This window comes from Shewanella sp. MBTL60-007, from assembly GCF_019654915.1.
Taxonomy (GTDB): domain Bacteria; phylum Pseudomonadota; class Gammaproteobacteria; order Enterobacterales; family Shewanellaceae; genus Shewanella.
Window position 1 is genome coordinate 1 of the sequence record NZ_BPET01000012.1, and the last position, 99,889, is coordinate 99,889.

Here is a 99,889-nt window from a genome sequence, read left to right on the forward strand (position 1 = left end):
TTATATACAATGAGCTGAGGCCGCACTTAAGCTTGGGTATGAAAACACCTAATCAAGTGCATAAAAAAGACCAGCAGCAGAAGCTACTGGTCTAGTAAAAACCGTCAACCTATTTCAGGACGGGACATTCTTTTGGTGGGGAGTACTCATACGACTATGTCGACTTCTTGGCGGCCTCTAAGGCTCTGCGTTTATCTCTCGCCATAGGCGTTATATCTGCTAAGAGTTTCTTTTCCATACCTAACATAAAATACACTTCTGCCATCAGGAAAAACGGGCCAATCAACAGCTGGTTTAAATCATCAATAAAGGCAGGTTTGGCTTTTTCATAGTGATGACCAATAAACTGGATCACCCAGCCGACAAAAAATACCGCTAGCGCTATCCACAATGCATTCGATGTTTGCGCCACTAAACTTGAAGTATAAAGCACAGGAATAATAAACAATGCTAAACCTACCGCTAACCTAGCGTGTAAAAACACATAGTAAATAAGCACCCCAACAGTAAAGATTGTGGCAACGTTAAAGGTAATAACCGGATCATCTGATATGGCAAAATTAACAGGGATTAAGTTCAGCAATAAAAAAAGCGACCAGATAATCAGCGGGATCCCAACAAAATGGGTCTTAATATTTTTGGGGTTTAAATGCACACTCTTGTAGGTAGATAGTTGTTCTTCGGCGGATTTCATCTGCTCTTCTCCATTATAAGCGCCCTCTATAAGCACTTTTTCAAGTCACTTTGTTAAACGTTAGTCCATGATTTGACGAGCTCCCAGCCTTAACCAACAACTAAAAGTGCGCTAGTCAGTTTAAAAAGCCCATCTTATTTAACCAAATATTAACCTAATAGATCTTGTCACATTTTAATAGAGTAAAAGTTAAAATAGCCTTTTAAGCTGCATTATTCTGCTATAAAGCAGCTTATGCTATATCTCTGCCCTCTTCGCAAAGGGATTGTCCGCTTGTGACTAGTCTGCTGTTGAATAAGTGACCCATTTAGATAAGTCGTCATCAAAGTAGCTTTCTTGGATGATGTTACCTTTACCATCAAGCTTTTTTATCACCACAGCCAGGCCATTCTCATCATAGATTTTAATCTGTTTATCGGTCACCACGCCGTTGACATAGGTACGCTTGGATATTAACTGGCCATTACAGTGATATTTAGCAAACTCGCCATCTTCTACGCCCATATTGTAATGTTCGCGAGAATCAACTCGACCATTTTCAGCACAAAAGGTTAACTGCACCCCATGGAGGGTATTGAGTGGATTATAGCCATAATGTTGCTCTGAGCGCCGTTTGCCATCAGAGCCGTAGGTTTCTAACACACCGGTTTTGCTTACTCTATCGTAGTTAAATTTGCTTCTTAAGCGGCCATTACGATAGTAAGTTTTCTCATTGAGCTTTTTATAATCGGCATAAATGAATTCACTCTCGCTCTCAAGCTGACCATCTGCATAATAGCCTTTGTGACGTTGGCGCTTTTCGCCATCCACAAAATAGTAAAGACGCCATTCTCGGCCTTTTTCATAACTAATGCTCTCGATTTCTTTGTCGCCTTCAAATCGCTTATAGCTGAGGATTACGCCCTGCTCATCATAAAGCCAATGCTCCGTTTTTACGCCTGCTTGGTAAAGCCTCACCCATTGCGGCTTTCCAGTGGTCGAAAAGTGATAACTAATCTGCTTACCATCTAACTTACCCGCCTTATACCAAGCAGTTTCATTGAGTTGATTGTTTAGCGTCGAGAAGCTATAGCCGTGCTCGAGCCCATCTTGATACTGAGTCGCTCTATAAAACGCCTTGCCATAAGCATAACTGGTCGCAATGCCAGTAAATAACTCACCTCGATAAGTCTCGGGGCAATCACTTTGATATTGCGCGTCACAGGTAGTTTGCTCTAAGTCGTCCTCACTAATAGGAAGCTGTATATCACCGCTGCACGCCGATAGTAAACCAACACTGATCATCAGCCCCATAAGATAGGTATTACACTTTGTTTTAGTGATAAACGGCATCTGACTTACTCTTGTAATTAAATTTAAATAGACAACAATCTAGGTTTATTAGCATCTTATAAAACATAAGCTTAGATAAAACTGCTGCAGGATACACAGAGGGAGAGCCGTTCACAAACAACATACACTGAAGTCTTGGTTTTATCGGCAGATTCATAACCAGCATCACTAAAATCCAGATTAACTAGAGTTCATTTCACATTACTAACCAAAGGCGTATAGTTTTTTTAAGCTCGATGAATTCCACTACACTTTGTAAAGCAATCATCACTCCTAATTTGATCCTATGGAGACACAGTTAATGACACAGCTATATTCACTTGCCCAACCCGGCGTTCTGTCCAACCCTAGCTCACATGTAGAATACCTCACCTTTTCACTGCTCCCCCAAGTAGAGTGTGCCGATGCTATCGGCGACTGCATTGCCAGTCTTTCTGGCATAGAAAAATCAATCAACCAAAAAGATCTCACTGCGGGGCTGAATATTTCCATCGGTTTTTCAGCGAATGGCTGGCCGAAGCTGTTCCCAAATCTGCCAATACCAAGCGAGCTGCATGCCTTCCCTGAGATGAGTAATGGCGAACGCCACTTCCCTTCGACACCTGGCGATATCTTCGTCATGATAAAGTCCGAGCGTATCGACCTTAATTTTCAGGCAGCTAAATATATTCGCAATAGCTTTAACGATATTGCTAACTTAATTGAAGATATCCAAGGTTATAAATACCTAGATAATCGCGACATGATTGATTTTGTCGATGGCACGGAAAACCCAGTCGGCAAGGAACGCACCGAGGCCGTATTAGTTACTGACGATGTGCCACTGCATCAAGGTGGTAGCTACCTACATGTTCAGCGCTATGTCGACCGTCAGGGTCAATGGGATAAACAAAGCACTGAATATCAGGAGCAAGTGGTTGGCCGCACCAAGATGGATAACGTAGAGCTAAGTGATGACGTTAAACCCGCTTGGGCTCACAACGCGAAAAGCAAAGTGGAGATCGATGGTGAAGAAGTTAAAATGCTCAGACAAAATCGCCCCTACGGTAACGCCATGGAACATGGCACCATGTTTGTTGGTTTCGCCGCCACGCCATCGATCATTGAAACCTCACTAAGCCAGATGATCAATGCGGATGAACAGGGTCACTACGACCGTCTACTCGACTTTGTAGAGGCTAAGACTGGCTGCCTGTTCTTTATGCCATCTAAAGCCTTTCTAGAGCAATTCGGCGATTAGTCATACATTAGCTTTCTAAGATCACCGTAGCCATTGCATAGTGCTTCTCATCTGCGATGGAAAGGTGTGCCCGGCTTCCACCAAGCTGAGCTAAGCGCTGAGCGGCGCCGTCACTAAAGGTCACTAATGGGGCACCATTGGCATTATTGCTGATCTCTATATGTTGAAATGACACGCCGCGGCCTATGCCTGTACCTAATGCTTTGGCTGCAGCCTCTTTAGCCGCAAAGCGCTTAGCAAGATATCGCCCAGGTTGGCTCGATGCCATAAAGAGAGCAAACTCGGCTTTGGTTAACACTCGCTTTGCTAAACGACAGCTTAATAGCGCATCATCGCCTGCATTGGGAATACGCTCCTCAATTCGCGCGATTTCAACAATGTCAGTGCCTAAACCAACAATCATAATGCTTCCCTATTTAACCCTAAACTAACTCAGGCTAGCTAACTGGCCTAAGCAACATTACCCACTATTTCTAATACCTAATTTATAGGCATAAATAAAAGCCGAGAACTCATGCCTCGGCTTATCGGTAATGATGACCTAAAAACTTATTCGCCTCTACGACCTTCTAACATCAACTGTTTCATATCACGTACGGCAGTGGCTAAACCATCGATAGCGGCACGAGCAATAATCGCATGACCGATATTAAGCTCATACAGCTCCGGGATAGCCGCAATCGCTTTTACATTATGATAATGCAGGCCATGACCAGCATTAACCACCAAGCCTTTACCATGGGCGTAAGTTGCCATCTCGGTAATACGTTGTAGTTCAGCAGCTTGTTCGCTATCAGTTTCGGCATCGGCGTAACAGCCTGTATGAATTTCAATGACTGGTGCGCCAACGGCAACAGCAGCATCGATCTGAGTCTTGTCGGCATCAATAAACAAAGAGACCTTAATACCAAGCTTAGTCAGACGCTCAACCGCTGCAGCAATCTTATCTTGCTGACCCGCAACGTCTAGACCACCTTCGGTCGTCAGTTCTTCACGTTTTTCAGGTACTAAACACACATAAGCAGGCTTAATATCGCAGGCAATATCCAGCATCTCCTCAGTGACTGCCATTTCGAAGTTCATTCGAGTCTTTAGCGTCTTAGCTAAAATATATACGTCTCTATCTGTAATATGGCGACGGTCTTCACGCAGATGAATCGTAATGCCTTCAGCACCTGCGTGCTCGGCGACCGCTGCTGCTTGAACTGGATCTGGATAATTGGTCCCGCGTGCCTGTCGTAGAGTCGCAATATGATCGATGTTAACGCCCAATAAGATCCGGCTCATGATTATTCCTTAAAAATTCAACACAGATAAAAAAAACCTATTGTACTGGTAGCTATAGCGTTTATCCAGCGAGTCAAATTAAAATCATTTAGCGCTTTTAAAGAGGGTTGGCTACACCTTGGGTCGCTTGACGAACAAGCTTCTTGAATGAAGTGGTTTATCCCCAAGTACCGGTGCTAACAGCAGTCGCATCAACTTCTTAGCCTCAAGAAAGTGCTCAACGCTAAGGGCTCGTTGATTTAACGCCACCAACATCTCTCCAGTGAAGAACTTATGTCGATTAAACTCGGTTGTGATCACAGGGGTAAAGCCATGGTCTTGATCTAAACGATAGAAACCATTAGATGTTATCGGCGCATCACTGGGGTCAAAATCCAGAGATGGCATGGTGCCTAACTCTTTTAACAGCGCATGCTCAAAGTATCTAAGCTGGCTTTGCTCAAATTCAGTCGCCATAGCGATGAGCGTACGATGATACTCATAAAAGAGGCTCTCCGCGCTGTGTTGCACCGTTAAGCTGCGGATCAATAACTCATTGAGATAAAGTCCGGAGTATAGACAATCGCCACTAAGTGGCACAGCTGGACTGGCCGCTTCAACTTGCTTTAGGTTTTTTAGATCGGTTTTGCCGTGCAACTGAAAAATCAGTGGCTGGAACGGCTGTAAGATACTGCGTATTGAGTTTTTAGCGCTACCTAAACGCGCCACAGCATCGACTCGCCCCACACCATCAACGAGTAGGTTAACGATGACACTCGAGTCGCGAAAGTGCCTGCTGTGAAGAACGTATCCACGCTCCATGATTATCTTATTCCGTTTGCAAAATAGAGTTAATGCCAATCAGTATCATAAAACCAACAAGCCGTTTGTAAACTTAAAAGCGGAGAACTCGTTAATATACTGGTTATAAAAATGCCTCTTCTTATCACTAAAAAGAGGCACTATTTTCGATAGAGCTTAGAACTTAAGGCTTAGTGTTATTCGTCACCGTAGCCAAGGCTGCGTAGTGCACGCTCATCATCGGCCCAGCCAGACTTAACCTTGACCCACATCTCTAGGAACACCTTATTATCGAACAAGACTTCCATATCGACACGAGCTGCCGAGCTAATCTTCTTAATGCGTTCGCCTTTATTACCGATCACCATACGCTTTTGCGTTTCGCGCTCTACTAATACTAACGCATTGATCTGATAAACACCGTTTTCCATCATCTTAAACTGTTCGATCTCTACCGTACAATCATAGGGCAGTTCATCACCCAAGAAACGCATTAGCTTTTCACGAACGATCTCTGACGCCATAAACTTCTGCGAACGGTCTGTCACATAATCTTCTGGGAAGTAATGTGGCGACTCTGGCACCGAGTCGACAGCCATATCTAAGATACGTTGTACGTTGGTACCTTGAGTTGCAGAAATCGGCAAAATTTCATCGAAAGGAAACTTCTTCGATAACTCTTCAAGGTGTGGGAAGAGTGCTTCTTTATCTTTAATATTATCAACTTTGTTGATAGCAAGAATCGTCTTACGGCCATCATCACGACTCTGCAGTTTACGCAGAACCATCTCATCGTCAGGTGTCCAGTTCATACCATCGACGACAAATACCACTAAGCTGACTTCCGCTAACGAACTCGCTGCGGCTCTGTTCATCAAGCGGTTAATCGCGCGCTTCTCTTCAATATGAAGACCTGGCGTATCAATAAATACCACCTGGCGCGGACCATCGGTGTGAATACCCATGATACGGTGACGCGTTGTTTGCGGCTTCTTAGAGGTAATACTGATCTTCTGACCAAGTAGCTTATTCAGCAGCGTTGACTTACCCACATTTGGACGACCAACGATCGCAACCATGCCACAATAGGTCACTGCGTACTTAACCGCAGACGACGGATTGTTCATATTCGCCAGTAGTTCATCTAAACTTGGCTCGTGGCTTTCAGGTAAATCTTTGTTGTCACTCATTTCTTAATTAACTCCAACACTTGAGCAGCAGCACTCTGTTCCGCTTTTCTGCGTGAACTCGCTACTCCGATAACGGCTTTGCTCAAGTCTTCAACAATACATTCAACGGTGAAAGTTTGCTCGTGAGCATCACCTTCAGTATGGACCACTCTGTAAATTGGCAGTGGCTTTCTATACTTCTGCAAGTACTCCTGCAGCAGTGTTTTTGGATCTTTTTGGTTTACAGGCTCAATTACCTTTAGACGCGACTCATACCAATTAAGCACTAGCTTACGGCAGTTCTCGATATCAGAATCGAGATAGATCGCACCGATAATCGCCTCTACTGCATCGGCAAGAATCGACTCACGTCTAAATCCGCCGCTCTTTAATTCACCAGGACCAAGCTTTAAGTAATCGCCGAGTTTAAATTCGATAGCAATTTCAGCCAGCATCTTACCGCAAACAAGTGTTGCCCGCATACGGCTCAAGTCACCTTCAGTTGCCGCTGGAAACTGGTGGTATAACGCATCGGAAATCACTATCGATAAGATTGAATCTCCTAAGAACTCCAGTCTCTCATTGTGCTTGTTAGATGCGCTGCGGTGAGTTAGTGCTTGATCTAAAAATGATTTTTCACTGAACTCATACCCTAGTGTACGGCACAAACGTGGAATATTTTTAATCGGTTCCATATTACTTAATTCCGCCTACACGGTTAAAGCGAACCCCAGTTGGGATCCAAGTCGGTAAAAAGTCTGCAGGCGTTCTGTCAAATTCGAAGCTAATCCAAATTGCCACAGCCTTACCCACTAGGTCTTCTTCAGGTACAAAGCCCCAGTAGCGGCTATCTTGACTGTTATCACGATTATCGCCCATAGCGAAATACTGTCCTTCAGGAACAATGAACTCAGTAAGCGGTACATTATCCTGACGGAAATAGTGACTAATCATATCTGGACGTGTCGGATTGATTAAGATGTCGTGACTCACATCGCCTAGTTGCTCTTTGTAACGGATCAAGGCAGTACCGTTTTGCGAGAATTCACCACGGTTAACTAGGGCTCTATCTACCATCTTCAGTTCTGGACAGGGGCTTTGACCCTCTTTACAGGCTGGTTGGATATAAAGCTCTTTATTACGATAAATTATTCGGTCGCCAGGTAAGCCAACAATGCGTTTAATGTAATCAATCTGCGGATTCACCGGATATTTAAATACTGCCACATCGCCACGTTCAGGCTTGCCAGTTTCTTTAAGTGTAGTGCGCCAAACAGGATCTTTAATGCCGTAGCTAAACTTCTCTACAAGGATAAAGTCTCCCACAAGCAATGTAGGCATCATAGAGCCTGATGGGATCTGAAACGGTTCGTAAATAAAAGAACGCAGGATCAACACAAAAGCGATAACAGGGAAGATTGATTTGGATGTCTCGACAATTGCCGATTCACGCATGATCTTATCAACGTTTTCTTCACTTAAATCTGCTTGTGCTGCTTGAGCCATTGCCAACTTTTCACGGCGCTTAGGTGCGAAAAACACAGCATCGGCCATCCAGATTAGGCCACTGCCTAAGGTAACCAACACCAAAATTAAAGAAAAATAGGCTGCCATTATAAAATTAACTCCTGCCAAACATGATCGGTTTATGGCGATAGCGCCAAGGTCAGTAATGGTTATACGCCAGTAATGAAAGCGCCGCAAATTGCGGCGCACAGTCTAGCGATATATTAACAAATCTTAACGATCTAGCTTAATCATTAAGCTTAAGTACCGCTAAGAATGCCTCTTGTGGCACCTCAACGTTACCCACTTGCTTCATGCGCTTCTTACCTTCTTTTTGCTTCTGTAGCAGCTTCTTCTTACGAGAAACGTCGCCACCGTAACACTTAGCAGTTACGTCTTTACGCATCGCTTTAATCGATGAACGAGCAATAATCTGGCTACCAACAGCAGCTTGAACAGCAATATCGAACATCTGTCTTGGAATAAGCTCTTTCATCTTATTCACAAGCGCTAGGCCCTTAGTGCGGATCAAGCCTTTATGAATAATCATTGCTAACGCATCGACTCTGTCGCCGTTAATCAAGATATCTAAACGCACCATATCCGCTGGTTCGAAGCGAACAAAGTTATACTCAAGAGACGCATAACCACGACTGGTTGACTTCAAACGGTCAAAGAAGTCCATTACCACTTCGGCCATTGGTAACTCGTAGGTCAGCGCCACTTGGTTTCCGTGGTAAACCAAGTTGGTCTGCACGCCACGCTTTTCAACACATAGTGTAATAACGTTACCCAAATACTCTTTTGGTACCAGGATATTGGTCTCAACTATCGGCTCACGCATCTCAGCAATATTGTTAACCGCAGGCAGATCTGACGGGTTATCTACGTAGATAGTTTCGCCATTTGTCTTAACGATTTCATACACTACTGTCGGAGCTGTAGTAATAAGCTCTAGGTTATATTCACGCTCTAAACGCTCTTGAATAATCTCCATGTGGAGCAGACCCAAGAAACCAATACGGAAACCAAAGCCCAATGCCGATGATGTTTCTGGTTCGAAAAATAGTGATGCATCGTTCAAGCTAAGCTTGTTCAGTGCGTCACGGAAGTTTTCGTAATCATCTGTAGAGATTGGGAATACACCCGCATAAACCTGCGGCTTAACGCGCTTAAAACCTGGCAATGGCGCTTCAGCACCATGCTTAGCATGAGTCAAGGTATCACCGACTGGTGCGCCATGGATCTCTTTAATACCCGCGATAACAAAGCCTACTTCACCGGTTTTCAGCTCCGCAGTATCAGTCTGCTTAGGAGTAAAGATACCTACACGGTCTGCGTTATGAGTCTGGCCAGTCGACATCACCTTAAACTTGTCGCCTTTCTTCAGTACGCCATTTTTAATACGCACTAAAGACACAACGCCTAAGTAGCTATCGAACCAAGAGTCGATAATTAGCGCCTGAAGCGGCGCCTCTGGATCACCTTCTGGAGGCGGAATTTGGTCTACAATAACTTCCAGTACGTCTCTAATACCAATACCGGTTTTAGCAGAACAACGAACCGCATCAGTCGCTTCGATACCCACGATATCTTCAATTTCTTCGGCTACGCGATCTGGATCTGCCTGTGGTAGATCGATTTTGTTCAAGACAGGAACAACGTCCATATCCATCTCTAGCGCCGTGTAACAGTTAGCTAAGGTTTGTGCTTCAACACCTTGACCAGCATCAACCACCAACAATGCCCCTTCACATGCCGCTAGTGAACGCGATACTTCATAGGAGAAGTCAACGTGACCAGGAGTATCAATGAAGTTTAGCTGGTAAGTTTCACCATCGCTCGCTAAATAGTCCAAGGTTACGCTTTGCGCTTTAATGGTAATACCACGCTCACGCTCAATATCCATTGAGTCGAGAACTTGCGCAGCCATTTCACGATCGGTTAAGCCACCGCATTCTTGAATAAGGCGATCTGATAGTGTTGATTTGCCGTGGTCAATATGGGCAATAATCGAAAAGTTTCTAATATGCTTCATTATGCTGGGATGACTTAACTCGAAGTTGATAAAAATTTTAAAGTGCAGAATTGTACCCGATTGCAGCTTTAATACCAATTTTTATAGTGCGATTAGGGTGGAAAATTAACAGTTGGACTCTAGATATCGCTAATTAACTATCTCTATCGGCTTGCCAAGAGACTTGATTATGACGGGTTGTGCCTGTTCTTCTAATCTCTTTGCTGCTCGCTTACCTATAGCCCAAAAGGCTAGGGCCCCAGATAACGCACCAAGAATCGATAGTAGATCTGAGTGGGTATCGGCTAAGCCAGCAACTTGATTACCGCTAAAGGCGCCGATAAATAAACCGATAAGCGGCAAAATATAGACTAAAGCAGCCGCTTTAAGAATCACGCTCTCAGGCAAACCTAGCTTTAGTCGCTCGCCTTTAACAAACTGACGCTCACTCTGAATAGAGAAACGCTGAACCTTAGATGAGAAAGCTTTAGAAACGGCCGATGTGCCACACGTATCACCGCTTTCGCAATGATTACAGGCACTCTTCATTTCGACCTCTACCACGACCCAACCAGAGTTGCTATTGGCAACAACTCTGGCGACCTCTTCCATCATGACAAAACCTTCATTACTGTAACATGATACTCTTGGCTATACGGCTCAAGGTCTCAGCAGGAACCTTACCCACAGCAACAACTTCAGCATTGCCAACTCGCTCTGTCGCAAGTGATAAGCCGTTACGAGTGACTAACTCTTCTGGGAGAGGAGCTTCACCCGCTTTAGCAACGTAAACCGAAATATTGGCTAAACCATCGCTTATGGCAATGTATTCTACCGCTTCTTTGCTGCCAATCAGCCTGTGTTGATCTTTAATCAATACCTTGAAGCCCGCAGGTAACCAGCTAAACTGCCAATCTTCACCACCCTCTCTATCAGACTGAGACAATACCGGCGGCCACTCCTGTTTATAGGCTTCTTTAAGAATTGCAGGAACATCATCAAGCACCAACAATTCAACCACTAGAAGTTGCTCTAATAGCTGTTTGTCACCACTTATCATGTCAAAACGCAGTGGCAGATAGGTGTCCATGTCCAGCCACACCTGATATCCATAACGGTTATCATCGGTTGGAATGATACGCACAAGTTGACCTGGGCGACCTGCAATTCGGCTGCGACCTCCCAGTACAAACTGATAGCCCGCTTCTAACTTAGAGATGTCATCGGCAAAGGCACCGGGAATAACCCCCTGGATACGATTAGAATGCACGCTATAAGCAGGTTGATCATGCTCAATAAAAGTAACGGTATTCCCCACACGCACAGCGTTTTTTGGCGGTCCATTTAGATGCTCTAAAAAGGCCACTTCTTCGTCATTAACTTTACCGTGTATATAAACCAGAGGCCGGATATGATCTGCCTGAAGTTGGATAAGAGATATTTTAAATTCTTGTTCTCGCAGGGCTTGGCTCATATTTTCTAGCCAAGCTTTGGCGGGCATGTCTTCCCGCGCCATCGCGGGAAAACTCATGGCTATAATAGCCAATAGGATTAGACGCAAGCTAACTCCTCATTATTGAGCAACAGGTGTAGTATCGACCTCACTATTGTCGTCGATATTCACTCCATTATTCAATCTTTGTTGCAACATATGATCTTGAATATAGGCATTGATACGGCGACGCTGGTCAGCCATCTGATCATTGGTATAACTTTGATTCTGTTGTACCGCCCCCGTTTGCAAGCTCACAGGTGAAGCGCTACCAACTAATGGACGCGTATTGAGTACTGGCAGTGGAGAATTGTCCACTAAGCTATCTTGGTTATAGTTCTGTACACCTACGACAGCAACCATAGCGACAGTCGCAGCAATCGCATATTGGCCAAATTGCTTGAACAGTGGAATAACTTTACCTGCTGCAGCACTATTTGACTCCTTAGCCACAGTGCTAGGCTTAGGCGCCACAATCGCAGGTTCTTCGTCAATGGCCGCCATAATGCTTCCGCTAAGATCCAAAGACATTGTCTTTGGTAACTCACCACGCATCGCATCACCAATCATATGATAATCACGCCACTGTTCATGTGAATCTGCGTCAGCGACTAACTCAGCTAACGTGTGCTCGTCAATCTCACCATCGACAGCAGCAGATACCCATTCCTGACCTAACTTATCCATTATTCACCTATCTTTATCTAAGATGCTAACGTTCTAGCAACGGCTTAAGCTTTTTATCGATTGCCTCTCGAGCTCTGAAGATCCGCGATCTTACAGTACCCACAGGGCAATCCATGACATTGGCAATCTCTTCATAGCTCATACCATCGAGCTCTCGTAAAGAAATAGCCATCTTTAACTCTTCTGGCAACGTGTCTAAGGTATCAAAAACTACCTTTTGAATTTCATCTGACAAAACCAGACGCTCCGGGGAGGCAAACTCCTTTAGTGCATCACTGCCATCATAATATTCAGCTTCTTCAGCATCGACATCATTCGCTGGGGCGCGACGCCCCTGAGCGACCAGATGATTCTTCGCAGTATTCACTGCAATGCGGTACAACCAAGTATAAAACGCACTTTCACCACGAAAGTTTGGTAATGCGCGGTAAGCTTTAATAAAAGCTTCCTGCGAAACATCAGCAACATCGGCCTGATTTCGTACGTAACGAGATACCAGATTCGCGACCTTGTTTTGATATTTCTGTACCAAAAGGTTAAAAGCGTTTTTGTCTCCACGCTGTACGCGCTCAACTAATTGTTGATCACTTATTTGTCCACTCATCCGAGCCGACTACTCCTAAATCTAATACTGATTTCTCAGCCGCTCGAATCATATTCACTTATGTAGACTAGCGCGTTTCAAAAAAGTTCTAAAAAAATTTGCAAAGATGTGATTTTCTTTTACGGAAGCTTTGATTTTTTATATGCGACCGATGAAAGTATCCATATTCGACGCCATGGTTTAACATAGTCGGACTCCCAGATAACTCTATGATACCTGATGAAACAAGTAGTTGAACACCAATCTGACGTTTTGGTTATCGGTAGTGGTGCTGCCGGTCTCACTTTAGCTTTGCATCTTGCTGAAAAATCAAAAGTTATTTTGCTATCCAAAGGGCCACTCAGCGAAGGCTCAACCTATTATGCCCAGGGCGGTATCGCCTCAGTCTTCGATGAAGAGGACACGATCGAGTCCCATGTTGCCGACACATTAGTTGCCGGAGCTGGGCTTTGTGACGAACCCGTGGTCAAATTTACTGCCGAAAATGCCAAAGCAGCTATGCAATGGTTAATTAATTGTGGGGTGGCCTTCGATAAAGAAGAAGTTCCCGCTGGCAGTAAAAAGGAAGCGCCTTATCACTTAACTCGTGAAGGCGGCCATAGTCACAGACGCATTCTACATGCCGCAGATGCAACAGGCAAAGAGGTGCAAGTCACCCTGCAGGATCAGGCTCGCAATCACCCCAATATTCTAGTCTTAGAGCGCTACAACGCTATCGACCTTATTACGACTCGTAAATTGAGTCGTCCGGGAAACCGTGTTCAGGGAGCCTATGTTTGGAACAGAGACGAAGAGCAAGTTGAAACGGTTAAGGCGCGTTTCGTCGCGCTAGCAACTGGCGGCAGCTCTAAGGTTTATCAATATACCTCTAATCCTGATATCGCATCTGGTGACGGCATTGCTATGGCGTGGCGCTCCGGATGCCGTGTCGCCAATATGGAATTTAATCAGTTTCATCCAACTTGCTTGTATCATGTCGATGCCAGAAATTTCCTTCTGACCGAAGCGCTTCGTGGTGAAGGGGCTTATCTACGTCGCCCCGATGGCTCACGCTTTATGCCAGATTTTGACGAGCGTGCCGAACTTGCACCACGCGATATCGTTGCTCGCGCCATTGACTATGAGATGAAGCGCTTAGGCTCTGACTGTGTGTACTTGGATATCACCCATAAGCCAGCAGACTTTATCATCAAACATTTTCCGACTATCTATAAGCGCTGCCTAGAGCTTGGTATCGATATCACCAAGGAACCGATCCCAGTGGTACCTGCGGCGCATTATACCTGCGGTGGTGTTATGACGGATCTGCATGGCCAAACTGATCTCAACGGCTTATACGCCATTGGCGAAGTGGCTTATACAGGCCTGCACGGAGCCAATCGATTAGCCAGTAACTCACTGCTTGAATGCCTAGTATTTGCTCGTGCGGCGGCGGAAGACATTGAGAGCCAACTGGGCAAAATCCCTATGCCAAGCTCACTACCCGCTTGGGACGAGAGCCAAGTGTCTAACTCTGACGAAGAGGTTGTCATCGCCCATAACTGGCATGAACTTCGTCTCTTCATGTGGGATTACGTAGGCATAGTGCGTTCGGATAAACGCCTTGAACGTGCACTGCGTCGCTGCGTAATGTTGCAGCAGGAAATTCAAGAGTATTACAGTAACTTTAAGGTGAGTAATAACCTGCTAGAACTGCGCAATTTAGTGCAAGTTGCCGAGCTGATTATTCGCTGTGCCATGGAGCGCAAGGAGAGTCGAGGCCTACACTATAATATCGATCACCCCAATAAGGATGAATCACCAAAACCAACTATTTTGCAGCCCGACTAGATATGCAGCTAGCGTAGATAAGCTAACTGAAGTAGACGACACAAATGCCGGTAATTTGTGTCGTCTAACATATCCGCCCACAGGACCAGACGCTTTTTCTTCCCCATCACGGCGATATCAAACATCACCGCAAAAGGTGTAATAACTGGCTTTCCGCTTATCACAAAATCCATACAGTGGTCGAGCTTACCCCCGCCGTCAGCTTTAAGCACAAATTGGCAACGCCAATACCTTAAGCGATAGAACTGCCAGATAAAAAAGCCACAGCAAGCCGTAAAAACGAGGAACTTGATCCAGATATAAAAAGTATTTTCGGCGTAGGGCCAAATAAGAAAGGAACTTAAGCAAGTAACAGCAATAACGGCCAGAGAGAGTCGCTGACCGTTTGAAGAGCGAACATCAAAACTATGCTGCTGGACGTCCACGAACCTTAATAATCATTTCAGCAAAAGCTGGGTTTGGACAGACTTCATGTCCCATAAACCAAGCAAATAGTTCAGGGTCTTCACACTCGAGAAGCTTAACAAATACGCTCTTATCTTCTACCGACATCGCCTCATAATGCGCTTCAACAAAAGGTTGAAATAACACATCAAGCTCAAGCATGCCTCTACGACAAGCCCATTTAACTCTCGATATTTTCATCGGTTCTTGGGTTGATTCAGACAAGGTACAAACTCCAAACTGTTATCATTATATTGCGGCTAAGTGTACCAGCTGCCAAGCCTTAGTGTCGATAATTGCTACACGCTATTATCGATACCAAACTCGAGTAGGCTGCAACGATTGTGTCATCAAGAAGGTGTTACAACTGCTGCACTTTTAAGTCGTTGCCTGCAAACAACTCGGTAAAATCAGTTTCTAATAGGCTCTTAACCGCTGGGTGTTGGATCATTCGCTCGGCAAACATCACATGATATACCTCTTTAATTTCTGAGGTTTCACCCAGTAAGGTCATGCCATGGGCTAAAATATCTTGCTTGTAAATCGAAGGAGCAACAAAAATCCCCTGCTTGAAAAAACCAAAAGACTTCATCATCGCTGCATCGTCAAACTCTCCCAAAATGCTCACATTCAGAGCTTTTTCATCGAACCAGCGCACTAATTGCTGGCCCAGTGAGGTTCGTCTTCCAGGAATAAGTAGCTTGCCCTGCTCTAAACATTGTGGAAAAGGCTTGGAGTAAGTCTCGGCAGAGAAAAAAGCCACACCAGACTCACCGAGTTGCTTAGAAAGAATTTCAGGGTATTTAAGACTCTCACCGGCACAATCTGAGAGAATCATATCCAGTTTATGCTCACGTAGTCGCGCCATTAACTCTTCATGTGTCGCTTCATAGCAGGCTAAATGCATCGAGCCATCGCTTGGAAGTACAGAAAGCAACACTCTGCTGCTCAGCGCCTTAGATAACGCAGCGGCAATCCCCACTTCAAACAAGATATTTTCATCTTTTTGATAGTTGAGTAAGTCGAGCATTTCATAGCTAAGGCTGAACATCTTGTCAGCATAGCGAAAAACTAACTCTCCAAGTTCGGTAGGCTCTAGCGAGCGCCCCACTCGTTTAAAAAGGCTGCCCTTAAGACTGGCTTCGAGCACACGAATCTGACCGGTGACAGTTTGCGGAGTCAAGCATAACGCCTCGGCGGCTTTTGCTACGCTGCCCTTCTTCTGGATCATCCAAAAATAGTAAAGATGGTTATAGTTTAGATTTGCCATAGGTGGATCACCGTTATAGTAAATAAAAACGAGGCAACTTATTCAGTTGCCTCGTTAGCTTTTTAAGTTTACTTAAGACGCTGACAGTCCATTAAATCAAACATTACTGCTGTTAAATCATCAGTAGTTTTAATCTCTCCGGCTGAGAACGACTCTGCTAATCCAGAAACGAGCGAATCGCGATCTGGGATTCGATCCTGACAAAATGCACGGTTAGCTTCTTGAAAACGTTTACCACCACGGTATTTAAGTGCTCGAGACTCATAACCATCCGTCTCTAATCGTTGACCTACTGCAGCTCCTTTGTACATTAAGGCTCCGTCAACAACACCTTCTAGATAATTTTGGCACACGACACTATTGATATCTTGATTACAAACTTCAATCTGCTTGGCTGATGCCACTGCACTAAAGCCCAGACCAATAACTAATGCAAACAATCCTAATCTCATGCTTTCTCTCCTTTCTCAGGTAACACCTTCGACAACCAGAAGTAACCTATAGTTGCTGATGCTATTGACCCCAACAAAATCCCTAATCTTGCATAATCACCGTAGATCTGTCCCTCACCTATAAAAGCAAGCGAAGAGATAAACATAGACATAGTGAAGCCGATACCACACATCACGGCAACAGGTGTAATGTGCCTCCACCCCATACCTTCAGGTAAAACGGCGAGCTTAAGCTTCACGGCAACAAAACTGAACAACATGATACCAAGCGGCTTACCCACTAATAGGCCCAGTGCAATACCTAGTGGTACTGGCGATAGCAGTGAACTCAAGCTCATGCCACTCAAATCAACGCCGGCATTAGCGAAAGCGAAGATTGGCAAAATAATGAAAGTACTCCATGGGTGTAGACTATGCTCTAGGCTCTCAGATGGAGATGAGCCATCCTTTGCTCTAAGCGGAATACAGAATGCGATAATAACGCCAGCTAATGTCGCATGCACACCAGATTTAAGCACAGCTATCCAGAGGATAAGGCCTATAACACCATAGGGACCAAGCGCTGTTACACCTTTACGATTCAGGCCTACTAATCCCAAAATAGCAACCGCAGCTACGACTAAACTAACCGTCGATAGATCGCTACTGTAAAACAGTGCAATGATAACAACTACCCCAAGGTCATCGATAATAGCTAGTGCTAACAAGAACACTTTTAACGCGACCGGCACACGGCTTCCTAGTAACGCCATAATACCTAAAGCGAACGCGATATCCGTCGCAGCAGGAATGGCCCAGCCCACCTGAGTAATTGGATCTGAATAGTTAAAAATCAGGTATACCGCGGCAGGAAAAACCATACCACCGATAGCCGCAAATGTAGGTAAAGATGCCTGAGCACGGCTAGATAGTGCACCTTCGAGCAACTCTCTTTTTACTTCCAAACCGATAAGCATGAAGAAGATTGCCATCAAGCCATCGTTGATCCAGTGAATAAGTGTCTTATCGATATCTAGGCTACCAACACGCACTTGCATTTCTGTTTCTAGAAAGCCTTGGTACATACCCGATAACGGTGAGTTTGCTAATAACATTGCAAGCACGACGGAAATCATCAATAAGATGCCGCCTGCCGATTCCTGGCTTAGAAAATTCCTAATTGCCCGTTCCATTTTTTACGCTCCATAAAATCTCAATACCGCGAGTGTAGCCGAATACGATAAACCTGAATAATCGTTTGCATCAGCCATAAACATCGGGATATCCGAAGTATTAAGTCTAGTCATAAGGAAAGTAAATATCAAACATGAGAAGAATAATCACGTTTTATAAGGTAGTAATAACAATAAAGCGCTATAGATCACACTTTTTAAGTTACCAAAACAAGATATCTATATTAGATAACAACTCAGCACAAGCATTTAACCATCAAAAATTAATAATTTACCCGACTCGAAAATAACGAGCAATTGTTCGTTTTGTAACCGAGCGAGAGTTCAATTAGAAGAGAAGAGCAAAGCTTGTAAATAGGTGATACAAACAGGAAAGCTGCTAAAACACGCCTAAAAGGCGAGTCTTAGCATTAAAGGTTTATTTTATATGATGAAGGGTTATTACACGGAAAATGGATAACTGATGGCATCGTGATACTCATAACCAATCACTTCAAAATCTTCCATTGTCACCCAGGTCTCAAGATCTTCTAATGACTTGATATCAGGGTTAATCACTAACTTTGGCGAAGTAAAAGGCTCACGCTTGAGCTGCACATCTCTCATCAACTCCAATTGATCTTCATAGATATGGGCGTTAACAATTTTATGGAATGCAGTTCCCGCTTTGTGCCCTGTAATTTGTGCCATTAAAGCCAAAAGCGTAAATACCTGAACCTGATTGAAATTCAGCCCTAGTGGAACATCACACGAGCGCTGGAAGCTGGTTAGATGCAAGGTATCACCCACTAAAGAGAAATTATGGGTATGCATACACGGCCTTAAACAACCCATATGAAACTCACCAGGATTATAGAAGCTCAAGATCTCGCCTCTATCGTCAACCCCTTTAGATAAATCATCTACAATTTTACGCAACTGATCGATGCTACCACCATCCGGCTTACTCCAGCCACGGCCCTGAACACCGTATACACGGCCCATATCATCAACACCTTTACGGTGAGGATTGTTTAACCAGGCTTGGTTATCATTAGCGTTGGCATTCCATGTATTGCAGCCGATCTTTCTAAAATCGGCAGCGTTATCATAACCTCGAATATAACCTAATAATTCAGCGATAGCCGCTTTGTAAAAGCTCTTACGAGTGGTGATTAGGGGAAACTCATTTTTATCAACATGATAGACTAGATCAGCATTAATCACGGTAAGACAACGTTTACCGGTGCGGCTATTCTCAACCCATGTTCCTTCATCAATAATGCGCTGACAAAGATCTAAATACTGTTTCATGATTATCTACCTTTAAAAAAGAGTTGCTGAGATTACTCTCAGCGCTAAACGCGGAAATACTACCAATAATTGCTCTGTAGAACATTATGCTAAAACAAGTTTCAAACCGACAAGGGCAAGAAATACAGCAAATAGCTTCTTTAACTTTGCTGTGGGCAATGTTGTAGCCGCCCTTGCGCCCAAAGGTGCCATCAACATCGATGTCGACACGATGCCAATAAGTGCTGGCAGATAAATGTAGCCTAGAGTCCAATCGGGTAAGCTTGGCGCGTTCCAGCCAGCCAAGGTGTAACCAATACTACCAAACAGAGCGATGAGTAACCCTGTGGCAGCAGAAAAACCCACCGCAAAGCGCATCTGTAGGCCGTACCAAGTTAAAAATGGAACCAAGAGCACTCCACCACCTATTCCCATCAACGCCGCGATAACCGCAATGCATGTTGCGGCAAAAAATAAGCTCATTGGCCCTGGCATAGCTCTATTTGATTCGGCTTTAAATGGAAAAGCCATTTGCGCTGCCATCAAGATGACAAATAGCGCAAAAATCTGCTGCAGTGATTTGGCGGCTATCAACTCTGATATAAACCCGGAACAAAGTGCACCTAACACAAAACCGGGCAACATAGGCTTAAATAACGGCCAAGGAATATTCTGTCGCTTATGGTGAGCACGAGCAGATGAAAGAGAGGTAAGGATGATGGCAGCTAAAGAGGTTGCAATCGCCACATGAGGTAAACTATCTGACGCAATACCGGCTTGGGGAAGAATATGCAGCAACGCAGGAACCGCTATCAGGCCACCGCCAATCCCCAACAGCCCAGCCATAAAACCGATCCCCGCACCTAGAATAAGACAGATGCACAATATATATAGCCAGCTTTCCACAAACACTACCTTTAGTTGTTATTATTTATCAAGCTTAAAGCAATCAACATGGAGTTCATAGAGCATATGCTCTTTTAACCTAATACTGGCGCGAGTCCCTTTTGCTCACAGTATTGGCCCACGAGCAACCTCACCTCTTCGCCACTATTGAGCTTTAACGCCTGCGCCAGTAACAGGTTCAGCTCTGATTGGGAAACACGCCGTAAGAGGTAATTGATCCGAGCCAAGTTCGCTTGGTTCATACTTAGCTGATCGTAACCCATAGCAATGAGCAGAATCGCACCGATAGGTTCCCCCGCGAGCTCGCCGCAGACGCTAATCGGTAATTGATATTCGTTACAACGCTCTACTGCAAACTTAAGCGCCCTAAGCACTCCAGGATGATAACTATCAAATAAGGGACTCACACTCGGGTTGTTACGATCGACAGCTAACAGGTATTGCGTTAAATCGTTGGAGCCAACTGAGACAAAATCCACTCGTTTCGCAACTTCATCGAGCTGATACAGAAGTACAGGAACTTCAAGCATGATGCCCACTTTAGGCATAGTAATTGTTTTGCCAAGTTCTGCGGTTAACTCCTGACAAGCTTGCTCCAAATAGATAAGCGCTAAATCAACCTCTTCGAGATTACTGACCATAGGAAGAAGTATATGTAACTGCTCCGAGCCTATCGCCGCTTGCAGCATCGCTCTCAACTGGATCAAAAACAATTCAGGATGATCCAGTGATAAACGAATACCACGCCATCCTAAGAAGGGGTTATCTTCTATGATAGGAAAGTAGTCGAGTGGCTTATCGCCGCCAACATCTAGGGTTCGCATCACGACAGGCTTATTGCCAGCCGCCTTTAAAACCTTGCGATAAATTTCAAGTTGCTCGATCTCACCGGGAAAACACTGTTTAATCATAAAAAGGATCTCTGTGCGATAAAGCCCGATGCCGTCTGAATCTGTGCCGGTCTCAGAATCTACGCTAGAAAGCAAACCGCTGTTTATGTAGAGGTAAATACGCTTACCATCTTGAGTAACCGTTTTAAATGATAACTCTTGAGCATACTGCCTTTGCTGCTCTTCCTGTGCAGCAATTAAGCTTTGGTATTCAGACAGCACAAGGGCGGACGGCTCAATAATTACTTGGCCACGATTGGCATTAATGATAAGCAGAGACTGCTCGATATTGGCACTCAAGATCCCATCAACGCCAATTATCGCCGGCACCCCCATGGCACGAGCAAGAATAGACGCATGAGAGTTAGCACCACCAAACTCTGTTACTATGCCTGCAAGCTTCTGTCTAGGAAACTCTGCCAGCAATGTCGTACTTGCCTCTCGAACAATCAGGATCACTGGCGTTTCGGGTTCTAAATAGATTTTGTTTGGCTCAATTAACTGCCTCAGTACCCTTTGCCCCAAATCTCTTATATCACCAGCTCGCTCTTTAAGGTAAAGATCGCTCATCGCCTCAAAATGTTCGATATAACGTTTTGATACGCGGCAAACTGCCGTTTCAGCGCACCAACCAGCTCTAACTTCTTTTATGTATTCGCCGCCTAAGCTTTCTTTTTCAAGCAGTAGCAACAAGGCATTAAAAATAGATGCAGCTTCTTCATCTTTCTCTCTGTCGAAACGCTGTGATAACCCAACAAGCAGATCTTTACATCGACTCATAGCTACCTGAAGGCGCAATTCTTCATCCGATGTCGATTGAGCTTGCTGCTCGACTAAATCAAATGAAATCTGCCCACCCAGCACTAACGCCTTTGCTATCGCAATCCCTTTTGATGCTTGGGTGCCGGTATAATAACGCTGCTGTAAGCTATCCCCACTCTTAACCTTATGGGTGAGTCCCTTAATCGCTACGGCGAGCTGCGCTGCAAGTGTCATTAAAAAAGCTTCTTCGCCTTCACTAAACTGCCGAGCTTGAACCTGCTGCACCACGATCACGCCAATCACAGACTTTTGGTAGACGATGGGCACAGCAAGAAAAGCGCTGTAGGCTTCTTCTGCGACTTCGGGGAGTAATTTAAATCTAGGGTGTGACGCCGCATCGGCTAAGTTAATAGCCTCTTCTCTTTGGGCTACCAGCCCAACAAGGCCTTGGGTGACAGGGAGTTTGACACGATTAACCGCTGAAGGATCTAAGCCATCTGTCGCAGATAGAATAAGCTGTTGCTCCTCTATAATATAGATAGAGCAACACTCAGTCATCATGGCTTGTTTGGTTTGCTTAACCAGCAACTCCAACGCGTATTGAAGGTCGCGTGCTGAAGCAACTGCTTGTGTGATATCTCTAAGTGTTTTGAGCACTAACGCAAACCTCCCTATTTAGCCTCTACGCATACCTCGTCTTCTGTTATTCGACTCTTTTACCTGTAAAGGCAGCGTAGTCGAAGCGAACTCTTTCATGACTTTTCGGTAAACATCTCTTTTAAAAGAAACGACTTGTCTTACTGGATACCAATAACTCACCCAACGCCAATCATCAAACTCTGGATGACCACTTGCGTTGAGATCTATGGCATTTTCGGCACTTTTCAATTGTAGCAAAAACCATTTCTGCTTTTGCCCTATACACACGGGTTTACTATCTTGTCTGATTAACCGCTTAGGTAGCCTATAGCGTAACCATGATCGCGTCGATGTTAGAATTTGCACATGTTCTGGCTTTAATCCTACTTCTTCATATAACTCACGATACATGGCTTCTTCTGCTGACTCTCCGTCGTCAACGCCACCCTGAGGAAATTGCCAGGAATGTTGGCCAAATCGTCTTGCCCACATAACCTGCCCAAAGCGATTACAGATAATGATGCCCACATTCGCGCGAAAGCCGTCACTATCAATCACATGGACTCCGAACTATTAACTATTAATCTTTTGATTGTTTCACAAAGCGTGTCCGGCGGCAAATATCTGTTACGTACAATTCTTTGGATAAATTACCATTAACAACAACCTTATCAACAGAACAACTGGTAAGTAAGACATGATATCCACAGAAACTGTGGATATCTCTGTTGGAAACTCGGTTAAAGTCTAATAACTTGTCGCTTTAAGCTAAATTACCCAATTTAGAACCTATTATAAAAAAGCAATTAAACACATTAAAAACAGCAATTTAAATCTAACCACCAAAATATACCAACAGAACAATGACGGTGATGCTCACTATTTGAACAGCAAAATTAAAACCATAAAAAGGATAAATGAACGAAGGGTGTTATTCACAAGTGCAATAGTTTGTCGTTAGAAAAAAGCCAAAAACCGCTAAAAAATTGCGTTGACAGATCACATTTATTGCAGTAGTCCAAGAACAAGTTGGAGTTATCCAATAAATCTGTGGATAACTATGTTGGAAAAAGAGGGAAAGAACTGGTGTAACTGTATAGTGAATCGATAATAGTTAGCACGTCACTAAAAGATCATCCTTAAATTCATTAACTTAGATAGCATTATTAAAGTTATCCTCAACAAAATGAATCGGTGTTCATTTTTTGTACCAGTTTGATAAAAGCCCTTAATTAGGTAGAATTGCTCTATGAAGAAATCACTCCACTCTCCAAATAGCATCGAAGAGTTGATGCTACGTGCTGAATCTATGGCGGGTTTGACCTTAGGACAGCTCGCGAATTACCATGAAATCCAAATCCCTAACGATCTAAAACGACATAAAGGTTGGGTCGGGCAGCTGATTGAACTCGAACTCGGTGCATTGGCGGGCTCAAAACCTGAGCAAGATTTTGCTCACCTTGGCATAGAGCTTAAAACCATACCGGTAAGTGGTTTCGGCAAGGTATTAGAAACTACCTACGTCACTGTGGCTCCGCTAACGAATATTCAAGGACTAACTTGGGAAGAGAGTGTCGTTTGCCATAAACTTCAACAAGTCCTGTGGATCCCTGTGCAAGGCGACAGAAATATACCATTAGCCCAACGCCAAATAGGTTCGCCCATCTTATGGCGACCATCACCAGAAGAGAGTGCGTTACTTAAACAAGACTGGGAAGAGATTATGGAGTTTATCTCTATGGGACAGGTCGATAAAGTAACCGCTCGTCACGGTGAAGTGTTGCAACTTCGCCCCAAAGCGGCAAATAGTCAAGTGCTCACCGATAGCATAGGTCGAGACGGTGAACTCACTCAGACCAATCCCAGAGGCTTCTATTTGAAGACGCAATTTACCCAAAAAATACTTTCACAGTTACTTTAAGTCGTTTTTTGGCCAAAACTCACACTCATTTGACTTAGATCACAAATACTGCTGGTAAAAGTAGGGGTTTATTCTATAAACTAGCGCCTCCTAAATTTATGTAGCATTTGGATCCCCTTAAATAGTGAAAGCACGTATACAAGCGAAGAAATTAACCTTTGCTATATTCGCATGGACTGCAGCCATGGCGGCTTTCGTATTTTTTAGATACGCACAAACGCCTGAATTGCCACAGTGGGCCATTGGTTCCGCTGATTTAGCCACGCTTTCTATTTATATGGGTCTTATTTTCGGCAGCCTACATTGGATGTCGAATCTGATTGCAGATTTTAGTGCAATTAACCGCTTACCTTATGTTTTTTCAGTGATATTCAAAGGGCTATTTTTATTGCTCGGTGCCACAACTCTGGCTTATATCACCCAATACCTCAACATGTGGGCAATTGAAAACCACATGACAACCCTGCGCCAAATGCTAACTGCGCACATTCTCTATAGTCCATCATTCCAAGCTTTGATTGTCTATTTGGTTGTGGTCCGTGTAGGCCTTGCTTTTATAGAGCAGATGGCGCTACTCGTAGGTCCAAGAGTGCTATTTAATATCGGATTAGGTAAGTACCATAAACCAAGGTATGAGCAACGCTTATTCCTCTACCTCGATATGGTAGCGTCTACTACGCATGCTGAATCTCTTGGTGATTATCGTTTTAGTCGTCTTATTCAAGACAGCTTTAGCCTACTCGCCGATACCGTTACCAATAATGAAGCAGAAATTTATCGTTATATGGGCGATGCGGTGTTGATCTATTGGCCGCTGAAGGATGGTATTAAAGAAGATCGCTGCTTCAACATCTATCATGAGTTTAGCCAACAGCTTAGCTGGCAGAGGCAGTACTTCGAGGAACAATATGGCTTTGTCCCTAAATTCAAAGCCGCTGCACACTGTGGACAGGTTGTAGCTGCAGTCGTTGGAGTACAGAAGCAAGAGATCAGTTTCTTCAGCGACGTATTGAATACGCTAGCGAGATTACAAGATCAGTGTAATCCACTTGGTCAACGAATGCTGATCTCTGGCTCTTTACATTCAAGGCTCGACTACAGTGACTCCCAGTATAACCTGAATAGCTTAGGTCCTATTAAGCTTAAGGGGAAACAGCACTCTATCGAAGTTTTCGGTGTTACCCCAAAAAATAGTTAATGGTTAAAAACCAAATACAGATAAAAAAAGCCGATAATCATATCGGCTTTTTTTATCTTGAAACGCTAAATATCGTCGGCTTGATCTAATAAGGTTTGGATCTCTAATCCCAGCGTCCTAAAGGTGAGAATTCTACTGGATGTTTGACGCCAGACTAAGCCTATATCACGATAAGGGCTTTCTCCCGGCGGCTCCATAGTGGTTAGCTCTGTATTATTCAAAATACCTGCATCAATTGCCATCTGTGGCAAGAAAGTGGTACCAAGCTTACAGTTCACCATCTGTACTAAGGTATGTAAGCTAGTTGCAGCAAACGGATTAATCTTAACGCTTTCGCCTAACTGACATGCCGTAATCGCATGACCGGTAATACAGTGTTCGGCTTGTAATAGGAAAATACTTTCATCAGGCAGATCTTGATAGTCGATCGGCTCATGGATCTCATCGGTCAAGTCTTTATGCACCACCATTTTAAATGGGTCGATACCCACCTTCATACTGTGGAAGCCACTGGTATCCACTGGCAGTGCGAGTAATAGTAGATCAAGCTCACCTTTACCCAGTGCATCGATCAACCTATCAGTAGTATCTTCCTTTAAAAATAGCGTCAGTTCTGGATAAACCTGCTTACAGTGCTGAACGACATTACTCAGTAGGAATGGCGCTATCGTTGGAATACAACCTAAACGGATCTCCCCGGTCATCGGCTCTCCCTGATGCTTTACCAGCTCAACAAGATCATCGACATCGGTCAATAACTTGCGTGAACGCATTACCACCTCCTCACCTATGGCAGTGAAGATAAATGATTTGTGATCACGTTCAATTAACTGATGCCCCAACTGCTCTTCAAGATTTTGAATACCGCTAGACAAGGTCGACTGACTAACATGGCAGATTTTGGCGGCTCTATTAAAGTTCTGCTCTTGGTGCAAGTTCACTAAATAGAACAGATTCTTTAAACTGGGGAGATGTTTCATAAAATAGATTACCAGTGACATTATTTATCTAATAGCTCAATCTAACTCTACCATAAATAACTGGGTGAGCCTTGAAGTAACTTGGTTAGTTTGTGAACTGAATCAAAAATGTACAAGATAATCTGCTACCAAAGCGCCATTCAGGATAAAAAAATAGCGCAGTGGGAGATCCAAGCTGCGCTATTAAATACTGGAGTCGGATTAATTAAACCTTAGACTCCAAATATTCTTTTAATTGCTGCAGATCTTTCGATGCATATTCAACAATCTCATTTAGCCATGTTTGATGCTCTTGCTCCCAGCTCGCTTCTTCGCCATGCTGCAATAACTGAGCAAACTGTTGAATACGTTTAAGGCCCACAGACCCCGCTGCCCCCTTAAATTTATGCGCTTCACTGCAAAGTGTATCTTTATCATTCGCTTGCTGCGCACTGACTAAATTGCCTACGTATTCAGGCATAAGTTGTTCAAACAAAACGACGCTTTTAAGTAGCGTACCTGCACCAATTGCACTGCAATATTGCTCCAGTGTATTAAGATCTAGGATTGAATCTAGCTCAGCTGCTGCCATTTAGGCACCTCTCAAAATATTGTCGTTTATACAAAAAATCAATTTTACCACATAATACCCGCTATAATCACGGGCGCAATAGCTAGTAACAGATGAAAGTAAAATTACCGCTAATTTAACTTTTTAATAACAGTAAGTTACACAAACTCACTATAAGCCTCACGATTCACTAGCTAGTCGTGAATGTTTTTTACTCAACTATTGGGTCCACTGCTGCATTTTACGCTTAAAGGTAAGCTCCCTGTCCGCCTTTCGCTTTAAGATCGTCAACAATCGCGACTAATCCATTCCAGCGATATGCGCACCAATCAGGCGCTAACAACATAGGTTTTTTCGCGTAAGCCGTCACTCGGTGGAATATCACCTCTTTAGGCGTACGGCGGATCAACTCCCCGACGCTATAGGCATAAGTTTCAAGCTCAAGTAGACTCATCTTATTATTGCGCCATGCTTTGGCCATGGTGCTTCCTTCAACGATATGTAGCGGATGCAGCTTCAAGCCATCAACGCCGACGCTCAATACCTTATCGAGCGTTTGCAGGTAATCCTCATGGGATTCACCTGGTAGCCCCAAGATTAAGTGAGTACAGACTTTTATGCCTAACTTGCGGGCACGGATAACCGTATCTTCATAAGCTGCAAAGTCATGACCGCGATTGATCTTCTTTAGCGTTGCATCATTTGCCGACTGCAAACCTAATTCCAACCAGACATCTACCCCGTCATTTTGATAACCCACTAATAGCTCGAGAACCTCATTGGGAACACAATCAGGCCGAGTACCTACACATAGGCCAACGATATCGCTATCTTGGATCGCTTCATCATATTTTTGCTTTAGGACCAAGTACTCATCATAAGTACTGGTATAAGCCTGAAAATAAGCAATGTACTTCGAAGACTTTGATGACAGGCGCTCTCTGCCTTGAGCTAGCTGCTCTTGGATAGACAACTCGGTCTTATGCTCATGGCTAAATGATGCCACGTTACAATAGGTACACCCTCCCTTGCCTAGCGTGCCATCACGATTCGGACAGGTAAACTTTGCATCAATTGTCAGCTTACGGATCCGCTCGCCATATTTTTGTTTGCACACACCACCAAAGGTATTAACGTAACTATCCAGTCCCAACTGCACTATCATCCAAGCCAAAAAATTTGCGCTATTTTAACCAGTTCTAAAAAACATTAATTAGCGCTAGCTCAAATAACCGTAATACCGCACAGATAGATAACTCGAGATTAAGCAGCCACCCCTTACGGTTACTAGTGCATAAATACCCACAAGCAAAAGTGATTATCATTTCACTGTATCTGCAATAAAAATCACTTTACTGAAAACAGTTATAATCCACCAACTTGTTACAACAAAGTAAACAAACAAAGAGGTGCAATTTAAAATTCTTTTTATTCATAAGGTTATACAAGCTATTTTACAGTTTACGTTAAGGTAAAGCTGTTGGTGCATGCGTATAAAACAACACAAATCAGTTACTTTTTATGCAATAATTTGGTTTGACCTTTAATACTCTTGGGGTTAATTTGATTGATTCGGGTGCATATCTATTGATTTTTTGCTTTATTTCCCGAGTAGTATCAGTCGAGGTTAGGGAGAGTAGTAATGAGCTTATATCATCCAAGTTTTGAGCGGGACAATTGTGGGTTTGGATTAATCGCCCAGATGGACGGTGAACCGAGTCACCGAATTGTACGTACCGCGATCCACGGCCTAGACCGAATGAAGCATCGTGGTGGTATTGCAGCCGATGGCCGAACTGGTGATGGCTGTGGTCTATTAATGCAATTACCAATAAACTTCTTTAAAGCGATTGCCGAAGAAAATGCCTGGCACCTTAGCCGCCGTTTTGCTGTGGGTATGCTGTTCCTCAGTCAGGATGCCATTTTAGCGTCGCAAGCCATGAAGCTAATTGAACAAGAACTGCAAAAAGAGACCTTAAGTGTTGCGGGCTGGCGAGATGTGCCGGTAAACGCAGATGTACTCGGACCTATAGGTAAGGCCAGCCAACCACAGATAGTACAAGTATTGATTAATGCACCTATCGGCTGGCGAGAAAAAGACTTAGAGCGCCGCCTATATATGGCAAGACGACGGGTCGAACAGCAACTCACCCACGATAAAGACTTCTACGTTGCCAGTCTTTCTGGGCAAGTCATCGTTTATAAAGGGCTGATGATGCCTGCGGATCTCCCCGCTTTCTATAGCGATTTAGCAGACATCCGCATGCAGAGTTCAATCTGCTTATTCCATCAGCGCTTCTCAACCAATACATCACCCAAGTGGCCACTAGCCCAGCCATTTAGATACCTGGCCCATAATGGTGAGATCAACACCATCACCTGTAACCGTCAGTGGGCAAGAGCCCGTGCCTATAAGTTTACAGCGCCATTATTAGCAGACTTACAGCAAGCCGCTCCTTTTGTAAATGAGACGGGATCAGACTCTTCATCCCTCGATAATATGCTGGATATGTTACTCGCTGGCGGAATGGATCTTTACCGAGCCATGCGTCTACTTATTCCACCAGCATGGCAGAGTAATCCAGAGATGGATGAAGAGTTAAAAGCTTTCTATGACTTTAACTCCATGCACATGGAGCCCTGGGATGGCCCGGCAGGTATCGTGATGACCAATGGTCGCCATGCCGCCTGCGCCGTTGACCGTAATGGTCTACGTCCTTCACGCTATGTGATCACCAAAGACCGGATTTTAACCTTAGGTTCAGAGGTGGGTATTTGGGACTATGGGCCAGACGAAGTCATTGAAAAAGGCCGCGTAGGCCCTGGTGAGTTATTGGTTCTAGACACCTTAAATGGGCAACTTTACTCCTCGTTTGAAATTGATAATGACCTTAAACGTCGTCACCCATACAAGGAGTGGATGGCTAAAAACAGTAAGGTACTTAAGCCTGCTGAAGAGTTTGGTCCAAATGAACAAGGCAAACGCGAATTTGATGAAGCACAGCTACTGCAATACCAAAAGCATTTTGGCTACTCACGAGAAGAGCTTGAGCAGGTTATCTGGGTTCTAGCTCAAAAGGGTGAAGAGGCCACTGGATCCATGGGTGATGACACACCTATGGCTGTATTGTCGAAAAAGTCTCGCACCATCTATGACTACTTCCGTCAAAAGTTTGCTCAGGTCACCAATCCACCTATCGATCCCCTCCGTGAAAAACACGTGATGTCACTAACAACCTGTGCGGGCCGCGAGCAGAATCTATTTAACGAAACCACGGGTCATGCTTATCGAGTAATGTTTAACTCGCCTGTGTTGCTATATAGTGATTTCAATCAGCTGATGGCTCTCGATAGCACCTACTATCGCGCCAACACGGTGGATTTGAATTATGATCTCAGTGAAGGCTTAGAAGCCGCCATAAAACGTATTTGCGATGAAGCAGAGCGTTTGGCTCGCTCTGGTACTACACTGTTAGTACTATCAGATCGCGCAACAGCAAAGTCAAAGCAAGTGATCCCTGCCGCAATGGCCGTGGGTGCCGTGCAGCAGGTATTAGTTGATAACAGCCTGCGCTGTGATACCAACATCATAGTAGAAACCGCATCGGCAAGAGACCCCCATCATTTCGCCGTGCTGCTCGGGTTTGGCGCCACCGCAATCTACCCATACCTTGTCTATGAGTGCATCTCAGATCTCGCTCAGCGAAATGGTGTCGAAAATACCCGCGATTTAATGCTGAACTTCCGCTACGGTATCGACAAGGGCTTACGTAAGATCATGTCTAAGATGGGCATTAGTACTGTCGCATCTTATCGCTGTAGCCAGCAGTTTGAAGTCGTAGGCCTTGCAGATGAAGTGGTTAAGCTTTGCTTTAACGGCGTGATTAGCCGTATTCAAGGTGCGAGCTTTGAACTGATAGAAAAAGACCAGCAGCTTTTACACAAGAGTGCCTTTAGGGCTCATCAGCAACTTCCCCAAGGCGGGCTACTCAAATACGTAGAGGGCGGTGAATATCACTGCTTTAACCCTGATGTGGTCAACACCTTACAATCAAGCCTAAAGGAGCAAAACTACGAGACATACAAGCGTTTCGCCGAGCTTGTAGATGAGCGCCCGATTGCCACTTTACGTGACTTAATCCAAGTCAAAGGCAAGCTAGCCCCAGTTGAACTCGAACAGGTCGAGGCGGCTAACACTCTCTACCCTCGTTTCGATAGTGCGGCAATGAGTATCGGCGCCCTTAGCCCCGAGGCTCACGAAGCCTTAGCGGTCGCCATGAACCGCCTTGGCGGCCGGTCAAACTCAGGTGAAGGTGGTGAAGATCCGCGCCGTTTTGGTACCGAAGGTAACTCAGCCATCAAGCAGATCGCATCGGGGCGTTTCGGCGTCACCGCCCATTATCTAGTTAACGCTGAAGTACTACAGATTAAGGTCGCTCAAGGCGCAAAACCAGGTGAAGGCGGTCAGCTTCCCGGCGATAAGGTCAGTGTAGAAATTGCCGCGCTGCGTAATGCAAGGCCGGGGGTTACTCTAATTTCACCACCGCCCCATCATGATATCTATTCCATCGAAGATTTAGCTCAGCTAATTTTTGACTTAAAGCAGATCAATCCCAAAGCACTTGTGTCTGTGAAACTGGTTTCAGAACCTGGTGTTGGCACCATTGCAACGGGCGTAGCTAAAGCTTATGCCGATATGATCACCGTATCGGGTTACGATGGTGGCACGGGTGCGAGCCCTATCACCTCAGTAAAATATGCTGGTAGTCCATGGGAGCTTGGACTTGCCGAAGTCCACCAAGCACTGGTTGCAAACGGCCTGCGTCATAAGATCAGGTTACAAGTCGATGGCGGCCTAAAAACTGGTAAAGACGTTATCAAAGCGGCGCTACTGGGCGCCGAGAGCTTTGGTTTCGGAACCGTGCCTATGATTGCACTCGGCTGTAAATACCTGCGGATCTGTCACTTAAATAACTGTGCCACTGGGGTCGCCACCCAAAATCAAACCCTACGTAATGAACATTATCACGGTCTACCAGAGCGGGTGATGACCTACTTTGAGTTTGTCGCTCGAGAGATCCGAGAGCAAATGGCAGCCCTTGGTGTCACGGAGTTTGAACAGTTGATAGGTCGTAGCGACTGGTTAACAAGCATTGAAGGTGAAACGGCTAAGCAGCAAAGTCTTGACTTAGCACCAATCCTATATCGCCCAGAAGTACCAGAAAGCTCTGCAATCACTTGGCGTGAAATTAACCAGCCATCAGATAAAGGTCTGTTAAACCAGCGTCTCGTTGAGGACTGCAAAGAAGCAATTAAAGCGGGTGAGTCAATTTGCGAGATGTTTAATATCAACAATACCGACCGCTCTGTAGGTGCTAGCCTTTCCGGCTATATTGCCACCCACGTCGGCCGTGATGGTGCCAAGGCGCCTATCACCTTGAAGTTTAACGGTAGTGCAGGCCAAAGCTTTGGTGTATGGAATGCTCCTGGTCTCGAGCTGATGCTCTGCGGTGATGCCAATGACTATGTGGGTAAAGGTATGTCTGGCGGTAAGATCTGTGTCTATCCACCGCTTGGAAGCCCCTTTAGGAGTGAACGCTCGTCTATTTTAGGTAACACCTGTTTATACGGTGCATCCGGCGGCAAGCTATTCGCATCGGGGAAAGCCGGTGAGCGCTTCGCCGTCCGTAACTCAGGTGCCATCGCCGTAGTTGAGGGCTTAGGTGATAACGGCTGTGAATATATGACAGGCGGTATCGTTGTAGTACTAGGTAAGACAGGGGTTAACTTCGGTGCAGGTATGACTGGCGGCTTCGCCTATGTATTTGACCAATTTGGCCGCTTCAATCGCCGTGTGAATACTGAGATGGTCGACACCCATAAAGTCCAATCGCCTATCCAGCAACGACATCTTCGCGATTTGATTGAACAACATGTCAAAGAGACTAACAGTGAGCATGCCAAGATGATCTTAAGCGATTTCGAGAACTGGCTAGATTGCTTCATCTTAGTCAAACCTAAAAATGTTGAGCTAAGCGATCTGTTGAAGTTAGAGCAATCAGAACCTGCAATAGCAGTTAAAGCGGGGTAACACAAAATGAGCAATGATTTTCAGTTTCTTGAAGTTGGCCGTAAAGACCCGACTAAACACGCCGCCAAGCAACGTGCGACACAATTTATTGAGATCTATCAGCCTTTTGCACAGCCTCAGGTGAATGATCAGGCCGATCGCTGTTTGGACTGCGGTAACCCCTATTGTGAATGGAAATGTCCACTGCATAACTACATCCCTAATTGGCTTAAACTCGCCAAACAGGGCCGTATAATGGAGGCGGCAGATTTGGTGCATGAAACCAATACCCTGCCAGAGATCTGTGGTCGCGTTTGCCCACAGGACCGCCTGTGTGAAGGAGCCTGTACTCTTAACGATGAGTTTGGTGCGGTAACCATAGGTAACGTTGAAAAGTACATTACCGATACCGCCATCTCACAGGGCTGGCGTCCAGATATGTCTAAAGTGACTCCCCGTAAAGAGCGCGTCGCCATTGTTGGCGCAGGGCCTGCAGGTCTTGGCTGCGCCGATATCTTAGCCCGCAACGGCGTCAAAGCGGTAGTCTATGATAAGAACCCACAGATAGGTGGCCTGCTCACCTACGGTATTCCCTCATTTAAACTTGATAAAGAGGTGATGCAAGTTCGCCGCACCGTGCTAGAAGGCATGGGGATCGAGTTTAAGCTTGGGGTTACCGTTGGCAAGGATATCGATTTTAAAGCGTTAATCGAGCAGTATGATGCTGTATTCCTCGGCATGGGTACCTATACCGCGATGAAGGCTAATCTTCCCGGCGAAGATGCACAAGGAGTTCATCAGGCACTGCCTTACCTTATAGGTAACACCCATAACGTGATGGGCACCGAGTGCCTAGATAACCCTTACCTCAGCCTTAAAGGAAAGCGTGTTGTGGTCCTCGGCGGGGGGGATACCGCCATGGACTGCGTGCGTACCGCGGTGCGTCAAGGCGCGACTCAAGTGACCTGTGCCTATCGCCGCGATGAGGAGAATATGCCGGGCTCACGCCGAGAGGTGCAAAATGCCCGTGAAGAGGGAGTCGAATTTCTGTTTAACCGCCAACCAGCGGCGATCAAAACTATCGATGGTAAGGTAGTGGGTATCGAGTGTATCGAGACTAAATTAGGTGAAGCAGACGAAAGTGGTCGCCGCCGCCCTGAGCCGATAGCGGGCAGCGAGCAAATACTTGATACGGATGCGCTTATTATCGCCTTTGGTTTCCAGCCCAGCCCAGCAAATTGGTTAGCGGATCACAATATTGAGCTCAATGAATGGGGCTTAGTGAAAGCGCCAAAGTTATCCGACAATCCCTTTCAAACCAGTAACCCTAAGGTGTTTGCTGGCGGCGATATGGTGCGTGGTTCAGACCTTGTGGTTACCGCCATTGCCGAAGGCCGTGATGCGGCCATGGGCATTTTAAATTACTTCGAAGACTAATATTTTAAGCTAGCTTAATCAGCTGTTTTTAAAAACGTTTTCAAGAAAGACTTATAGAAAGTTGCTTGTGATTGTGCGCTCCCAATGGAGCGCCTTTTTTTGGCAGTGATATTGTCGCTTCTTCTATCACTCTGTTTTCCCTATTCCACTCTCCCTACCACCGACTCCCCGTCACAGCAAAAGCTTAATATCTGACCTTTAAAAGGCGAATAGCAGCTAATATCGATAACCGCTGTCCTGCACTTCCAGAAACTCAAACTAAGTCATTTTGATAAAGATTACAGTTAAAACTAATTTTCATCCCAAATTTTTTTACGGTTCACTTAACCGGCCTGAACAAAATTAAAGCAGCGCTTTTACCTTTAGATAAACAATAACTTGCAACAAACTCGCGCCTGCCACAATTTGCCAAAACCGTTCCGCGACGTATGTCACACTGTTCGATAAAGGTTGATCGTTACAACTCTAACCATTAGAGTTGTTATTAATTGAACGCTCAATTAACAATAAATAAAACAAAACGACAATAAAAATAACACCAAAAATAACATTCAACCTCTGTACTCAGGAATTTGCTCTTTATGCCGCGCCCGCCAATGAAAACCGTTCGACAACAACAGCTCATCGACGCCACTCTTGTCTCTGTTGAACGTCACGGCTTACACAACACCACCATCAACACCATTAGCGGTTTAGCAGGCTTGTCATCCGGACTCATTAGCCATTACTTCGGCGGCAAACAGGGCCTTATTGAGGCCACACAGAAATACCTGCTGGATCAACTTAAACAGGCGCTGTTGAGCCGCACCAAAGGAAGAAGCATGCTGCCACTCGAGCGATTACATGCCATTGTGGAAGCCAACTTTACCGAGCTACAACGCTCAAGGCCTGCCACCAAAACTTGGTTATGTTTCTGGTCACAAGCCATGCATGAGCAAGGCCTTTCCAGACTACAACACATCAATAGCCAGCGCTTATATAGCAACCTGCTGTTCTCTTTTAAAAAGCTTCTCCCTAAAGCCCAAGCCATTGCCGCAGCCAAACAAACCGCAGCGATGATCGATGGATTCTGGCTGCGCAGTGCCTTAAGCCCAACACCAGAGAAAGAGTTCGAGCAGGCCCAAATTCTATCTAAAGCCTTTATCGAGGCAGTGATCATGCAGTACGGAGAAAACCGATGTCACTAGTCGTTTACCCCAATTATATCCACGGCAAAGCCCTCAGAAATACCACTGGAGAAACCTTCGAAGTTATCAATCCAGCCAATGGAGAGGTGAGCTATTTAGTCGAAGTTGCCGATGAAAGAATTCAACAGGCCGCCATCGAGAGTGCTAAAGCCGGTTTTGCAATTTGGTCGAAGATGACCGCAATGGAGCGAAGCCGCATTCTACTTAAAGCTGTTGCCCTTCTGCGGGAGCGCAACGATGAGCTGGCAGCCATCGAAGTACAAGACACGGGTAAGCCTTGGCAGGAGGCCTCAGTGGTCGATATTGTCACAGGCGCAGACTCAATCGAGTTTTTCGCAGGCCTTGCGCCAAGTATCGAAGGCAACCAACAAACCGTGGGTGATGACTTTTATTACACCCGCCGTGAACCCTTGGGGATCTGCGCTGGCATTGGTGCCTGGAACTATCCGTTACAGATAGCTTGCTGGAAATCCGCTCCGGCTCTGGCTTGCGGTAATGTAATGATCTTCAAGCCATCGGAAGAGACCCCCTTAGGCGCATTAAAGCTGGCTGAGATCTTTACCGAAGCGGGTCTGCCAGACGGTGTGTTTAACGTCGTTCAAGGAGATGGTCAAGTCGGCGCATGGCTAACCAATAATGATGAGATTGCTAAAGTTTCGTTCACCGGCGAAGTCGGTACAGGCAAGAAAGTGATGGCCGCGGCGGCAAGCTCACTCAAAGAAGTCACCATGGAGCTAGGAGGTAAATCTCCGTTAATCATCTTCGATGACGCCGATATAGATAACGCAGTCTCGGCGGCTATGTTGGGTAACTTTTACACTCAAGGCGAGATCTGCACTAACGGTACTCGGGTATTTGTGCAGCAAGCTATCTATCCCCAATTTATCGAAAAACTAGTGAGTCGCACTCAAAACAATATCGTATGCGGCGACCCTATGGATCCTGAAACCAATTTTGGCGCGTTGATCTCTAAGGCACACCAAGACAAGGTTCTGAGCTATATAGAGATAGGTAAGAAAGAAGGCGCCGAGCTACTCATTGGTGGCCATGCCCTAAAGCCTGAAAATAGCCCAAATGGTTACTTCGTGGCGCCGACTATCTTTGGTAACTGCCTTGACGAGATGACACTGAGCAAAGAGGAGATCTTTGGTCCAGTGATGTCGGTATTACCCTTTAGTGATGAAGAGGAAGTCATACGCCGCGCCAACGATACCCGCTTAGGCTTAGCCGCAGGCGTATTTACCCAAGACATCAGCCGCGCTCATCGAGTTATTCATCAGATGCAGGCAGGTATTTGCTGGATCAACGCCTATGGTGCCTCACCTGCAGAAATGCCAGTTGGTGGCTATAAAATGTCTGGGATTGGCCGAGAAAACGGCTCTGAGACGCTAAAGGCTTATACTCAAATCAAAGCCGTATACGTAGGTATGCAGCCGCTTGAAAGTCCATTTTAAGGAGCTGACATGACCACAACTCATCCTCAATACGATTATATTATCGTTGGTGCTGGTAGCGCAGGCTGCGTGCTAGCTAATCGCTTATCAGCCGACTCAAATAACCGCGTACTATTACTTGAAACTGGCGGCAGCGACAGGAGCATTTTTATTCAGATGCCCACTGCACTCTCGATCCCCATGAACACTAAGAAATACGCTTGGCAGTTTGAAACCGAAGCCGAGCCTTTTCTGGATAACCGCCGCATGCATTGCCCAAGGGGCAAGGTGTTAGGGGGATCATCATCGATTAACGGCATGGTGTATGTACGTGGCCATGCTCGCGATTTCGATGAGTGGCAGCAACACGGAGCGAAAAACTGGGATTACGCCCACTGCTTGCCCTACTTCAAGAAAGCCGAAGACTGGGCGTTTGGTGAAGATGATTATCGCTCAGTTGACGGTCCTCTTGGTGTCAACAACGGCAACCAGATGAAAAACCCACTGTATAAGGCGTTTGTTGCCGCTGGCATCGATGCTGGCTACTTAGCCACTGACGACTATAACGGCGCCCAGCAAGAGGGCTTTGGCCCGATGCACATGACAGTTAAAAATGGCGTGCGTTGGTCAACGGCTAACGCCTACCTAAGGCCTGCCATGAAGCGTGAAAACTTAACCGTTATCACCCATGCTCAAGTGCACAAGGTACTGTTTTCAACCAAGCAAGGTGAAGCTAACAAAGCCGTAGGTGTGCGCTTTGAGCGTAAAGGTAAAATTTTGGAGGTTAATGCCGCCAAAGAGGTGGTGTTATCGGCAGGATCAATTGGCTCACCACATATCTTGCAACTCTCAGGAATAGGCGCAGCAGATACCTTAGCCAAGGCTGGTATTGAGCAAATACATGAGCTACCTGGTGTGGGAGAGAACCTGCAAGATCACCTGGAATTTTACTTCCAGTTTAAGTGTCTCAAGCCTATTTCCCTTAACGGCAAATTAGACCCACTGAATAAACTGTTCATCGGTACTCGCTGGATCTTAAACAAATCAGGCCTAGGCGCGACCAATCACTTCGAGTCTTGCGGCTTTATTCGCTCAAAGGCTGGGCTGGAGTGGCCAGATCTGCAATACCACTTCTTACCTGCGGCAATGCGATATGACGGCAAAGAGGCCTTTGCTGGTCATGGCTTCCAAGTGCATATCGGTCATAACAAGCCTAAGAGTCGCGGCAGTGTCAAAGTGGTCTCAGATAATCCTAAACAGGCACCCAGCATTCTATTTAACTACCTGTCTCATCAAGACGATATCGAAGGTTTCCGCGCCTGTGTTCGCTTAACACGAGAGATCATCAATCAGCCAGCGCTAGATGAATTCCGCGGCGAAGAGATTCAGCCCGGCATAGCAGTACAGACCGATGAGCAGATTGATAGTTTCGTAAGAAGCGCGGTTGAGAGTGCTTACCACCCCTCTTGCACCTGCAAGATGGGTGAAGATCCGATGGCCGTGGTGGACTCAGAAACGCGAGTACATGGGATACAGGGACTTAGGGTGGTCGATTCCTCTATTTTCCCGACCATTCCAAACGGTAACCTCAACTCGCCGACCATCATGCTCGCCGAGCGTGCTGCCGACTTGATCTTAGGCAATACGCCACTCGCGCCAAGTGCTGCCGAAGTGGTTGTTAGTCAGGATTGGCAACAGCAACAAAGGCAACGACCACCAGCAAGATAATCGCTTCGGCTTAGCTAAAGCACGCGTCAATGACACTGACGAGTGCTGGCGCTAAGCCTAGCCCACCACAAACGAAATGAAGATGATCGGCAATCCTTCTGCCGCCTCTTCAAACTGTTTACGTATAGGCCCTGCCAGCCTAGGCCATTGCGGCTAAATGGCATTAATCGCCACGTTTAATTTATCAAACCTTAGCTGATGTGAAAACGGCAATTAAGGCTTGAGGGATTTTTGCGGCCAAAATTTGGCTGAAAGCGGGCATAACGATAATAAAAACAAGGACTAAACCATGTTTAATAAAGAAAAGTCAGGAGTTCTATAATGACTACTTGGCTAACTATAGGGATATTATTTACTTTCGCCGCCATTGCCTTCGTGATTTATCGCTGGGGTAACGTCAAGTGTATCGGTGTCACGCCGGTACGCACCTTTACCTTTATCGCCATCCTGTTTACCTCAGGTCTGGATGTAGGTTTAATCATGTTCCCGCTAACGGAGTTCGCTGGCTATGCAGATTTAAGTGCCAGCCCGGAATATGGCTTTACCAATCCATTAGCAATTGAGTTTGGCTTCTGGGCATTTTTAATCTGGGCATTTTACTTCTTAACTTGCTTCTATTTTTGTGTGATTGAGCCAAGAGTGAAGTTCTTCGAAATCCCAGTGATCAAGTTTATTAATAACTTAGTGATCATCGGCACCTGTGCCTTTACCGCTTACCTGCTATTGACCAACTTACCTTGGTATCTGCCAGAGATGGGTGATGGCGAGTCTGTAGTAAGCAGCTTCTATCTGATGGTATTCGTGATTATCGCGGCCGCAGTCTACTCCAGTACTAGCATACGTTATGTACGTATTCTTAGCTTAGCCAGCACTTGGTTATTCTTAGGTCTTATCGTGTTGATGTGGGCCGGTGCATTTATGTCAAAAGAATCGGCTATGGGCGAGTTTGTTAACACCTTCGCCTTGATTGGCGACTACTTTGGCAATATTCACCACTTCGTCCTACCGATGAACGATTACCACGAATTCTACCTCTTCTGGTGGTTTGCTTGGAGCATCATGATTGGTCAGTTCACCTCACGCTTTGTGGGGGGCTTGAAAACCTATCAAGTACTGATTGCCATGATGGTATTCCCATCACTGCCAATTGCCGTCTGGTTCACCGTGCTTTACTACTACAGCGCCAATGAGATCGCCACGACTGGCTTCTACAATCTTGCCATGGTATTTGTGGGGATCACCTTCGTAGTCAACTCCCTCGACTCGTTAATTCGCCTGTACACCGACAACCTCAACCTGACTGTTGAGCGCTTCGGTAAGACTAAATACATCATAGGCAATCTCGCCTTGATGAGCGGCCTCACCCTACTGTTTCAACTTAACTTCCTGGAGATCCAGTGGGTTGGCGCACTGGCTATTGGCCTCATCTTAGCCTGCTTTGGCTACATTTTAGCGACGAAATACAAGAAGGTGGCGGCTATTGAGCGCTCACCAACTGAAAACAAAATCGACTTTAGCAAAATTGAATTAGCTAACTAAAAAGAAAAAGGGAAATGATGAAAACAACAATTAAAAAGCTTGCGCTACTGGGTCTAATCGCATTACCAACAACGGCAATGGCTAACCTGAGCTCAACTGTGACTGCAACCTCTGATTACACTTTTAACGGTGTGAGCCAAACAGATAATGGCCCTGCACTACAGGCAAGCCTTGATTACGCCGCCGATGCCGGTTGGTATGTAGGTACTTGGGCATCAAACGTAGATTACGGCTCAGGTGATGACACTTGGCTAGAGTTGGATTTTTACGGCGGGATCTTCTATCAGCTAAGCGAAAGCGTGTCACTGGATGCGGGTATTGCTTACTACACTTATCATGGTGATTCGTTCTCTGATGAATATCAGTATCCAGAGATCTACACGAAATTTGGTTATGGTTCATCTGTTGGCCAAACAGAGCTCAACTTCTGGTATACATGGGATTACTTCGGCGTAGACGCGGGTCACTACATCATGATGGCAGCGCACACATTTACCATTGCCGAAGGTCATGACATTCGCATCAGCTTTGACCGTTCTACTTCTACCGATGAAAACAAATGGTCTTGGGATGGCGACAAAGCCTATAACCATTATCGCGCAGAGTACATGACAAGCTGGAAAGGCTTTGACTTTAACCTAGCCGTTGAAGATACCAGCATGGACATAGATACTGCCGATACGCGTGCAGTACTATCGGTTGCAAGAACCTTTAACTTCTAAAGGACTTAACGCCAGCCAAGTAACAACCTTGCTCCTAAACTAAATTGTGCGGTATAACGCTGGTCGTTATGCCGCACTTTTTAATCGCAGCGATAAAAGCGCTTGTAACAACAAGTATACTCATTGAGAACCTAACGACACTGGCAAAGACCTTTTGGCTAAGGACAACAGATGGAAAAATATGAACAGCTATTGATTTCACTGCGGCGAGTTATCCGAGCGATCGACATCCATTCTCGCCAGCTCAACAAGCAGTCAGGCCTTACTGGACCACAGTTGATGGTGATGCACAGTATCGAACAACTTGAGTCACCTCTAGCAAAAGAGGTCGCCAAAGAAGTTGCCTTAAGCCCAGCCACGGTCACCACCATTATCGACAGGCTAGAGAGTCGCGAGTTAGTCATTAGAACCCGCAGCGAAACCGATAAGCGTAAGGTACATCTATCATTGAGTGAAAATGGCCAAGCCCTGCTCAGTGACTCACCTAAGCCACTGCAAGAACACTTTATCACCCGCTATCAAAATCTTGAACAGTGGGAGCAGAGCCAACTGTTATCGTCAGTTGAGCGCATCGCGGCCATGATGGACGCAGAAGAACTCGATGCCGCCCCAGTACTCTTGGTAGGACAGATCCAAGCAGATTAAGTGTTGTATCTTTAAAGTTGTTTACTCATAAAGCTACTGTAGGGATCCTGCTTGTAATCAGCAAATGGCTCACACTCTTTAAAGCCAAACTGCTCATAGAGTTTACGGGCTGGAATAAAGGCTTCCATAGAGCCAGTCTCAAGGCTAAGCCTCTGATAACCCCGTGATCTTGCCTCTGCAATGATGTGGCCTAATAGTTGTTGGGCTACGCCTTGACGTAAAAAGTCAGTGGATGTACGCATCGACTTAATTTCACCGTGGTTACTACCTAACTGCTTTAGCGCACCGCAGCCAGCAAGTTCATCTTCGCTCCATAGGCTCCAGAAGGTAACATCATCTGCCTCCAGCCCAGACACATTGAGCGCATGCACACTCTCTGGCGGCGAATGGCTGCACATATCTTCATGGTGTTCTTTTAATAGCGCCAACACCTTATCATCACGAATTAAGCCTAGTTTGATTTGCATTTTTCTCTCGTTCTCAATCTAACTTCATACTCGCCATGGCGGATTCAGTCGGTTCTCGCCCGCCCAATAGAGTTTAATCTTGTTGCCCGATGGGTCGTGCAGTATCGCCTCACGCCAAAGGTAGGCTTGATCCGTCGGATCTTGGTCAAATTCAATGCCCGCATGTTTCAGCGAACTGACCCACTCATCAAGCTTCTCATGTTCAAAATAGATAATGGCGCCACAACCTTTTCCAACAGTCTTGCCAGCCTCATCCTCTAGAGAGAGCGAAAAAGTGGCTCCTCCAACGGGGCATTCGAAGCGCGCATAATGCGGCGTATCGACTATCAGTATAAAGCCTAAGGTTAAATAGAACTGTAGGGCTTGGGCCATATCGTGTACGGGCAAAGTCACTTGATTTAGATTCACGCAACCTCCTTGTAATCGAGTTGAAAAATCACTTTAGTCTTTTGATTCTTTTTACTTAAAAAGATGATTCAGGTATTAACAACATCAGATCTTAGTAAAGAGAATACTTTTAAATCGTGGTAAGCACCTTTCCAATAACCATGCTCTCTTAAAATACCGTCGCACTTAAAACCTAGCTTTTTCAATACAGCTTCCGAACCATGGTTACCCATCATGGTATAAGCTTCGATTTTATTGACATGTTTAGGGCACTGCTCAGAAAATGAAAACTCGATAAGTTTAGCGATCGCCTCTGTTGCATAGCCCTTACCCCAATACGCTTTAAAGAACTCATATCCAATAACGGCAACGTGGTTACTGCATTCAAAGCGATTAATCCCACATCCCCCCAGAAGCTTATGGGTGACTTTATCGCGAATCGCCCATCGAATCCCCTCACACTGCTCATAGCGCTTAGCATCATTATTGATTAACTCGATCGCTTGTGCTTCATGACTAAAATCTAAATCATAAAATTTGATCACTTCGGGATCTGAAAACATCTCGAAAAGCAGTTTTGAATCCGCTAGTACTTGCTGGTTTAATACTAGCCTTTCGGTCTCTAATTGTGGAAATGCTAACATATTTCGCTAAATTCCTTTTTCCAAGCAAGGTGGAAATGATTGACTGCGATGAACCTTATTAACCTAGCACTGTGATCAAATTGAAACAATCTACACGCTATCTCTCATCTTAACTCTATGGCTTTTTCACTAACGCTAAGCACCGTGGTATATTAGCGCCCATATTCATTCAGGTAGTTAAAAAGGTCATAAAATGAAAATCGGTATTATTGGCGCTATGGAGCCAGAAGTTGCGCATTTAGTTGAGTCGATGGAAAACCCAAGCTCTACAACCATCGCCGGTATCGAGTTTGTTGCAGGTCAACTTGCGGGTAAAGAGGTTATCGTCACTCGCTCTGGTATTGGTAAAGTGACTGCTAGTATTGCGACTACGCTACTCATTGAAAAGTATGCGCCTGATGCGATTATTAACACTGGCTCTGCAGGCGGTTTTGCCGATGAGCTAGCCATTGGCGATATCGTAATTTCATCTGAAGTGCGTCACCACGATGTTGACGTGACAGCTTTCGGTTATGAGATTGGTCAAATGGCGCAGCAACCAGCGGCATTTATCCCAGATGCCAAGCTTGTTGCTGCGGCGCAAAAAGCGGTTGCAAGCCTAGGCGAAGTGAAGGCGATAGAAGGCCTAATCTGTACTGGCGATAGCTTTATTTGTGATCCAGTTCGTACCAAGACCATGCTAGAAAACTTCCCAACTATGGCTGCTTGTGAAATGGAAGGCGCGGCAATCGCTCAGGTTTGTCACCAATTTGGTGTACCGTTTGTAGTTATCCGTTCACTGTCAGACAATGCTAACAACGACTCGCCTGTAGACTTTGACGAGTACATTGTAAAAGCAGGCCACCACTCTGCATTGATGGTTATCGCTCTGCTTAAGCAGCTTTAAGCGAAAGAGTTTTAAAAGCAACACAAGGATAGCGCGGCAATATGGTTCCAGAGTTTACTAAAATCTTTTCCCAAGATAGTCAGCTTTACACTGGAGCCTTGGTGTTATTGGTGTCCACTCTATTGGCACGGATCGCACCACTGCCGCGTAATCTACAGCCGCTTGAGTGGTTATCTCAAGTGGCTAAAAATCTAAGTGCAAAAGTCAACCGTGCTAACCGCGCGCCCTCACAGCAGCTAATAGCTGGCACCCTTGCCATGTTACTGCTAATCATCCCCTTTGGGGCGATGATTAGCCTCTTGATTGAACTGGCCGAATTCCCTTGGTTCTTCGAAACCATCGTTATCTACCTTTGCTTACAAGACGATCATTTCAGGTATATAGCCAACGAAGTCATCATCGCTATCAAACGGGATAATAAACTCAGGGCTCGCAGCTTGTTGGCGCCTTGGTTAACTCGAAATACGGTATCGCTTTCAAACGTGGGCCTGTGTAAGGCCGCCATTGAAAGACTATCGACCACTTCAATTTACGGCACCGTGTCTGCCATTGTTTTTTTTATTATTGGCGGCGTCCCCTTACTAATCATCGCTAGGATGATCAAACAACTTGAATCTTGCTGGCCGGTATATAATCCGCATTACCGCTATTTTGGTATGCCAGTGTATGTACTCTCTACTTTAATGCACTATATTCCAGCAAAACTCTGGAGTCTTACTCTCGCCATTCAAGGGGGGCCAAAGACCCTTATAAGACTGTTTGTGCCTAAGATTACCGCAACACCACTGAATGAGTATCAAACCTGTGAGGTTGTCGCCTGTGCGTTAGCAGTTGAGCTTGGCGGCCCAGTGAAGTTTAAAGAGGAAAGAGTCGATATGCCGAAGGTCTCTTATGGCAAACTCCCCGATGAGAACGATTTATTGAGAGCAGTTAAACTTAACTCTGTAGCCTTCAGCTTATGGGCGCTTGCTATCGTTATCTTGCCGAGTATTTGGGGGCTGCTGCGTGTAATGCAAGGTTAGCCGCAGCCAAGTGCTGCTAATACCTTGAATTTTGTTTGATAATCTCCTTTATGCGCTACTTATTTATCCAGTAGATTGTAATCATCTTGTATAAATTATTGGCATTGGTATGATTCCTAAAATCGTATATTGACTCGTTTAGGGCTGATTCCATTGTTCGAAAATATTCATGTATCACTAACAACGCCTGCACTACTCTTTCCCGCTATCTCTTTGCTGTTGTTGGCTTATACCAATCGCTTCTTTGCCTTAGCGGCGCTTATTCGTAACTTGAGTAATGCTGGAAAGCCAATCAACAATAGTCAATTAAAAAACCTACGCCGGAGAATAACCATCATTAGACGTATGCAGGAGTCAGGCGCTTTGAGCTTTGCTTTGTGTGTGTTATGCATGATTTTTATCTATATCGGCTTTAATAAGGTGGGCGCTTTTATCTTTGGCTGCAGCCTATTCTTACTGCTTTATTCTCTACTGCTTTCTGTTATCGAAATTCGTATTTCGGTGGATGCCCTCAACATTCACCTTAAAGAGATGGATAGATGATCGACTGGATCTATTTCTTCGATCTGTGCGGCACCGCAGTCTTTGCACTTTCAGGTGCGTTAGCGGCGGGCAGACATAAGATGGATCCGTTTGGAGTTTTGGTGCTGGCTTCGGTTACCGCCATTGGTGGCGGCAGTATTCGAGATGCATTACTCGGCACAACGCCGGTATTTTGGATTCAAGACCCCAATTACATCACGGTGATTTTAGTTACCGTTATACTGACCTTTATTTTTGTCCGTAAACCTAAACGAGTACCACGCTACATCTTACCCGTTGCCGATGCCTTAGGTTTAGCGCTCTTTACTGTAATTGGAGTAGAAAAAGCGTTAAATTTAGAACTCAGTGGCATGACAGCCGTGGTAATGGGCTTAATCACTGGGGTGGGTGGTGGTATTATTCGAGACTTACTCTGTCAGCAGGTACCTATGGTACTGCGCACAGAGATCTACGCGACTGCATCGATAGTGGGTGGGATCTGTTACACCATAAGCCTACATTGGGGAGCGGCCGAGATGTTTGCCTTATTATTTGCAATGGGTACCGCACTCGTGATTAGATTAGCCGCTATTCGTTGGCACCTGTCATTACCTGCTTTTGATTTAAAGACACCACAATAATGAGATTAGCTTTATTTAGTTTTGTATTTGTACTCTTTAGCTTTCCGGCATTCGCCAATATCGGTGATATGCCCAAAGAGCAGCAGCTGGCGATTAAGTATATTCAAGCGCTAACTCACCAAGACTACACTAGCCTAAGTGCTTTTTATAATCGTGACAGCGTGTTTAACGATAGAACAGCAGGACGAAAGTACACTGGCAGACGCCATATTTTACAATTTTTAAAGCGTGCTCATCGCGGCGTACTTGAGTACAACTTTAATATCGAGCATATGTTTAACTCTGGCTCCTTAGTCGTGCTTATCGGTAACTACCGTTATAAAGGACCTGGCGAGTTATTTGGTAAACCTGGGCGTATCATTGACATCGCGATTCCTGGCGTGACGACACTGCGCTTAGACATGACCCATCAGAGGGTTAAAGAACATCAAGATCTGATGGATTACCAAACCATGGCCGACCAACTCGCCGTACAGTAACCCCTAATCAATAACAATTCAATTTGGTGGACTGCTACGTTTCTTTGCAACCAGTAGTCCTAATAAGCATTCACACTTCCCACCGACTCAGATCACAAAATCCTACGAGTACAGGAAACTTTTTGCCGCTTGCGTGTCAAACTATTAAGTACCTTATCTGTGGTAGGTTGTTATGGGTTTTACAAACGCGATTCGCTCACTGATTATCTTATCAATATTCATTTGTGGTGCAGCTACGGCCATTGAGCAACCGATCGTGGTCTCTTTTGCCGACCAACCCATCCTTAAGTTCAATCAAAAACTCGAACTCGCCCAGCAGCAAAAGCGCAGTTGGAGCAAACAGCCAGAATCTATCTCAGCCCACTATGCAGGCAGCAATTTTCAACTCGCTAAAGTTAAACAGTACCAAGGAAAAGTGGTGACCTATAATGTCAGTGGCGCGAGTGCAGAACACCCTAAGATGCTATTGATTCTTTCGATGGAGAAGCAGAAAAATCGCTGGAAGTTAGATGCGGCAAGATTAACTTGGCAATGTAAAAACGGCCTGCACTTTGGTACAGACCGTTGTTCTAATAATCACTAGCCAATTTTTGCTAGTGATTAGCGCTTAAATTCGACTAGTTAAGCCGAGATTTAATCGACTTAGACTAGCGTGATCTTAGCGAACTTGCGCTTGCCCACTTGGAATACCGCAGAGGTACCAGCAGTCAACTGTAGGCGAGTATCTTCAATCTTATCGCCATCAATCTTAGCTGCGCCCTGCTTAATCATACGCATCGCATCAGAGGTTGAATTTACCAGACCAGCTTCTTTAAGTAGGTTAGCAATCGCAATACCTTCACCAGCTGCAATCTCTAACTCTTCGATATCGCTAGGGATCGCACCTTTTTGGAAACGATTGATAAACTCCTGGTGTGCAGCCTCTGCCGCCGCTTCATCGTGGAAACGTGCGATGATCTCTTTCGCAAGCGCAATCTTCACATCACGTGGATTAGCACCTGCTTCTACATCGGCCTTAAACTGCTCTATCTCTGTCAGAGGACGGAAAGAGAGTAGTTCGAAGTAACGCCACATCAAATCATCTGAAATTGACATGATCTTACCGAACATCTCACCAGCAGGCTCACTCACACCAATGTAGTTATGAGCAGACTTAGACATTTTCTTAACACCGTCTAGGCCTTCAAGCAGTGGCATCATGATCACTGTCTGTGGCTTCTGACCTGCAGATTTTTGCAGTTCACGACCCATAAGCAGGTTGAACTTCTGATCGGTACCACCTAGCTCAACGTCAGACTCCAGTGCAACCGAGTCGTAACCTTGTAGCAATGGATACATGAATTCATGAATAGCAATTGACTGACCCGAAGCGTAACGCTTCTTAAAGTCGTCTCGCTCCATCATACGTGCCACAGTTTGCTGTGAAGCAAGACGGATCATGCCCGCTGCGCCTAATGGCTCCAACCAGGTAGAGTTAAACTCGATACGTGTCTTAGCTGGATCTAAGATCTTATAAACCTGCTGCTTATAAGTTTCAGCATTGGCAAGTACTTGCTCACGGGTCAATGGCGGGCGAGTACTGTTCTTACCACTTGGGTCACCGACCATACCAGTGAAGTCACCAATCAAGAAGATCACTTCATGACCTAACTCTTGGAAGGTACGCATCTTGTTTAAAATAACCGTGTGGCCAAGATGAATATCAGGCGCGGTTGGGTCAGCGCCTAATTTAATTTTTAATGGGCGACCTTCTTTCAACTTCTCCAGCAGATCCGCTTCGAGTAATATCTCGTCGGTGCCACGTCTTATTTCTGCTAATGCTTGCTCTAAATCAGCCATATCGGCGGTTACTCCTGGGAGCCTAATCAAAAAAATATGGGCACTCATGTTACTTGTTAGCAAGCACAAATGAAAGTGTGTACACTAAAGGGATCACTAAGAAAGGGCTAATTTGGTATCAAGGTCAATGGGAAAGGTTATAACTTTATTTAAATTACTGCCAAAATTACATCAAATGCTCTTGTGCGGTTTAGTTTTTGTCACGTTAATTATTATCTTAATGCCGTCAGATGATGCGCAAGCATCCAAACAAACGCCGTCTGCCAGCGGTGAATATGACGTTAATACCCGTTATGAGGTTCCACTCGCATTTAGAAGCCCAACCCCACCTTCTGCATCATTAAGCGAGTCAAGCCCATCACAACGAACTCACCGTGAGCCCCTGAGCCAAAACCGCGAGCCAAGCAAACAAGCACTGACTCAGGCGACCGACAAGCCTGAAATACAAGCAGCGGCAGCGCCAAAATTAAAAGAGAAACACTTCCAAGTAAAAAGTGGTGACACCTTAGCAGCGCTATTTGAGCGCGCTGGGTTAACGGCTAAAGATGTTTACGATGTGACTCAGCTGCCTAAAGCTAAGAAGAACCTACTGAAAATCATGCCAGGCGATGATTTAGTCATCGCTAAGACTGAAGATGGCAAGCTGGCTAAGCTTACCTATCACCTAGACAAGATCACCACCTTAATCGTTACTCATACAGACAGCGGTTATCACGAGCAGATCGTCACTAAGAAAGTAGAAGCGCGTACCAAGTTTGCTAGCGCCACAATTCAAAACAACTTTTGGAACGCAGGTGTCAATGCAGGGCTCACACCAAACCAAATTATGCAACTAGCCACTATTTTTGGCTGGGATATCGACTTTGCCTTAGATCTACGTAAGGGCGATCAATTTGCGATGATATTTGAAGAGGAGTATGCCGATGGCGAGTTTCTAAAGAATGGTAACATTCTCGCCGCCGAGTTTACCAACCAAGGTGACCGCTACACAGCAGTAAGATACAAGGATGGTAACTACTACTCTGAAGAGGGCCGCAGCATGCGCAAAGCCTTCCTACGCTCTCCTGTCGACTTTAAATATGTTAGCTCAAGCTTTAACCCACGCAGGCTTCACCCTGTTACAGGCCAAGTTAAAGCCCATCGCGGCGTAGACTATGTTGCGGCAGTAGGCACGCCAATTAAAGCTGCAGGTAATGGCCGAGTCATCAAGTCGAGCTACAATAAATACAATGGTAACTATGTATTTATTAAACACAACGACACCTATACCACCAAGTATCTTCATCTGACTAAGCGCAAGGTAAAGACCGGACAATCGGTTAAGCAAGGGCAGATCATCGGTACCTTAGGTTCAACAGGCCGAGTAACGGGACCACACCTACACTATGAGTTTATCGTTAACGGCGTACACCGCAACCCTCGTACCATCAAGCTGCCAAAGTCTGAGCCTATCGCGAAGAAAGAAAAAGCCCAGTTTGCTACGCTTAGTAAAACCATGATGGCAGAGCTTGAACATAACAAACAGGTGCAACTTGCTGCGCAGTAATGCTGCAAAAGCTTCTGACTTTACTCGGTGCGATTGATAGGTTTAATGCCATGAATAACAGTTTTTACATAGGCTTGATGTCCGGCACTAGCATGGACGGTGTCGATGCGGTATTGGTTAATTTTGAAGGCGATAAGCCAAGCCTTATCGCCTCTCATACCGAGGCGCTTCCAAAAGCGCTTTTGAGCAGTCTACAAAAGCTTTGTCTGCCAGGAAACGATGAGATAAACCGTCTCGGTCACTTAGATCGCGCCATGGGTAAGCTTTTCGCTAAAGCAGTCAATGCCCTGCTGGAAAAAGCTCAGGTCGATAAATCACAAGTCATCGCCATCGGCAGCCACGGTCAAACCGTACGCCATATGCCCAACCTTGAGATGGGCTTTACCCTGCAAATTGGCGATCCCAATACCATCGCCATCGAAACGGGTATCGATGTCGTTGCTGATTTTAGACGCAAAGATGTCGCTCTAGGTGGGCAAGGGGCACCACTGGTCCCAGCCTTCCATCAACATGTATTTGCCAGCCCAAACCACAAGCGCATCATTCTCAATATTGGTGGTATCGCCAATGTCACTTACCTGCCGGGAAACACCCAAGATGTCACAGGTTTTGATACCGGACCAGGTAATGGATTGAGCGATGCATGGATCCAGCATCAACTTGGGCAGCCATTTGATAAAGATGGGGCTTGGGCTAAGTCGGGCACCACAGATCAAAAGATGTTGCAACACCTACTGTCTCACCCCTACTTTGCTCTCTCCGCTCCTAAGAGCACCGGTCGCGAGCTATTTAACCAAGCTTGGGCTGAGCAGCAGCTATCTGAATTCAGCCATTTAAGTGAGGCTGATATTCAATCGACTTTACTGGACTTAACCTGCTACAGCATCGCCAACGATGCGCTTAATTTATCTGAAAATGGTGAGCTTTATGTCTGTGGTGGCGGCGCCTATAACTGTGAATTGATGCACCGACTACGTAAACTCCTGCCAAACTATAAGGTCGTCACCACTTCAGAACTTGGCATAGATCCCCAGTGGGTCGAGGGTATCGCCTTTGCTTGGCTAGCGATGCGATATTATCGAGGCCTGCCGGGTAACCTCCCCGCTGTCACAGGCGCTTCTAGAGAAGCAGTGCTTGGCGCCTTCTTCCCAGCCGCTTAACCCTACGAATTAAGGGCTATTATGCAGCATAAGCTAATACAATAGCTTATGCTGCAGCTTAATCACATCACGTTTGTAGTTCTGGGAAAGAGTCATCAGCAGACTATTGCGACTCGCTACATAGCTCATGGCTCCTGAGCGCGGAATACTTCCCGATGGTAACTTTAAGATAGGTGTAATAAGCCCAGTGTTAAAACGCCAAAAGTTAATCAACTGAAATCCACTGCGACTCGTTCTAAAGTAGATCCCTTTATCGGCCGCAACCCAGTTGTAGCCTTCACCAAAATAGTTAGCACTAATCAGCTCACTTGGCTGACCAGGGTTCGATAGCGACAACATCCACAGCCCCCGCTTGCCAAGCTGAGTAAAGACTAACTTATCTTCGGCTATCATCTTACCCAAACGCATATCGATAGGGCTAATGACCTTAGGTAAGCGGTTATCGAGATAGAACTCTGTGATACCGTCTTTACTGCTAGCCAGCACCATATCATCATTCCAGCCCCAGCTTGGGCGGTTGTGATCGAGATAGGGGGTCGCAAGAATACTGATATTAGAGGTTCTCATATCCAGCACATGGATCTTATTACCCTCATTTTTATCATCCGGCGCTAAAAAAGCGACCTTAGTACCATCATGGGACCAGCTAGGGTACGCTACTCGACGCTTAAGATCCGTATGCTGGCGTCTTTGATTACCATCGGCATCACTGGACCAAATCTCATTAAAACCAGTTTCATTGGATACATAGACGATACGCTGGGTAACCGAAGAGTAATCGGGATTTCGATAACTGTATTCGACCTGTAACAGTGGAAAAGTCGCAGTGGGGATAGACTGCTCCAGCGCAAACGATGCCACCTGATAATCCCGCATATAATTGGAATACACCAACTCATCGCTGTTAGGGATTGAACGAGGGTAACTCATGCCTTCCACCTCTAACGGCAAGATCTGCTTGTCGTCAATACCCACAATATAGCCGTTTCTGACCCCTGAATTTTCGGTACTAAAGATCAGCCGTTCACTGTCTTGATGCCAGCTAAGTCCGCGAATATCCTCTAAACCAAAGGTTAAACGTTGCTCCTCACCTGTTTGAGTATGCAATATAAAGATATCTTCGGAGATGTTACCGAAACGCCGAGCAACCGCGAGCCAGTTTCCATCGGGACTGAAGGCTATATCGCGGTCGCGATAGCTACAGTTTTCAGTACAAGATAAGCGTTTAGGCCCTTCGCCTTCGTTAGCCAGAGACAGCTCATACAAGCCTGAGCCGAAACCTTCACTAGCATCCCAAATATAAACTAAACGACTTGCATCGGGAGCGATATCGATAGCCGAGCTGTAGGTGTAACACTCACCCAATTTTAGTGCTTCATTACTATCTAAATTGAGCTTAGTCAGGTAACACTTATTCTCACTCCTATGCTCGGAGCCGTAATACAGTGCACTACCGTCAGGGCTCCATACGGCTCTTATCTCGGCAGTCTTTGTCGAGGTGAGTCGCTTAGGGGTTTCTGCGGGGTTTTGCAGATCTTTAAGATAAAGGCTCGCGTACCTGTTACTGCCACGACTACCATAAACTAACCAGCGACCATCGGGAGAAACCGCAGGATAAAGCTCTGATCCCGCGGCGGTGGTCAAGTTCTGCTTGGTGGTGGGAACATACCGAATACTGTCTTGGTAGAGGTGATAGCCTAAAGCCACAGTAATCACACAGACAAATAACCCACCAGCTAAGGTGAATGTTCGATTAAGCCGAGTTAGCTGTTTGATTTTTTGCTGCGCTTGCTGCAACAGATCCGGTTCATCCACCAAGTCAGCATCATTAAACTCAGGTTCAAGCAGTAAACGGTAACCCATCTTACGCACGGTTTCGATAACTTGCTCGCCACTAGCGCCTTGATTAAGGTGTTTACGCAGATGCCAGATAGCGTTCGTTAACGCTTTACTTCCCACATAACGATTCCCCTCCCAAATAGTGTCAATTAACTCCTCTCGAGTCACAACCTTTGGGTATTGCCGCGCAAGGTAACTTAATACTTCAATAAATTTCGGTTGAATGGAGACCTTGTTAGAAGGTTCAGTATTGGACGTAGCATCAGAAAAGTTAAGGCTATTGTCGCTAGGGCTAACCTCACACTGGCCTAATTTAAACGGCGCCTCTTTTCTTATCTCTAGCATCTGAACCCCAATCTATCGTTATCTTTTTTAATCCCCTAGCATCAACAGAAGGGATGCTTCACATCTATTTCACATAGATAAAACTATTGACTCGCACACAAAACATACACTAAGTCAATGAAAATATAAACAATAGATATTAAATAGACATATAAACAACAAATAAACGACCCGCCTTCGATTGCTGCAAAGTAACAAATAAATTACAACTGGCTGCAGTTGACTACCAGCAGAATTTCAATTGGAAACTCGACAGTATTCCCCCTAGGAATGACTCACTTTAATCGGCTTAACAATAGATAAATACGGTTTGGGTGTTTAGGGAAATTATAAAAATAAGGACTGCAATCAATGAAAACAAAACTCTCAGCATTGAGCCTAGCCATCAGTATGGCAGCGCTAACCCCCTCAACCTTGTTTGCGGCCGAAGCGGCAGACAAGAGTGACGCTAAACAAGAGATGGAAAAAATTGAGGTTACAGGCTCACGTATTAAACGTGCCGACTTCGAAGGCGTGGCACCAGTAACAGTTATTACCGCCGATGATATTGCCAACAGTGGCCTCAACTCAATTTCAGAAGTGCTGCAATCATCTGTTGCGAACACTGGCGGTTCATTAAACGGCGAAAGCGATGGTTATACCGATAGCGCAAGCTCTGTCAACTTACGCGGTATGGGCGCAAACCGAACTTTGGTATTAATTAACGGCCGTCGTCAAGCCTCTTTCCCTAGTGCGGCAGGTGGCACATCAAACTTTGTTGACGTCTCAGACATCCCTACAGCAGCCGTACAGCGTATTGAAATTTTAACTGGCGGCGCATCGGCTATTTACGGCTCTGACGCAGTCGGTGGTGTAGTGAACATCATCTTAAAGCAGAGTTATGAAGGCGCTAAAGTCGCCGCTAAGTATACCGAGCCCACTCAAGGTGGCGGTGAACAGCTAGATCTATCTTACCTACAAGGCTTTAATACCGACAAGAGTCAAACCTTATTGATGCTTGAATATAAGAAAGTCGAGTCGATTCAGACTTATCAGCGTGATGACTTGTATAGCCCTGCTTACTATGAAAATGAAGATGGAGTCCTTACTTGGGGTGCAGGCCCTTACGGCGATGCAGCGCCTTCAAGTTGGTCGTCAAGGATTACCGATTACAGCAAGGTTTATCACGAAGATAAGTACGTTAACCTCAGCGAGCAACAATGTAGCGACCTCTTTGGCGATAAAGGGATTTATAGACCCGCGTACAGATATGGCTGCTACTACGACAAGTATGCAGACCGCGGCCTTCAGTCTGCATATGACCGTGTCAACCTCGTTCTAAACTCGACCTACGACTTAAACGATGATTGGCAGCTCTACGGCATGCTCAACGCCTCTTATAAAGAGTCGACTAAGTACAAAGATGAAAAGGGTTTCGGCACCAGTATTTATCAAGATGAAGCAACCGGTGCACTCAGTTATGACAAATACGAGTTTGAAGATGACAACCGCTTCTATCTTGCTCGTAGAATGGAAGAGTATCCTGGGCCGCGTACCTATGATACCCAAAACACTAAAGCTGCAATCTCGTTTGGCGCCGACGGAACTATTGGCGAGTATGAGTTAGATCTTTCTTGGTCAAGCAGCTACAACAAGTATGAGAAGCAAAACCACCATATGGTAAGCGCCGATGCACTACTCGATATTGTGACCTTCGACCCAAACGATGCCGACCCATCAAAGTGGTATCCACATAACGAGCTAACTGCCGAGCAAGCCAACTTGTTAATAGCTGATTCGACCAAAAACTCAGATTCAAGCATGCACCAGTTCCAAGCGGTATTTACTGGTGATTTAATGGAGCTGCCAGCAGGTACTGTAGGCTTTGCAACCACTGCTGAGTGGGCTCGTGAAAGCTACGAAGATACACTAGATGAAGTCACATCAAGTGGCGGTTTAATCGGTATGGGTGGCACAGGTGGTAAGGGCGATCGTGATCGCGTTGCCGTAGCGGGTGAAGTACAAATCCCACTACTTGCCGACATCACAGGGGTTAAGTCATTAGATCTATCTGCAGCGCTGCGTTACGACCAATACCTAGATGATTCTGATGTTGGCGGCGCAACCACGCCACAGGTGGGGCTATCATATCGCCCAATAGATGAAGTCATGGTTCGTGCTAACTGGGGTAAGAGCTTTAGAGCACCGGACATGCACCGCCTATATGCAGGTCGAACTATTGGATTTGGTGGAACCGAATACCCACATCCCACTATTCCCAATGAGATTTATGAAGATGATTACCGCTCAATTACTCAAGGTAACTTGAACCTTGAAGAGGAAAAGGGTGAGTTCTGGAACCTAGGTTTTGTGGCTAATATTACAGACAATGCCGATATCACTGTCGACTGGTGGAACATTGAGCTTGAAGGTGCGGTAAAGACTATCTCAACCGATGAGATGCTAGCCGATCCAGCTTATTATCAAACTGGTAATTACAACAGCTGTGAAGAGATGGATGTCGTCGGTTACCTAACTGAATTTGATGATGACAATATCGAGAACATCGCCTGTATGCGTAAAGGCCCCATCAACAGCGCCTATGAAGCCTCTGAAGGTATCGATACCAGCTTTAACTATCAGTTCCCTGAAACGACTATCGGTGATTTTAAATTTAAAGTTGCCGCCTCTTACTTAATCAAGAAAGAGTACCAAGAACGTGTTGATAGTGAAATTGAAGAGCAGACAGAAACCGATTACTTCCCTAAGTGGAAAGGTAATGCAAGCTTAAGCTGGAACTATCAAGACTTCAGTGCAACCGTTGCTTACTACTACACTGGAGAAGCACAGGGTGTCGACCTGTTCGAATACCTAGATGAAAATGGTGATGATGTTGAGTCTATGGAAACCGATACCTTAGACGCCTATCAAATCGTCAACATTACATTGAGCTACAACGCGCCTTGGGATGGTAAGTTCACCGCTGGTGTTAAAAACCTAACCGATGAGATGCCACCTTTATACGATGTCCGTAACGACAAGCATAATGACTGGCCTTTCTATGAAGAGGACAACAGTAGCTACTCAGCAGTCGGCCGCAGTGTCTTCTTTGGTTACTCACAGAAGTTCTAATCTCGTTATTTCCCAAGCAAGTTGCAGGCATTGAACTCAACTTGTTTGGGAGTAAATCTCCCTTTTATTACGAGAAACAAGCGCCCAATTTTGGGCGCTTATTTTTCCCGCAGCTATCTTTCCTATTATCAGGAGATAAGAATGTCTCGAAACTCGCTCTTAATGTGTGCCCTGATAGCCATCAACTTGTTGCTGTTATTCAGCTCAAATGCGATGAGCAATAGTTACCAATTACCAAGTCAAGCTCTACAAGATGTCGTGGAGCAAACAAAGAATGTAAGCACTCGCTTATCTCGAGACAAAAAATGGCTTGCGATATTAACGCCAAGAAAACACCTTTCAATCGAAACCTTAGCCCAGAGCGAACTCAAGCTTGCAGGCCTTAGAGTCTCACCGGAACAACTAATCCCAAGCCGAATCAAGTACAGCTATTTGAGTGTCGAGCTAATTAATCTAAATCAGCTAACAGCTAATGCAAAGCCTATTACCATACCACTACCAAGCGGGATGCTATTGGCCAATGTCAGCTTTTCTCCTAACAGCCAATACTTGAGCTATATGGGCTTAACCGAGCAAGGCGCCGATCTATTTATTTACGATCTCGTAAAACGGCAAAGCCATAAACTCAATTCAGCAAAGCTCAATGCCACCCTTGGCCTTAAATATATCTGGAGAAATGACAGCAAGGGAGTATTCACTAACCTTGCAACGCCTGTTTTTAAAACAAAAGAACAAGTTGCCATCGCGCCCAACATCAGCGAAACCTCAGGTAAGAAAGCGCCACGCAGAACCTATCAAGACCTGCTTAAAAATCCACAAGATGAAGCCGAATTTGCCGCCCTAACCACAAGCCAGTTGGCCTTTATCTCACTTAATGGCGATGTTCAGCCCATCGGCAATCCCGCCATCAATATCAGCTACAGTCTGTCGCCAAACGATAAATATTTAGTGGTAAAACGTATCGCAGCGCCGTTTTCTTATATGGTGAAATACTACGACTTTGCTCAGTCGGTAGAACTGTACAGCCATACGGGTGACAAGCTGAAAACATTGGCGCAGTTAGAGAGTAGTGAATACCGCCCACCAGGGAGCGACTCGGTACGCCAAGGTCCACGCATGATCCATTGGCGCAGTGATAAACCCGACACCCTCGCCTTTGTTCAAGCCCTCGATAAAGGCGACAGCCGCATTAAAGTCGCCTACCGCGATCAACTACTACAGCTAAAAGCACCTTTTAATCAAAAGCCTGTGCCACTAACCAAGACCCCATGGCGGATCAGTAAAATAGAGTGGGGAGAACAAGACACAGCCCTTATCACTGAGCGACAATCAGATAAAAAGCAGATGCGCGTGAGTTTGCTAGATACCTCACCTAGCAGCGACCAACAGCTATCTACTTGGTATCAAAAAGCGATCCGCGACACCTATAATGCCCCTGGTAGTCTTTATCGCCAGAATGCCAAGCTCAATGGCCAACACTTGGGGCGAGTCTTCAAGCTATATAACAATCACCTACTGCACTATGGTCTTGGAGCTTCACCTCAGGGTTATCAACCTTTTTTAAAGTCCTCACCACTGGCCTCTATTGAGGGGGAGCAAAACATCGCTAAGCCAAGCACCCTCTGGCAGTCATCAAAGGAACAGTTAGAAAGGGTGAAATATATTGTTAAGCTTGAACCACTCACGCTGATTATCAGCAGGCAAAGCCCTGATACGCCATCACACCTAGTCATGCTAGAGGTGGAGTCTGGTAACGAGCAACTACTATATCAAAACCCCCATCAGCTAGAGGCATATCAAGGCATGACCCGCCAATTGGTAAACTTCAAACGTGATGACGGCTTACCATTATCGGGTGTGCTTTATCTGCCCGCAGGTTACCGCGCTGAAGATGGGCCATTACCTGTGTTGATGTGGGCCTATCCCAGAGAATTCAAAAATGCCGAAGTCGCGGGCCAAGTTAACTATTCGCCCAATCAATATAATCAAATTAGCACTAAGGGCCCTGTAGCCTACACAGCTAAAGGTTTTGCCATCTTCGATAAGGTTGCCATGCCGATAGTGGGTGAAGGCAGTAACAAACCCAACGATAGCTTTCGCCGTCAGTTGGTTGCCAATGCCAAAGCAGCCATCGACACATTAGTGGAGATGGGGATTGCCGACAGGGAACGTGTTGCCATAGGCGGCCACTCCTATGGTGCCTTTATGGTGGCGAATCTGCTGGCACACTCCGATCTGTTTGCCGCAGGTATTGCAAGGAGCGGAGCATACAACCGCACGCTCACCCCCTTTGGTTTTCAGCATGAAAAACGTAACTTCTGGGAGGCACCTAGCCTCTATCAGCAGATGTCGCCCTTTACCCATGCCGACAAGATAGATGAGCCAATACTGCTGATGCATGGCGAAATGGACTCAAACTCAGGCACCTACCCAATGCAATCGGCCAGACTATTCAAGGCGATAAGAGGTCTAGGAGGGCAAGCTCGCTTAGTGACCTTCCCCTATGAGAGCCATAGCTATAAGGCTAAAGAGTCGATTATGCACATGTTATGGGAGCAAGAAAACTGGCTAGAGCGTTACCTGAAAAGCCCAACACTTGCCAGAGGAAGTGCCCACTTCTCACCTGACCAGCCGGATAAATCACAAGTGACATTTCATTAAAAAAGCCGATGGTTAACAGAGTTAGCCATCGATTTATTGACATTAAGGATAGCCAGATTATGACTAACTTAACCTCGACGACTCGTTTCTTTACAATTTGTTCAGGCCTTCTTTGCGCCAGCCTATGCAGCACCGCCCTGTTAAGCAAAGAGGCTGCGGCTGAAACTCACGCTCCCTTCAGCCCCATTATTGCAGCCGAATATCTACCTAAGAATATTATCTACTTGATTGGTGACGGCATGGGTCCAGCCTATACCAGCGCCTACCGCTACTATAGCGATAACCCGCAAACCCAAAGGGTCGAGAAGACGATCTTCGATAAGCTACTGGTCGGCATGTCGAGTACCTATCCAGACGATGACACTTATGTCACCGATTCTGCAGCCGCCGCGACTGCGTTAGCCACCAGCTATAAGAGCTATAACGGCGCGATTTCGGTAGACCATCAAGGTGGGCCTTTCCCGACACTACTGGAGATGGCAAAAGCCCAAGGCAAGACCACTGCAGTGGTGGTCACATCACAGATAAATCATGCCACCCCTGCCAGCTTTTTAGCCCACAACGAAAGCCGCCGAAACTACGAGCAAATAGCCGATAGCTATTTAAGTAATCTCATCGACGAGCGTCCCATCGCTGATCTCATGCTGGGCGGCGGCGCTCAGTATTTCGCGCGCGATGATCGAGATCTGACCGTAGAATTTCAAGAGTATGGCTACCAGTACATCGACAGCCTTAGCGATCTCAGTAGCATCGAAAACTTACCAGCCCTAGGCTTGTTTGCCCCCAAAGGTTTACCCTATGCGATTGAAAGCCAAGATCCGCTCAGGCTGACAACCATGACCCGCAAGGCTCTCTCTCTACTATCGAATCAAGAGGCTCCCTTTGTAATGATGGTTGAGGCAAGTCAAATAGATTGGTGCGGTCACAGCAACGATATCGCCTGCGCAATGAATGAAATGCACGATTTTGCAAATACCTTGAGCTTAGTTAAGCGTTATGTCGATACCCACCCGGACACCTTACTCATTGCTACAGCGGATCATTCAACAGGTGGTTTAACCTTAGGCCGTGAAGGCACTTATCAGTGGCAAGGCCATTTGCTGCACCAAGTTCACAGCCTACCCAGCACTATTGCTCAGCGGATTGTTGCCAGCCCTGAAGTTCTCAATGACTTAATCACATTTAGTGCTTTTTTGCAGCCTCATATCAGCATTGCTTTTGAAGACCGAAAATTAGACGGGCTAAGAAAAAAGCTCAACTCACGTTTATCTCACCATCAACGTGAAAAGCAAATAACCGATGTTCTCAAACAAGCGATTGATAAGTTGACCTATACTGGATGGACGACCGGAGGACATGACGCTATCGACGTACCAATTTACGCCTATGGCCAAGGCGCCCTGTATTTTCGAGGACATAAAGACAATATCGAAATCGCCGCGACGCTAATCCAGATGGTACGGGACTCACGCTATAAGGTGAAGTAGTGTCAAACATAGTACAGCGGACACAGCAAACTGTCGTTTTCATTGCTATCAGGTTACTGCTTTTGTTTGACAGAAGTTCTCTTTTTCTACTTTGAATGTGCGAGCCTATTGACGGCCTAAAGAATAATGAAAACACAAGGAACTGTTTTATGAATATGAACCAGAAAATGACTGCCGAGTTTATCGGTACACTTTGGCTTGTTTTAGGAGGCTGTGGTAGTGCCGTCTTAGCCGCCGCTTTTCCTGAGGTTGGCATTGGTTTACTTGGGGTAGCATTTGCCTTTGGTTTAACCGTGCTCACCATGGCATTTGCTATAGGCCACATCTCTGGGTGCCACTTAAATCCTGCCGTTTCGATTGGGTTATGGGCGGGGGGCGCTTTCCTGCATCTGAGTTGCTGCCCTATATTATCGCTCAGGTTGCAGGTGGCATCGCTGGCGCAGGGATTTTATACCTAATTGCATCAGGCCAAGATGGCTTTAGTCTGTCTGCCGGCTTTGCTTCGAACGGCTACGGTGAGCACTCTCCAGGTGGCTATAGCTTAACCGCAGCGCTGATTTGTGAAATCGTGATGACCCTGTTTTTCTTGCTGATCATCCTTGGCGCTACCGACTCTCGTGCACCAAAAGGTTTTGCGCCGATAGCCATTGGACTCGGGCTAACCTTGATCCATTTAATCAGTATTCCCGTGACTAATACCTCTGTAAACCCAGCTAGAAGCACTGCTCCAGCCCTATTTGTCGGCGATTGGGCAGTCTCACAACTTTGGCTATTTTGGGTTGCACCAATAGTTGGTGCGATACTCGCTGGAATGATTTATAAAGTCTTCGACGCTAAAGAATAGCCAGCATAAACAAAACAGAGCTTAAAGCGGCTCTGTTTTCTTTTTCAATGGCCTGCTAGGTGCTATTATCCGTTTAATCGGCGCGTTATCCTTGTTTCAAGGCTCGCCTCATTTAATATTAAGAGATGTAAACCATGAGCAACAAAAACAAAAGCCTTAAACAAATCACTGAAATGACACCAGAGTCTCGTTACGACTACCTAGTAGAACAAGTTAAAGAGCATAAGACTCTGTGGTCATTACAAGATTTAGATGGCTGCGTAATGCTGACCACCGAAGAGGAAGACTGCATTCCTATGTGGCCAACTGAAGAAGCTGCTGCACTTTGGGCAGTGGATGACTGGCAAGATTGCCAAGCATTAGCGATCCCTGTTGAAGAATGGTTAGAGCGTTGGGTTCCTGGTATGCAGGACGACGACCTTTTCGTTGCCGTATTCCCAGTACAAGATGACTTAGGCGTAGTGATCCCACCACACGAACTTGAAGATCGCCTTACACCTAAAAAACGTCACTAATCATTAAGAATCTTTGATGGCAAGCTATGCTCGCTTGCCATCTCGGTCTTTTTATCTACTAATAAAACTATAAAGAGAATAAAAAAAGTGGATAGTGAAAAACCTGTTAATCCCGCCAAATCTGCACCTAGCAACACCTTGCAAGATAGCAAAGCCACTAATAGCACTGTCGACGCCCAAGTTGAAAAAATCAACATGCCTAAGCGCCTTATCGCCTTGCTGATATTTTTAGTCGTGGTTTCTATCAGTGGCTTAATGGCTAAACAAGGCGTGCTATTTTGTATCTTAACCCTATTTATGGTGCTAGCAATTATAGGTAAACAAAAAGCTGGATTGCTCATGCTAAGAGTTTATACCTCACTGCAATTTATAATAGCCAGTGCAATGCCTTTAGTACTGCATGATCCTGACAACATGGTACCTTCAGAGCCATCTAGCTATGCCATAGGCAGCTTTAGCATGCAGCTACCTGATTGGTTGGTGTTTGGCGTGCTTATCCTCATATCATTCGTGCAAGTTTGGATAGCCTTTACACCAAAAGTCAGTCACTACTTTAGCCGAGCAATCAACCTAAACATCATGCGCTAAGCCTATATTTTAGATACAAAAAAGCCGTCATATGACGGCTTTTTTTAGTTTTTAATCAATGTTGATTAAACAGAGAAACTCGCACCACAACCACAGGTAGTCGTTGCGTTTGGATTCTTAACAAAGAAACGTGAGCCTTCAAGACCTGAAGTGTAATCCACTTCGCCGCCAACAAGATACTGCAGGCTCATTGGGTCAACAACCAACTGAACACCTTGCTTCTCTACGGTGAAGTCACCTTCGTTCACCTTCTCGTCAAAGGTAAAGCCATACTGGAAACCTGAGCAACCGCCACCCGTTACATATACACGTAACTTAAGTGCGTCATTTTCTTCCTCTTCGAGCAAAGTTTTTACTTTTGAAGCCGCCGCATCGGTGAAACGGATAGGCAAAGCATCTTCAGCTTGTTCAGTCATTACTACCTCTTACTTCTGTTTGCTGTGCAGAATTATCTAATACCTGAGTACTTTGTTCAAGTAATATGCCCTGCTCTTTTTCATCCACAAGTAAATCTTGTGCACTATATTCCTGTTCAGTTTGTGATCCCTTAGTCCAGCGGCTGGCTGGCACAATCACTTTGGCCTTCACTCTAGACAAGCTAAAGCCCTCAGGCAATGTAAATTCGCCCTCTAGCACCTGAAAATACCTAAATTTGAACTTAAATGAGGCATCACTCAAATCTGATAACTTAAGAGTAACGGTTTTCCCCTCCTGTAAACCAACGAGGGTGATCTCACTGCGCCCCGACAAAGAGCGCTTACGCTTCTCTAATTGTGTCAGTACCAACTTGAGGCGATACTGTCTTGGTTCGAGGCTAGGGGTTAACTCTAAGCCGTTAATGGCTACACCGTCTGCATTATTTTCTGGCGCCATCACGCTGCGATAAAAGGCCAGCTCACGTTCCAACTCTTTTTGTTTAGCGTTTTGCTCAACGAACATCGCCTGCATGTTGCTATTGGCTTCTCGCTCTAATGCCAGTTCGATATTGCGTGCTGCCAATGTTTGCGCCTGTAACTGCAGCTCTTGCATGTATTGTTCGCTGTTATCCGCTTGAGTCTGTGCTTTGGGCAGATAATTCGCCTTCGCCACATCGTAACAAAGTGCCCCTAGCGCAAAGGCAACGATAAACAAAAGCAATAAATAAACGCTGGAGGGTCTAATTTGTCGTTCAATCACTTGCAAGCGATCGACCCAACGATGATAATTTGGCATTAAGTAACAGCCCCTTAATAAAAAATGCCACATTTTGAAATCAATGTGACAAACATAAGTTTTGGAAATTTCTGTGCATCAAACAATCGTTAAGAAGCGAGAGCAATTTCAAAAATACCTACATACCGACCTTAAGGATATTCTTTCTCAATCTAAGGTCAGTGTACAACTCTGTTTGCTCGCTTTGCTTTTTGCACTCTTCGCATCTGGTGTCATTCTTCTTTTTAGAATATTGTTGGTCTGGTGCGACACCTTCACCGAAACCCAAGAGCTGAATTTTACGGAGATCATCGATGACTGGCGAGTATTATTACCGCTTTTAGGGGCATTTTTAATCTGGGGTGTCGCAAAAATGGGATCTCAGCGTTATAAACGTATGGGTATCGCCTATGTCATCCATAGAGTTAAGCTGCATTACGGAAAAATTCCATTGCAGTCAGCACCGGGACAATTTTTCCAAGCCCTGTTTGCACTTGCCACCAACTTTTCCGTAGGACGAGAAGGCCCAGCGATCCATTTAGGAGCCGTCAGTGCCAGCGTGTTAGCCGAAAAATTTAAACTGCCCGACAACAGTGTCCGCGTCATGTGTGCCAGTGGTATCGCCGCCGGCATTGCCGCCATTTTTAACGCGCCATTAGCAGCAGTCATTTTTGTTTTTGAGGTCGTCCTTAGGGAGTATAAGATCCATTACTTCTTCCCTATTATGCTTTCAGCCATCTGCGGCGCGCTCAGTAGCCAATTGGTATTTGGTGACGTCCATGAATTCGATCAAATTGGCGTAGCTGCTATCCCACTTAGTCAATATCCATTACTTGCAATATTCGGAGTAGTTCTGGGCTGTATCGCAGCAATCTTTAATTCCAGTCTATTAAAAATCACCGCCATCGGCCAAAAGTGGCCTCTTCTCAATCGACTATTACTTGCAGGTACAGTGACCACTTTAGTTGGCCTAGTATTACCGCAAGCGATTGGTAGCGGCGAGCTGGCCATTGCCGAAACCATTAACCAACATCCAAGTATTTTATTCTTAAGCGCTATTTTAATCGGTAAGATCATCGCCACTATCGCCGCCATCGGGCTAGGGATCCCCGGTGGGCTCATCGGCCCTCTTTATGGTATAGGCGCCCTTCTCGGTACCATTTTAGCTTTGGTGAGCGCGCTAATATTCCCCAGTATTGCTCCCTATATTGGTCTTTATACCATTATCGGCATGACTGGCATGATGGGAGTATGTTTAAGTGCCCCGTTAGCCGCATTGGTGGCGCTTATTGAACTGACCAATAATGCTTCCATCATACTGCCCTCAATGTTCGTAGTGATCCCTGCCTTTTTAATTGCCCATCAAGGCTTCAAGACCAAGTCTATCTTCTTCAAGCAGCTTGAGATCATGGGACTGGGCTATAAAGTTGCACCAGTAAACCTCGGGCTACAAAAAGTTGGTGTTCGCCACCTTATGGACAAGCGTTTCGTAATTGTCGCCGACAATGACGAACTGCTGCTAGAAGTGCTCAAGCGTGCAGAGGGTCGTTCAGTACTGGTTAGAAATGGCCAAGGGAAAGTGGATATGCTGCAACTTGAACTGCAAGCCAGAGATGAAGACACCACCTTGACCCGCCACCCTATTCAAGGTCTTCCCGATACATCAACCCTCAATGAGGTCTACGCGATTCTTGCTAAAGAGCGCCGAGGTGAGGTCTATATCTATCAAGAGTCCACCGATCAGATTGTTGGGGTGATTAACTGGGTTTCGCTGAGAAAAGAGATCCGTTCAGGTCAAGTATAAACTTGGCTATCGTTACCTATCCTTATTAAGGGATACTGATAACAAGGACTCAGTATAAGCCCACCTAGAAAGTTACTTTATCCGCAGCTAGGCGATTAACTATTGCTCCCGTTTTCTATTTATTTAGATGCTTTTTGGCTGCGCTCACTCAAAACAGAAGTCAGTGCCGTATATAACAGTCACAGGCGAAAGAAGCACTTTTTAAAAATTACCAACCCATAATTATCATCTTTAACATCTATTATTTAATTCCGCTTACATCGCTAATTGACTGTTAAAATAGCACTCAACATTGCCAAATTAACAATCGAAAAAGCTTACAACTCTGCCACGATTAATCGCATATTCTCACCTCTTAAACGACACAAACCGCTCAAACCTTAGGCGATTTATGTAAGCAAACTTATTGTCATCAAATACAAAACCATAGAACAATAATAAAGCAACAATCGCCACACAATTCCCCGAGCTTAAATTCCCACCTCTTAATTGAAATAAAAACAGACAAACTGATTGTTTATTCATCATTTTCACAACTTTTTAGATTTTTTCACAGGCTTATCATCACACTTTTGGGTAGTTTTACGACCTCAAACGCTTTCATTTACGAATAACGAAAACCAGTACACGAAAGCATTGATAAAAAAACGTTGCGGGGTCGTAACTGGGTGACCACATCCAATAACCCGATGTAAAGGTAAAGCAGCCTTTCATGTGGCGCTAAACCAAGAGTAAACAACATCATCCCGAAAAGGGCACACAATGAGTGTATTAAATAATAAATTAGCAGCATTAGTCCTGCTCTCTGCCTCAACGGTTGGCTTTAGCGGTCAAGCCGTAGCAGAGGACTATCAAAAGCTGCTCAACATGTGTATCGCATGTCACGGAGTTGATGGAAGTAACGACTTTGCTTCGATCCCTAATTTAAAGGGACAAAACGTGCAATACATGGTTGTACAACTAAAAAACTTTAAAGCAGAAAAACGCCACGATAAGACTATGAGTAAAGTCGCCAAACTGTTAACCGAAAAACAGATGCAGGCAATGGCGGAATATTTCAATACGGGTAAGGAACAAGACTAATGGCTATCGATAGACGTAATTTTTTAAAGGGCGCAGCAGCGACCTCTGTAACAGCCATGCTGCCACTAAACTGGGCCTTTGCATCGAACCGCCCTGCGGGTATTGAGCCGATGGACGTATCAGCGGTGAAGTGGAAGAGTGTTGATGATTTACCAAGTCACTTCAAAGTACTAAACTCAAGTCCACTGAACGCTTTCCCACCTGAGCACCTGCTCGCACCAGTAAAAACACCAGCCGATGTCGCCTTTATTCGCTGGAACGGTAAGATGCCCGAGTTCGACAAGATTGATCCAGATACTTGGGAATTCACCGTTGACGGTGAGTCAATCGAAACGCCAAAGACCTATACCATTGCAGAGCTAAAGAAGAAGTTCAAAACTCACACGCAGCAACTCGTTCTAGAGTGTGGTGGTAATAGCCGCGAGAACTTCTACCCGAATGCTAAGGGTAATCAGTGGAGTAACACAGCTGTATTCTGCGCAGAGTGGACTGGCGTATTGATTAAAGACGTTCTTGCCGATTGTGGCGTGAAGAGCGATGCGGTTTATACCGCTCACTACGGTGCTGATAAGCACATTAGTGGTAAAGGCGCAGCCATCTCTCGCGGCGTACCTATTGATGCTGCCATGAATGAAAATGGCATGATTGCTTGGGGCATGAATGGCGAAGATATTCCATACATGCACGGCTACCCACTACGTATCGTATTCGGCGGCCGCCCGGGTTCTGTTTCACAGAAATGTGCAACAGGTATGGGTGTTCGAGATCGCGTACACGACGGTAAGAAGATGGAATCACCAGCTTACCAAGTACCAAAGTATCCAGTTGCACCAGGTGAAAAAGTTGATAACAAAGACTTTAAGATCATCGAAGAGATGATTGTTAAGTCACTAATCACAGCACCACAAACGGGTAGCGAATTAGCTTTAGGTAAAACACTTTCTGTGAGCGGCCATGCTTGGGCCGGTATGCGTGATGTGGCTAAGGTTGAAGTGAGCTACGACTACGGTACAACTTGGCAGACAGCAGCTTTAACTAAGCCAGTGAACCCAACAGCGTGGCAACAATGGAATATCGATCTTAAGTTACCACAAGCTGGCTACTATGAGATTTGGGCTCGTGCAACTGATACCAAGGGCGACACCCAGCCTATGGTTCAACCACAGTGGAACCCGAAAGGCTACCTATTCAACGGCTGTCACCGAGTGGCAGTAAGGGTCGTATAATGAGAAAGACTCTGTTAACGGCAAGCTTGCTTGCCTTAAGTTGCCTCTCTCCTGCGATGGCTGCCGATGCAGCCAAAAGCTACCCAGTTGACCCCGAGTCAGGCCTAATTATGGCACCGGGTTGGGAGATGGTGAACTATCAGTGTAACGCTTGCCATACTAGTTTGATTATCCCGCAGAACAAGGGTAACCGTGAAGTTTGGCGCGATACCATTCAGTGGATGGTTGATACCCAAGGTTTATGGGATCTTTCTGATACATGGGATCCAGTACTCGACTACCTCTCGACCTATTACAACGAGACGGGGATCGACATGAAGATCTTTAGACGTAAGCCGTTAGATAGCGACCAGATGCCGCCAATGCCAACTTCGACTAAGGAGAATTAAGATGGTAAATCATTATTCGAAGTCTTTATTAGCCGCCAGTCTATCTTTAATGGCACTAAGCACATCGGTACAAGCTCAAGATACATCTTTTAAAGATACCCTTGCACTGCAAGGGTTAAAACTTGAGTCTAGTGCACTGAATTACCAAGCCGATGCAAGCAAAGGTGAAACGCTAGCAAATCAACGCTGTATCGCTTGCCATGGCGATGCCATGCTTGGCATGATGAAGACTTACCCAGATCTTAAAGGCCAAAAAGCCGCTTACCTATTCAAGCAGTTGGTTGACTTTAAGCGTGGTGATCGCAGCGACCCCTTAATGCAAGGTCAGGCGAGTATGTTGTCTGAAACCCAAATGAAAGACATCGCTTATTACTACTCGACGCAAACCGCATCGAACTTGAGTAAATAGCCCTAATCGGCGCTTAATATTCATCCTAAGCCCGATAGGTATCAGCAAAAGCCCAGATAGTTTAATTATCTGGGCTTTTTCTTTAGGCCTGTGGTGTTGATTCAAATCACTGTGACCCCCTCCCGCTCAATAGTAACAATTCAATAACAAAGCCAAGTATAGTAAGATGAGTTTTTAGTTGATTAGCGCCAGATTTAAAGGACTGTGTATGCTCAAGAAACCTCAAACTCTTATCGCTCTTACCCTACTCGCCGTCCTATTAATTCTCTATGCCGCAAACTCTCAATTTAATCCAGAAAGTGACACGGTCACCATCAAACAAACACCCAAAACCGTCGCTGCCGATTTAGCAACACCACCCGATTCTGATGAAACACAAACCAGCTTTATTAAAATCTCCGATGAGCGCCCAACCAAGGCACCAAAGGATGTACGCATCGACTCTCTCGATGAATTAATGGCATTATTTGACTCATTAAATTACAACACTCAAAGCTGGCAGCAAGGTAATCGAGAAGTCCCAAGACTGACCTTCGAGTCAGTCAGTGAACGCTGGCAAAAAACCTCGAATCAAATCCCTGTGCAACAGAAGAAGATGGTGTTTTTCCGATTGCTCGCGCCATTAATCTTAGTTGCTAATGAGAATATTCTTCTGGAACGCCGCTTAATTGAAACAGCACCGCTCGATGACGTTGTTTTACAAAGAATTGCCCTAAAGTACAAAATCACTCCTGACGCAGACACTGCGTTAACTGAGGCGCAAAGGCAAACCTTGCTTGAGGAAGTCGATATCATGCCGCCTTCATTGGTACTTGCCCAAGCAGCGGAAGAAAGTGGCTGGGCAACCTCCCGCTTTACGGTTGAAGGTAATGCGTTTTTCGGGCAGTGGGATTTTAGCGGCAAGGGGATGATCCCTAAACAGCAGCGTAAAGAGTTAGGCAACTATGGTTTAGCCCGCTTCGATACGCCGCTGGCGTCTGTAGAAGGTTATATGCTGAACCTCAACACTAACAACGCCTATAAGAAGCTTAGGGAATTAAGAGCAAGCTTACGCGCTGACAATAAGCCGATCACCGGCATGGAACTGGCTGGCACCTTAGATAAATACTCTGAGCGAGGCCAAGCCTATATTGATGGCATACGTCAGATGATTAGCTACAACAAGTTAGATCAAGTCGATGAAGCCTACTTAAGTGATGCTGCGCCGCTGCATTTAATCCCAAGGCCAGACTAATTACTTACATTTATACTGACGCTTTTCCTATCGGGAGGGCGTCGGTTACCGCTTGAGCGCCTACACCTCATATAAACAGCTTGCTATATAAATCTGCAAGAACAAGAACAAGAACAAGAACAAGAACAAACAAAAGATAATAAGTAACAGACAAGCGCTTAGATACGAAAACTTACAACCGTTAAGCAGATTGAGCAACTGCCATCGAACAGCCCGTTATCGATAACACCTCTCTTACATCCCCAGAGATCTAAATCACAACTCTTCGCATTCGCAACTATTTATTTGAACTTACCATAGACAGTAATCACACATCCCCTATACCCTGCAAACACTAATCATTATCATTTATATTTGTGGGTAGACACGCTAGGAATCGATTTCCACTGGACGGAAACATAAAACATAACAGTGTTTCCACTTAAACGGGATCTTTCATGCAGTTTAAGAACTCCATTATTGCGCTATCAATCTCAGCCGTTATTTTTCCATGCCTAGTCGCTGCACAAGACAGCGATATCGAAGTTATCACAGTTACAGCAAGTCGAATGGACAAGCCTGTCAGCGCCATTCCAAACACTGTGACGATTATCGATCAGGAGCAGTTAAATGAACAACTTAGAACAACCCAAGATCTCTCCGCTATCATAGGTAATCTCGCACCGAGCTTTTCCCCTAGCCGCCAAAAGATGAGCAATACCGGCGAAACGCTTCGTGGCCGTACCCCATTGATTATGATTGACGGTGTACCACAGTCTAACCCATTACGCAGCGGCGGTCGTTCTGGCCAAACAATTGACCCTGCGATGATTGAACGTATTGAAATTATCCATGGTGCCAATGCAATGCATGGCTTAGGTGCCCAAGGCGGTATTATCAATTACATCACCAAAAAGCCCAGTGGCGATAACGAACACCACGTTAGCTTTGATGTGACCGTGCCCAACAATCTTGAGTCCGATGGCATTAGTTTTGGTACCAGCTATAGCTTCTCTGGTGAATCAGAAAGTTTGGATATGATAGGTGCTGTCAGTTATCGCAATAACGGCGTTTATTACGATGCTAACGATGAGATGATTGGTGTCGACACCACTCAGGGCGAGTCGATGGACAGTCAAAGCATGGACTTTTTTATCAAGCTAGGACATAACTTTGACAACTCTCGACTTGAGCTAATGGTGAACCATTACAATATGGAAAATAACGGCGACTACATGGCCGTTAAAGGCGACAAAGAGAACGACATACCAACTGGAGCTATCAAGCAAGATCAACCTTGGGATGCAGCCAATAACCAGGTTACGACCACCAGCTTAACTTATACCCATGAAGATATTGGCGGCCAGCAGCTGAATCTACAGTTTTTCAATCAAAATTTTGAAGCCGTCTATGGCGGGGGCTGTTGGTCAGATTTTTATGATCCAAGTATGGAAGGCAGCGATAAAGTAACCGTGTGTGGCACTGGCGAAAACGGCGAGTCTCTTTACTATGAGCAGTCACGTAACAAGTCAGTAAAATGGGGCATGAAAGCCTCTATGATGGCAAGTAATATTGCCGACTCTGGTGTCAGTATCGCCTATGGTCTAGATATATTCCGTGACACAACGGAGCAAGATATGGTGATGAGTGGCATTTCTTGGGTGCCTGAAAGCACCTATGACAATATCGCTCCCTTTGCGCAAATAGATTATGACCTCATTGACAACCTAACCCTTTCAGGTGGGATACGTTATGAGTATGCCAAACTAAATGTAGACGACTACAAGACCATGTATGGCTACGGCAATAAGTATGTTGAAGGTGGCAGCCCTGACTTTAATGAGACCCTATTTAATATTGGCGCCTCTTATCAAATAACGCCTGCTCTAAGGGTTTATACCAGCTTTAATCAGGGCTTTGGTATGCCTGACGTCGGGCGAGTACTGCGCGATGGTGACAACTTCCAAGGACCGAACCCAAGTATCGAAGATACATTGGCACTAGACCCAATTGTCACAGACAACATCGAGTTTGGCGCCGACTATCAAGGTGAATACTTTAGCTCAAAGATTGCCTACTACCGCTCGTCAAGTGACTACGGCGCACGTATGGTCGATAAAGGAGATGGCAGCGGCTCATTTGTGATTAAACGCGAAAAAAGTTTAATCGAAGGAATTGAGGCAAACCTAACTGCTTACATCGGAAGCAATGATGACGTTGGTATCAACCTTGCGATTCAAAACGGTGAATACGACTCAAATGATGACCAAAAGGTAGATACCGATCTCGATGGTGCCAATATCTCACCTAACCGTATTAATCTATTTTGGAACCACAATTTCGACAATGATATCTCAACCCATATTCAAGCTAACTTTTATATGGATAAAGACTTTAAAGATGAAAACAACAACGTCTATGCCAACTTTGATGGCTACACCACTGTTGATGCATCAATTGCCATCCCAGTTTACGACGGCACGCTAAGTATCGGTATTCAAAACCTATTGAATGAAGACTACTACACTTACTATTCGCAAACGGTTGGTAAAGATACCCGTTATTTCAAGGGGATGGGGCGCACCGCCACGGTTGGTTTCAGTCTACCGTTTTAATACTGTTAAACACTTACCTGTAAGCACTAAATAATAAAAAAGCCGTTGGCGTATTTAACTACGCTAACGGCTTTTTATTGCAGCTCTGCAGTGATTAACTTTTAGCTTTACGCAGATAAGGCATGGCAAGTAACGCCACACCGACAATTAAGAATGGAATGCTTAACAGCTGGCCAGCACTGAAGGTCCAGGTATCGGCGTAAACAGCTTGCTTAACCTTCACCATCTCAATCAGGAAACGAGAGCTAAATACTAACACTAGGAATAAGCCGAAGATGGCACCGTGCTTGAGCTTCATATCGGTGAGCTTGTATATCGCCCATAGCAATACAAAAATCAACAAATAAGCAATGGCTTCATATAACTGCGCTGGATGACGCGGCAACATATCGACACGTTCAAACACTATCGCCCAAGGCACAGTGCTTGGTAAACCTAAGATTTCTGAGTTTACAAAGTTAGCCATACGCACAAAGAAGCCAAAAATCGCCGTGGCAATCGCTAAGCGATCAAGTAAAAATAAGAAAGGTAATTTCACCTGACGCTGATAGTAATACAGGGCTAAAATTGCACCTAGACCACCACCATGACTGGCTAAACCACCTTCCCATATAGCAAAAATCTTCAATGGATGACTAAAGTAATAAGCTGGATCATAGAAAAGACAGTGCGCCAGACGTGCACCGACAATAATCCCCACCACGCAGTACATCAAAAGGTTGTCTAACGACTCGACCGGTAAACTCTCTTTAATATAAATGCGTTTCATCACCTGAAAGCCTGACGCAATCGCCAGCGCAAACAAGATCCCGTACCAATGTACTTTTAACCCCATTACGTCTATCGCGACGGGGTCAATATTCCAAATAAAATGCTCCAAACTAAGCCTTCCAAATCGGTTGTTTTGAATCGAAAATATGATAACTCAAGGGCTGTTTTACGCTTCAGTCAGCCTTTTGGCAAGGTTTTAGCGAAATTTGCGGCAACAGAATGTTTCAGTCCTCACCTATAAGTCAAAAATCTGGATGATTTAATCCAATGTTCTGTACTTGTTATATTTATCTGCCCATTAGATTCTGCTATAGTGCCGCCTCAGCCACCCTACATAAACTTGGGCTATAGCAAAGCTATTCGCCCCTCAGAAATTGGAAATAAAGGCTGATGACTCAGTTTCAAGGTTCGCACATCCTGTCGGTAAACCAACTTGACTTGGAAGCCGTTCAAACCGTTTTCTCCGTTGCTACCCGCATGACCCCTTATGCTTTAAGACAAAAACGTACCACAGTGTTAGATGGTGCCGTTTTGGGTAACCTATTTTTCGAGCCTAGCACCCGTACTCGCGTCAGCTTTGCCAGTGCCTTTAGTTTACTGGGCGGCCGAGTTAACGAAACCGTTGGCATGGCGTCATCTTCGCTATCAAAAGGCGAGTCACTTTACGACACAGCTCGCGTACTATCGAGCTACTCAGATGTGATAGCTATGCGTCATCCAGAATCTTTCTCAGTGCGTGACTTTGCCAAAGGCAGCCGTGTACCAGTAATCAATGGCGGCGATGGTGCAAACGAGCATCCAACTCAGGCTTTACTCGACTTATTCACCATCCAAAAAGAGCTGGCAGCCGGTGGCCGTGATATTAGCGGTATGAATATCGCCATGGTGGGCGATTTAAAATTTGGCCGCACCGTACATTCGCTTTCTCGCCTGTTATGCATGTATAAAGATGTCAGCTTCACACTCGTATCACCAAAAGAGTTGGCAATGCCTGACTCTGTGATCAGTGACATTGAAAATGCTGGCCATAAGATCACAATAACAGATCAACTTGAAGGCAATTTAGATCGCGCTGATATACTCTATCTGACGCGTATTCAAGAAGAACGCTTCCCCTCTCAAGAAGAAGCGAACAAATACCGAGGTAAGTTCCGTTTAAACCAAAGTATTTATACACAGCATTGCAAGTCAAACACAGTGATCATGCATCCGCTGCCACGAGACTCCCGTGAGCAAGCAAATGAATTGGATAATGATCTTAACGACCATCCAAATCTGGCTATCTTCAGACAAGCCGATAATGGTCTGTTGATCCGCATGGCACTGTTTGCACTGACGTTAGGTGTTGACTCTCAACTTGAGCAATACGAACGTCCTGTTAATTGGTATTCACGAAAAGCTGATCTCTAGGTCGGCTACAAATTTAAGGATTAAAAATGACTCGTTCTGACGAACTATTTGAACAAGCTAAAAAGACCATCCCAGGTGGCGTTAACTCTCCAGTACGTGCATTTTCTGGTGTGGGCGGATCACCACGCTTTATCGAAAAAGCTGACGGCGCTTATATCTTCGATGCCGATGGCAAGAAATATATCGACTATGTAGGCTCTTGGGGCCCAATGATTTTAGGCCACAACCACCCAAAAATTCGTGAAGCGGTGTTAAAAGCTGTAGAAAATGGTCTATCTTTTGGCGCACCAACAGAACTTGAAGTCACTATGGCTGAAAAAGTTATCGAAATGGTTCCATCAATGGAACAAGTTCGTATGGTGAGTTCAGGTACCGAAGCGACCATGAGCGCAATTCGTTTGGCACGTGGCTTCACTAACCGTGACAAAATTCTTAAGTTTGAAGGCTGCTACCACGGCCACGCTGACTGCTTGCTTGTTAAAGCAGGTTCTGGTGCACTAACACTTGGCCAGCCAAGCTCTCCAGGTATTCCTGAAGATTTCGCTAAGCACACGCTAACAGCAACCTACAATGACTTAGATTCTGTTAAGGCTATCTTCGAGCAATACCCAGAAGAGATCTCTTGTATCATCATCGAGCCAGTTGCTGGCAACATGAACTGTATTCCGCCAATTGACGGTTTCTTACAAGGCCTACGTGCTATCTGTGATCAGTACGGCGCACTAATGATTATCGACGAAGTGATGACAGGTTTCCGCGTATCTAAGAGCGGCGCACAGGGTCACTACGGCGTAACACCAGATCTGACGACACTAGGCAAAGTTATCGGCGGCGGTATGCCAGTGGGTGCTTTCGGTGGTCGCAAAGATGTGATGCAGTTTATTGCGCCAACAGGTCCTGTTTACCAAGCAGGTACGCTTTCTGGTAACCCGATTGCCATGTCTGCAGGTCTTGCACAGATGGAAGCCCTTTGTGAAGAAGGCGTATATGAGCAGCTAGCCGCTAAGACTCAATACATCGCAGAAGGCTTCAAAGCAGCAGCTAACAAGCACGGCATTCCAATGGCTATCAACTACGTTGGTGGCATGTTCGGTTTCTTCTTCACAAGCGAAGAGACGGTAACCAACTTTGCTCAAGTGACTAAGTGTGATACAGCACTATTTGCTGAGTTCTACCACATGATGCTAGATGAGGGTGTTTACCTTGCTCCTAGCGCTTATGAAGCAGGTTTCCTATCACTTGCTCACGGTGAAGAAGAGCTTGAAGCAACACTTGCTGCAGCGGATCGCGTATTTGCTAAGCTTGCTAAGGCTTAATTACGTTTAACGCAATTGCCTTAAAACGTAATAACTAAAACATTAAAGGAACACTAACTAGTGTTCCTTTTTTATATCTGCTTCCACTCAAAGCGCAATTTGCTCATTAACAACCAAACCTTCTTCGCTTAGTTATTTTCTGCTTTATGCTTAATTCGCTAGTAAGTTCTATAAAATTAGTAAAAGCTTAACCTAATAAGTATTAAAAACTAATAAGACAAATCAATTCAGATAAAGTATCTGCACCACACACACTAAAGCAGCTTTAAATCACACTTCTACACAAAATTAGACATAGTTAACAGTTGTGACAAACCCATCTCTGTGGTTTCATGTTGCCGCCCAACCTTAAAATAACCTTAATTTGGCGACTGAGTTGGGGTTAAGTACGCCATAACATCAGCTATGTGAGTTAACCTATGTTGTACGCATTTTTGATTTCACTCGCGGTACTGGCGTTACTCAGTATTGTGTTTGAAGAGATCACCCACCTCAATAAAGCCAAAACCACTCTGTTCTTTGGTTGTATCTCTTGGATCACTCTGTTTATGGCTGCAGGCGATCCTAGTCACGAAAAAATTGTTGAACACCAACTTAATGAAAACCTGTTAGAAATCGCAACCCTATGGCTATTTCTAATGTCCACCATGACCTTTGTTGCATACCTCAACGCCAAAGGCATGATCCAGATCTTAGTGCAGAAGCTCTTCCCCCAAAGGGTGTCTGTACGCATGCTGATGCTTCAAGTTGCCCTGTTTTCCCTTGTACTGTCCGCGATTTGCGACAATGTTACTGCCACCTTAGTCTCCCTCGGGCTACTAACAACCTTCAAGCTTGAATCCCATATACGGCGCCGCATGGCAGTACTGATTATCTTTGCCGTCAACTCCGGCGGCGTAGCGTTAATTACTGGGGATGTCACCACCTTGATGATCTTCTTAGGCGGCCATGTAGACATGTCTGAACTACTGATGCTATTTGTTCCAGCAGCATTTAGCGTGATGTTGCTTGCTGTGCTGTTCTCACTAAAAACCGAAGGTGAAGTCTATACCGCGTCAATAAAGAAAAGCGTCCGCCCCATCGATATGGTCATTGCGCTCATCTTCTTTAGCACTATCGTCATGACGATGGCGCTTAATATCTTATTTGGTATTCCACCTGTGTTAACCTTCTTAACAGGGTTGTCGGTCATGTTTTTGGTGGGACACACCTCAAGGACAAACCAAGAGGAGTTGCAAATCCTGGAATATATCCGCCAGGTTGAGTATGACACCCTGCTATTCTTCCTCGGTATTTTGCTGCTTGTAGGTATGCTAAAGGAGATCGGCACCTTAGACTTATTGACTCAAGTCTATTCTCAGTTTGACCCCAATATATCGAACTTTGTCAGTGGTATGGGATCTGCAATTTTAGACAATGTGCCATTAACTGCGGCACTGCTTAAAGCTGAGCCAGCACTAAATACTGCACAATGGCTAGGACTCACTTACGCCGTTGGCGTTGGAGGCTCATTATTAGTCATCGGCTCTGCCGCTGGCATTATCGCCATGAGTAAAGTTAGCGAGATCACCTTTGTAAGCTATCTTAAATACGTTCCCGCACTAACCCTTTGCTATAGCTTAGGATACGGTTTGACCCTGCTATTAGCTTACCACTTTTACAATTAGCATAACCATGACACAAAAAAGGCCTAACACAGAGTTAGGCCTTTTCTAGACTGACATAGATTTTAATTAATGCTCAATTAAATCGCTGGTACTTTAAACTCTGTCCCTTGAATTGCTAACACTACGTCTCGAGGCCGTATCTCAACGATTGTCAGCTTACCCTGAATGCTATCGCCCTCTTGCAGCTCGGCTCCATCGACATTAAGCCAACGATTATCTGGCGCACTCGAATAGACATGGGCATTGATATTAAACTCGGGGACTTGTAATTGTAGCCCCGCTGGCAGCTGACCATATTTGGGGATATCATCCGACTTTGGTGTAGTAGGAATGGGATCAAGCTTTGGCTCTGTCACTGGGGTCGCCACCGCATTGTCACGCTCAACATCCTTAAGAGCTGCCTCAAATGCCGCTAATAGATTATTGTTTACCGCTGGCTCCGAGCTTTTTAAGCCTACATCGTTAGCGGCATCTTCGACCTGTTCCTTGAGCGATTCAAGCAGATCCTCACCACGCTGGTTGCTATTGGCACCGAGAATAATTGGCTCACTATCGCTTGTCACTCGGCTCTTATTTGAGGCGGGGTTAGAAGCTGGCTCATGATTATTCTCAACACTGTTATTCTCAACATTTCGTTGCGCCTTCAACACCGCGGCCATCAGATCATTAGACTCCTCTGACGCTGCACTGTTTACCAACGGCTGTGAAGTGGAAACCATTACCGGTTGAGTTACCGCCATAGGTTTAGCGATTGGCAGTACAACCTTTCCTGCAAGACGGATCTCGGGCACCGACTCTGGTGTTGAGTCAGCTTCTTGCTGACTCATTTGTTGGGCTGTTTCTTGTTTCGCGAACTCGTGCTGATTAGGCGTCGGATTAGCACTAGAGTTAACACTCGTCGCTTCCCAAAGTCCGTTCCCCCCTTTCGACTCCGGGTACAAGACCTTACTCAAAAGCCAGGCGGCTAAGACGGTCAACAGTAGTAGCGAGACAACACCCGCGGCATATTTAAGCCCTTTTCCACTGTCTTGCTTCGCCCTATATTGCGCCCTCGGAGTCAACACCACGTCATGGGTTATCCCTTGAGATTGCTGTTTATCTCGCGTCACAGCATCGAGTAAAATCGACATTAATACAACCTCTTGCTTTGACCGAGTCGCGGCCCAGCATCACTTAAATACAGATTAAGCTGCACAAGTGTTTGGCTGCCTGCAATACCATCGGCGGTCAAACCATGTTGACGCTGAAACGCCTTTAAGTTCTGCTCCAGTTCAGGGTCAAAGTAATCAACCAGTCTCGGCGCTCTGTCATCAATACGCGCTAGGCTGTTTTCTAGCCACTGGAGCTGAGCTTGATTAGCCGATTGTCCAATCTCCTTTGGCTGATTTTGAGGTGCCTGCCAGAGAAGTTCAAAGGTTCCGGTAAAGTGGCGGGTAAACCAATCTCGACTCACCCAAAGCTGCTGCTCATTAAGCTGTAGCAAAATTTGCTCGCCCTGACGTGACACCACAGTGCCATAGAAGGCTTGATCCTTATCATCGACCAGATAGACAACAGCAGGATAGTTAAGGCGCACTAAAGAGTGCCAATTGCCCTGCTGCTGAAAACAATCAAGCCCCTGCTGTTTAGCCGACTGACACGCTGTCAATCCTATATAGGGCACCTTGCCCCATAAGCCTAAAATACTGGCGTAGGCGCTGTCGATATCACGGCTCTGGGAGATAGCCCCATGGAGCACACGCTGACTGTTATTTAAAGCATTGCTGCTCGCATCTTGTTTTACCGTGTTCACAGAGGCAACGACAGGTGCAGGTGCTTTGACAGCAGCGGTATCCGCCGTGGTAGCCGATGGGCTAAATAGATAAAACGCGATACCGAAGGTAGCAAGCAGCGATGCCGCTATACTGGCTGGCAGCAACAGGCTCTTCTTCTCAGGCTCTTCCCCTAATACCTCTGCAGAGGCTAAACGCACCATCTTATTATCGATAGGTACTTTTGACTGCGCATAACTGGCCATCAAAGCGCGCTCACACAACAGGTTAATCAATCTTGGAATACCACCGCTATATTTATGTAACGCCTTAATCGCACTCTTATGAAACAGTGGCTCATGGCGGCCGGCGACCTGTAAACGATGCTGCACATACAGCGCCACCTCTTCAACCGTTAATGGCAGAAGATGATAACGAGCAGTGATGCGCTGGGCTAACTGGCGTAGCTCTTGCCTTTTAAGTAGTTGCTGCAATTCGGGTTGACCAATCAAGATGACCTGCAGCAACTTTTTAGTATCGGTTTCTAAATTAGTTAGTAGCCTTAACTGTTCGAGCACTTCGGCTCTTAAATGCTGTGCCTCATCGATAATCAATACCGTATTGCGGCCTTTACTATGATTCTCAAGCAGGAACTTACTGATCAAGTCTGTCAGCTGCTTAAGGCTGGGCTCGTCACCATAAGAAATCCCTAACTCATCACACAAGGTCGCCAGCAATTCTGACTCTGTTAATGACGGATTTAAGATAAATGCGGTATCGGTATTATCGGGGAGTTGTTTTAACAGGCAGCGAGAAACGGTGGTTTTCCCCGTCCCCACCTCACCAGTTAACAATACAAAGCCACCAGTTTCGCCCAAGCCATAAGTAAGATGTGCCAAAGCTTCTCTATGGCGATCACTCAAAAACAGATAATGAGGATTCGGTGCGATAGAAAACGGATTGTCATTTAATCCAAAGAAAGCCTTATACATGCGAGCTTTTATCCTTTTAAAACCATGTTGAACTAACGCCTACAGAGCAGAAACTCTTATGCACTATAAATACACACGCAACGAGTGTTTATATTACCTTGATGCGCCAGTCGATGCCTTTCAATTTTCGTGGATGGACAAAACGGTTCCGTTTCGGCCCAAACCTCGGCATAAATCTAGAATTAAGACTCACGTTAAAGCCAAGGGCAATGCTTGTCAAAACTTGCTTTAACTTATTCTACTAAAGTAAGCCCAATATCAAATTGATCGCGATATATTACTATCTGTACCCAAGTCCTGAGTATGAGAACATCTAACAATTCACTTAGGAGACAATGGAATCATGCTACACTCGCCGTTAAGTTATTAAGTGAGAAATCTTGTGAAAATTTACCTTGTTGGCGGCGCCGTCCGCGATAAATTACTCAACCTTCCAGTAAAAGATCACGACTATATGGTCGTAGGTGCAACACCAGAGCAGATGCTCGCTCTTGGTTATAATCAGGTTGGTAAGGATTTCCCGGTATTTTTACACCCCAAAACCAGCCAAGAGTATGCGCTCGCACGTACCGAACGAAAAACCGCGGCGGGTTATGGTGGCTTTAGTGTCGATGCGGCGCCAACCGTTACCCTTGAGCAAGATCTAATGCGCCGAGATTTAACTATCAACGCTATAGCTCAAGACGATGAGGGTAAACTTTGCGACCCTTATAACGGCGTGGCAGATCTTGAAAAACACACCCTCAGACATGTCTCCGCTGCATTTATTGAAGACCCTTTACGAGTCCTGCGAGTGGCCCGCTTTGCTGCTCGTTTTCACAACCTAGGCTTTAGCATTGCACCGGAAACCATGACTTTAATGGCTAAGATAAGCCAAAGTGGCGAGCTTGAGGCTTTAACCGCTGAACGTGTCTATTTAGAACTCGATAAGGCGCTTGCAACAGATGACCCACAAGTATTCTTTCAAGTATTAAGGGACTGTGGTGCGCTCGCAGTGTTATTTCCTGAAATTGAGGCACTATTTGGTGTTCCTCAGCCTGAGAAGTGGCATCCAGAAATCGATACTGGAGTTCATACCATGATGGTACTTAAGCAAGTTGCCAAGCTAACCGATGATAACTCGGTACGCTTCGCTGCTTTGGTACATGATCTAGGTAAGGCATTAAGCCCTAAAGAGCACTTACCAAAACACCATGGTCATGGGCAAAAAGGCTTACCCTTAATTAAGTCCTTATGTGAGCGCTTTAGGGTACCCAATGAGTATCGTGACTTAGCGCTACTGGTCAGCGATCAACATCAAAACATCCACAAAGTGACCGAGCTTAGGGCTGATACTCTGATCAAACTGTTTGATAAAGCAGATTTTTGGCGTAAGCCTCACCGACTAGAACAACTACTCATCGCCTGTGAAGCCGACAGTAAAGGACGCACCGGACTCGAGTTAACCCCTTATCCCCAGGCTGATTACCTTAAGCAGTGCTTTGCCGCAGCGTCCGCTGTTGAAGTACAGGCTATTATCGCACAAGGATATAAAGGCGCCGAGATCCGTGAGCAATTAGGTAAAGCGAGAACGGCTGCAGTACAGGTGATTAAAGGGTTACAAGCTAATAATGCCAGATAAAAAACCTAAAAAAGTCGCATTTCTAGGCTAGTATTAGAGGTGTAATATTTTTGGATAATTTACACTTAGCTTGCAATTACTCAAATTTTCACCAAGTTATTCAGAGCTTAGCGTTAAAATCCATAGCAATAATTTTTAGCTGTGACATAATTAACCAGTTCAGTTGTAATGTGCAGCTGTGCTTATTTAAACCAACCTATATAAAGGGAATTCCCGATGAATAAAAAAGTACTTATGATTGCTGGTGTAGCAATGACTGCCCTACTAGGTGGCTGTGCAAACACTACTGCTCTTGAAGAAAGCGTTGCAAACCTAGGTAACAAAGTTGACCAGCTTTCAGCTGAAGTTAGCTCTCTAAAATCAGATCACGCTAAAATGTCTGCAGACATCGATGATGCAACTGCAGCAGCAGTAGCTGGCGTTGCTGAAGCAGAACGTGCTAACGCACGCATCGACAACATCGCTTCTTCTTACAAGAAGTAATATTGTTTAGGAATTAAGCCTTATTCTATAACGGCTGACTCCCAAGGCTTGGTTTCGAGTATTGCACTTGACCAAGCCTTTAATTTATCCACTATATTCTGTTTCTCAGACTCACTTTTCCCCCAAGCTTTTAAACCTTATCAAACTAAGACAATAAAAAAGCGCCCTAATGGACGCCTTTATTAAACAGTCAGCGACTGGTTAGCCGTTTGACAGGCTCTGAATATTGACCGGAATACCCGCTTGAGTCAGCAAGGCATCGTTAGCCTTGGCATAATCGACCTGCTCTTTACCGATAAACTCAACCACACCACGATTCATCTGTCGGACGTTATCACTGCCGCCGTTTGCGGTCGACAAAGGTGAATGCACCTCGATCAACTCACGACCGTCTGGCTCTGTAGAGGTCTTAACGGTTTCATTGATAATAGTAACCTGATCGCCATACTTCACTTGATCGAACAGCCACTCGATGTCATCGGGGTTTAAACGAATACAGCCCGCGCTTACGCGCATGCCGATACCAAAATCTTTATTGGTACCGTGAATAAGGTAACTGCCGTCACCATAAGATAGCTGAATAGCAAACTTACCCAGTGGATTATCGGGGCCTGCTGGTACCACTCGTGGCAATACCTCACCGCGCTCTTCTAAGTGCTCTTTACGAATGCTAGCTGGTGGCGTCCAACTGGGGTTTGGAATACGAGACTTAATCCTAGTCACCATCTCAGGTGTTTCACGGCCGACACGGCCGATACCAACTGGGAATACATGAACCTCTTTACCTCCTTTAGGGAAATAATAGAGGCGCAACTCAGCAAGGTTTATCACCACACCTTTATGTGGCACATCCGGGAGTAACATCTGAGTTGGGATCAGCAGACTAGTGCCTGGTGTCGGCAAGAACGGATCAACCCCAGGGTTAGACTGCATCAATTCCAAAATCCCAATATTGTATTGCTTAGAGATTGTTTGGAAATAGTCGCCCTTCTGCACAACATGTTCTTGCAACTCCCCGACTAGGCGACTGCCATCTTGAGGAATTGAATAAACATTGGCGAACGAAGTCAGTGGCAAACATGCCAAGATGAACAACAGCAAAGTACGCATCATCGATTTTCAGTTTCCGTTTAATTCAATAAGCAAAGGTTACCCTGAGCACAGATTATTTTCTAGTCATCACGTTAATGACAAAGTCAATTTCTAGTCTATCGAACTGGGTATGTTGAATTTGGTGTCTCATTCTATCATTGGCGCGCCATGCATAAGGTGTCATTTCTAGCAGCGCAATAGCCTGCTCACCCGATACACTTGCCGTCAGAGATAAACGCTCACTATGGAGCAGTTCAAGCTCTTTTGGCAAATTCTCGCTCACCGGCTTTTCCGATAAATCTGGGTAGATAAACTCACGAATTTGCCAAAGGTGTCTCGGCCCCGCAGCAACTTGCAGCAAAATGCCTTCTTGCTTCAATACGCGAGTCAACTCTTTCCCTTTGAGTGGCTTATCTATTAGCGTCACTAAATCGAAGCTTTCATCGGCAAAAGGTAAATGTTTCAACGTTGAGACGATATAAGCTGGTCCCACCTCGGCCTTAGCTGCGGCAAAAATCGCATTCTCAGCCTCGCAGATCCCCGTTTGCGTCAGCGTAAGCTCAGGTTTTAACTGAGCTAAAATTCCCTTGAGTGTCCGCAGGAAATAGCCTTCACCACAGTCGAAGTCGAGCTGAGACAGAGCATCGGCATTAGCGATTTGAGGAAGCTCTGCAATCACTTTCGCCATAGATTGCGCCAATGGAATATAAATCCCCGACTCAAGCACATAACGCTTAGCGCGCATCACTGCACGAGAGTCAGCCTTAGGTTTCTTGGGCTGACTAAACAGCCAATAACCCTGCTCATTAATGTCGAAGTGATGCTTGTTTTCACAATGCAGCCCCTTGGACTCTTGATGCACCATAAGTGGTGATTGGCAAACAGGGCAAAGATAAATACTATTCATGACACGCTCATTTTTAGAACAATGGTTTAAATTATAGGCTGGCTTGCCCTACGGTTATAAAAAGATAACCCCACATAAAACCGCACCTAACGCTAGGCGATAAATAACAAATGGTGTCATACCCATCTTGCTGATGATCTTTAGGAAATAGTGGATACAGATATAAGCTGCAATAAACGACACCACCACGCCTAGACCTAATGCCTGATAATCGATGACTTGGCCACTAGATAGCAGATCTTTGGTGACTAAGATTGCCGCACCTAGGCTCACTGGAACCGACATCAAAAATGAGAATCGCGCTGCCGCCTCACGACTAAGACCTAACATCAGTGCCGCAGTAATGGTCGCACCTGAACGAGACGTACCGGGAATTAACGCCATCGCCTGAGCGATACCGATAACGAGCGCCTTTTTCCAGCCCACTTGAAACTCATTAAAGCCTTCACGCTGCATTTTGTCTGCCCACCAGAGCAGTAGGCCAAATACAATGGTTGTTACCGCTATGACTTCAATACTACGAAAGTGAGTCTCGATAAAACCTTTAGCACTAAAACCAATAATGACCGCAGGAATAGTAGCTAAGATGATCCACCAAGCAAGCTTGCTCTCCTGGGTCTGCTTACGGCTAACGATACTGCCGGTCCAGGCTGTAAACATCGACAATAGCTCGCGGCGAAAATACATCACGACCGCTAAGAAAGAGCCCGTGTTAACCGCAACATCAAACGATAGGCCTTGATCCTGCCAGCCAAGAAGCTGCGCAGGCAAAATAAGATGAGCAGAACTTGAGATCGGCAAAAACTCTGTGAGGCCCTGAATAAGAGCCAATATAATCACCTGAAAGGTATCCATAACTATCCTAACTAAAAAAGAGGTTTACGCAGACCAGCTAAACTCAACTGGCCATAGTGATTGTTGACTCTTGTCATAACTCTCCCAAAGGGTTTGATATGACAGTTTGACAACGGGGTGAGTTAAAGAGGGAGCGATCTCCGCCAATGGCCATAACACAAAGGCATTATAAAGGATTTCTGCTCTCGGTAATTCAATCGGCTGCTCGCTAACGATATCGTCATACAGCAACAGATCTAAATCTAAGGTTCTAGGTGCAAATTTTTTCGCGCCTTTCACTCGGCCATGGGCCTGTTCAATCTGCTTGAAAGTGCTCACCACTTCAGCTATCGATAACTCGGTTTGTGCGGCAACAACCATGTTGAGAAAGTTACTTCCCTCAAAGCCCACCGCTTCACTTTCAAACACAGATGATAATTCTAATGCGCTAAAGTAGTTATTAAGGTCAGTTAAAGCCGCCTTAAGATGGCGCTCTGGCTCTATATTACTCCCCAAGCTAATAAAGATTTTTGCCATCTATGCATAACCTCTTTCAATCTCAACACCCACCGCGGCAGCTGTTGGTACTGCGCCGGGCTTCATCACCTTAACCTTGACCCAAGGCACATTAAACTCGCTCATCACACAAGTCGCGACCATTTCAGCGACAGTTTCAATCAATTCGATCGGCTTTTCGGTGATAAGTGCTGTCAATCGATTCGACACGGTTTCGTAACAGAGCGCATATTGGTAGTCATCGCTATCGGCTGCAGGGCGATTATTCCAAGCCATGTCTAAATCAATTAGCAAGCTTTGATGGATCTGCTTTTCCCACTCATAGATCCCGATAACAGTTTCAATTCTAAGCTCTCTAATCAGTACTTTATCCATGATATCTCCAAAACTTTAATCTATGACGCTGAGGTCAGATAAGCTAAAACGAACAAAAAGGATATAATCCGCCACAAAGCTGAAATATTAGCCTGATGCTCTTTCTAACGAGACCAAACCAAAGTAGGATAAGTCTCGCTATATAAAGAATTATTAAAAAGCTATAGCCTACTAGGCAAGCTTGCTAACGCAGCATTACCAAAACAATATTTAACTGGCTCATTAGCCGTTTTGGTCATAAGTGCGTGATAAAAATAGCCACGCCGACATTATGTGGCGCGATGATACCCTAAGACGAATAAGGAAACCAATTTGACCGTAACAGTACTAACCATAGTGATGATATTAGCCGCCTATCTGGCAGGCTCAATATCGAGTGCTGTTTTGGTCTGTAAAATGCGCGGACTTCCCGACCCACGCAGCCAAGGTTCAGGCAATCCCGGGGCAACCAATGTACTGCGCATCGGCGGTGCAAGCTCTGCTGCATTGGTTCTATTTTTCGATATGCTTAAAGGTGCAGCACCGGCTTATCTTGCATTTAGACTCGGTGTCGACCCGATTGCACTGGGTGTCATCGCCATCGCCGCCTGCCTTGGGCATATTTTCCCAATATTTTTTCACTTTAAAGGTGGTAAAGGTGTTGCAACAGCTTTTGGTGCCATGGCCCCCATCGGTCATGACTTAGCACTTTGGCTTATGGGTTCTTGGGTTGTCATCCTCTTACTTACCCGCTACTCCTCCTTTGCCGCCATCTGTACCGCAATGCTTGCTCCCGTTTATACTTGGTGGCTAGATGACCGATTTACTATTCCCGTCGCTATGCTGTCGACACTCATAGTGATCCGCCACAAAGATAATATAAAACGCTTACTTAAAGGCGAAGAGTCTAAGGTATCTCGTAAGAAGTCATAGCCGAAGCGTACCTTAAAATCAATGCCTTACTAATTTAGTTAAGGCTATTACCTTTAACTTGTGACCTCTTCGCCCACCTCTAGCACTATTCACAGCAATTCTTCATCTCGCCTAAATAGTGTTTTAACAAATACCACCTATCACTCTCTCCAATTGCGTTTTTGTAAACACAACTTATAATTGCGCCGATTTTTGATTGGGTAGCCCGTTTTTCCACGTAGGCAACCTGTTCTGACACTACCTCGAATACAGTGCTCCCCACCTTCAGAGCCTGCCAGTAAAGCTATCGTGTTTTGTTCTTTTGAGTACCTTGCTATGGTTCCACAATTAAGTGAAGCCGTGATGGATACCATTGCCGATGCATTGGTTGAAACCGGTTATATCGTTCTGCCTGACACATTACCGCCTTCGGTGTGTGAACAGTTATTACTCAGTTCTAAAAATGCCACTTGGGATGACTTTCGCCCAGCCGCGATCGGCCGTGGTGGTGAGCAGCAACTCGTTGAAAGCATTCGCAGTGACCAAATTCGTTGGTTATCCGAGCAGCGAACAGCCGACAAGCTCTATCTCGAACTGATGACACAACTTAGAGAAGGCATGAACAAGCGACTCTTCATGGGGCTATTTGACTTTGAAAGCCACTACGCCATCTATGAGCCAGGGGCTTTCTATAAAAAGCACTCTGATGTACTACAAGGTTCCAGAAACCGCATTTTGACCTCAGTACTGTTTCTCAACCACGATTGGAAGCCGGAGCATGGCGGTGAGTTGATCGTTTATGACGAAAACGATAATAAACTTGAAACCATTTCCCCTAACTTTGGCAAATGGGTTGTATTTTTGAGTGAACGCTTCCCCCATGAAGTGCTGCGCACCGAAGTCAATCGCTACAGCATTGCAGGCTGGTTTCGCGTCAGTAACGCTAATCACGGTTTCTAAGCAGACCAATTTTATATACAAAAACGGCGCTCAACGAGCGCCGTTTTTAATATACACTAAACCTTAATCAACTGGCTCTAGCGTGTCGAGTGGCCATCTCGGCTGACCTTTTACCGCCAAGTCTTCAACTTGTCCAGCCTTTAGACGCTGCAAGCCCGCATAGGCGATCATTGCGCCGTTATCGGTACAAAACTCGCCGCGTGGATAATATACCTTGCCACCTAAGGTTTGCATCATATCGGCGAGTGATGCACGCAAACGGGTATTGGCACTTACGCCGCCTGCAATAACTAGATTCTTATATCCAGTTTGCTTCAAGGCACGCTTGCACTTAATTGCTAAGGTATCGACAACCGCTTCTTCAAAGGCGCAAGCGATATTGGCGCGAGTTTGCTCATCATCAGGCTCTGCAGCAATGGTGTTTGCCGCAAAGGTTTTAAGACCAGAGAAACTCATATTAAGGCCTGGTTTGTCTGTCATTGGGCGTGGGAAACGGTAACTATTAGGCATGCCTTTAGCGGCAAGCTTAGAAAGTCTTGGGCCACCAGGGTAATCAAGTCCCATCAGCTTCGCCGTCTTATCGAATGCTTCACCAGCGGCGTCATCGACCGACTCACCAAGAACCGTATAACGCCCAATACCTTCAACGCCAACGATCATCGAGTGACCACCAGAAACTAACAACGCAAGAAATGGAAACTCAGGTACGTCATCCTCAAGCATAGGTGCTAAAAGGTGACCCTCCATGTGGTGCACACCAATTGCAGGCTTATCCCATGAAAAAGCCAATGCACGACCAACACAAGCGCCGACTAATAAGGCACCAATAAGGCCCGGCCCCTTTGTGTACGCGATACCATCGAGATCATCGATAGTCATACCTGCATCAGCTAACGCTTGGCGTATTAGAGGTACAATTTTGCGAACATGGTCACGAGACGCAAGCTCCGGCACCACCCCACCATAATCAGCATGCAATTTAACCTGACTATAAAGCGTGTGCGACAGCAAGCCCTTTTCATCATCATAAACCGCAATACCTGTCTCATCACAGGATGTTTCTATACCTAAAACCCGCATTATTTCTCGTCTTCAGTTGACATAATTAACGCCAATTCTACCTGCTGTGCTTTAATTACTCCATAGCCCTATTGCGGTCTGCGGATAATATCGCCGAATATGCCTCATTTTGATCGCTTAAGGGGGTTTACAAGAGAGGGCGAGTCGGTATAGAATTTCGCACCATTTTTAAATTATCTGAGTCAAGTAATTGTCTCACACAACCTACACCTAAGGGGTGATGGCGTATGCCAATTATTAAAGTACGTGAAAACGAACCATTCGACGTAGCTCTACGTCGTTTCAAGCGCTCTTGTGAAAAAGCTGGTATCCTAGCTGACGTTCGCGCTCGTGAATTCTACGAGAAGCCAACTACTGCACGTAAGCGTGCTAAAGCCGCTGCAGTTAAGCGTCTAGCTAAGAAGCTTTCTCGCGAAAACGCACGTCGCGTACGTTTATACTAATCTCATTATGAGCCTAGTTGATCAGCTAAAAGACCAGATGAAGGAAGCCATGCGCGCGAAAGAAAAAGTGCGCTTGGGGACTATTCGTATGGCACTAGCCGCCGTTAAACAGATTGAAGTGGATACCCGCGAAACTCTGACTGACGACCAAGCTATAGCGGTCTTAACCAAAATGGTAAAACAGCGCCGCGACTCTATTGCTCAATATGAAGCAGCAGGTCGTAGTGAACTAGCGCTAGCAGAAGCAGAAGAGATTCAAGTTCTTGAAGACTTTCTGCCTAAGCCTCTTTCCGAAGAGGAAATTGCAGCGCTAGTTGATGCAAGCATCTCTGAGATGGGCGCATCCACCATGGCGGATATGGGTAAAGTAATGGGAGCATTAAAACCTAAGGTAATGGGTAGAGCTGACATGGCGGCAATTGGCGCTATGATCCGTGCAAAACTCAAGTAACTTTAGTTTTATTGCATGAATGAGCCGTGCTTCTGCGCGGCTTGTTTGTTTTCGAAGTTCCCAAATTTGATTTCACAAAACGTTTGATTTCACGAAACGTTTGATTTCACGAAACGTTTGATTTCGAGTAACTTTTGATTTCACGTAATAAAGGCGGCATTTAACAACACTAATGGCGATACCTCGTGATTTTATTAATGAGCTAGTAGCTCGCACTGATATAGTCGATCTAATCGACCCCAAAGTGCCCCTAAAGAAGGCGGGTAAAAATCACTCTGCCTGTTGTCCTTTTCATAGCGAAAAATCTCCCTCTTTCACCGTAAGCAGAGACAAGCAGTTTTACCATTGTTTTGGCTGCGGCGCGCACGGCAACGTTATCGACTTTGTCATGGAATATGACCGACTCGACTTTGTTGATGCCATTGAAGAACTCGCCGGACAACTCGGACTGGAAGTCCCAAGGGAACAAGGCACTGGCAAGCCACGAGATCAAGAGCTTAGCCGAGACTTATATCAATTGATGGAAGAGGCAAGCCTGTTCTATCAAAGCCAACTTAGGCAACACACAGACAAACAAAAAGTCCTTGATTATTTAGCACTTCGAGGCCTTTCTAAAGAAGTGGTTGAGCACTTCAATATCGGTTTTGCCCCCGATGGCTGGGATGGCTTACTAAGCCGTTACCGCCAAAATCAAGATTCACAAGCCAAGCTATTAACCGCAGGCATGGTCATCGAAAATGACAGCGGTAAGCGTTACGACCGATTCCGTGACAGATTGATGTTCCCGATCCGTGATAGACGCGGACGGGTTATCGGCTTCGGCGGACGAGTTTTAGGAGACGGTACACCAAAGTACTTGAATTCTCCAGAAACGCCCATATTTCATAAGGGTAATGAGCTCTACGGTCTATACGAATTAAAACAGCGTCACCGAGACCCACAAAGAGTCCTGATTGTTGAAGGCTATATGGACGTGGTGGCACTGGCACAGTTTGACGTTGATTATGCGGTCGCCTCTCTCGGTACCTCAACAACGGCGGATCAGTTCCAGTTATTGCTGCGTAGTGCAAAAGAAGTTATCTGCTGTTATGACGGCGACAATGCCGGTAAAGAAGCTGCATGGCGTGCACTAGAAACCGCTTTGCCGTTATTAAAGCCGGGGAACCAAGTTCGATTTATGTTCCTACCTGAAGGGGAAGATCCCGATACTCTGGTAAGGCAAATAGGCAAAGAACAATTCGAAGCCAGAATAGATCAAGCTATGGCACTACCGGAGTTTTTGTTTGAAAATCTAGCAAAAACCTACGGCAACGAAGACAAAAGTGTATTGGCAAAGAATGCCATTAAACTAATAGAAAAAGTGCAGGATACTGTACTACAGAGCCTGTTACTCGAAGATTTAGCACACAAGCTAAGAATGAACGGTGCTGATGAACTTAAACGAAAGTTCAACTTTTCGGCTAAGACGGCTGAAAAGCCAAATCAGCACAAAGCGTTGAAAGGACGCGGTACCCCACTACGACTAGCCATCGCATTGTTGGTACAGCATCCGCGTTTAGGAGAAAAACTACCTGAACAACCAGCGCTAAAACATATACAGATGGCCGGCATTGACTTGCTGACCCTTGTATTAGATTTAACTCGCGGACAAGTGATAAGCAGCGCACAACTACTTGAACAGTTCAGGGGCGATAACCAATTCAGCACCCTAAAGAAACTGACCCAATGGGATCATCAAGTGGCGGATGAAAACTTGCTTCAAAAGTTAAAAGAAACCCTCGTTTGGTTGAACAACCAGTATCTTGAGCAACGATACCAAGAACTGAGTATGAAGAAGAACCTTACGAAAGAAGAGCGGTTACAGCTTAGTAAGCTAATTTCAGTGATTAAAAACAAGGCTTAATTAAAATTTCAGCCTCAAAAGTAAACACTTGGACTAGCACAGAGAAGCGCCGAAGGCTATAATTGACGACTTGCGTGGCTGTTTTTTGCCCGTCGTTTTAACAGTTTCCCAACTTGGATGATATCTATGGATCATACTCCGCAGTCGCAACTTAAATTGTTGCTCGCCAAAGGTAAAGAGCAAGGTTACTTAACCTATGCAGAAGTGAACGATCACTTACCTGCAGACATGGTCGATTCTGACCAGATTGAAGATATTATCCAGATGATCAATGACATGGGTATTCGAGTCTACGAACAGGCTCCGGATGCTGATGAAATCATGATGTCTGAAGACAGCACCGATGACGATGCTGCAGAAGAAGCTGCTGCTGCGCTTGCGACAGTAGAAGCTGAATTAGGTCGTACAACTGACCCAGTACGTATGTACATGCGTGAAATGGGTACGGTAGAGCTACTGACACGTGAAGGCGAGATTGTTATCGCTAAGCGTATCGAAGAAGGGATCAACACGGTTCAAGCCTCTGTTGCAGAATACCCGCAAGCGATTGCGATGATCCTTGAGCAATACGATCGCTACGAAGCCGAAGAAGTAAGGCTATCTGATATTATTTCTGGATTTGTTGACCCAAATGCAGAAGATGTTGCCCCAACCGCGACTCACGTTGGTTCAGAGTTATCTGATGAAGACTTAGATGACGAAGATGACGACGATGATGACGATGATGACGATGATGATGGTGAAGGCGAAGGCGAAGATGGTCCAAAGGGGCCAGATCCAGAAGAAGCCAAAGAGCGCTTCACTCAACTTCGTACTGCCCATGAAAACGCATTAAGAATCATTGCGGAGAAAGGTCGTGGTCACCCAGAGTCGACTGTAGCACTTTTCGAAATTGGCGAGATCTTCAAAGAGTTCCGTTTGATGCCTAAGCAGTTTGACCGCTTAGTTAAAAACATGCGCTCTATGATGGACAAAGTCCGTGTTCAAGAACGTTTGATCATGAAGCTTTGTGTTGAACAAGCCAAAATGCCGAAGAAAAACTTCGTCAAAGTTTATACCAGCAATGAAAGCAGCATCGAGTGGTTTAACGACGAGCTAGCATCAGGCAAGCCTTATGTAGAAGGTCTACAGATGGTTGAATTTGATGTTCAACGTTGTCGTGCAAAGCTTGACGCTATTGAGACTGAAACTGGTCTCGCAATTGGTGCTATTAAAGATATCAACCGTCGTATGTCTATCGGTGAAGCAAAAGCTCGCCGTGCAAAGAAAGAGATGGTTGAAGCGAACTTACGTCTAGTAATTTCTATCGCGAAAAAGTACACCAACCGTGGTCTACAATTCTTGGATCTTATTCAGGAAGGTAACATCGGTCTGATGAAAGCGGTAGATAAGTTTGAATACCGTCGTGGTTATAAGTTCTCGACTTATGCAACTTGGTGGATCCGTCAGGCGATCACTCGCTCTATTGCTGACCAAGCAAGAACGATCCGTATCCCAGTACATATGATTGAGACAATCAACAAGCTTAACCGTATCTCTCGTCAAATGCTGCAAGAGATGGGTCGTGAACCTTCTCCTGAAGAGTTGGCAGAGCGCATGTTAATGCCTGAAGATAAGATCCGTAAGGTACTTAAGATTGCTAAAGAGCCAATCTCAATGGAAACCCCTATCGGTGACGATGAAGATTCGCACTTAGGTGATTTCATCGAGGATACCACCCTCGAGCTACCATTGGACTCAGCGACAGGCGAAAGCTTGAAGAACGCCACTCACGAAGTGTTAGCAGGTCTAACCGCTCGTGAAGCTAAAGTACTGCGTATGCGTTTCGGTATCGACATGAATACTGACCACACGCTAGAAGAGGTAGGTAAGCAGTTTGACGTAACACGTGAACGTATTCGTCAGATTGAAGCTAAAGCGCTACGTAAGTTGCGTCACCCTTCTCGCTCAGAGATCTTAAAGTCGTTCCTAGACGAGTAATAAATAGTCTGAAAACGCTTTAAACCAAATAAAAAAGCTGCCTTCAGGCAGTTTTTTTTTGCTCAAACAAAACCTACCCCATCGGCATTGATTAACAGATAAGCAGTTGAACATAGATAACGGTATTTCTTATCAAATCGCTGGTGACAAGCGCTAATAAACCTCGTATACTTCTCTGCGCTTTCGATAGTGACGACTATCTTAAGTCGGCCCCTTAGCTCAGTTGGTTAGAGCACACGACTCATAATCGTTAGGTCCACGGTTCAAGTCCGTGAGGGGCCACCAATTTAAAACGAAGAAGCCCATTGATTCAATGGGCTTTTTTGTACCTAAAATTCAAGAACTGCTATTTTGCGAGTTTTGAACTTAGGACCCATCGCACACATATCGCACGTAACCATGCAACCCAGTGCAAAAGGGGTGCACTTTCAATACTAATCCTTTTTGTTTTCGATTCAAGTTTTGAGTCCGAACACTTTCCTCAGCCAAACAATGACCAGATGATAAAAACAAAAAAAGCGCCCACCTTCCGGTGAACGCTCTTAAATAATGAACTAATGAGTATTAGCTAGATCAACGTTGACCAATCGAATACATCATCTTCCGCTGGTTTTGTCACAGTAGTTTCAACATCAACTACCACAGCGGCAATATCCACCCCGTCACAAGCATTATCATTTTCTACTATATCTTGTTGCATTAAGTTACTCACAAACTCCTCAAGATCGCTTAGCAAGTATCGAATAGCCCCTTTGTCTTTAATGAACCGAGGAGCCAGACCATCATCTATCTTGGTCGACTTTTTTGAGCGACTTTTCTGCAAGGCACTCAAAGAGCAACTAATCACTTCAGCGGCTTCTACTTCAGTCAATAATACTTGGTTTGCAATAGCTAACATTTTAAGGGCTCCTTTCTAGACACCCTTAAATTTTAAGCTAGATTAAAAATTCCAAAAAATTATGGTTAAGCTCTAATGTGGAGTTAAATCTTGTGCACATCTAGCTCCAATTTAAATCCTCACACTTTCTGTCGCTGATGACCCAACAAGCACAGACCAGTCAAATTGATCTTCTTCCTGCTCAATATCAAGCGAAGTAGAAATTGAAGGCGCTTCACTTCGGTTTAGTAAACAGGGAGTCTCAAGATCTGTGTAGAAATCCTTAGCACCCTTTTCAGCTTTAAATTGACGTAAGGTCTCAACACTATAGCGAACCCCACCTAAATGCTTCACAAAAGCCGGTGCCAAACCATTCAAAATCCGAGTGTCGCCTTTGGTTCGACTTTTCTGCAAGGTGCTAACAGAGAGCTTGAGGTATTCAGCCGCTTCGACTTCTGTGAATAGTAGCTTTGTTATTTCTTGGCGCATTCGGTAACTCCTCTATTAGAAGAACCGAACTTTAAATAAAAAAATAAAAAGTCAGAAATCGGGGGTTAAGCTCTAATCTCCTGTCACACAACAGGTCAACCTAGCGAACATAAGTAATTGAATACATTTACATTAAAAGTAAAAAACAACTGTACTCATTATCGTCGAGAGTAGCTATTTAAAATAAATAAAAATTATTTTAAACATGTAAGGCACTGTTTTATAAACGATACTTTTAAATTCAGCCATTTTTTTAATCAAAAAGCGTAATTACAGCTTAACCACAATTCTTTTAAAAAAAAATTTACTGCCATCATCTACTCAACAAGCACTTAAACCCAGTGAAAATGAGAGACGATACATGTTAAATAACTTAATCATTAATATGCTTCTTCCGATGATAAAGCAGCTTTATAAAGCTCTTGATAGCGAGATTTCTGAGCAATTTCTAAATAACTTTACTGTCTACGGGCTAGGTAAGATGTCTGGCGAAACCAAAGCAGAGAAGACTCGTGCAAAGCTCAATGATTGGTTCAACAAAAAAATTAGTTATGTCGAAATTAATATTCTCGGTATCGATAACTTAAATGTACGCCTGTACCGAAATGGGTTTAACGGTGAGAACAAAGAGCTAAAGATTATTTTAAACTCGGCAATCGCCTTCTACAGCCGTGCTAGGTTGCCTAATCAAAAACACGCAGCCCAGAAAAAGATTTGTGATCTTTCGGCTGGTAAAAAACTGCAGTCAAAAGTTAAATCAGAGCTAGATGCAATTTCCACTCAGCAAGCAATTCATCAAAATGGTCGAAATATTCACACCAGTAAGCCCATGCCAACGCTTGGAGAATACTTACCTGAGTACCAAAATTTAATTTACTCAAACAACCCGAAAACAGCGGCATCAAAAACTCAGCTGATTGAGCATCACTTCCCAAATTTACTATCAACCCCGATTAATCAAATAACGAAAAGTCACCTATTAAAATGGCTGAGATCTCATACAATCAAGTTAACAAGTAAGCAGCTTAGCTCAGGTATGTCGCCTTATGATTTAGCCGAGTCGACAATAAAGGGCGCAATGAGTACTTTAAGAGCTGCAATACGTGCCGCCGCTGAAGATCCTCGCCACCCTTTCGTATTCGATGAAGAGCTACTGTGCAAACCTTTAAAGGTGCAAGTTAACAATACCGAAGATAAATACTATACAGAGGAAGAAATAGCAGAGATCCGCACTATGTTAGCCGCGAGAGATAAAGAGAGACTTAAAGGAAGAATGACAGATTCAACCTATTCCGATTACTTCACTCCACTAACGCTGCTGTGTTTCCAAACAGGACTACGCCCAAGCTACGCACTACAAATAATGAAGAGCGATATCAACTTTGCCGATAAAAAGCTAAAAATTCGCGCAACAGTAGGAAAAATAAAAAACGACCAATACATTGAGATCACGCCTGAAATCGAAGGGATTTTAAAAGAGTGGTTAAAACACTCATGTCACCAAACAACTGCTACTCAATGGTTATTCCCAAGCCTAAAGAGCAAAGGTTCCCATATTACTAGCTACAAGAAAACACAGGCTAGCTTTAGAAAGCGTCTTAGCTTTGCCCATTTTGACTTTAGAATCATTAGGCATACATTTGCCACTAGACATACCAAGCAAACTAAAAACATCCGCAAAACTCAAATTGCTTTAGGTCATAAAAGCTCAAAAACAACAGAGCGTTATTCTCATGTGATCCAAGATGATCACAGTAACGATATGTATGACTACTCTGAATCACTAGCTCATATTATGCCGGCTAAAGTTTATGGCAGCTCTGTGCATATGTAGCATTTACCTAAAAATCGCCTTCTCACTTCCTACCTAGTTGTTGAACATCAAAAACAACAGGAGAACGTCGATGAAGGCGAGTTATCAATACCAGTTAACTACCTTGGTGAACTTACTTGATGAGATATCAAGCTGCATTGTAGAAGAGCTGAAGTATGTCGATAGACGGCTATATACGCTTGAAACGGAGCTCAACTTTTTAGAGTTCGCCATAAGGAAACACTTGAGCAAAAAACACGTATTACCGCTGCAGCAAGAACAGGTAATCACGTTTTTTCGCCAACACTTCAATAATTCGTAAGTGGTAACCCTAACTACTGATGAGGACAAGCCTTTAGTCAATTAGGAGCCACTATGAGCGATAAGAAGTCACCTTTTATCAGAGAGTATCAAAGGCAATCTAAGTCGCCCTGGCGCGACCATAGCACCGTTTTGTTACTGGCAGGACACCAAGTAACAGAAGACGATGATATCGAATTAAGTTTTAGTCGGTACATCTATCAACATAGGGATTCTGCAGGGAGGATTTTAGGCATGAGTATCAGTAAATCGATACAAGAAGAGCATCCAGAGCTTGATAGTCAGTATCTGGAAGATTTGGATATGTACATGGTGTTACTACTGCTCAAAGAGGAAATTCAAAGCTTCTGCGGCTTATTTGATGATGAATTTGAGGCAATTTTTGGATTGCCACCAGAAATTTACTTCGACATAGCTGAACAACATTGGACACAAAAATTAGAGGACAGTCTATAGCAACAACTCGCGAGCCATTAGGCTCGCTTTCTTGGGCTTTTTAGACTTTCTCTAGGTTAAGTAACACGGATAAAAATTAGGCTAATAGACAGACATCAATAGCATTTTGCATCGGTGTAGATAAGGCAAATCGTACGTAACGACGGTTAGTGACCGAGGCTCTATTGAGCCTAAACAACAAACACTTTTACTTATTAACTCTTCTGCCGTCATCACAATATATGCGGCAGAGACTTTTACGCTTGCCTAAATCGATTTGTAAGTAACAACTACAAGTAACGGTTGCAAGTGTCTGGAACCTATTATGAACAGCAAAATTAACACTGCAGTAAAGCCCCCTTATCTCAAAGCTGAGGGTAGACTTGAAGCGACACACCACTTAACTAAATTCTCTTTAGTTGAGAATGTACTTATTTTTCCAACAGGCTTAACGCTTGAGCAAGCAAAAGACAATGCAAAAGAGCTTGAAAAGGAACAATCTCTAAGCCATGCAGAGGCCATGAAATGCATTTGTTGGGGTAACGGTATTCATAGCGTGCAAAGCTTCAACGAAGCACTACCTCAGCTTGTAAAATCAACTTTTGGGATTGAACATACTGAGTTTGGCCTTTACTCTAATGACAATAGCTACACTGGTTTTTGGTGGGTTAAAGCAGGAAAGGCTAAATATACCAGAGTAGCAATTCCTGGTATCGAGAATACAGAGAAAAACCTAACAGGCATGCTTGTTGAGCGACTTTTACCTGTTAGAGAAGACTCCCCTAAACAAGTTAAGTTTTTACATGCGGTCAAAGACTGCCTGATTTATTTAGGTCGTGGCTACACCCTCTCCCCACACCGAAAAAACCTTAGCCAAGTTCAAGACATTTATGAAATCGACATTGATATAAGAAAGCTCATATTTGACAGCAAAGGCTCTGCAGACAAGCTTTTGAGCTATGCATTAGCAAGTTGCTACAACACGCGAGACACCACTGAGCTAATGATGTCTCAGAGCCTTGCTGATAAGAGTGAATCACTTGAAATTACAAAGATTGACCTTGCCAACAAGTATGAACGAGAGGAGCTTGCTCGCGGTTTCCGCTCCCCTCAATTTGGCGACATGTGCATGCAACTCGATGATGCGCAGAAGGACATTCTGAAGAGGCTACTCGAAAACTATCAAGGCTGGTAAGTATTCGGCGGGCAATCGTAATAGAGTGGCTCAGAAAGACTACTTATTCATACATTTGATTTATATACAATAAGCAGGGAGTACAACATAGACATAGAACTGTAGACAGGATTATATTTGCAAATAAACCTACACCCACAATCCTATGCAACTATAGTTAGTCATTATTATTTTATAGGCAACAAAATTATGAGTTTAAGCAGAAGACATTTCTTAGGGTTATCCATAGCCATAGGTTCAATAAGTTAATCCAAACCTGCTTTCGCGCATAACTCATTAAAATTTGATGCTAAAGAATATATAGCTGAAGTAATCTACCCAGCGTTAACTATTGCCCTACACATTTTCGAATATATGCAAAAACAGGAACAACTCACAGAACCAGAAATGAAATTAATGATTTACTTTGAAAGCAGTATTACTTTTGAGTTAACAAACCAACTTAATCAACTTTCAGAAAGTGAAATAAAACAGCTATTAGACCCGAAATTCAAAAACCTATCCGAAAGTATGGTTAAATACGATAACTTAGCATTAAATCCAAGGCC

General features: G+C 45.1%; 90 protein-coding genes, 1 tRNA gene and 1 pseudogene. 49 read left to right on the forward strand and 43 right to left on the reverse strand.

The window, feature by feature from the left end; genetic code table 11:
• Positions 1-154: 154 nt before the first annotated feature.
• Positions 155-694: a DUF962 domain-containing protein gene (locus tag K5Q92_RS05805; protein ID WP_220768084.1), complete on the reverse strand. Its 540-nt coding sequence runs from the start codon at positions 692-694 to the stop codon at positions 155-157.
• A 279-nt stretch (positions 695-973) separates the two neighbouring features.
• On the reverse strand, positions 974-2,026 hold the full coding sequence (locus K5Q92_RS05810) for a toxin-antitoxin system YwqK family antitoxin (RefSeq protein ID WP_220768085.1): 1,053 nt from the start codon (positions 2,024-2,026) through the stop codon (positions 974-976).
• A gap of 301 nt (positions 2,027-2,327) precedes the next feature.
• On the opposite strand from K5Q92_RS05810, the gene K5Q92_RS05815 reads away from it, so the two are divergent.
• Positions 2,328-3,266 (forward strand): Dyp-type peroxidase, encoded by a 939-nt coding sequence (locus K5Q92_RS05815; RefSeq protein WP_220768086.1) that lies wholly within the window; start codon positions 2,328-2,330, stop codon positions 3,264-3,266.
• A gap of 7 nt (positions 3,267-3,273) precedes the next feature.
• Here the strand turns inward: K5Q92_RS05815 and acpS are convergent, their stop codons facing one another.
• From acpS to rpoE, 11 genes are all read right to left on the reverse strand, one after another.
• Entirely contained in the window at positions 3,274-3,669 is a 396-nt protein-coding gene (gene acpS / locus K5Q92_RS05820) for a holo-ACP synthase (RefSeq protein WP_220768087.1), read from the reverse strand.
• Between the two features lie 146 nt (positions 3,670-3,815).
• Entirely contained in the window at positions 3,816-4,553 is a 738-nt protein-coding gene (gene pdxJ, locus K5Q92_RS05825; RefSeq protein ID WP_220768088.1) for a pyridoxine 5'-phosphate synthase, read from the reverse strand.
• 111 nt (positions 4,554-4,664) lie between these two features.
• Positions 4,665-5,354 (reverse strand): DNA repair protein RecO, encoded by a 690-nt coding sequence (gene recO, locus K5Q92_RS05830; protein ID WP_220768089.1) that lies wholly within the window; start codon positions 5,352-5,354, stop codon positions 4,665-4,667.
• Positions 5,355-5,530: 176 nt separating this feature from the next.
• Complete coding sequence (gene era, locus K5Q92_RS05835) at positions 5,531-6,523, reverse strand: GTPase Era (RefSeq protein ID WP_220768090.1); 993 nt, start codon at positions 6,521-6,523, stop codon at positions 5,531-5,533.
• A complete protein-coding gene (gene rnc, locus K5Q92_RS05840) occupies positions 6,520-7,197 on the reverse strand; it encodes a ribonuclease III (protein ID WP_220768091.1) in 678 nt (225 codons plus the stop codon). The genes era and rnc overlap by 4 nt, the downstream gene beginning before the upstream one ends.
• Before the next feature lies 1 nt (position 7,198).
• Positions 7,199-8,116 carry a signal peptidase I gene (gene lepB, locus K5Q92_RS05845; protein ID WP_220768092.1) on the reverse strand — a complete coding sequence of 306 codons (918 nt, stop codon included), beginning with the start codon at positions 8,114-8,116 and terminating at the stop codon, positions 7,199-7,201.
• 139 nt (positions 8,117-8,255) lie between these two features.
• Positions 8,256-10,046: a translation elongation factor 4 gene (gene lepA / locus K5Q92_RS05850; protein ID WP_220768093.1), complete on the reverse strand. Its 1,791-nt coding sequence runs from the start codon at positions 10,044-10,046 to the stop codon at positions 8,256-8,258.
• 129 nt (positions 10,047-10,175) lie between these two features.
• Positions 10,176-10,640, reverse strand: a complete 465-nt coding sequence (locus tag K5Q92_RS05855) for a SoxR reducing system RseC family protein (protein WP_220768094.1) — start codon at positions 10,638-10,640, stop codon at positions 10,176-10,178.
• A gap of 13 nt (positions 10,641-10,653) precedes the next feature.
• Positions 10,654-11,586: a MucB/RseB C-terminal domain-containing protein gene (locus K5Q92_RS05860; RefSeq protein WP_220768095.1), complete on the reverse strand. Its 933-nt coding sequence runs from the start codon at positions 11,584-11,586 to the stop codon at positions 10,654-10,656.
• A gap of 12 nt (positions 11,587-11,598) precedes the next feature.
• Positions 11,599-12,204 (reverse strand): sigma-E factor negative regulatory protein, encoded by a 606-nt coding sequence (locus tag K5Q92_RS05865; protein ID WP_220768096.1) that lies wholly within the window; start codon positions 12,202-12,204, stop codon positions 11,599-11,601.
• A 25-nt stretch (positions 12,205-12,229) separates the two neighbouring features.
• Positions 12,230-12,808, reverse strand: a complete 579-nt coding sequence (rpoE, locus tag K5Q92_RS05870; RefSeq protein WP_220768097.1) for an RNA polymerase sigma factor RpoE — start codon at positions 12,806-12,808, stop codon at positions 12,230-12,232.
• 219 nt (positions 12,809-13,027) lie between these two features.
• On the opposite strand from rpoE, the gene nadB reads away from it, so the two are divergent.
• The gene (nadB, locus tag K5Q92_RS05875; protein WP_220768098.1) at positions 13,028-14,638 is read left to right on the forward strand and encodes an L-aspartate oxidase; all 1,611 of its coding nucleotides are present in this window, start codon (positions 13,028-13,030) and stop codon (positions 14,636-14,638) included.
• Between the two features lie 8 nt (positions 14,639-14,646).
• Here the strand turns inward: nadB and K5Q92_RS05880 are convergent, their stop codons facing one another.
• The 9 genes from K5Q92_RS05880 to rppH form a co-directional block, all read right to left on the reverse strand.
• Positions 14,647-15,063, reverse strand: coding sequence for a protein YgfX (locus K5Q92_RS05880; protein WP_220768099.1), 417 nt, complete (start codon positions 15,061-15,063; stop codon positions 14,647-14,649).
• Positions 15,044-15,283, reverse strand: a complete 240-nt coding sequence (locus K5Q92_RS05885; protein ID WP_220768167.1) for a succinate dehydrogenase assembly factor 2 — start codon at positions 15,281-15,283, stop codon at positions 15,044-15,046. Before K5Q92_RS05885 ends, K5Q92_RS05880 begins: the two co-directional genes overlap by 20 nt.
• A 160-nt stretch (positions 15,284-15,443) precedes the next feature.
• Positions 15,444-16,352, reverse strand: coding sequence for a transcriptional activator NhaR (gene nhaR, locus K5Q92_RS05890; RefSeq protein WP_220768100.1), 909 nt, complete (start codon positions 16,350-16,352; stop codon positions 15,444-15,446).
• Between the two features lie 68 nt (positions 16,353-16,420).
• Complete coding sequence (locus K5Q92_RS05895; RefSeq protein WP_220768101.1) at positions 16,421-16,804, reverse strand: hypothetical protein; 384 nt, start codon at positions 16,802-16,804, stop codon at positions 16,421-16,423.
• Positions 16,801-17,976, reverse strand: a complete 1,176-nt coding sequence (gene nhaA, locus K5Q92_RS05900) for a Na+/H+ antiporter NhaA (RefSeq protein ID WP_220768102.1) — start codon at positions 17,974-17,976, stop codon at positions 16,801-16,803. The genes K5Q92_RS05895 and nhaA overlap by 4 nt, the downstream gene beginning before the upstream one ends.
• A 441-nt stretch (positions 17,977-18,417) precedes the next feature.
• On the reverse strand, positions 18,418-19,269 hold the full coding sequence (locus tag K5Q92_RS05905; protein ID WP_220768103.1) for a thymidylate synthase: 852 nt from the start codon (positions 19,267-19,269) through the stop codon (positions 18,418-18,420).
• A gap of 84 nt (positions 19,270-19,353) precedes the next feature.
• Positions 19,354-20,154, reverse strand: a complete 801-nt coding sequence (locus K5Q92_RS05910) for a sulfite exporter TauE/SafE family protein (RefSeq protein ID WP_220768104.1) — start codon at positions 20,152-20,154, stop codon at positions 19,354-19,356.
• Between the two features lie 74 nt (positions 20,155-20,228).
• Positions 20,229-22,463 (reverse strand): phosphoenolpyruvate--protein phosphotransferase, encoded by a 2,235-nt coding sequence (ptsP, locus tag K5Q92_RS05915; protein WP_220768105.1) that lies wholly within the window; start codon positions 22,461-22,463, stop codon positions 20,229-20,231.
• Positions 22,464-22,481: 18 nt separating this feature from the next.
• A complete protein-coding gene (gene rppH / locus K5Q92_RS05920) occupies positions 22,482-23,003 on the reverse strand; it encodes an RNA pyrophosphohydrolase (protein ID WP_220768106.1) in 522 nt (173 codons plus the stop codon).
• A gap of 691 nt (positions 23,004-23,694) precedes the next feature.
• On the opposite strand from rppH, the gene mutH reads away from it, so the two are divergent.
• Together mutH and K5Q92_RS05930 are read left to right on the forward strand one after the other, a co-directional pair.
• Positions 23,695-24,366: a DNA mismatch repair endonuclease MutH gene (mutH, locus tag K5Q92_RS05925; RefSeq protein WP_220768107.1), complete on the forward strand. Its 672-nt coding sequence runs from the start codon at positions 23,695-23,697 to the stop codon at positions 24,364-24,366.
• Between the two features lie 124 nt (positions 24,367-24,490).
• Positions 24,491-25,564, forward strand: coding sequence for an adenylate/guanylate cyclase domain-containing protein (locus tag K5Q92_RS05930; protein ID WP_220768108.1), 1,074 nt, complete (start codon positions 24,491-24,493; stop codon positions 25,562-25,564).
• A 65-nt stretch (positions 25,565-25,629) separates the two neighbouring features.
• Here K5Q92_RS05930 and oxyR read toward each other — a convergent pair whose 3' ends face one another.
• From oxyR to K5Q92_RS05945, 3 genes are all read right to left on the reverse strand, one after another.
• Entirely contained in the window at positions 25,630-26,544 is a 915-nt protein-coding gene (oxyR, locus tag K5Q92_RS05935) for a hydrogen peroxide-inducible genes transcriptional activator OxyR (protein WP_220768109.1), read from the reverse strand.
• A gap of 205 nt (positions 26,545-26,749) precedes the next feature.
• Entirely contained in the window at positions 26,750-27,115 is a 366-nt protein-coding gene (locus tag K5Q92_RS05940; protein WP_220768110.1) for an Hpt domain-containing protein, read from the reverse strand.
• A gap of 226 nt (positions 27,116-27,341) precedes the next feature.
• Positions 27,342-28,247: a TIGR01212 family radical SAM protein gene (locus K5Q92_RS05945; RefSeq protein WP_220768168.1), complete on the reverse strand. Its 906-nt coding sequence runs from the start codon at positions 28,245-28,247 to the stop codon at positions 27,342-27,344.
• Between the two features lie 489 nt (positions 28,248-28,736).
• On the opposite strand from K5Q92_RS05945, the gene gltB reads away from it, so the two are divergent.
• The 8 genes from gltB (at position 28,737) to K5Q92_RS05985 (ending at position 41,855) form a co-directional block, all read left to right on the forward strand.
• Entirely contained in the window at positions 28,737-33,185 is a 4,449-nt protein-coding gene (gene gltB, locus K5Q92_RS05950) for a glutamate synthase large subunit (RefSeq protein ID WP_220768111.1), read from the forward strand.
• A 6-nt stretch (positions 33,186-33,191) separates the two neighbouring features.
• Positions 33,192-34,601: an FAD-dependent oxidoreductase gene (locus K5Q92_RS05955; protein ID WP_220768112.1), complete on the forward strand. Its 1,410-nt coding sequence runs from the start codon at positions 33,192-33,194 to the stop codon at positions 34,599-34,601.
• Positions 34,602-35,182: 581 nt separating this feature from the next.
• A complete protein-coding gene (gene betI, locus K5Q92_RS05960) occupies positions 35,183-35,788 on the forward strand; it encodes a transcriptional regulator BetI (protein ID WP_220768113.1) in 606 nt (201 codons plus the stop codon).
• Positions 35,779-37,242, forward strand: a complete 1,464-nt coding sequence (gene betB / locus K5Q92_RS05965; protein WP_220768114.1) for a betaine-aldehyde dehydrogenase — start codon at positions 35,779-35,781, stop codon at positions 37,240-37,242. The genes betI and betB overlap by 10 nt, the downstream gene beginning before the upstream one ends.
• Positions 37,243-37,251: 9 nt before the next feature.
• A complete protein-coding gene (gene betA / locus K5Q92_RS05970) occupies positions 37,252-38,949 on the forward strand; it encodes a choline dehydrogenase (protein WP_220768115.1) in 1,698 nt (565 codons plus the stop codon).
• A 321-nt stretch (positions 38,950-39,270) separates the two neighbouring features.
• On the forward strand, positions 39,271-40,488 hold the full coding sequence (locus tag K5Q92_RS05975; protein ID WP_220768116.1) for a BCCT family transporter: 1,218 nt from the start codon (positions 39,271-39,273) through the stop codon (positions 40,486-40,488).
• A 17-nt stretch (positions 40,489-40,505) separates the two neighbouring features.
• Positions 40,506-41,210 (forward strand): TorF family putative porin, encoded by a 705-nt coding sequence (locus K5Q92_RS05980; protein ID WP_220768169.1) that lies wholly within the window; start codon positions 40,506-40,508, stop codon positions 41,208-41,210.
• Between the two features lie 171 nt (positions 41,211-41,381).
• The gene (locus tag K5Q92_RS05985; RefSeq protein WP_220768117.1) at positions 41,382-41,855 is read left to right on the forward strand and encodes a MarR family winged helix-turn-helix transcriptional regulator; all 474 of its coding nucleotides are present in this window, start codon (positions 41,382-41,384) and stop codon (positions 41,853-41,855) included.
• 11 nt (positions 41,856-41,866) lie between these two features.
• Here K5Q92_RS05985 and K5Q92_RS05990 read toward each other — a convergent pair whose 3' ends face one another.
• From K5Q92_RS05990 to K5Q92_RS06000, 3 genes are all read right to left on the reverse strand, one after another.
• Positions 41,867-42,322, reverse strand: coding sequence for a GNAT family N-acetyltransferase (locus tag K5Q92_RS05990; protein WP_220768118.1), 456 nt, complete (start codon positions 42,320-42,322; stop codon positions 41,867-41,869).
• A gap of 24 nt (positions 42,323-42,346) precedes the next feature.
• A complete protein-coding gene (locus K5Q92_RS05995) occupies positions 42,347-42,730 on the reverse strand; it encodes a VOC family protein (protein ID WP_220768119.1) in 384 nt (127 codons plus the stop codon).
• Positions 42,731-42,798: 68 nt separating this feature from the next.
• The gene (locus tag K5Q92_RS06000; protein ID WP_220768120.1) at positions 42,799-43,353 is read right to left on the reverse strand and encodes a GNAT family N-acetyltransferase; all 555 of its coding nucleotides are present in this window, start codon (positions 43,351-43,353) and stop codon (positions 42,799-42,801) included.
• A gap of 193 nt (positions 43,354-43,546) precedes the next feature.
• On the opposite strand from K5Q92_RS06000, the gene mtnN reads away from it, so the two are divergent.
• The 6 genes from mtnN to K5Q92_RS06030 all read left to right on the forward strand — a co-directional run bounded on the left by mtnN (position 43,547) and on the right by K5Q92_RS06030 (position 47,486).
• The gene (gene mtnN / locus K5Q92_RS06005; RefSeq protein WP_220768121.1) at positions 43,547-44,239 is read left to right on the forward strand and encodes a 5'-methylthioadenosine/S-adenosylhomocysteine nucleosidase; all 693 of its coding nucleotides are present in this window, start codon (positions 43,547-43,549) and stop codon (positions 44,237-44,239) included.
• 41 nt (positions 44,240-44,280) lie between these two features.
• Entirely contained in the window at positions 44,281-45,261 is a 981-nt protein-coding gene (locus K5Q92_RS06010) for a cobalamin biosynthesis protein (RefSeq protein WP_220768122.1), read from the forward strand.
• Positions 45,262-45,426: 165 nt separating this feature from the next.
• Complete coding sequence (locus K5Q92_RS06015) at positions 45,427-45,804, forward strand: DUF2721 domain-containing protein (RefSeq protein ID WP_220768170.1); 378 nt, start codon at positions 45,427-45,429, stop codon at positions 45,802-45,804.
• Positions 45,801-46,424 (forward strand): trimeric intracellular cation channel family protein, encoded by a 624-nt coding sequence (locus tag K5Q92_RS06020; protein ID WP_220768123.1) that lies wholly within the window; start codon positions 45,801-45,803, stop codon positions 46,422-46,424. Before K5Q92_RS06015 ends, K5Q92_RS06020 begins: the two co-directional genes overlap by 4 nt.
• The gene (locus K5Q92_RS06025; RefSeq protein ID WP_220768124.1) at positions 46,424-46,903 is read left to right on the forward strand and encodes a nuclear transport factor 2 family protein; all 480 of its coding nucleotides are present in this window, start codon (positions 46,424-46,426) and stop codon (positions 46,901-46,903) included. The genes K5Q92_RS06020 and K5Q92_RS06025 overlap by 1 nt, the downstream gene beginning before the upstream one ends.
• Before the next feature lie 172 nt (positions 46,904-47,075).
• Complete coding sequence (locus K5Q92_RS06030) at positions 47,076-47,486, forward strand: hypothetical protein (RefSeq protein WP_220768125.1); 411 nt, start codon at positions 47,076-47,078, stop codon at positions 47,484-47,486.
• A 59-nt stretch (positions 47,487-47,545) separates the two neighbouring features.
• Here the strand turns inward: K5Q92_RS06030 and tyrS are convergent, their stop codons facing one another.
• Positions 47,546-48,742, reverse strand: coding sequence for a tyrosine--tRNA ligase (gene tyrS / locus K5Q92_RS06035; RefSeq protein WP_220768126.1), 1,197 nt, complete (start codon positions 48,740-48,742; stop codon positions 47,546-47,548).
• A 127-nt stretch (positions 48,743-48,869) separates the two neighbouring features.
• On the opposite strand from tyrS, the gene K5Q92_RS06040 reads away from it, so the two are divergent.
• Positions 48,870-50,288 carry a peptidoglycan DD-metalloendopeptidase family protein gene (locus tag K5Q92_RS06040; RefSeq protein WP_220768127.1) on the forward strand — a complete coding sequence of 473 codons (1,419 nt, stop codon included), beginning with the start codon at positions 48,870-48,872 and terminating at the stop codon, positions 50,286-50,288.
• Between the two features lie 50 nt (positions 50,289-50,338).
• A complete protein-coding gene (locus K5Q92_RS06045) occupies positions 50,339-51,448 on the forward strand; it encodes an anhydro-N-acetylmuramic acid kinase (RefSeq protein WP_220768128.1) in 1,110 nt (369 codons plus the stop codon).
• 33 nt (positions 51,449-51,481) lie between these two features.
• On the opposite strand, the gene K5Q92_RS06050 is transcribed toward K5Q92_RS06045, so the two are convergent.
• Positions 51,482-53,632, reverse strand: coding sequence for a winged helix-turn-helix domain-containing protein (locus tag K5Q92_RS06050; RefSeq protein ID WP_220768129.1), 2,151 nt, complete (start codon positions 53,630-53,632; stop codon positions 51,482-51,484).
• A 351-nt stretch (positions 53,633-53,983) separates the two neighbouring features.
• On the opposite strand from K5Q92_RS06050, the gene K5Q92_RS06055 reads away from it, so the two are divergent.
• From K5Q92_RS06055 to K5Q92_RS06080, 6 genes and pseudogenes are all read left to right on the forward strand, one after another.
• Positions 53,984-56,743 (forward strand): TonB-dependent siderophore receptor, encoded by a 2,760-nt coding sequence (locus K5Q92_RS06055; RefSeq protein WP_220768130.1) that lies wholly within the window; start codon positions 53,984-53,986, stop codon positions 56,741-56,743.
• Positions 56,744-56,884: 141 nt separating this feature from the next.
• Positions 56,885-59,404, forward strand: coding sequence for a S9 family peptidase (locus K5Q92_RS06060; RefSeq protein ID WP_220768131.1), 2,520 nt, complete (start codon positions 56,885-56,887; stop codon positions 59,402-59,404).
• A gap of 59 nt (positions 59,405-59,463) precedes the next feature.
• Positions 59,464-60,891: an alkaline phosphatase gene (locus K5Q92_RS06065; RefSeq protein ID WP_220768132.1), complete on the forward strand. Its 1,428-nt coding sequence runs from the start codon at positions 59,464-59,466 to the stop codon at positions 60,889-60,891.
• Between the two features lie 149 nt (positions 60,892-61,040).
• A pseudogene (gene aqpZ / locus K5Q92_RS06070) lies at positions 61,041-61,735 on the forward strand (aquaporin Z).
• A gap of 134 nt (positions 61,736-61,869) precedes the next feature.
• The gene (locus K5Q92_RS06075; protein ID WP_220768133.1) at positions 61,870-62,250 is read left to right on the forward strand and encodes a DUF2750 domain-containing protein; all 381 of its coding nucleotides are present in this window, start codon (positions 61,870-61,872) and stop codon (positions 62,248-62,250) included.
• An 87-nt stretch (positions 62,251-62,337) separates the two neighbouring features.
• Positions 62,338-62,838, forward strand: coding sequence for a hypothetical protein (locus K5Q92_RS06080; RefSeq protein WP_259649506.1), 501 nt, complete (start codon positions 62,338-62,340; stop codon positions 62,836-62,838).
• A gap of 65 nt (positions 62,839-62,903) precedes the next feature.
• Here K5Q92_RS06080 and erpA read toward each other — a convergent pair whose 3' ends face one another.
• Together erpA and K5Q92_RS06090 are read right to left on the reverse strand one after the other, a co-directional pair.
• Positions 62,904-63,254 (reverse strand): iron-sulfur cluster insertion protein ErpA, encoded by a 351-nt coding sequence (erpA, locus tag K5Q92_RS06085; RefSeq protein ID WP_012154245.1) that lies wholly within the window; start codon positions 63,252-63,254, stop codon positions 62,904-62,906.
• Positions 63,247-64,050, reverse strand: a complete 804-nt coding sequence (locus K5Q92_RS06090; RefSeq protein ID WP_220768134.1) for a DUF6776 family protein — start codon at positions 64,048-64,050, stop codon at positions 63,247-63,249. Before K5Q92_RS06090 ends, erpA begins: the two co-directional genes overlap by 8 nt.
• Positions 64,051-64,111: 61 nt before the next feature.
• Here K5Q92_RS06090 and K5Q92_RS06095 point away from each other — a divergent pair, with 61 nt between their 5' ends.
• From K5Q92_RS06095 to K5Q92_RS06125, 7 genes are all read left to right on the forward strand, one after another.
• Positions 64,112-65,833, forward strand: a complete 1,722-nt coding sequence (locus tag K5Q92_RS06095; protein ID WP_220768135.1) for a chloride channel protein — start codon at positions 64,112-64,114, stop codon at positions 65,831-65,833.
• Between the two features lie 762 nt (positions 65,834-66,595).
• The gene (locus tag K5Q92_RS06100; RefSeq protein ID WP_220768136.1) at positions 66,596-66,916 is read left to right on the forward strand and encodes a c-type cytochrome; all 321 of its coding nucleotides are present in this window, start codon (positions 66,596-66,598) and stop codon (positions 66,914-66,916) included.
• The gene (locus tag K5Q92_RS06105) at positions 66,916-68,142 is read left to right on the forward strand and encodes a molybdopterin-dependent oxidoreductase (RefSeq protein WP_220768137.1); all 1,227 of its coding nucleotides are present in this window, start codon (positions 66,916-66,918) and stop codon (positions 68,140-68,142) included. The genes K5Q92_RS06100 and K5Q92_RS06105 overlap by 1 nt, the downstream gene beginning before the upstream one ends.
• The gene (locus K5Q92_RS06110; RefSeq protein WP_220768138.1) at positions 68,142-68,531 is read left to right on the forward strand and encodes a cytochrome C; all 390 of its coding nucleotides are present in this window, start codon (positions 68,142-68,144) and stop codon (positions 68,529-68,531) included. The genes K5Q92_RS06105 and K5Q92_RS06110 overlap by 1 nt, the downstream gene beginning before the upstream one ends.
• Before the next feature lies 1 nt (position 68,532).
• Positions 68,533-68,940, forward strand: coding sequence for a cytochrome c (locus K5Q92_RS06115; RefSeq protein ID WP_220768139.1), 408 nt, complete (start codon positions 68,533-68,535; stop codon positions 68,938-68,940).
• A 208-nt stretch (positions 68,941-69,148) separates the two neighbouring features.
• The gene (locus K5Q92_RS06120; protein ID WP_220768140.1) at positions 69,149-70,174 is read left to right on the forward strand and encodes a glucosaminidase domain-containing protein; all 1,026 of its coding nucleotides are present in this window, start codon (positions 69,149-69,151) and stop codon (positions 70,172-70,174) included.
• A gap of 437 nt (positions 70,175-70,611) precedes the next feature.
• On the forward strand, positions 70,612-72,768 hold the full coding sequence (locus K5Q92_RS06125; protein WP_220768141.1) for a TonB-dependent receptor: 2,157 nt from the start codon (positions 70,612-70,614) through the stop codon (positions 72,766-72,768).
• Positions 72,769-72,862: 94 nt separating this feature from the next.
• Here the strand turns inward: K5Q92_RS06125 and lgt are convergent, their stop codons facing one another.
• Positions 72,863-73,648, reverse strand: a complete 786-nt coding sequence (lgt, locus tag K5Q92_RS06130) for a prolipoprotein diacylglyceryl transferase (protein ID WP_220768142.1) — start codon at positions 73,646-73,648, stop codon at positions 72,863-72,865.
• 281 nt (positions 73,649-73,929) lie between these two features.
• Here lgt and K5Q92_RS06135 point away from each other — a divergent pair, with 281 nt between their 5' ends.
• The 3 genes from K5Q92_RS06135 to nhaD all read left to right on the forward strand — a co-directional run bounded on the left by K5Q92_RS06135 (position 73,930) and on the right by nhaD (position 77,932).
• Positions 73,930-74,949: an aspartate carbamoyltransferase gene (locus K5Q92_RS06135; protein WP_220768143.1), complete on the forward strand. Its 1,020-nt coding sequence runs from the start codon at positions 73,930-73,932 to the stop codon at positions 74,947-74,949.
• A 26-nt stretch (positions 74,950-74,975) separates the two neighbouring features.
• A complete protein-coding gene (gene hemL, locus K5Q92_RS06140; protein ID WP_220768144.1) occupies positions 74,976-76,265 on the forward strand; it encodes a glutamate-1-semialdehyde 2,1-aminomutase in 1,290 nt (429 codons plus the stop codon).
• 419 nt (positions 76,266-76,684) lie between these two features.
• Positions 76,685-77,932: a sodium:proton antiporter NhaD gene (gene nhaD / locus K5Q92_RS06145; RefSeq protein ID WP_220768145.1), complete on the forward strand. Its 1,248-nt coding sequence runs from the start codon at positions 76,685-76,687 to the stop codon at positions 77,930-77,932.
• 77 nt (positions 77,933-78,009) lie between these two features.
• Here the strand turns inward: nhaD and K5Q92_RS06150 are convergent, their stop codons facing one another.
• Positions 78,010-79,062, reverse strand: coding sequence for a general secretion pathway protein GspB (locus tag K5Q92_RS06150; RefSeq protein WP_220768146.1), 1,053 nt, complete (start codon positions 79,060-79,062; stop codon positions 78,010-78,012).
• The gene (locus K5Q92_RS06155; protein WP_220768147.1) at positions 79,062-80,675 is read right to left on the reverse strand and encodes an ExeA family protein; all 1,614 of its coding nucleotides are present in this window, start codon (positions 80,673-80,675) and stop codon (positions 79,062-79,064) included. The genes K5Q92_RS06150 and K5Q92_RS06155 overlap by 1 nt, the downstream gene beginning before the upstream one ends.
• A gap of 382 nt (positions 80,676-81,057) precedes the next feature.
• Here K5Q92_RS06155 and K5Q92_RS06160 point away from each other — a divergent pair, with 382 nt between their 5' ends.
• Both K5Q92_RS06160 and K5Q92_RS06165 read left to right on the forward strand, forming a co-directional pair.
• Complete coding sequence (locus K5Q92_RS06160; RefSeq protein WP_220768148.1) at positions 81,058-82,296, forward strand: multifunctional CCA addition/repair protein; 1,239 nt, start codon at positions 81,058-81,060, stop codon at positions 82,294-82,296.
• Between the two features lie 216 nt (positions 82,297-82,512).
• Positions 82,513-82,779 carry an Lpp/OprI family alanine-zipper lipoprotein gene (locus K5Q92_RS06165; protein WP_220768149.1) on the forward strand — a complete coding sequence of 89 codons (267 nt, stop codon included), beginning with the start codon at positions 82,513-82,515 and terminating at the stop codon, positions 82,777-82,779.
• A gap of 201 nt (positions 82,780-82,980) precedes the next feature.
• On the opposite strand, the gene K5Q92_RS06170 is transcribed toward K5Q92_RS06165, so the two are convergent.
• From K5Q92_RS06170 to folB, 5 genes are read right to left on the reverse strand one after another with little or no spacing between them, the layout of a single operon-like run.
• Positions 82,981-83,892 carry a L,D-transpeptidase family protein gene (locus K5Q92_RS06170; RefSeq protein ID WP_220768150.1) on the reverse strand — a complete coding sequence of 304 codons (912 nt, stop codon included), beginning with the start codon at positions 83,890-83,892 and terminating at the stop codon, positions 82,981-82,983.
• A gap of 52 nt (positions 83,893-83,944) precedes the next feature.
• Entirely contained in the window at positions 83,945-84,778 is an 834-nt protein-coding gene (locus K5Q92_RS06175; RefSeq protein WP_220768151.1) for a putative RNA methyltransferase, read from the reverse strand.
• Between the two features lie 54 nt (positions 84,779-84,832).
• Positions 84,833-85,633, reverse strand: coding sequence for an undecaprenyl-diphosphate phosphatase (locus K5Q92_RS06180; RefSeq protein WP_220768152.1), 801 nt, complete (start codon positions 85,631-85,633; stop codon positions 84,833-84,835).
• Between the two features lie 24 nt (positions 85,634-85,657).
• Positions 85,658-86,149, reverse strand: a complete 492-nt coding sequence (folK, locus tag K5Q92_RS06185; RefSeq protein ID WP_220768153.1) for a 2-amino-4-hydroxy-6-hydroxymethyldihydropteridine diphosphokinase — start codon at positions 86,147-86,149, stop codon at positions 85,658-85,660.
• Positions 86,150-86,503, reverse strand: coding sequence for a dihydroneopterin aldolase (gene folB / locus K5Q92_RS06190; protein WP_220768154.1), 354 nt, complete (start codon positions 86,501-86,503; stop codon positions 86,150-86,152).
• A 312-nt stretch (positions 86,504-86,815) separates the two neighbouring features.
• Here folB and plsY point away from each other — a divergent pair, with 312 nt between their 5' ends.
• Positions 86,816-87,415, forward strand: a complete 600-nt coding sequence (gene plsY, locus K5Q92_RS06195) for a glycerol-3-phosphate 1-O-acyltransferase PlsY (protein ID WP_220768155.1) — start codon at positions 86,816-86,818, stop codon at positions 87,413-87,415.
• 315 nt (positions 87,416-87,730) lie between these two features.
• Positions 87,731-88,354 (forward strand): 2OG-Fe(II) oxygenase, encoded by a 624-nt coding sequence (locus K5Q92_RS06200; protein ID WP_220768156.1) that lies wholly within the window; start codon positions 87,731-87,733, stop codon positions 88,352-88,354.
• A 63-nt stretch (positions 88,355-88,417) separates the two neighbouring features.
• Here the strand turns inward: K5Q92_RS06200 and tsaD are convergent, their stop codons facing one another.
• Positions 88,418-89,434: a tRNA (adenosine(37)-N6)-threonylcarbamoyltransferase complex transferase subunit TsaD gene (tsaD, locus tag K5Q92_RS06205; RefSeq protein ID WP_220768157.1), complete on the reverse strand. Its 1,017-nt coding sequence runs from the start codon at positions 89,432-89,434 to the stop codon at positions 88,418-88,420.
• 227 nt (positions 89,435-89,661) lie between these two features.
• Here tsaD and rpsU point away from each other — a divergent pair, with 227 nt between their 5' ends.
• From rpsU to K5Q92_RS06230, 5 genes are all read left to right on the forward strand, one after another.
• Entirely contained in the window at positions 89,662-89,877 is a 216-nt protein-coding gene (gene rpsU / locus K5Q92_RS06210; protein WP_006080725.1) for a 30S ribosomal protein S21, read from the forward strand.
• A gap of 7 nt (positions 89,878-89,884) precedes the next feature.
• Positions 89,885-90,328: a GatB/YqeY domain-containing protein gene (locus K5Q92_RS06215; protein WP_220768158.1), complete on the forward strand. Its 444-nt coding sequence runs from the start codon at positions 89,885-89,887 to the stop codon at positions 90,326-90,328.
• 172 nt (positions 90,329-90,500) lie between these two features.
• Entirely contained in the window at positions 90,501-92,231 is a 1,731-nt protein-coding gene (dnaG, locus tag K5Q92_RS06220; protein WP_220768159.1) for a DNA primase, read from the forward strand.
• A gap of 126 nt (positions 92,232-92,357) precedes the next feature.
• The gene (rpoD, locus tag K5Q92_RS06225) at positions 92,358-94,211 is read left to right on the forward strand and encodes an RNA polymerase sigma factor RpoD (protein ID WP_220768160.1); all 1,854 of its coding nucleotides are present in this window, start codon (positions 92,358-92,360) and stop codon (positions 94,209-94,211) included.
• 208 nt (positions 94,212-94,419) lie between these two features.
• Positions 94,420-94,496 (forward strand) — tRNA-Ile (locus K5Q92_RS06230).
• A gap of 283 nt (positions 94,497-94,779) precedes the next feature.
• Here the strand turns inward: K5Q92_RS06230 and K5Q92_RS06235 are convergent.
• Positions 94,780-95,109 (reverse strand): hypothetical protein, encoded by a 330-nt coding sequence (locus tag K5Q92_RS06235; protein ID WP_220768161.1) that lies wholly within the window; start codon positions 95,107-95,109, stop codon positions 94,780-94,782.
• Positions 95,110-95,220: 111 nt separating this feature from the next.
• Complete coding sequence (locus K5Q92_RS06240) at positions 95,221-95,577, reverse strand: hypothetical protein (RefSeq protein ID WP_220768162.1); 357 nt, start codon at positions 95,575-95,577, stop codon at positions 95,221-95,223.
• Positions 95,578-95,938: 361 nt separating this feature from the next.
• Here K5Q92_RS06240 and K5Q92_RS06245 point away from each other — a divergent pair, with 361 nt between their 5' ends.
• The 4 genes from K5Q92_RS06245 (at position 95,939) to K5Q92_RS06260 (ending at position 99,341) form a co-directional block, all read left to right on the forward strand.
• Positions 95,939-97,411, forward strand: a complete 1,473-nt coding sequence (locus K5Q92_RS06245) for a site-specific integrase (protein ID WP_220768163.1) — start codon at positions 95,939-95,941, stop codon at positions 97,409-97,411.
• A 70-nt stretch (positions 97,412-97,481) separates the two neighbouring features.
• Positions 97,482-97,712 (forward strand): hypothetical protein, encoded by a 231-nt coding sequence (locus K5Q92_RS06250; RefSeq protein WP_220768164.1) that lies wholly within the window; start codon positions 97,482-97,484, stop codon positions 97,710-97,712.
• Between the two features lie 53 nt (positions 97,713-97,765).
• Positions 97,766-98,167, forward strand: coding sequence for a hypothetical protein (locus K5Q92_RS06255; RefSeq protein ID WP_220768165.1), 402 nt, complete (start codon positions 97,766-97,768; stop codon positions 98,165-98,167).
• 304 nt (positions 98,168-98,471) lie between these two features.
• Positions 98,472-99,341 (forward strand): hypothetical protein, encoded by an 870-nt coding sequence (locus K5Q92_RS06260; RefSeq protein ID WP_220768166.1) that lies wholly within the window; start codon positions 98,472-98,474, stop codon positions 99,339-99,341.
• Positions 99,342-99,889: the final 548 nt, after the last annotated feature.

Bases quoted from the DNA above. Each gene is read 5' to 3' on its own strand.
- K5Q92_RS06050 (WP_220768129.1), bottom strand. From the start codon at position 53,632: ATGCTAGAGATAAGAAAAGAGGCGCCGTTTAAATTAGGCCAGTGTGAG.
- K5Q92_RS05990 (WP_220768118.1), bottom strand. From the start codon at position 42,322: ATGCAAATCAAACTAGGCTTAATTCGTGATGATAAGGTGTTGGCGCTA.
- K5Q92_RS06260 (WP_220768166.1), top strand. From the start codon at position 98,472: ATGAACAGCAAAATTAACACTGCAGTAAAGCCCCCTTATCTCAAAGCT.
- betB (WP_220768114.1), top strand. From the start codon at position 35,779: ATGTCACTAGTCGTTTACCCCAATTATATCCACGGCAAAGCCCTCAGA.
- betI (WP_220768113.1), top strand. From the start codon at position 35,183: ATGCCGCGCCCGCCAATGAAAACCGTTCGACAACAACAGCTCATCGAC.
- K5Q92_RS05980 (WP_220768169.1), top strand. From the start codon at position 40,506: ATGAAAACAACAATTAAAAAGCTTGCGCTACTGGGTCTAATCGCATTA.
- K5Q92_RS06255 (WP_220768165.1), top strand. From the start codon at position 97,766: ATGAGCGATAAGAAGTCACCTTTTATCAGAGAGTATCAAAGGCAATCT.
- K5Q92_RS06240 (WP_220768162.1), bottom strand. From the start codon at position 95,577: ATGCGCCAAGAAATAACAAAGCTACTATTCACAGAAGTCGAAGCGGCT.
- K5Q92_RS06105 (WP_220768137.1), top strand. From the start codon at position 66,916: ATGGCTATCGATAGACGTAATTTTTTAAAGGGCGCAGCAGCGACCTCT.
- K5Q92_RS05805 (WP_220768084.1), bottom strand. From the start codon at position 694: ATGAAATCCGCCGAAGAACAACTATCTACCTACAAGAGTGTGCATTTA.
- K5Q92_RS06025 (WP_220768124.1), top strand. From the start codon at position 46,424: ATGAGATTAGCTTTATTTAGTTTTGTATTTGTACTCTTTAGCTTTCCG.
- K5Q92_RS06075 (WP_220768133.1), top strand. From the start codon at position 61,870: ATGAGCAACAAAAACAAAAGCCTTAAACAAATCACTGAAATGACACCA.
- K5Q92_RS05815 (WP_220768086.1), top strand. From the start codon at position 2,328: ATGACACAGCTATATTCACTTGCCCAACCCGGCGTTCTGTCCAACCCT.
- K5Q92_RS06155 (WP_220768147.1), bottom strand. From the start codon at position 80,675: ATGTATAAGGCTTTCTTTGGATTAAATGACAATCCGTTTTCTATCGCA.
- K5Q92_RS06175 (WP_220768151.1), bottom strand. From the start codon at position 84,778: ATGAATAGTATTTATCTTTGCCCTGTTTGCCAATCACCACTTATGGTG.
- K5Q92_RS06010 (WP_220768122.1), top strand. From the start codon at position 44,281: ATGGTTCCAGAGTTTACTAAAATCTTTTCCCAAGATAGTCAGCTTTAC.
- acpS (WP_220768087.1), bottom strand. From the start codon at position 3,669: ATGATTGTTGGTTTAGGCACTGACATTGTTGAAATCGCGCGAATTGAG.
- tsaD (WP_220768157.1), bottom strand. From the start codon at position 89,434: ATGCGGGTTTTAGGTATAGAAACATCCTGTGATGAGACAGGTATTGCG.
- nhaR (WP_220768100.1), bottom strand. From the start codon at position 16,352: ATGGCAAATCTAAACTATAACCATCTTTACTATTTTTGGATGATCCAG.
- K5Q92_RS06125 (WP_220768141.1), top strand. From the start codon at position 70,612: ATGCAGTTTAAGAACTCCATTATTGCGCTATCAATCTCAGCCGTTATT.
- recO (WP_220768089.1), bottom strand. From the start codon at position 5,354: ATGGAGCGTGGATACGTTCTTCACAGCAGGCACTTTCGCGACTCGAGT.
- K5Q92_RS06235 (WP_220768161.1), bottom strand. From the start codon at position 95,109: ATGTTAGCTATTGCAAACCAAGTATTATTGACTGAAGTAGAAGCCGCT.
- K5Q92_RS06055 (WP_220768130.1), top strand. From the start codon at position 53,984: ATGAAAACAAAACTCTCAGCATTGAGCCTAGCCATCAGTATGGCAGCG.
- nadB (WP_220768098.1), top strand. From the start codon at position 13,028: ATGAAACAAGTAGTTGAACACCAATCTGACGTTTTGGTTATCGGTAGT.
- lepB (WP_220768092.1), bottom strand. From the start codon at position 8,116: ATGGCAGCCTATTTTTCTTTAATTTTGGTGTTGGTTACCTTAGGCAGT.
- rpsU (WP_006080725.1), top strand. From the start codon at position 89,662: ATGCCAATTATTAAAGTACGTGAAAACGAACCATTCGACGTAGCTCTA.
- K5Q92_RS05865 (WP_220768096.1), bottom strand. From the start codon at position 12,204: ATGGATAAGTTAGGTCAGGAATGGGTATCTGCTGCTGTCGATGGTGAG.
- K5Q92_RS06165 (WP_220768149.1), top strand. From the start codon at position 82,513: ATGAATAAAAAAGTACTTATGATTGCTGGTGTAGCAATGACTGCCCTA.
- betA (WP_220768115.1), top strand. From the start codon at position 37,252: ATGACCACAACTCATCCTCAATACGATTATATTATCGTTGGTGCTGGT.
- oxyR (WP_220768109.1), bottom strand. From the start codon at position 26,544: ATGAAACATCTCCCCAGTTTAAAGAATCTGTTCTATTTAGTGAACTTG.
- K5Q92_RS06020 (WP_220768123.1), top strand. From the start codon at position 45,801: ATGATCGACTGGATCTATTTCTTCGATCTGTGCGGCACCGCAGTCTTT.
- rnc (WP_220768091.1), bottom strand. From the start codon at position 7,197: ATGGAACCGATTAAAAATATTCCACGTTTGTGCCGTACACTAGGGTAT.
- K5Q92_RS06120 (WP_220768140.1), top strand. From the start codon at position 69,149: ATGCTCAAGAAACCTCAAACTCTTATCGCTCTTACCCTACTCGCCGTC.
- K5Q92_RS06250 (WP_220768164.1), top strand. From the start codon at position 97,482: ATGAAGGCGAGTTATCAATACCAGTTAACTACCTTGGTGAACTTACTT.
- K5Q92_RS06065 (WP_220768132.1), top strand. From the start codon at position 59,464: ATGACTAACTTAACCTCGACGACTCGTTTCTTTACAATTTGTTCAGGC.
- K5Q92_RS06110 (WP_220768138.1), top strand. From the start codon at position 68,142: ATGAGAAAGACTCTGTTAACGGCAAGCTTGCTTGCCTTAAGTTGCCTC.
- nhaA (WP_220768102.1), bottom strand. From the start codon at position 17,976: ATGGAACGGGCAATTAGGAATTTTCTAAGCCAGGAATCGGCAGGCGGC.
- gltB (WP_220768111.1), top strand. From the start codon at position 28,737: ATGAGCTTATATCATCCAAGTTTTGAGCGGGACAATTGTGGGTTTGGA.
- lepA (WP_220768093.1), bottom strand. From the start codon at position 10,046: ATGAAGCATATTAGAAACTTTTCGATTATTGCCCATATTGACCACGGC.
- nhaD (WP_220768145.1), top strand. From the start codon at position 76,685: ATGTTGTACGCATTTTTGATTTCACTCGCGGTACTGGCGTTACTCAGT.
- K5Q92_RS05810 (WP_220768085.1), bottom strand. From the start codon at position 2,026: ATGCCGTTTATCACTAAAACAAAGTGTAATACCTATCTTATGGGGCTG.
- dnaG (WP_220768159.1), top strand. From the start codon at position 90,501: ATGGCGATACCTCGTGATTTTATTAATGAGCTAGTAGCTCGCACTGAT.
- K5Q92_RS05895 (WP_220768101.1), bottom strand. From the start codon at position 16,804: ATGAGATTAGGATTGTTTGCATTAGTTATTGGTCTGGGCTTTAGTGCA.
- K5Q92_RS06040 (WP_220768127.1), top strand. From the start codon at position 48,870: ATGGGAAAGGTTATAACTTTATTTAAATTACTGCCAAAATTACATCAA.
- K5Q92_RS06215 (WP_220768158.1), top strand. From the start codon at position 89,885: ATGAGCCTAGTTGATCAGCTAAAAGACCAGATGAAGGAAGCCATGCGC.
- erpA (WP_012154245.1), bottom strand. From the start codon at position 63,254: ATGACTGAACAAGCTGAAGATGCTTTGCCTATCCGTTTCACCGATGCG.
- K5Q92_RS06135 (WP_220768143.1), top strand. From the start codon at position 73,930: ATGACTCAGTTTCAAGGTTCGCACATCCTGTCGGTAAACCAACTTGAC.
- K5Q92_RS05955 (WP_220768112.1), top strand. From the start codon at position 33,192: ATGAGCAATGATTTTCAGTTTCTTGAAGTTGGCCGTAAAGACCCGACT.
- K5Q92_RS06115 (WP_220768139.1), top strand. From the start codon at position 68,533: ATGGTAAATCATTATTCGAAGTCTTTATTAGCCGCCAGTCTATCTTTA.
- mtnN (WP_220768121.1), top strand. From the start codon at position 43,547: ATGAAAATCGGTATTATTGGCGCTATGGAGCCAGAAGTTGCGCATTTA.
- hemL (WP_220768144.1), top strand. From the start codon at position 74,976: ATGACTCGTTCTGACGAACTATTTGAACAAGCTAAAAAGACCATCCCA.
- K5Q92_RS06180 (WP_220768152.1), bottom strand. From the start codon at position 85,633: ATGGATACCTTTCAGGTGATTATATTGGCTCTTATTCAGGGCCTCACA.
- K5Q92_RS05885 (WP_220768167.1), bottom strand. From the start codon at position 15,283: ATGAAAATATCGAGAGTTAAATGGGCTTGTCGTAGAGGCATGCTTGAG.
- K5Q92_RS06150 (WP_220768146.1), bottom strand. From the start codon at position 79,062: ATGTCGATTTTACTCGATGCTGTGACGCGAGATAAACAGCAATCTCAA.
- K5Q92_RS06245 (WP_220768163.1), top strand. From the start codon at position 95,939: ATGTTAAATAACTTAATCATTAATATGCTTCTTCCGATGATAAAGCAG.
- K5Q92_RS06200 (WP_220768156.1), top strand. From the start codon at position 87,731: ATGGTTCCACAATTAAGTGAAGCCGTGATGGATACCATTGCCGATGCA.
- K5Q92_RS06060 (WP_220768131.1), top strand. From the start codon at position 56,885: ATGTCTCGAAACTCGCTCTTAATGTGTGCCCTGATAGCCATCAACTTG.
- tyrS (WP_220768126.1), bottom strand. From the start codon at position 48,742: ATGGCTGATTTAGAGCAAGCATTAGCAGAAATAAGACGTGGCACCGAC.
- folB (WP_220768154.1), bottom strand. From the start codon at position 86,503: ATGGATAAAGTACTGATTAGAGAGCTTAGAATTGAAACTGTTATCGGG.
- K5Q92_RS06090 (WP_220768134.1), bottom strand. From the start codon at position 64,050: ATGCCAAATTATCATCGTTGGGTCGATCGCTTGCAAGTGATTGAACGA.
- K5Q92_RS05940 (WP_220768110.1), bottom strand. From the start codon at position 27,115: ATGGCAGCAGCTGAGCTAGATTCAATCCTAGATCTTAATACACTGGAG.
- K5Q92_RS06170 (WP_220768150.1), bottom strand. From the start codon at position 83,892: ATGATGCGTACTTTGCTGTTGTTCATCTTGGCATGTTTGCCACTGACT.
- K5Q92_RS06030 (WP_220768125.1), top strand. From the start codon at position 47,076: ATGGGTTTTACAAACGCGATTCGCTCACTGATTATCTTATCAATATTC.
- K5Q92_RS05855 (WP_220768094.1), bottom strand. From the start codon at position 10,640: ATGATGGAAGAGGTCGCCAGAGTTGTTGCCAATAGCAACTCTGGTTGG.
- pdxJ (WP_220768088.1), bottom strand. From the start codon at position 4,553: ATGAGCCGGATCTTATTGGGCGTTAACATCGATCATATTGCGACTCTA.
- K5Q92_RS06100 (WP_220768136.1), top strand. From the start codon at position 66,596: ATGAGTGTATTAAATAATAAATTAGCAGCATTAGTCCTGCTCTCTGCC.
- K5Q92_RS06045 (WP_220768128.1), top strand. From the start codon at position 50,339: ATGAATAACAGTTTTTACATAGGCTTGATGTCCGGCACTAGCATGGAC.
- K5Q92_RS05905 (WP_220768103.1), bottom strand. From the start codon at position 19,269: ATGAAACAGTATTTAGATCTTTGTCAGCGCATTATTGATGAAGGAACA.
- K5Q92_RS05975 (WP_220768116.1), top strand. From the start codon at position 39,271: ATGACTACTTGGCTAACTATAGGGATATTATTTACTTTCGCCGCCATT.
- K5Q92_RS05985 (WP_220768117.1), top strand. From the start codon at position 41,382: ATGGAAAAATATGAACAGCTATTGATTTCACTGCGGCGAGTTATCCGA.
- rpoD (WP_220768160.1), top strand. From the start codon at position 92,358: ATGGATCATACTCCGCAGTCGCAACTTAAATTGTTGCTCGCCAAAGGT.
- era (WP_220768090.1), bottom strand. From the start codon at position 6,523: ATGAGTGACAACAAAGATTTACCTGAAAGCCACGAGCCAAGTTTAGAT.
- folK (WP_220768153.1), bottom strand. From the start codon at position 86,149: ATGGCAAAAATCTTTATTAGCTTGGGGAGTAATATAGAGCCAGAGCGC.
- mutH (WP_220768107.1), top strand. From the start codon at position 23,695: ATGAAGAAATCACTCCACTCTCCAAATAGCATCGAAGAGTTGATGCTA.
- K5Q92_RS06000 (WP_220768120.1), bottom strand. From the start codon at position 43,353: ATGTTAGCATTTCCACAATTAGAGACCGAAAGGCTAGTATTAAACCAG.
- rpoE (WP_220768097.1), bottom strand. From the start codon at position 12,808: ATGAGTGGACAAATAAGTGATCAACAATTAGTTGAGCGCGTACAGCGT.